Below are 114,273 nucleotides of genomic sequence, written 5' to 3' on the forward strand. Positions count from 1 at the left end.
CGCCTAAGCGGTTCGACGCGCCGCGCATATGCAAAGCAAAAATGCTTGGTTGGGTCTCGGAACACGCGTTGTTAGGATGAACGCGTCTCCTCCTTGAGACTTTTCCAGTAACAGGGGTTATAGCCCGCTCTGCCGAGCGGGCTTTTTTTCGCCTCCCCGACTCCCCCGCATCGTACGGTCGCTCGCCCGTCTCCCCCGCGGTTTCCCCTAGAATGATTTCAAGATGCCGCTTCGGCGAGAACGCTTCTTGCTGATCGGCGAATCCGAAGCGGCCGCGCGAAAGCCGCCGGATCGAGATAAACAAAAAGAAGAGGAAGCGAAGTGTCGGAAAGCCGGGGATTTTGCCAAGCTGGATGGAAAGTTGCGCGCGTTCGAAACCAAGCGTCTTCAACCGCGACGAAAGAAACCAAGTGGCACGTGCGCACAGCGGCCATCGCGCTTTGTGCCGCACTGTGCGCCGGATGCGCGACCCGCCCGCCCGCCACCGCGTTCGATCGTCCGGTGACGCACGCGCTGCCTTCGACCGCGCCGACGCCGCTCGGAACGGCGCTCGCGCCGCTCGAAAAGCAGCATCCGGACGAGTCCGCCGTGCGTCTCTTGCCGACCGGCTCGGACGCGCTCCAGGCGCGCATCGCGCTCGCGCGCGCCGCGACGAAAACGCTCGACATGCAGTACTACATCGCCGAAGAAGACAACACCGGCAAGCTGCTGCTCGGCGCGGCGCTGTACGCGGCGGACCGTGGCGTGCGGGTCCGCATGCTGGTCGACGACCTGAACTTCAAGGACATCGACCGCATCATGGCGGCGCTGAATTCGCACGACAACATCGAGATTCGCGTCTTCAATCCGTACGGCAGCGCGCAGCGCAGCTTCGCCGAGCGCACGCAGAACTTCTTCACGAACCTCAGCCACTTCACGCGCCGCATGCACAACAAGGCGATGATCGCGGATAACCAGATCGCGATCGTCGGCGGGCGCAATCTCGGCGACGAATACTTCAACGCCAGCCCGACGCTGCAGTTCCGCGATCTCGACCTGTTCACCGCCGGCCCCGTGGTGCACAAAGTCTCCGCGAGCTTCGACGAGTACTGGAACAGCACGCTCTCCTACCCGCTGCGCGTGCTGAACAAGCAAAAGTTCGATCCGTCCGATCTCGACAAGACGCGCGAGGACCTGCGCAACCACTGGCGCGAGGAAGCGGACCCGCTGAACGCCAAGCCGCTCAACGCCACGCCGCTCGCCCAGCAGATTGCTCGCGGCGAGATGGGTCTCGTCTGGGCGCCGACGGAATTCGAAGCGGATTCGCCGTCGAAAATCGAGCATCCGAGCGACGACTACAAGAGCCCGCCGATGACGCGGCTCGCCGACCTGATGAAGAACGCGCAGAGCGAGTTCCTGATTCTCTCGCCGTACTTCGTGCCGCACGACGTGGGCGTGAAGGCGGTCGCCGACGTGACGCGCCGCCATGTGCGCGTCGCGGTGCTGACGAACTCGCTAGCCGCCACCGATGCCGTCGCGGTTCAGGCGGGCTATGCGCCGTATCGCATCCCGCTTCTGCGCAACGGCGTGGAACTGTACGAATTCAAGCCGCTCCAGCCCGAAGGCGAAGGCCGCCCGCCCGCCGGCTTGTTCGGTTCGTCGTCGCGCGCGAGTCTGCACGCTAAGGCGTATGTGATCGATCGGAGTATCCTCGTGATCGGCTCCATGAATCTCGATCCCCGCTCGGCGCGGCTCAACACCGAACTCGCGCTCGTGGTTCACAGCAAGCCGGTCGCGGAGCAAGTCGCGGCGCTCTTCGAAAGGGGCATCTCGCCGAAAGCGAGCTGGCGCGTGGAACTGGCGAGCGCGGCGGTGATGGCGGAACTGCGCCGCACCGGCTCGCCGCAGTCCGGTCTCGTGTGGACGAGTCAGGAAGACATCGGAACCGTGACCTACAACTTCGATCCCGAGGCCGGCTTCTACCGTAACGCCATGACGGGCCTCTTCAAGCTGCTGCCCGTCGACGAGCAGCTTTGACCACTTCAAAGGAACTTCAGGCCATGACACAGAACGCACAGGGCGATGTACGCATGGAGAAGGACACGTTCGGCGAGATCGCCGTGCCCAACGGCAAGCTGTGGGGCGCGCAGACGCAGCGGTCGTTGCAGAACTTCAAGATCTCGACGGAAAAGCAGTCGCCCGAACTCATCACCGCGCTCGCGATCATCAAGCGCGCCGCCGCCGAGGTGAATCAGGACCTGAAGGTGCTCGACGCGAAGAAGGCGCAGGCGATCATGCAGGCCGCCGATGAAATCATCGACGGCAAGCATCCGGACGAATTTCCGCTCGCCGTGTGGCAGACCGGTTCCGGCACGCAGACCAACATGAATCTGAACGAGGTGATCGCCAATCGCGCGAGCGAGTTGCTCGGCGGGCCGCGCGGCGAAGAACGCCTCGTGCATCCGAACGATGACGTGAACCGCGGCCAGTCGTCCAACGACGTGTTCCCGACCGCGATGCACGTCGCCGCCGCGTACGCGATCGTCAAGCATCTGGTGCCGTCGCTGAAGACGCTGCGCGAGACGCTCGACAAGAAGTCGCAGCAGTTCGCGGATGTCGTGAAGATCGGCCGGACGCATTTGCAGGACGCGACGCCGCTCACGCTCGGTCAGGAATTCTCGGGCTACGTCGCGCAGCTCGATCAGGGCATCCGCCACGTCGAAGCGACGCTGCCGCATCTGTACCAGCTCGCGCAGGGCGGCACGGCCGTCGGCACGGGCCTGAACGCGCATCCGGAATTCGCGGTGAAGGTGGCGCAGGCGATCGGCAAGCTCACCGGCCTGCCGTTCGAAACCGCGCCGAACAAGTTCGAGGTGATGGCCGCCGCCGATGCGCTCGTCGCCGCGCACGGCGCGCTCAAGACCATCGCCGCGAGCATGATGAAGATCGCCAACGACATCCGCTGGCTCGCGAGCGGACCGCGCTGCGGCCTGGGCGAACTATCGATTCCGGAAAACGAGCCGGGCAGTTCCATCATGCCGGGCAAGGTGAACCCAACGCAGTCGGAAGCCGTGACCATGCTCTGCTGTCAGGTGTTTGGCAACGACGTGGCGGTGAACATCGGCGGGGCGAGCGGCAACTTCGAGCTGAACGTGTTCCGGCCGATGATCGCGCATAACGTGTTGCAGTCGATCCGCCTGCTCGCGGACGGCGCGCAGAGCTTCAACGACAACTGCGCGGTGGGGATCGAGGCGAATCAGGCTCGCATCGACAGCCTGCTCAACGAATCGCTGATGCTGGTGACGGCGCTCAATCCGCATATCGGCTACGACAAGGCCGCGCAGATCGCCAAGAAGGCGCACAAGGAAGGCACGACGCTCAAGGCCGCGGCGCTCGCGCTCGGGCACGTGACCGAGCAGCATTTCGATGAATGGGTGAAGCCGCACGAGATGGTCGGCAACAAATAGGCGCTTCGGGCTGGGGGAAGGCGGCGGCGTCAGACCTTGCCCGCCGCCACTTCTTCCGGCTTCAGTTCGACGATTGCATCGAGCGCGTCTTTCACGTCCATCGCGTATTTCGCGAGACGTTGCTCTTCGTCCGATTCCGGCACGAACGCCGGCACAGGCGTGGGCTGCCCCGTCTCATCCACCGCGACGAAGACCATCAGGCAATCAGTGGTCTGCTCCAGTTCGCCGACTTTCGGATCGCCCGCATGCACCGACACGTGAATATGCATGCTCGTGCGTCCGGTCACGACGACGCGCGCACGCAATTCGACGAGATTGCCCACCAGAATCGGCCGCCTGAAGCGGATGTTGCCGACGCTCACCGTCACCGCGTAACGCCCGCTCCACATGGCGGCGCAGGCGTACGCGGTTTCGTCGATCCACTTCATCAGCGCGCCGCCGTGGACCTTGCCGCCGAAGTTGACCGAACTCGGCTCGGCAAGAAAACGGAAGGTGGTTTCGGCGCGGCCTGCGCGCAAGGCGGCGGGCGCGGCTGACGGAGTCGGCGTTGTCATGGCGGTTCACGGCGAAAAAAGGAAGCCGCGATTATAGGCCGCGAAAAAACGCGGCTAGTTGTGAACGGTGACGCCCTGGTCGATGGTGCCGTACATCGTGATGCTGCCGCCGCCCGCCGACGGCGACGGCCCGCCCGCGCAACCCGCGCACAGAATCACAACGGCGAGCGCGGCGGTGGCAATGAGCTTGAACATGCGCGTTTTCCCGGTGCTTCGTATACGAGCGACCATTCTAGCGCCGCAGCGGGTGCATCGACGTTTCGTGCGGACGTGAAACGTCGATTGCGCAGGCGCGCTACAGTTGTGGCATCCAACGATGCGTCCCCTATCGCCATGAACTCCGCTTTCGAAGACGCCCGCTCGCGGCATTTTCCCGGCCTCTCGCGCATTGGCGCGCTGCTCGCCGATCCGGGCCGAGCCGCGATGCTCTGGTCGCTGATGGACGGCACCGCGCGCCCCGCCGGCGAACTGACGATGATCGCGGGCCTGTCGCCGTCGGCGGCCAGCGCACACCTCGCGCGGTTGACAGAAGGCGGACTGCTCGCGTTCGAAGTCAGCGGACGGCATCGCTATTATCGGATCGCGACGCCCGATATCGCCGCCGCGATCGAGGCGCTCGCGAACCTGGCGCGGGCGAGCGCGCCGCAAGCCGCGCCGCAGCGGCCGGCCAGCGCCGTGCCGCTCGAAATGCGCTATGCGCGCACGTGCTACGACCACCTCGCGGGCGAACTGGCCGTGCGGCTCTTCGACGGCATGCTCGCGCGCAACTGGCTCGCCGCACCGGACGACGATTTGGCGACGCGCGAAGCCTCTGCGCTCGACACGACGCCTGACGGGACGCAGGCGTTCGCGGAACTGGGCATCGACGTGACAGCGCAGCGTGCGCGGCGGCGGCGGTTTGCGTGTACCTGCATCGACTGGAGCGAGCGGCGTCCGCATCTGGGCGGCGCGCTCGGCGCGGCGTATCTGGAAGCGTGCGAAACGCACGGCTGGATCGAACACACGGCCAGGCGCCGCGTGCTGCGCGTGACGCCCGCCGGACAGCGTCATTTCGAAGGCTTTCTTTCCGGGCGTTGAGCGAAAAAAACGCGCGACCGGGGCCGCGCGTTCGAGTGATTCCTGACCGATCAGACCGCCATTGGCGCGCTGATCGGATCGTGATGCCGGTAGCCTTCGAGCGCGAAGTCCTTCGGCTCGACCTTTTCTAGCCACTCGGGCTCGTAGCGTTTCGTCACCGCGTAGTCCGGCACGCGATCCGAGATGATGAGCTGCGGCAGCGGATACGGCTCGCGCTTCAACTGCTCGTTGAGCATGTCGAGCTGATTCTCGTAGATGTGCGCGTCGCCGATAAAGTACGTGAACCAGCGCGGCTTGTAGCCCGTGAGCCGCCCGACGAGATGCAGGAGCGCCGCGCCTTCCGTCAGATTGAACGGCGTGCCGAGCCCGACGTCATTGCTGCGGATATACAGGCAAAGCGAAATCTCACCCTTCGTCACGTTCGGGATGAACTGATACAGCAAGTGGCACGCGGGCAGCGCGATCTCGTCGAGCTTCGCCGGATTCCACGCGTGAAAGAGAATGCGCCGGTCGGTCGGGCGCTCGATGATGGTGTCGAGACACTGGCGCAACTGATCGATCGCCTTGTACAGCAGCACTTGCTCGCGCCCGTTCTCGACGAAGCTCGTCACGAGTTCGTAGCCGCGGTTGGTTGCATCGGCGATCTGGTCGCCCGCGCCGGCGTCGATCAGCTTGTACGCCGGCCAGTTGCGCCACTGCACGCCGTAGACATCGCCGAGATCGTCGGTGCCCCGGCGATACGGGTTTTCGAGCCACTGCGGATTTTCGTTCGCGTTCGCGTCCCACACCTTGCAGCCGAGCGCGCGGAAGTCCGCGGCGTTTTTCGACGCGCGCAGAAAGCCGATCATCTCGCCGATCGCCGACTTGAATGCGAGCTTTTTCGTCGTGACGGCGGGAAAGCCTTCTTGCAGATCGAAGCGCAACATGGCGCCGGGAATGCTGATGGTGCGGATGCCCGTGCGGTTTTCCTGCCACGTGCCGGTATCGAGGATCGTCTGCACGAGCTCGAGATACTGTTTCATTCGATGTTCCTTGAATGCGGGCACGGGCCACGCGAGAAGAGGCGGAAACACCGATTTTACCAAGCGGCCCGCCCCGGCGCTGCCGTCCGCGAAAAGAAGAACGGGCGCCTTGCGGCGCCCGTTGCGGTGAGCAGAAACGATGCGTCGGTCAGCCGCGCGTGGCGTGTTCCGGAGGGGCATCGACCTCGATGTGACGCATGCCGTGCGCGCTCAGCAGCCGATACAGCGTGACGCGCGAGATGCCGAGTTCGTGCGCCGCGTCGCCCAGCCGTCCGCGATGGCGCAAGAGCGCAAGCTCGATGGCCTGCCGCTCCGCCGCCTCGCGCGCCTGCGCGAGCGAGACCGGCGCCACTTCGACGTATTCGCCCAATTCGAGATCGCGCGCGGTGATCTGCCGCCCTTCCGACATCACGATGGCGCGGCGCACCCGGTTGATGAGTTCGCGCACGTTGCCCGGCCAGCCGTAGTTGTGGATCGCCGCGATCGCATCCGGCGAGAAACCGCGCAGACGGCGGCTCGCGTCCTTCTTGAAGCGGTCGAGCATGTGCTTCGCGAGCAGTTCGATGTCCTTGCCGCGCGCGCGCAGCGGCGGTTCGTCGATCTGCAGCACGCAAAGACGGTGATACAGGTCAGCGCGGAACCGCCCTTCGATCATCGCGGTCTGCATGTCGACGTGCGTCGCCGAAATGATGCGGACATCCACGGGCGTCGATCCGTGCCCGCCTAGACGCTCGACCTTGCGCTCTTGCAGAAAGCGCAGCAGGCTCGCCTGGCTTTCGAGCGGTAGATCGCCGATTTCATCGAGGAACAGCGTGCCGCCGTTGGCGGCTTCCACGCGGCCGATCTTGCGTTGATTCGCGCCCGTGAAAGCGCCGCGTTCATAGCCGAAGAGTTCCGATTGCAGCAAATGCGCGGGAATCGCGCCGCAGTTGATGGCGACGAACGGCTGGTCGCGGCGCGCTGAACGCTCGTGAATGGCGACTGCCGTCAGTTCCTTGCCAGTGCCCGACTCGCCGGAAATGAACACGGGCGCGTCCGTCATCGCGACTTTGCGGATCGAGCGGAACAGCGCGAGCATGGCGTCGCACGAGCCGACCATCTCGCCTTCGGCGCGGCCTTCGCTGCGCGCGTCGTTCGAGGCGGCGTCGTGCAGCGCGACCATGCCGTACGCGTGCCCGACCGAATCGACCACACGGTCGTTCGAGGTCGGCAGCGTGACGTAATCGAAACAGTAGTCGCGGATCAGCCGGCGCACCGCGGCGTCTTCCAGCTGGCCGGGGACGGTTGCCGCCACCCAGCCGACGTTGGTCATGGTCAGCGACGATTCGAACGCCGCCAGTTCGTGCGATTCGAAATGCCCCGACAAATCGAGCAGCCCGCCCATTGCCAGGTCACTGCGCAGCGCCTTGCGCGTGTCGCGCGCACTTGCCACGATCTCGATTTGCCAGCCGCGTTCCTCGAAACGCGCACATAGCGTCTCGCTGGGATCCCGCGTCACATAGATCAGTTGCCGCCGAGCGACGTCCATTATTCAGATCCTTGGTTCAACGTTCGTTGAAAAGGTCGCGTAGTTCAGGCTCTCGCTTCAAGCAGAATTCTTGGCCCTCGCATGTGATGCGTACGGACTTGCAATTCGATACCTCGCCCCCTGGAACGCGCCGCGCATAACGCCAGCGCCCTTCCGCGAAACCCTTTTTGTTTGATTCTGCGCCGCTTTGGAGAGACTACTATAACCCAGAATCACCGAAAACAAATACCTTCCCGAGCGGCTTGACTCGTCGCGGAACCTTGCTGGCTAAGGCTCAGACCCAGCTTCGCCCGGATTTATTGCAAGTTCGCGTCGTGCTTTTTATACGACGAGAGCTTATACCGCTTCGCCCCGAAAATCCGGTTTTTCTTGCATCACGTTACGCGGTTGAAACGTTTTCGCGCGGTTTTTCCGCATGGCGCTCTGCCCGGTGCGCGCGACTCTTTATGCGGCAAGGCGTTGATGAGAATGGCATGCATTTGGCTAGAGATCGCACGCGCAAGCGGTAATTACTGAAGGCGCGAGACGATTTCCATACGCGTTTGACTAATCCGATTATTTCTCCCCACGACATCGCGGAATTAATTACCCGATGTCTCAGTCTCCAAGATGGCTCTCGATAATTATTTACCGCGTTTTGAATCGACGGCTGCGGCTTCGTCCGACGCAAACAAGACCGACGCGTTTGATTGGTCGGCGGAAACCGACACAACGGCCGACGATATCGGTGCCTTCCCCGCGCGCCGCGCGCCTCGTGCCGCGCTCAGCGTGACGCTATGGGACGAGGTTGCACCGGAAGGTCCGCGCGCATATCGCGATGACGGAGAGGCGCCGGACGACACATCCGCAGTCTGAAGCCCGACCTCGTCTGAAGCAGTTAGGGCGTCAATTAGGGCGCCGGTCAGCGCGTCGGTTAAACTTCGTGCCCCGGCCCGGCGGCGCTGCCGCCCTCTCCTACCTGCACATGACGACGCTGACTCTCATCGTCGCCCGCGCACGCAATGGCGTGATCGGACGCGATAACCAACTGCCGTGGCGCCTGCCCGAAGACCTCGCCTTTTTCAAACGCACGACGATGGGCGCGCCCATCATCATGGGACGGAAGACGCACGAGTCGATCGGGCGGCCCTTGCCCGGGCGACGCAATATCGTCGTCACGCGCGACGCCTCGCGGCGCTTCGAAGGCTGCGACACGGTGACGAGCATCGACGAAGCCCTCGCGCTCGCGACCGCTGACGGCGCGGCCGAAGCATTTCTGATCGGCGGCGCGCAGCTATACGGCGATGCGTTCGACCGCGCGCAGAAGCTGATCGTCACGGAAATCGACGCCGATTTCGACGGCAACACGTGCTTTCCCGCGCCCGACGCGTCGCAGTGGCGTGAGGTGTCGCGCGAGCGGCATCGCGCGGCGGCGCCGAACGACTTCGAATTCGCGTTCGTCACTTACGAGCGGCAAGCGTAACGGCGACGATAAAGACGAAGGCCCCGGGCGATTGCACATCGTCCGGGGCCTTTCGCTGAGCACTGCGGGAAAGCGGTTACTGCCCCGCCACCGTCATCCGCTCGATCAGCACCGAACCGATTGCCTTGGTGCCGCGCACCACCGTATCCGCGCCAACCGCCTCGATATGGCGGAACATCTCCTGAAGCGTGCTCGCGACGGTGATTTCCTCCACGGCGTGCTGAATCTGCCCGTTCTCGACCCAAAAGCCCGACGCGCCGCGCGAATAGTCGCCGGTCACGTAGTTCACGCCCTGCCCCATCAGTTCCGTCAGCAGCAGGCCCGTGCCGAGCTTCTTCAGCATGGCTTCGAAGTCGTCGCCGGGCTGCGTGTGCGTGCTCTTCATCGACAGATTGTGCGAGCCGCCGGCGTTGCCGGTCGTCTGCATGCCGAGCTTGCGCGCCGAATACGTCGACAGGAAATAGCCCTGCACGACACCGTCTTCGACGACGTTGCGCCGCTGCGTGCGTACGCCTTCTTCGTCGAACGGCGCGCTGCCCATGCCGCCCCGTACGTGCGGGTCTTCGACGATCTGAATGTGCGGCGCGAACACCGGCTTGCCGAGGCTGTCCACGAGGAACGTCGTCTTGCGATACAGCGCGCCGCCGCTCACGGCCTGCACGAACGCGCCGAGGATGCCGGCCGCGAGCGGCGCTTCGAACAGCACGCGGCACTTGCGCGTATCGAGGCTGCGGGCGTTCAGGCGCGCGAGCGCGCGCTGTGCGGCGTAGCGGCCGACCGCTTCGGGATCGGCCAGCTCGGAGGCGTCGCGTTTGGACGTGTACCAGTCGTCGCGCTGCATGTCGCGGCCGCTCGCCGCGATCGGCGCGCACGCGATGTAATGCCGCGAGTACGGATACCCCGCCATGAAGCCACGCGACGTCGCGAGCACGAATTGCGAATGCTGCGCGGAGACGCTCGCGCCTTCGGAATTCGTGATGCGCTTGTCGACCGCGAACGCGGCAGCCTCGGCGCGGCGCGCGATGTCGGCGGCCTCTTCGGCGTCGATATCCCACGGGTGATAGAGATCGAGGTCCTGCGGCGACTGTTCGAGCAGTGCTTCCTCGGCGAGCCCGGCGGCGCTGTCTTCCGCCGTGAATCGCGCGATGTTGTACGCCGCCGCGACGGTGTCGCGCAACGCCTCGCGCGTGAAGTCGGCGGTGCTCGCGTTGCCGCGCTTCTTGCCGATGAACACCGTGACGCCGACCATCTTGTCGCGGTTGTGCTCGATCGTGTCCACTTCGCCGCGCCGCACGCTCACCGAGAGGCCGTCGCCCTCGGAGATTTCGGTGGCGGCATCGCTCGCGCCGAGTTCCTTCGCGTAGCGCAGGATGTCCGACGCGATCTCCTTCAATTCGTCTTGCGTGTGCGGGAAAAAGCGTTGCCTGACGTCGATGTCTGCTGCCATGTGTCGTTGCCTTCGGGTTTGTTGACCGCGCAAGCGCCCGTCGCGCTGCGTGCCATGAATGTCGCGCCTGTCGTCGCGCCGGTTGGTGCCTCGAACGCGCGCCGACTCTTCACGCGATCATAGCAAGGACGGCGCGCCTTCACCGGCCGCCACCGCGTCGGCTCACGCGCGGGCGCAAGCTACAATGTCGCCATGAACCGTAAAACCCGCATTCAACCGATGGAAGCCGATCGCGGCGACGCGCCCGATCAGGTCTACGACCGCCCGAGCAAATCGCAACTGAAGCGCGAAATGCACGCACTGCAAGAGCTCGGCGAGGCGCTCGTCGCGCTGCCGAAGGATGCGCTCAAGCGCATGCCGATGCCCGAAGATCTCGACAGCGCCGTGCGCGAAGCGCGCCGCATCACGGACCACGAGGGCAAGCGCCGCCAGATGCAGTATGTCGGGCGCGTCATGCGCTCGCTCTCGGAAGGCGACATCGCCGCGCTGCGCACCGCGCTCGACACGCATCGCGGCGTGAACAAGGCGGAAACCGCGCGGCTGCACTGGATCGAACGCGCACGCGAACAGTTGCTCGCCGATGACGCCGCGCTCACCGAATTCATTCGCCAGCATCCGGGCGTCGATCCGCAGGAAGGCCGCACGCTCATTCGCAATGCACGCAAGGAGCGGCAGCAGCAGAAGCCGCCGCGCTATTACCGCGAGCTGTTCCAGTGGATCAAGAACGCGGCGGGCGTGGAAGACGACGAAGACATCGACGAGCAGGAACACGACGAGGACGGACACGATGAAGCCTGAGCGCAGCCATCCGGACGAGTTGATCGTGGGACTCGTGTCGATCAGCGATCGCGCGTCGCAAGGCGTGTACGAGGACAAGGGCTTGCCCGCGCTGCAAGCGTGGCTCGGCGGCGCGATGGCGTCGCCGTGGCGCGCACAAACGCGGCTGATTCAGGACGATGCCGCCACCATTTCGGCGACGCTTATCGAACTCGTCGATACGCTCGGCTGCGATCTCGTGTTGACCACCGGCGGCACCGGCCCCGCCCGCCGCGACGTGACACCCGAAGCGACGCTCGCCGTCGCCACGAAGCCCATGCCCGGTTTCGGCGAGCAGATGCGCCAGATCAGCCTCAACTTCGTGCCGACCGCCATTCTTTCGCGGCAAGTCGCCGTGATTCGCGAGACCGCCGATCACGCCGCGCTCATCATCAACCTGCCGGGCCAGCCGAAGTCGATCCGCGAGACGCTTGAAGGCGTGAAGGACGCGGACGGCAAGACGACGGTGCCGGGCATCTTCGCGGCAGTTCCGTATTGCATCGACCTGATCGGCGGGCCGTATATCGACACGCAGCCGGAAGTGGTCGCCGCGTTCCGTCCCAAGAGCGCGATCCGGCCGCCGAAGGTTTAAGCCGCGCTGCTTCCTGCCGACGGAATCAGGAAGTGCTCGCGGTAGTACTTCAGCTCGTCGATGGATTCGTGGATGTCGGCGAGCGCGGTGTGCATCGCCCGCTTCTGAAAGCCCTTGTAGATGGCGGGCTGCCAGCGGCGGCACAACTCCTTCAGCGTGCTGACGTCGAGATTGCGGTAATGGAAGAACGTCTCCAGTTCCGGCATCCAGCGCGCCATGAACCGGCGGTCCTGACAGATGGAATTGCCGCACATCGGCGACTTGCCGGGCGGCACGTACTGGCCGAGAAAGTCGCGAATCTGCCGGGTGGCTTCGGCTTCATCCACCGTTGACGCCTTCACGCGCTCGGTCAGCCCCGAGCGGCCGTGCGTGTTGCGGTTCCACTCGTCCATGCGTCCGAGCGCCTCCTCCGTCTGGTGGATGGCGAGCACAGGCCCTTCCACCATCTTGTCGAGCGTCGAGTTCGTCACGACCACCGCGATTTCGATGATGCGGTCGTTGTCCGGGTCGAGGCCGGTCATTTCCATGTCGAGCCAGACGAGGTTCATGTCGCTGCGCGCGAGTACGGATTCGGAGGCGAGGTCAGAGCTTGCGGGACGATCGGAAGTGTCGGTCATGAATGCTGCCTGAGAAGAGAATGAGGCGCGGGCCGAAGCCATCGACGGTGGCATGATGTGACAACGGTGACACAGCCAAGAACCTATAATTCTCGCATAGTTCAATCGGAATGCCCGGATGACCCACCTCTCGCTCGCTTTCTCGGCCGTCTTCGTCGTTGCGCTCGCCGCGATGGTGTCGACCAAGCTCTGGCTGGCCTCGCGCCAGATCCGCCACGTCGCCGCCTACCGTGACGACGTGCCGCCGCAGTTCACCGGCACCATCCCGCTCGCGGCGCATCAGCGGGCCGCGGACTACACGATCGAGCGCACGCGCCTCACGATGATCGAAGTCGTGACGAGCGCCGTCGTGCTGATCGCGCTGACGCTGCTCGGCGGCGTGCAGGCGCTCGACAACGCCATCTCCGGCTCGCTCGGGCGCGGCTATCTCGGGCAGATTGCGCTGGTGGCGTCGGTCGTCGCCATCACGAGCCTGATCGACTTGCCGTTCGACTACATTCGCCACTTCGTCGTGGAAGAGAAATTTGGCTTCAACCGCATGTCGAAGAAGCTCTTTTTCGTCGACCTGGTGAAGGGCACGCTGCTGGGCGTCGTGATCGGCGCGCCGCTTCTCTTGCTGACGCTGTGGCTCATGGATCGCGCGGGCGCTTTCTGGTGGCTGTGGACGTGGATGGTCTGGGTCGCGTTTCAATTGCTTGCCATGGTCATCTACCCGACGTTCATCGCGCCGCTCTTCAACAAGTTCGAGCCGCTCAAAGACGAGGCGCTGCGTGAGCGCATCGAAAACCTGATGTCGCGCACGGGCTTCGCCGCCAAGGGTCTTTTCGTGATGGACGGCAGCCGCCGGTCCGCGCACGGCAACGCCTATTTCACGGGCTTCGGCGCGGCCAAGCGCATCGTCTTCTTCGACACCCTGCTCGCGCGGCTGTCCGGCAGCGAAATCGAAGCGGTGCTCGCGCATGAACTCGGCCACTTCAAGCGCCGCCATGTGCTCAAGCTGATGATCGTGATGTTCGTCATCAGCCTCGCGATGCTCGCCCTGCTCGGCTGGCTCGTGCAGACGGTGTGGTTTTACGAAGGTCTGGGCGTGCGGCCGTCGCTCGTCGGCGGCAACAACGGGCTCGCGCTCGTGCTGTTCATGCTCGTGCTGCCCGTGTTCATGTTCTTCGTGACGCCGCTTGGCAGCCTGACATCGCGCAAGAACGAGTTCGAGGCGGACGCTTTCGCCGCGAGCCAGACCGACCCGAAGGATCTCGTCAACGCGCTCGTGAAGCTGTACGAGGACAACGCCTCGACGCTCACGCCCGATCCGCTCTATACCGCGTTCTATTACTCGCATCCACCCGCCTCGCAACGCATCGACCGTTTGATGCAACACGCCGCATGACGACGCGCGCCACGCGCAAGAGCGGCGCGTCGTCTGCCGCACGCCTCACGGGGACGGTGATCGCCGCGCACGGCCGGCACTATCTCGTCACGCCCGAGGACGGCGGCGCGATGCTCCAATGCTTTCCACGCGGGAAGAAGAGCGACGTGGCAGTCGGCGACCGCGTGATGTACGAGCAGTCTTCGGCGGATCAGGGCGTGATCGTCGAGATCGGCGAGCGGCGCAATCTGCTGTATCGCTCCGATCAGTTCAAGTCGAAGCTCTTCGCGGCGAATCTGGATCAATTGCTGATCGTGCTTGCCACCGAGCCGCATTTCAGCGAAGACCTGCTCGGGCGCGCGCTCATCGCGGCCGAAGCGCACGAACTCGATGCGCTCATCGTGCTCAACAAGACGGACGTGACGGACGCGCTGCCGCTCGCGCGCGAACGGCTCGCGCCGTATCGGGCGCTGGGTTACACGGTGATCGAACTATCGGCGAAGGCGCGGCCGGGCGAGGTGCATCCTCAACTGGACGCACATCTCCGGAATCGCGCGACGATCCTGCTCGGGCAATCCGGCATGGGCAAATCGACGCTCGTGAATCTGCTCGTGCCGGATGCGGACGCCGCCACGCGCGAAATATCGTCGGCGCTCAATAGCGGCCGTCACACCACGACGTTCACGCGGCTCTACGCGCTGCCGGGCGGCGGCTCGCTGATCGATTCGCCGGGGTTTCAGGAATTCGGCCTGCATCACTTGTCGGAAGGCCAGCTCGAGCGCGCGTTCGCTGACTTTCGCCCCTATCTCGGCCACTGCCGCTTCTACAACTGCCATCACCTGCAAGAGCCGGGGTGCGCGGTGCTCGAAGCCGTCGAGGCCGGCAAGATTCGCCCCGAGCGGCACGCGCTTTACGCACAGCTCGTCCACGAAGCCAGCCAGATCGTGCGATGAAACGGCTCACGTGGGCGCCCAACCTGATCACGGCACAACATTGGGTCAATGTGCTGGCGATTGCGGGCGTGCCGTGTGAGCTGCACAACCGTTATCTCAACGGCGCATTGGGCGAGATTCCGGCGGATCAGTGCGCGCCTGAGATCTGGATCGTCGACGATCGGGACGAAGCATTGGCGCGCCGTCTATTGGAGCGGGCGCAAAAAGGCCCGGACGCGAACGCCCGGCCCTGGTTCTGCAAGCATTGCGGCGAACGGCTGGAGCCGCAATTCACCGTCTGCTGGCAATGTCAGACGGAGCGCGATCCGCTCGACGACTGACGCTCAGGCGAGCCATACGGCGATGGTGAGCATGAGCAAGAGCAGCATCCACAAGATGACGGCGCGCCACACGAGGCCGACCGCCGATTGCAGCGTGCGCGGCGTGCAGTCGTCGCCGACCGGAAGCGGGCTCGCGTCGCCGACGGCGAGTGCTTCCACGCTCAACGGCTCGGCCAGCGGCCCCGCGAGACGCGCGCCCAGTGCGCCGCTGCCCGCAGCGAGCAGCACGCCGTCGTTCGCGTCCGGCCACTGGCGCGCGTGGTTGCGCCACGCGTAGATGGCGTCCTCGAAATTGCCGACGATCGCGAAGCCCATGGCCGTCAGTCGCGTCGGAATCCAGTCGATCACGAAAAACGCGCGCTGCGCGAACGACGAGAACTCCGCGGTGCGCTCGGGGCTCGGCACGGCCCACGCACGCGCCAGATATTCGGCGATGCGATAGAACACCGCGCCCGCCGGACCGATCGGAATGAGGAACCAGAAGAACACGCCGAACACGTGCCGATGCGACGCGACCACCGCGTGAACCAGCGTGTGCCGCACGATCTCGCTCACGGGCATATCGACGGTATCGAGGCCCGTCCACTCAGTCAGCACTTCGCGCGCGCGCGGCACGTCGTCGTTATTTAGCGCGAGGTGGATGTCGGTGAAATAGTGGCTGAACTGGCGAAAGCCGAGCGTGAAGTACACGATCACGACATTCCACAAAAACGCCAGAACGAAGTTGATCCGGTACAGCACGTAGTAGACGAGGCCCACCGCGAGCGTCCACGGCAAAACGACCACGAGCCACGCGACAATGCCGTGCTTCGGCTTGCCGGCGTCGAAGCCATTCGCGGTGGATTCCGCATGATAGTGAAGCAACGCCGAAACAGGATTGTGCGGCGAGAGGGCACGCACTTGCTCGATGATGAGAGCCAGCAATACGGAGAAAAAAGTCATGCGAAGCGCCGAAACAGTCGGTTGATTCGAGTTTCGCGTAACGATAGCACAGCGCCTTGTGCGTTTTGTACGATCGGTCGCGGCGTGCGTCGCGAGCCGTGGCTATCGGGCAGCGAGAAAGCGATAGAAGTTGCGCAACATGCCGGCCGTTGCGCCCCAGATGAAATACGGGGCTTTGCCTTCGCAGGGCGTGTACGGCATCGCGAAAAAACGACGCTCTCCGCCCTCCCAGCGAAACACGCGCACTTCGTGATTCGCCGGATTCATGAGCCACGCGAGCGGCACCTCGAAGATATCGGCGACTTCGCTCGTGTCGGCTTGCAGCGTGAACGGCGGATAGACGAGCGCGACAACCGGCGTCACGCGAAAACCCGTCCCGGTCAGATAGTCAGGCATCGCGCCGATGACTTCGCAATGCTCCGCTCCGAGCCCGACTTCCTCACGCGCTTCGCGCAGCGCGGTGGCGGCGGCATCGGCGTCTTCGGGCTCGCGGCGTCCGCCCGGGAAACTGATCTGGCCGGCGTGGTCGGAGAGATGATCGGCGCGCTGCGTCAGCAGCACGGTAAGACCGCCCTCGCGCAAGACGAGCGGCACGAGCACGGAAGCGACACGCGGATCACCGCCGATCGCCTTGATGCGCTGCTCAGGCGGCTCCTGCGTCCAGTCGAGTTCTTTCGCGAAGCGCGCGCGCAGGCCGTCCGGCGTGAGGCGCTCGGGCGGAATGGGCGGCATGGCTTCGCCCGTCGAAACGACGGGCATCTGTTCGGGTTCGAGAATGCGCGGAGTCGATGTCTTGCCAGTGGACACGGTCTCAAGCCTGAATGTGGAAGATACGATTTGAACACACCAAAGAAAAAAGCACCCGCGAGGGGTGCTTTTTCCGGTGCGACTGCGCAGCTGAGAGCTTACTCGGCGGCGGTAGCGGCACGGTCCTTCGAGACCAGCTTTTCCTTGATTCGAGCCGACTTGCCCGAACGCTCGCGCAGGTAGTACAGCTTCGCGCGACGAACGTCACCGCGACGCTTCACGACGATGCTCGCGAGCAGCGGCGAGTAGGTCTGGAACGTACGCTCGACGCCTTCGCCCGACGAAATCTTGCGGACGATGAAGTTCGAGTTCAGGCCACGATTGCGCTTTGCGATCACGACGCCTTCGTAAGCCTGCACGCGCTTGCGCGTACCTTCGACGACGTTCACGTTGACGACGACCGTGTCGCCCGGACCGAAGTCGGGGATGGCCTTCTCGCCCAGCACGCGCGCGATCTCTTCCTTCTCGAGTTGTTCAATCAGATTCATTACTGACTCCTTGTGCCATCTTGCCGGAGTTGTGTGCCTCGACTTCTCGTGATGAGGCCCCGGTAGAGGATGGGTTCACTTCCGGCGCCGATGTAACTCAGCGCCCCCTTTTCGTCCCGCTCGTCGCTCGAAACCTCACTGCGGCTTCGACGCATCCTTCGCGAGACTTGCAAGCCACGCCTCGTCGGCACGGCTCAGCATCTTGCTTGCGCGGGCCCGCGCGATCAGATCGGGCCGCTTGACGAATGTGTTGCGTAACGCTTCGCGCCTGCGCCACGCGTCGATTTCCTTGTGATGGCCGCCGAGCAGCACATCCGGCACGCGCACGCCTTCGTATTCCTCCGGCCGCGTGTAGTGCGGGCAGTCGAGCAATACGTCGACGAAACTGTCCTGCACCGCCGATTGCGCGTCGTTCAGCACGCCGGGCAAGTGGCGCACGACGGCGTCCATCAGCGCCATGGCGGGCAATTCGCCGCCCGAGAGCACGAAATCGCCGAGACTCACTTCCTCGTCCACCACGCGATCGATCAACCGCTGGTCGATCGCTTCGTACCGGCCGCACAACAGCACGAGGCCGGGTTCCTGCGAGAAACGCATCACGCGATCATGGTCGAGCTTTGCGCCTTGCGGCGACATCATCACGACGCGCGTGTTCTCGATGCCCTGCTCGCGCTGCGCCGTCCTGGCCGCGGCGATTGCGTCTTCCAGCGGACGCGCCAGCATGACCATGCCGGGGCCGCCGCCGTACGGACGGTCGTCGATAGTGCGGTAATTGTCCGTGGTGAAATCGCGCGGATTCCACGTACGCAGACCGAACCGCCCCTGCTTCACCGCCCGGCTGGTTATGCCCCAGTCGGTCAGTGCGCGAAACATCTCGGGAAAGAGCGTCACGACATCGAACTGCATCGCCCTCTCCGTGTTCTGCCGATGGCTGTCAATAATCGGCGTCCCAGTCGACGACGATACGCTTCGCCGCCCGATCCACCGTCTTCACGTACACGCCGACGAACGGAATGAGCCGCTCGCCGGTGACGGGCTGGCCATCCTTGTTGGTTGCCGGGTACTCGACCCGCAGGATGGAATGCGCGCCGTTGTCGATCATGTCGGCGACGCGGCCGAGCGCCACGCCCGCTTCGTTTTCGACATCGAGGCCGATCAGATCGACCCAGTAGAACTCGTCTTCGTCGTCGAGCTTCGGGAAGTCGCTGCGTGCAATATGCACCGCGTACCCTTTCAGCGCCAGCGCGGCGTCGCGGTCGTCGCAGCCCGACAGACTCGCGACGATCGAATCTCCGTGCACCTTCGACTGCAAACAGCGCGCGAATTTGCGATCGTGGTTCTTGACGAGCCACCACCGCTTGGCCGCGAGCAGCGCGTCGCCGCCCGACTTGCCGTGGGCATGCGGCACGACCTTGACCCAACCCTTCAGGCCGTAGGCATCGACGATAAAGCCCACTTCGACGGCGTCTTCCGGCAGACGCTCTGCCGGCTCGATACCTCCGACCGCGCCTTCTGCCTTGCCTGGCGCAGAAACGCCGGCCGCCACGCGGCGCGCGCCCGGCTTGCGGACGAACGCGCCGAACGTGGCGGCGCCTTCCTGTTGCCCCGGCTTCGGTTGACTGACGGAACCGGACTCGTGGCCGTTTTGGGGATCACGCGCGGACATCAGCGAACCTTTGGGCAATGATGGAGCGACCAAGCGGCAGCCACGCTTTACGCGTGACCCGCCAACTCGATCGACAAAGCAATGACAGCTTAAGCAGCCGGCTGAGCTTGCTGCGATTGCTTGACGAGACGCTCGACGGTCGGCGACAGTTGCGCGCCAACGCCTTGCCAGTACGTCAGGCGATCTTGAGCGATACGCAGCGATTCGCCCTTGGTGGCGACCGGGTTGTAGAAACCCACGCGCTCGATAAAGCGGCCGTCACGGCGGCTACGCGAATCGGTTGCGACGATGTTGTAGAACGGGCGCTTCTTCGAGCCGCCACGAGCCAAGCGGATGATGACCATGCTGAAATCCTTGAAAACCGGGGTTCGGAACTACCAGAACACGCGATTATAACGGGAATCCAAAGCCCTAACAAACACTTAACGCATTTTTTGCTGACGAGGCGCGGCCTCTCGCGCCGCCGCGACCCCAATGTCGCATTCTGTCGACACCGCGCGCCGCGTCGTAAAATGACGAATTCGACCTTCTCACCGCTCTCCACGATGACTTCCTCGTCCGTTGCCGCGCAGTCCGACTCGAAGCCTGCGCGCAAGGCGGCTGCCCCCTACTTTCGCTCGAAAACGCTGACTGCGGCGCTCGCGTTTTTGTTCGGCAGCATCGGTTTGCACCGCTTCTATCTGTATGGCATGCGCGACAAGTACGGTTGGGCGCATACCGTCGGGATCGTGATGGGCGCGGTCGGCTATCTGCTGCTCGCCGCCACGGATCGCACGTCTGTGCTCGGCTGGATGCTCGCTGTGCCGGGCGCCATATCGCTGCTCGCGGCATTTCTCTCGGCAATCGTCTACGGACTGCGCCCCGATGCGAAGTGGGACGCACAGTTCAACGCCCACATGGACCGTCAGAGCAACTCGGGCTGGACGGTAATCTTCGTGGTGATTTTCTCGCTGCTGATCGGTGCGTTCCTGCTGATGACGGCCCTCGCGCTCACGTTCCAGACGTATTTCGAAGGCCAGGTCGAAGCCGCCAAGACGTTGTCGCAATGAGGAATCGCGTCAGAAAAGATTCAGTTGGTCACCAGCGGAAGACACCGCCCCCCGCTGAATCCTGACGCTCGCCGGGCGCTGAAATTCCGACATATCCAGAATGCCGCGATTGCGCAGGTTCAGGCCGAGCCGCTTCGTCGCCTGGCGAAACCGCTGTTTCAGCATATCCGCCCACAAGCCCTCGCCCTTCATGCGCGTCGCGAAATCCGAGTCGTAGTCTTTGCCGCCGCGCATGTCGCGCACGCGGCTCATCACGCGGTCCGCGCGATCCGGAAAATGCGCAGCGAGCCAATCCTTGAAAAGCGGCGCGACTTCCCACGGCAGCCGCAGCACGATATAGCTTGCCGTCGTCGCGCCGGCCTCGGCGCACGCTTCCAGCACACGTTCGAGGTCCGGTTCCGTGACGAACGGAATGACCGGCGCAATGCTGACGCCGACCGGAATGCCTGCGTCCGCGAGCGTGCGAATGGTGCGCAGCCGGCGCGAAGGCGTGGCGGCGCGCGGCTCCAGCGTACGCGCGATGTCGGCGTCGAGCGTCGTGACGGTGATGGCCGCCATGAACTGCTTGCGCTCGGCCATAGGCGCGAGCAGATCGATATCGCGTTCGATCAGCGACGACTTCGTGATGGCCGCGAACGGATGCCCGCAGTCGTGCAGAATCTCGATCACGCGCCGCGTGAGCTTCAGATCACGCTCGACGGGCTGATACGCGTCGGTATTTACGCCGAGCGCGATGGGATCGGGCTGATAACTCGGCTTCGCAAGCTCACGCTCGAGCAGTTCTCCCGCGTTGATCTTCGCGTAGATGCGGCTTTCGAAATCGAGCCCCGGCGACAGCCCGAGATAGCTGTGCGTCGGGCGCGCGAAGCAGTAGATGCAGCCGTGCTCGCAACCGCGATACGGGTTCAGCGAGACGGTGAACGGAATGTCCGGCGAGTTGTTGCGCGTGAGGATGCTCTTCGCGCGCTCCTCGAAGACCTGCGTGCGCAGCGGCGGCGAGCCGTCTTCTTCGGCCGTTTCGTGCGACCAGCCGTCGTCCACTCGCTCGCGTTCGTCCTTCTCGTAGCGTCCCTGAATGTTCGACACAGCGCCCCGGCCCTTCAGCGGCGAAGGCGGCGCGACAGGAAATTCATCGTCCGGCGTGGGCATTGCAGTCACGGATATACGTCTCTCAATACTGTATAAATATACAGTATCAGGCCGCGACCGCAAGCAAAATTTCACACGTCGACCGGGATGGTCAGCGTCTCTTTAATTTCCTCCATCACGACGTAGCTCTTCGACTGCACCGCTCCCGGCAACTGTAAAAGGATGTCACCGAGCAGCTTGCGGTAGTCCGCCATTTCGCCAATGCGCGCCTTGATCAGATAGTCGAAATCGCCGGAAACCAGATGGCATTCGAGCACTTCAGGAATGCGCTGAACCTCGCGCCGGAACTGGTCGAACATGTTGCCGCTTTTGTGATCCAGCGTGATTTCCACGAACACGAGCAGCGCCGCGCCAAGCTGCGACGGGCTCACGCGCGCGTAGTAGCCGGTAATGACGCCGTCGCGTTCCATGCGCCTCACGCGCTCGATGCACGGCGTCACCGACAGGCCGACGCGCTCCGCTAGATCCTTCATCGCGATGCGGCCGTCCTGCTGAAGAATGTTCAGGATTTTGTGATCGAGCTTATCGAGCGTGCGAAGCGGATTTCGCTGCGTTCTCATTGTTTTGTTCCTGAAAATTCACGAAATACAATAACTAAAACTGCCTTCGAGCCAATAGTATAGGCGATAACACTAGCCGGACAATCCGTCGCAAGCCAGCGCGATTCGTGAATGTCCAGTCGGATCGGAAACGGAGATCACATGCGAATCGTTATTCTCGGAAGCGGCGTCGTTGGCGTGACGAGCGCGTATTACCTCGCCCGCGCCGGGCACGAAGTCACGGTCATCGAGCGCGAAGCCGGCCCCGCGCTCGAAACCAGTTTCGCCAACGCGGGGCAGATTTCGCCCGGATACGCGTCGCCGTGGGCCGCGCCGGGCGTGCCGCTCAAGGCCGTCAAATGGATGTTCGAAAAGCACGCGCCGCTCGCCATTCGCCTCGACGGCACGGTGAGTCAGCTTCAGTGGATGTGGCAGATGCTGCGCAATTGCACGCAGGATCGCTATACGGTGAACAAGGGCCGCATGGTGCGCCTCGCTGAATACAGCCGCGATTGCCTGCAGGCGCTGCGCGCCGACACGGGCATCGAGTACGAAGGCCGCACGGGTGGCACGCTCCAGGTGTTCCGCACGCAGCAGCAACTCGACGGCGCCGCGAAAGACATCGCCGTGCTGAAGGAAGCCAACGTGCCGTTCGAGCTTCTGTCGGCGGCGGAACTGGCGAAGGCCGAGCCCGCGCTCGCCGCCGTGTCGCACAAGCTGACGGGCGGTTTGCGCCTGCCTAACGACGAAACCGGCGACTGCCAGTTGTTTACCACGCGCCTGGCCGCGATGGCCGAATCGCTCGGCGTCAAGTTCCGCTACAACACGCCTATCGATGCGCTGCGCGTGAGCAATGGCCGCATCGCCGGCGTGCAATGCGGCACCGAGCTGGTCAAGGCGGATTCGTATGTTGTTGCGCTGGGTTCGTACTCGCCCAAGCTGCTCGGCGATCTGCTCAAGATTCCCGTTTATCCGCTGAAGGGCTATTCGATCACCGCGCCGATCGTGGACGCGGAGCGCGCGCCGGTTTCGACTGTGCTCGACGAAACGTACAAAATCGCGATCACGCGCTTCGACGACCGCATTCGCGTCGGCGGCATGGCGGAAATCGTCGGCTATGACAAGTCGCTGAAGCAGGCGCGCCGCGAGACGCTGGAAATGTGCGTGAACGACCTCTTCCCCGGCGGCGGCGATACCGCGAGCGCGAGCTTCTGGACAGGCTTGCGCCCGATGACGCCGGATGGCACGCCGATCGTCGGCCGCACGCCGGTGCCGAACCTCTTTCTGAACACCGGCCACGGCACGCTCGGCTGGACGATGTCGTGCGGCTCGGGCCAACTGCTCGCTGACCTCATGTCCGGCAGACAGCCTGCGATCCGCTCGGACGACTTGTCGGTGCATCGCTATTTCGGCGATGCCAGCGTCAACGGGCGGCCGGCCTACGCGAAAGTCTGACCCGGACCGGCTGACTAAACGACGGCGCCTGCACAGGCGCCGTCGTCGTTTTCAGAACTGGTCTTCGCTCAACGCGAGGACGCCTTCGCGTCCATTGGCGCTTACGATCGCCGCCTCGAAGCCGGGCGCGTGCGACAGAATGTGCTCCGCGAAGAACTCGGCGGTCGCGATCTTGGCCGAATAGAACGGCTCGTCCTCGGCGCGCTTCGCGTGCGCGACGAGCATCGCGCGGGCCATTTGCCAGCCAGAAAGCACGATGCCCGCGAGCTTCAAATACGGCACGCTGCCCGCGAACACCGCGTTCGGATCGCTCTTGAACCGCGCGACGACGAACTCGATCGAGCGCGCGAGCGACAGGCTGCCGGCGCTCAAATGGCGATGCATCGACTTGAACGGCTGGCCGTCGACTTCGGCGAGCGCGGCGAGGGTCTGGTCGATCTGCGCAAGCAGCGCCTGCGCGGTCGCGCCGCCATCGCGGACGGTCTTGCGGCCGATCAGATCGTTCGCCTGAATCGCGGTCGTGCCTTCGTAGATCGGCAGGATGCGGGCATCGCGATAATGCTGCGCGGCGCCGGTTTCCTCGATGAAGCCCATGCCGCCATGCACCTGCACGCCGAGGCTCGCGACATCCACCGAGATCTCGGTGCTGAAGCCCTTCACGATCGGCACGAGAAATTCGTAGACCGCCTGATGGCGCTTGCGCACCGCCTCCTCGGGATGCGCGTGCGCCAGGTCGCTGTGCGCGGCGGCCACATACGCGAGGGCGCGCGCGCCTTCGGTATAGGCGCGCATCGTGGCGAGCATGCGGCGTACATCCGGATGCTGGATGATTGGCACCGCGGCCTTCGCGCTGCCATCGACCGGGCGGCTCTGCACGCGTTCCTTCGCATACGCGACCGCCTGCTGATACGCCCGCTCCGACACCGACACGCCCTGCATGCCGACCGCGAAACGCGCGGCGTTCATCATGATGAACATGTATTCGAGGCCGCGATTTTCCTCGCCGATCAGATAGCCCACCGCCCCGCCGTGATCGCCGTATTGCAGCACGGCGGTCGGACTCGCCTTGATGCCGAGCTTGTGCTCGATGGAAACGCACTCCACGTCATTGCGCGCGCCGAGCGAACCGTCATCGTTGACGAGAAACTTCGGCACGATAAAGAGCGAAATGCCCTTCACGCCTTCTGGCGAATTCGGCGTGCGCGCGAGCACCAGATGCACGATGTTCTCCGTCATGTCGTGCTCGCCGTACGTGATGAAGATCTTCGTGCCGAAGAGCTTGTACGTGCCGTCGCCTTGCGGCTCGGCGCGCGTGCGTACGAGCGCAAGATCGGAGCCGGCTTGCGGCTCGGTCAGGTTCATCGTGCCGGTCCATTCGCCGGAAATGAGTTTCGGCAGATAGCGCGCCTTCTGCTCTTCGCTGCCGGCCGTCAGCAACGCTTCGATTGCGCCGTCCGTCAGCAGCGGACAGAGCGCGAACGAAAGATTGGCCGAATTGAGCATTTCGATGCAGGCGGTCGCGATCAGCTTTGGCAGGTTCTGTCCGCCGAACTCCGCCGGATGCACGACGCCTTGCCACCCGCCTTCCGCGAACTGGCGAAACGCGTCCTTGAAGCCGGGCGTCGTCGTCACCTGTCCGTTCGCCCACGTGCTGGGCTGACGGTCGCCCGTGACGTTCAGCGGCGCAAGCACTTCGCCGCAGAAGCGCGCGGCTTCTTCGACGACGGCTTGCGCGGTATCGAAGTTGCCGTCCTCGTAGCCGGGCAGCGCCGCGATGCTGTCGATGTCCGCCAGTTGTTTCAGGACGAACAGCATGTCCTTCACGGGGGCGCGGTAGCTCATCGTTCTGTCTCCTCAATCGTGTCCGGATGCAAAAAGGGCGCAACGGTTGTCGCGCCCTTTGTTTTTCTTATTGCAGGCGCCGCTCGCGACGCACGCGATCAGCCGAGTTCTTTCACCAGTTCCGGCACGACCGCGAACAGATCACCGACGAGCCCGTAATCCGCCACACTGAAAATCGGCGCTTCGGCGTCCTTGTTGATCGCGACGATCACCTTGCTGTCCTTCATGCCGGCCAGATGCTGAATCGCGCCCGAGATGCCGACCGCCACATACAACTGCGGCGCGACGATCTTGCCCGTTTGCCCGACTTGATAATCGTTCGGCACGTAGCCCGCATCGACTGCCGCGCGCGATGCGCCCAGCGCCGCGCCCAGCTTGTCCGCGAGCGGTTCGAGCACGTGCGTGTAGTTCTCGCCGCTGCCGAGCCCGCGCCCGCCCGACACGATAATGTTCGCGCTCGTCAGTTCCGGCCGGTCCAGCTTCGTGACTTCGCGGTTCACGAACTGCGAGATGCCCGCGTCCGCCGCTGCTTCGATCTTTTCGACCGATGCATTACCGCCTTCCGCCGCCACCGGATCGAAGCCCGTCGCGCGCACGGTGATGACCTTGATCGGATCGGCCGATTGAACGGTCGCGATCGCGTTGCCCGCGTAGATCGGGCGCTCGAAGGTATCGGCGCTGACGACAGCGGTGATTTCGCTGATCTGCGCGACATCGAGATGCGCGGCGATACGCGGCGCGATGTTCTTGCCGTAAGCCGTGGCCGGGGCAACGATGTGCGAATAGTCCTTCGCGATGTTCAGCACCGTGCCTTCGACATTTTCCGCGAGCCCTTCGGCGAGTTGCGGCGCATCGGCCAGCAGCACCTTCGAAACGCCCGCGATCTTCGCAGCCGCATCCGCCGCGCCTTGTGCGTTGGAACCCGCGACCAGCACATGAATATCGCCGCCCAGCTTGGCCGCTGCCGCGACCGTGTTCAACGTCGCCGCTTTGATCGACGCGTTGTCGTGTTCCGCAATTACGAGTGTCGTCACGTTAGATCACCTTCGCTTCGGTTTTCAGTTTCTCGACCAGCGTCTTCACGTCGGGCACCGTGACGCCGGCGCTGCGCTTGGGCGGCTCGGTGACTTTGAGCGTCTTCAGACGCGGCGCGACATCGACGCCCAGATCGGCGGGCGTGACCGTCGTCAGCGGCTTCTTCTTCGCCTTCATGATGTTGGGCAACGTCACGTAGCGCGGCTCGTTCAGGCGCAGGTCCGTCGTGACGACCGCGGGGAGCTTGAGCGACAGCGTTTCCGCGCCGCCATCGACTTCACGCGAGACGGTCGCGCGGCCATCGGCGATCACGACTTTCGAGGCGAACGTCGCCTGCGGCAGACCTGCCAACGTTGCCAGCATCTGGCCGGTCTGGTTCGAATCGTCGTCGATCGCCTGTTTGCCGAGAATCACGAGTTCGGGCTTCTCCTGATCGACCAGCGCCTTGAGCAGCTTCGCGACCGCGAGCGGCTGCAAGTCCTCGGCGGATTCAACCAGAATCGCGCGGTCCGCGCCGATAGCCAGCGCCGTGCGCAGCGTTTCCTGACATTGCGTGACGCCGCACGACACCGCGATCACTTCGGTTGCGACGCCCGCTTCCCTCAGACGCACCGCCTCTTCCACGGCGATTTCGTCGAACGGGTTCATCGACATCTTCACGTTGGCGAGTTCGACGCCCGTGTTGTCCGATTTCACGCGGACCTTCACGTTGTAGTCGACCACGCGCTTGACTGGCACCAGAATTTTCATCCACACGCTCCAAAGTTACGATTACGTCAACCCAGCCTCATTATACGAGCGGCGCGTTCGCGCCTAAGCCTCGACGGGCGAACCAGGTCAGCGTACAAATCATCTGCGCTCACTTTAATAGAACGGTCGTTCGCTTTCTATCCCAAAAAACCCGAAGACACGATAAACGCTCACCAGGCCGCGATAACCGCGCCGGCGTACTTGCCCTCGATAAACTGCTTGACCTCCGGTGAATGATAGGCGGCCACGAGCTTGCCGACCCACGGCTTGTCCTTGTCGGCGGCACGAATGGCGATGATGTTCGCGTACGGCCCGTGCGGGTCTTCGATGGCAATGGCGTCGGACCTGGGCTTCAGGCCCGCTTCCATCGCGAAGTTTGTATTGATGGCGGCGGCATCGACATCGGCGAGCGAGCGCGGAATCTGCGCGGCGTCCAGTTCGACGATCTTCAGCTTCTTCGGATTCTCGACGATATCGAGCGGCGTCGCCTTGAGGCCCGCATCCGCGCGCAGTTTGAGCAAGCCCTGCTTTTGCAGCAGCAGCAACGCGCGGCCGCCGTTGGTCGGGTCGTTCGGCACGGCGATGCGCGCGCCGTTCGGCAGTTCGCTCAGCGACTTGAGCTTCTTCGAATAGATGCCCATCGGGAACGTGACCGTATCGGCCACCTTGATGAGCTTGTAGCCGCGGTCTTTCACCTGCGCGTCCAGATACGGCAGATGCTGGTAGCTGTTGGCATCGAGATCGCCCGCCGCGAGCGCCGCGTTCGGCTGCACATAGTCCGAGAACTCGACGACCGTGATCTTCAGGCCGTTCTTCGCGGCGACCTGCTTCACCACGTCCATCACCTGCGCGTGCGGTCCGCCCGTCACGCCGACCTTGATTGCGTTGTCGTCCGCGTGCGCGAGCGTGCTGATAAGCGATGCCGCGCCGAGCGCGGCGGCGAACTTCAGGATGAATCGACGTTGCATGTGCTGCCCCTTTTCGATGGAATTATTTGTGGCTCAGGCGCCGCACGAGCCAGTCGCCGAACGACTGCACGAGCTGCACGAACACAATGAGGATGACGACGACCGCGAGCATCACCTCCGGCAGGAATCGCTGATAACCGTAGCGGATGCCGAGATCGCCGAGCCCGCCCCCGCCGATTGCGCCCGCCATCGCCGAATAGCCGACGAGCGAGACGAACGTGATGGTGAGTCCCGCGACGACGCCCGGCAGCGACTCCGGCAACAGCACCTTGAAGACGATCTGGCGGGTGGTCGCGCCCATGGCCTGCGCCGCTTCAATGAGACCGCGGTCCACTTCGCGCAGCGCCGTTTCGACAAGCCGCGCGATGAACGGCGCCGCCGCGATGGTGAGCGGCACGACCGCCGCTGCCGTGCCGATGGACGACCCGACGATCAGCCGCGTGAACGGAATCACCGCGACGAGCAGGATGATGAACGGCGTCGAGCGCACCGCATTCACGACGCCGCCGAGCACGCGGTTCACCGCCATGTTCTGCAGCACGCCGTCGCGGTCCGTCAGATAGAGCAGCACGCCGAGCGGCAGGCCCACCGCCGCGCCGACGAGTCCCGAGATGCCGACCATGATCAACGTTTCCCAGAACGACTGCACGAACATGTCGAACATTTCACTCAACATGGGACAACTCCTCCACCACCACGCCTTGCGTGCGCAAATAAGCGATCGCCTCGGCGACCTTCACCGGCTGACCGCCCGCCAGCACGGCGAGCGATCCGAACGCCTGGCCTTGAATCTCGTCGATCTGGCCGTGCAGAATGTTGAAGTCCAGTTCGTAGCGGCGAATCGTCTCGGAGAGAATCGGCTGATCGACGCCCGAGCCCGTGAACGCAAGCCGCAGCAAATGGCCGCTGCCCGTCTTGAGCCGCTCGACGACGCGCGCCTTCAGCGCGGGCGGCAGCTCGTGCGCGATGACATCGCCAATGAGCGCGCGCGTGACTTCGTGATGCGGCTGCATGAACACGTCGACTACCTTGCCTTCTTCGACCACGCGCCCCGCATCCAGCACGGCGACGCGGTCGCAGACCTGCTTGATGACTTCCATCTGATGCGTGATGAGCACGATGGTGAGACCGAGTTCGCGATTGATCTTGCGCAGCAAATCGAGAATGGCGCGCGTGGTTTCGGGATCGAGCGCGGATGTGGCTTCGTCGGACAGCAGCACTTTCGGATTGCTCGCGAGCGCCCGCGCGATGCCCACGCGCTGCTTCTGTCCGCCGCTGATCTGCGCGGGATATTTGTCCTTGTGCGTGGTGAGGCCGACGAGATCGAGCAGCGGCAAAACGGCCGCTTCGATGTCCGCGCGCTTCTTGCCCGCGAGTTCGAGCGGCAGCGCGACATTGCCGTACACGGTGCGCGAGGACAGCAGATTGAAGTGCTGAAAGATCATGCCGATATCGCGGCGCGCGGCGCGCAGGTCGTCCGGGCGCAGGGTCGTGAGATCGCGTCCATCGACGATCACGTTGCCTTCGCTTGGCCACGTCAGCAGATTGAGGGTGCGCACCAGCGTGCTCTTGCCCGCCCCGCTGCGCCCGATGATGCCGAACACTTCGCCGGCGGGAATCGTCAGATTGACGTTGTGCAACGCTTCGACCCAGCCCCGGGGCCCCGCGAAACGCTGCGAGAGATTACGTATTTCGATCATGCGCCGATCTGGAAAATGCAAACGGCGGGAGGCAACGCCAGGTGGAATCACCCGCGCAGCCGGCCGCCGCTTGTTGAACTGCCGCTTTTTGAGAAGCGCGATTTTACAGGACGCTGATCTTTCCGCTTAATAACGATTTCGGATCGGCTAATTACGCCGGCCTATTTGGACGCATTTGCTAAATCTGCGCCAATGCCCGCAAATGCGCAACGACGCTGCGCCCGAGCGCGGACAGGTTGTATCCGCCTTCGAGGCAACTCACGATGCGCCCTTGCGCGTGGCGCTCGGCTACCGCGCGAATCTGCTCGGTGATCCACGCGTAGTCGTCTTCGACCAGCCCCATGTTGCCGAGGTCGTCTTCTCGGTGCGCGTCGAAGCCCGCCGAGATGAACAGCATCTGCGGCTTGAATTCGTCGAGACGCGGCAGCCACATCATGTCGATGACTTCGCGCACCGCCATGCCTTTCGTGCGCGCGGGCAGCGGCACGTTCACCATGTTGGGCGCGTGGCTGTCGGCGCCGCTGAACGGATAGAACGGATGCTGAAAGAAGCTGCACATCAGGACGCGCGGGTCGCCGGTGAAGGCGGCTTCGGTGCCGTTGCCGTGATGCACGTCGAAATCGATGACCGCGACGCGTTCCAGGCCGTGCACTTCCAGCGCGTGACGCGCGGCAATCGCGACGTTGTTGAACAGGCAAAAGCCCATGGCGCGCGCCGGCTCCGCGTGGTGGCCCGGCGGACGCACGCTGCAAAACGCGTTGTCGTAGCGGCCTTCGATGACGGCGTCGGTCGCCGCGATGGCCGCGCCCGACGCGCGCAACGCCGCGCGATACGACTGCGGGCACATCGACGTATCCGGGTCCAGTTCGCTGCGCCCCTGCTCCGGCGTGCGGCTCTTGATGTAGTCGATATGCGCCTGCGTGTGCACGCGCGCGAGATCGGCTTCATCGGCGAGCGGCGCTTCTTCGCGCTCGATCAGGGCGTCGATACGGCTCGCGATGAGTTGATCTTCGATTGCCTGAAGACGCGCCGGGCATTCGGGATGCCACTGGCCGTTATCGTGCTGCAGGCAGTCGGGGTGGGTGTAGAAGCCAGTGGCCATGGTGTCTCGCAGTGCCGCTGTCGTCGGCGCTTGTCTCGTCTTTTTTCGTCATACGCGATCCCGCCGCGCGCATTTGACGTTAAGTTACCACACCGTTCGAAACGGCCGTCGGGGCCGGTGGCATCGGCCTTGCGCGCGCAAGGCGTCGGTTATACTGCGCCGACGCCCCGGCAGCCAGCGCCGAAGGCACGTTGCAGGCACATGCGCTCGGTCAAGAATCGTTGCAAGAAGCTGCACGCGACGGCAGAACATCCGGCATCGCCCTCAATCGCTCATCAAGCACACTATGACTTTTCCGTTTGCCTCGCTCGACTCGTCCTTCAAGCCGCTGACGCGCGCGTTCATTGCTTCCCTGCTCTGCGCATTCGGCGTCGTGTCCGGCAACAGTGCCCTTGCGCAGTCGCAGCAGCCGCAGACCGCGACGCCGCAAGGGCAAGTGTTCGAAGAAGAGATCGTGCCGCAGCGATACGCGAACAATCCGAATGTCGATGCGTTCATCAACGACATGGTGGCGCGCTACGACTTCGATCCCGCCGCGCTGCATGAGCTCTTCAATCGCGTGAGCTACTCGGCGACGGCCGTGAAGCTGGTGTTGCCGTCGCCGACGCCGTCGCTCAAGAACTGGCGCGCGTATCAGTCGCGCTTCATCGAGCCGATCCGCATCAATGCGGGCGTGAAATTCTGGCGCGCGAATCAGGCCACGTTGCAGCGCGCGTCCGCGCAGTTCGGCGTGCCGCCGGAAGTGATCGTCGGGATCATCGGGGTGGAGACCATCTACGGCAAGTACATGGGCAATTTCCGCGCGCTCGACGCGTTGACCACGCTCACGTTCGACTACCCGAACACACCGAACCGCGCCGAACGTCAGGCGACGTTCCGCAAGAATCTCGAAGACCTGCTCGTCTGGACGCGCGACTCGCAAATCGATCCGACAACCGTGCTCGGCTCGTACACCGGTGCGATCGGCATTCCGCAATTCCTGCCGAGCAGCATCGTGCAGTACGCGGTGGACTTCGACGGCAACGGCCGCATCGATCTGCGCACGAGCCCGGCGGACGCCATCGGCAGTGTCGCGAACTATCTGAAGCAGAACGGCTGGGAGCCGGGCCGTCCGGTCGTGTGGCGCATTGCGGGCGACGAAGGCAGCCAGGGCATCGCGCAGGCCGCCGCCGACGGGCAGCCGGAGCCGCACTGGTCGCTCGCGCAGTTGACCAAAGCCGGCATGCTGCTGACGGAGCCGGGCTTGAACCTGGGCGCGGAGGCGGCCACGCCGCTGACCGTCGTCGATCTTCCGACGCCGGGCCGCGCGACCGAATACACGCTCGGCTTGAAGAACTTCTACGTGCTGACACGCTATAACCGCAGCTTCTTCTATGCGCTCGCCGTGTATCAACTGGGCGAAGCCGTCAAGGCGCGCATGGCGGCGGGCGACGCCCCGCAATAGGCTAGCTCTTCTCTTTAGGCGGTCCGCCACCCAAAGCGGGCCGCGCCTTACTGCTCAACACGCTCAACACGCTCAGGCGGGAAAGACGCCCGTCGACAGATAACGGTCACCGCGATCGCAGACCACGAACACGATGGTCGCGTTCTCGAGCTGACGCGCGACGCGTAGCGCCACTTCGCACGCGCCGCCCGACGAAATGCCGGCGAAGATGCCTTCCACCGACGCCAGCCGCCGCGCCATTGCCTCCGCCGCCGCCTGACTCACGTTCTCCACGCGATCCACGCGGCTGCGATCGAAAATCTTCGGCATGTAGGCTTCCGGCCATTTGCGGATGCCCGGAATGCGCGAGCCCTCTTCCGGCTGCGCACCGATGATCTCGATCTTCTCGTTCTTCTCCTTCAGATACTGCGACACGCCCATGATGGTGCCGGTCGTGCCCATGGACGAGACGAAATGCGTGATGCGCCCTTCGGTCTGTTGCCAGAGTTCCGGGCCGGTGGTTTCGTAGTGCGCGAGCGGATTGTCCGGATTCGCGAATTGATCGAGGATGATGCCCTTGCCGTCGCGCTGCATCTGATCGGCGAGATCGCGGGCGTATTCCATGCCGCCCGTGACCGGCGTGAGGATGATCTGCGCGCCGTACGCGCCCATGCTCTGACGCCGCTCGATGGACAAGTCCTCCGGCAGGATGAGCACCATCTTGTAGCCGCGCACCGCCGCAGCCATGGCGAGCGCGATGCCCGTGTTGCCGCTCGTCGCTTCGATCAGCGTGTCGCCCGGCTTGATGCGGCCGCGCTCTTCAGCTTTCCTGATCATCGACAGCGCCGGGCGGTCCTTCACCGAGCCCGCCGGGTTATTGCCTTCGAGCTTGCCGAGCACGACGTTGTTGCGGCTGCGGATTTCATCGTCCACGACGCGGACGAGCTGCACGAGCGGCGTATTGCCGATCGTGTCTTCGATAGTCATGTAAGCCATAGCGGACCGGATTGAGGTTCCACGGACGACGGCGCATGCTTGTGCGCGCGTTCGCCGGAATATTGATATGGGAGTCCACTGATTGTAGCCCACCGGTTCCCCCGATGCGTCTCGCCCCTCATGCGCGGATGGCTACGCGACTGCCACGGGGGACGGCTTTTCCACGCAAAAAACCCGCGGCGAGGCGAACCGCGGGGAGCCTAAACCATCCGAAGGCTGAAGGAGCGAAGAAATCCATTGTGGCGCGCGGCAGCCGACAGTCTGCGCCGCGCGCCGTACCGCTTACTTCTTGACGACAACGGGCTTCGATGCCGGCGACGACAGCACAGGCGTCGCGCTGACGCTGTTCGCGCCATTGGCGCCCGTGGCCCCGGCGGTGGCTGCGGTCTTCGACGCCGTGCCGATGCTCAGGCCTTCGGCCGTGAGACGCTGCACCGTCTTGCCGCCCAAGCCTTTGACGCGCGAGCTGAGGTCGGCCGCATCCTTGAAGGGGCCGTGCGCCTGACGTTCATCGAGAATGGCTTTCGCCTTGGCCGGGCCGATGCCCTTGATGCCGCGCAAGGCATCGGTATTGGCGGCGTTGACATCGACCGCCGCGAGCGCCGAACCGATGGACAGGGTGAGCGCGAGCGCGACGAGGGTCGAAAGGGCTTGCTTGAACATACTGAGTCTCCAGAAGAACCGGCCGGCGAACAGTGCCGACCGCAAGACCCAGTGTAGAGAGACTTCGAAGGCGTTTATAGCTGGCCGAATAGCCAACGCACGTAGCGATCCACGCCTTCCTGAACGGTCAGAAACGGCGCTTCGTAGCCGGCTGCGCGCAAGCGTGTCTGATCCGCTTGCGTGAAGCACTGGTACTTGCCGCGCAGCGCGTCTGGGAACGGAATGTACTCGATGAGCCCGCGCTGCACGAGTTCCGCGAGCGACAGCGGCGCCTCGCCGTTGATCGCGCGCAGCGTGTTGACCACGGTCGAGGCGATGTCGTTGAACGGCTGCGCGCGCCCCGTGCCGAGATTGAAGATGCCCGACTTCTCCGGATGATCGAGGAAGTGCAGATTGACCTTCACCACATCTTCCACCGACACGAAATCGCGCGTCTGCTCACCCGCCGCGTAGCCGTTGTATTCGCCGAAGAGCTTGACCTTGCCTTCCGCGCGGAACTGGTTGAAGTTGTGGAACGCGACCGACGCCATGCGCCCTTTATGCGTCTCGCGCGGGCCGTACACGTTGAAATAGCGAAAACCGACGATCTGGCTGCCCGCCTTCGGCAACACCTGACGGACGATCTGATCGAAGAGGAACTTCGAGTAGCCGTACACGTTGAGCGGCTTCTCGAGTTCGCGCTCCTCGACGAACCGGCTCGATCCGCCGTACGTGGCCGCCGACGACGCATACAAGAACTGCGCGCCCTGCGCGAGACAGATGTCCATCACATCGCGGCTATACCGGAAGTTGTTGTCCATCATGTAGCGGCCATCAGTTTCCATCGTGTCCGAGCAGGCGCCTTCATGGAACACCGCGCGCACCGTGCCGAAATCGCCGCGCCGAAAACGCTCGATGAACTCGGTTTTGTCGAGGTAATCGTCGATCTCGCAATCGACGAGATTCCTGAACTTGTCGGCGCGCGTGAGGTTGTCCACCGCGATCACGCGATGCTCGCCGCGCTCGTTGAGCGCCTTGACGATATTGCTGCCGATGAAGCCGGCCGCCCCGGTAACGATGAAAGTCATGTGAGATCAGGCGAAGAGTTCGTTGTAGTCGACGGTCGCCGTGCCGAGCTTGCCCACGACGATGCCGGCCGCGCGGTTCGCGTACACGATCGAATCGACGAGCGGCACGCCTGCGCCGAGCATGGTGGCCACCGTCGCGATGACGGTGTCGCCCGCGCCCGAGACATCATACACTTCGCGCGCTTCGGCCGAATTGTGCAGCACCTGGTTCTCCGTGAAGAGCGTCATGCCCTCTTCCGAGCGCGTGAGCAACAATGCGCTCAAATCCAGCTCCGCGCGCAGCTTCGTCACGCGCTCGTGCAGGTCTTCCTCGGACTTCCAGTGGCCGACCACTTCGCGCAGTTCGGCGCGGTTCGGCGTGATGAGCGTCGCGCCGCGATAACGCTCCCAGTCGTCGCCTTTCGGATCGACGAGCACGGGTTTGCCCGCCTCGCGGGCGTCGCTGATCATCTTCGTGACGTGCGTTAGACCGCCCTTCGCGTAGTCGGACATCAGAATCACGTCGTGCTGCGGCAGCAGTTCCGTGAAGCGTTCGAGGCACGCGCGCAGCACTTCGTGATTCGGCGTGTTCTCGAAATCGACGCGCAGCAGTTGCTGCTGACGCGACAGCACGCGCAGCTTGATGGTGGTGAGCAGTTCCGGGTCGCGCGCGAGATGCGCGGCGACCCGGCTCTCGCCGAGCAATTCCACGATGCGCTCGCCCGGCTCGTCATGCCCCACGACGCACAGCAGCCCCGCCTGCGCGCCGAGCGCCGCCGCGTTGCGCGCGACGTTCGCCGCGCCGCCCAGGCGATCCTCCTTCTTCTGCACGTGCACGACCGGCACGGGCGCTTCGGGCGAGATGCGGTTCACGTCGCCGAACCAGTAGCGGTCAAGCATCACATCGCCGACCACCAGCACGCGCGCCGCCGAAATGCGGGCGCGCGGCACCACTGGGATATTCGCCGGGCTATTGCCGGCTGCCATTGCCGTCGAGTTCGACATGGGGACGTCCTATTGCAAAATAATCGATGCCTAGTTCGGCCATCGTTTCCGGTTCATACAAATTGCGGCCGTCGAAGATAACCGGCATCTTCAGCTCGCTCTTCAAGTGCCCGAAGTCCGGGCTCTTGAATTCCTTCCATTCCGTCACGATGACGAGTGCGTCCGCGCCCGTCAATGCTTCCTGCTGCGTTTGCACGAAGTGCAGGCGCTCCATGTCCTCGCGGCGACCGTCGAGATCGAGCGCGAACACGCGCTGCGCTTCGGCCATCGCGATCGGATCGTAGGCCCGCACCGTCGCGCCGCGCTCGAGCAGCGACGCGATCAGGCGCCGGCTCGACGCTTCGCGCATATCGTCGGTGTTCGGCTTGAACGCGAGTCCCCACACGGCGAACGTGCGGCCGCGCAGGTCTTCGCCCATGCGCTTGACGATCTTGTTGACGAGCACTTCCTTCTGCGCGTTGTTGACTGCTTCGACCGATTCGAGAATCTGCAGACGATGCCCGTTTTCGCGCGCCGTCTGCACGAGCGCCTGCACGTCTTTCGGGAAGCACGAGCCGCCGTAGCCGCAACCCGCATACAGAAAGTGATAGCCGATGCGCGGGTCCGAGCCAATGCCGCGACGCACGGATTCGATGTCCGCGCCGACGGCATCCGCCAGATTCGAGAGATCGTTCATGAACGAGATGCGCGTGGCGAGCATCGCGTTGGCCGCGTATTTCGTGAACTCGGCGGAACGCACGTCCATGTAGAGCGTGCGCTCGTGATTGCGGTTGAACGGCGCGTAGAGGCGCTTCATCATTTCGCGCGCGCGGTTGCCGGCCCGGTCGTCGTCGATGCCGATTACGATGCGGTCCGGCCGCATGAAGTCGTCGACTGCCGCGCCTTCCTTCAGGAACTCAGGATTCGACACGACGGAGAAGCCGTGCTTGTCCGCGACGTCGAGCCCGCGCGCCTTCAGTTCTTCGTCCACGACGCGCTTGACTTGCAGCGCCGTGCCGACCGGCACCGTCGATTTGTCGACGATCACCTTGAAGCCGTTCGAATAGCGTCCGATGTTGCGCGCCGCCGCGAGCACGTACTGCAAGTCGGCGGAGCCGTCCTCGTCGGGCGGCGTGCCGACCGCGATGAACTGGATGTCGCCGTGCTCGACGCTCGCCTTCACGTCGGTGGAGAACTGGATGCGTCCCGCCGCGCGCGTGCGCTTGAGCATTTCCTGGAGGCCCGGCTCGTGAATCGGCACGCCGCCGCTGTTGAGGATCTCGATCTTGCGCGGATCGACGTCAACACAGAACACGTCATTGCCGATTTCAGCGAGGCAAGCACCGGTCACGAGACCGACGTAACCCGTACCAACGATGGTAACTTTCATAGCTCTCCGTGGGTTCCTAAGATGGCGGCGATGATGATGAGCGCCCGTACTGCGCGCTCGCGATGGTGTGCGAACTCAGGCCGAACTCGTGATCGGTTCGACGCGTCGCGGCGCGTAGGTCTCCCAGCCGCTGCAGCCGGGGCACTGCCAATAGAATAGACGCGCGCGGAATCCACAAGTCTGACACGTATAGCGCGGCAAATTCTTGGTGCGTTGCTTGACCAGCGTGCGCATGAGTTGCAGTTCGCCCCGGCGCGGCTCCTCGGCCGTCGCTTCCTGCGCTTCGAGCAGGCGCGTCATGCCCGCGAGATTCGGCGCGATCTCCATTTGCCGGCGCACGAGCGCATGCGCCGCGTCGAGGCCGCGCAGTTCCTGGACGTGCTTGTACGCGACATCGAGCAAATCATTCGACGGATACCGCGTCGCGTAGTCGATCAGCAAATCCACGCCCTCGTCCTTGCGCCCGAGCGCCGCGTACGCCTTCATCAACTTTTCCGCGACGAGCGGCAGATACGCTTCATTCTGCGCTTCGACGCGCTTCCAGACGGCAATCGCGGCTTCGACGTTTCCGGCGGCCGCTTCGGCATCGCCGGAGAGAATCGTGGCGCGGACGTTGTCCGGATTCGACGCCAGCGCGAGCTTCAGTTCTGCGCGCGCATCGTCCAGATTCTTGCGCTGCAACGCTTCCTGCGCGAGTTCGCAATGGAAATGCGCGATTTCCATATGCAGCGACGGCGCGCCCATTTTCTCGATGCGCTCGGCTGTCGTGATGGACTTCGGCCAGTCCTTTTCGATCTCGTAAATGGTCAGCAGCGCGCGCTGCGCCCCGAGCGAATATTCGCCGGCTTCGAGGGAGCGAAACGTTTCCTCCGCGCGATCCAGCAGGCCCGCTTTCAGGAAGTCCTGCCCCAGTTCGTACAGCGCGTGATCGCGTTCCGCAACCGGCAGGTCCGCACGGCTCAGCAAATTCTGATGCACTCGAATCGCGCGATCCGTCTCGCCGCGCCGCCGAAACAGATTGCCGAGCGCGAAGTGCAACTCGATGGTTTCCGGGTCCAGCTTGGCGACTTCGATGAACGCGTCGATTGCCTTGTCGTGTTGCTCGTTGAGCAGGAAGTTCAGGCCGCGAAAGTACGAGCGCGGCAGGTTCGCATTCTCGGATAGCAGCGTTTTCAGGTCGTAGCGGGATGCCATCCAGCCGAGCGCGAAAGCCACGGGAATGACGAGCAGCCACCAGAAGTCTAGATCCATGCGGTTTTGTCGGTGATTCGGTTAGGTGCTGCTTGAGGATGCGCGTATCAGATGAGCGGCGGCATCGGCGGTTCTTCTTTGACCACCGGCGTTTCGCGGGCGACGCGCACGTCGCGCTTCAGGCGCCCGTTCTCGATCCGCAAACGCAGCATCGCCGGCACGGCCGAGACGAGCCCGGCGAGCAGCCCCACCACGAAAAACGCCAGCCCGATCAAAATCAGCGGCGCCTGCCAGGCGTAGCCGGCGAGGAAATTCAGTGTCGCAGGCTGGGTGTTGGCCAGCGCCAGCACGAGCAGCAGCACGAAAACCAGAACGCGGATCAGCCAGACAATGAATTTCATGTAGGTCTCGCAAAAAAGCGGTGACAACTTGCGGTTACATCTCGCGGCCGTCTTTTCGCCGTCCGGCCTACGTGATTACCCGAGTCAAAGTGACCGGTATTGTAATGGATGCGTTTGCCGCCAAGGACCGGCGCGGCGCAAGCCTCCGACGAAATGCCGGCGCTGTGTGCGCTACCGAACGCGATACCTATGCGTGCGGCGCAAAAAGGCAAAAAAAAGCACCCGCGAGGGGTGCTTTTCTGGTCGATTGCCTCATGGCCGGACGTCGCGGCAGCTCATCTGCGCGCATGCGCAGACAATGATTCGTGCCGATGCGCGCCGATCAGAGATCGTCCGCATCGTCGTCGTTCGACGCCTTCAGCGGCTCGCCCGCGCGGCCATCGACGCGTTCGCGCAATTCCTTGCCCGGCTTGAAGTGGGGCACGAATTTCTCCGGTACCAGCACTTTTTCACCCGACTTGGGATTGCGCCCGACGCGCGACGGACGACGGTTGAGCCCGAAGCTGCCGAAGCCGCGAATTTCGATGCGATGACCATTGGCAAGCGCCTCGGACATCGCATCGAGCATCGTCTTGACCGCGAAATCCGCATCCTTGAGGACAAGTTGCGGAAATCGCGAGGCCAACTGGGCGACCAATTCCGATTTGGTCATACTGCAGCAGTACCGTTAAGGCTTAGCTGTTCTGGCCGTCGAGCTTGGCCTTCAGCAGCGCGCCGAGGTTGGTCGTGCCGGTAGCGGCGGCGTTCGAGTCCGAAGATTGCAGGCCGCGCATGGCTTCCTGTTGCTCCGCAGAATCCTTCGCCTTGATCGACAGGTTGATGCCGCGCGACTTGCGATCGATGTTGATGATCATCGCGTTGACCTTGTCGCCTTCCTTCAGCACGTTGCGCGCATCTTCCACGCGGTCTTGTGCGATTTCCGAAGCGCGCAGGTAGCCTTCGACTTCGCCCGACAGCGTGACGACCGCACCCTTCGGATCGACCGACTTCACGACGCCGTCGACGATTGCGCCCTTGTCGTTGATCGCGACGAAGTTGCTGAACGGATCGCCTTCGAGCTGCTTGATGCCGAGCGAGATGCGTTCCTTCTCGACGTCGATGCCCAGAACCACGGCTTCGACTTCGTCGCCCTTCTTGTACTTGCGAACCGCTTCTTCGCCCGTTTCCGACCACGACAGGTCCGACAGGTGAACCAGACCGTCGATGCCGCCCGGCAGACCGATGAAGACGCCGAAGTCGGTGATCGACTTGATTGCGCCTTGCAGCTTGTCGCCCTTCTTGAAGTTGCGGCTGAAGTCGTCCCACGGGTTCGGCTTGCACTGCTTCATGCCGAGGCTGATACGGCGGCGGTCTTCGTCGATTTCGAGAACCATGACTTCGACTTCGTCGCCCAGTTGCACGACCTTTGACGGTGCAACGTTCTTGTTCGTCCAGTCCATTTCCGACACGTGGACGAGGCCTTCGATGCCCGATTCCACTTCGACGAATGCGCCGTAGTCGGTGATGTTGGTGACCTTACCGAACAGGCGCGTGCCCGACGGGTAACGGCGCGAGATGCCTTCCCACGGATCGTCGCCCAATTGCTTGATACCGAGCGAAACGCGGTTCTTCTCTTGGTCGAACTTGAGGATCTTCGCGGTGACTTCCTGGCCAACCGACAGCACTTCCGACGGGTGACGCACGCGACGCCATGCGATGTCGGTGATGTGCAGCAGGCCGTCGATACCGCCGAGGTCCACGAACGCGCCGTAGTCGGTGATGTTCTTGACCACGCCTTCCACGATCGCGCCTTCCTTCAGCGTTTCGAGCAGCTTTGCGCGCTCTTCGCCTTGCGTGGCTTCGATCACGGCACGGCGCGACAGCACGACGTTGTTACGCTTGCGGTCGAGCTTGATAACGCGGAATTCGAGCGTCTTGCCTTCGTACGGAGTCGTGTCCTTGACCGGACGCGTGTCCACGAGCGAACCCGGCAGGAACGCGCGGATGCCGTTGACCATCACGGTCATGCCGCCCTTCACCTTGCCGGTGATGGTGCCGGTGACGAGTTCGTTGTTGTCCAGCGCCTTTTCCAGCGACAGCCACGAAGCCAGACGCTTCGCCTTGTCGCGCGACAGGATGGTGTCGCCATAGCCGTTTTCCAGCGCGTCGATCGCGACGGAAACGAAGTCGCCCGCCTGCACTTCCACTTCACCCGCGTCGTTCAGGAATTCTTCGAGCGGAATATAGGCTTCGGACTTCAGACCAGCGTTCACGACCACGAAGTTGTGGTCGACACGCACGACTTCGGCGGAGATCACTTCGCCGGCGCGCATGTCCTGCTTGGTCAGCGACTCTTCGAACAGAGCCGCGAAAGATTCGTTATTCGGGGTGGAGGTTTGCAGGTCGGACATAAAAATCAATATTTGCACAGCCTTTGCGCTTGAGGCCACCTGGCCGACGATGCGCGAAGCCGCACGGGGTTAAAGGGTTAACACACGCTCCGCCACATGACGGAGCACCAAACCATCCGGCAGCCTGCCAACCAACTGCGGCGGGCGAACCGGCACTTCCAATGCATCTCTTACACGCGCACTTCGCTGTACCAGCCGATGATCTGCTCGACCGCCTGGTCGATCGACAAACCGGAGGTGTCCAGCGTCCTCGCGTCCGCCGCGGGCTTGAGCGGCGCGGCTGCCCGGTTCATGTCGCGGGCGTCGCGCTCGCGCAAATCGCGCAGCAAGTCATCCATATTAGCAGAAAAGCCTTTTTGCATCAATTGCTTATGGCGCCTGGCCGCGCGGGCCTCGACGCTCGCGGTGAGAAAGACCTTCAGCGTGGCGTCCGGGAAGATGACCGTGCCCATGTCGCGCCCGTCGGCGACGAGCCCCGGGCGCTTGCGGAACGCCCGCTGGCGCGCGACCAGCGCCTGCCGCACTTCGGGATGCACCGCGATTGCGGACGCGCGATTGCCGATTTCCTCGGCGCGGATTTCGCTCGACACGTCGACGCCGTCGAGCTGCGCGCATCCCTCGCGGAACGTGATATGCAGGTCGCCGACGAGATTTGCAAGCGCGGCCGCGTCGGCCTTGTCGATGCCGTAGCGCACGCTCGCGAGCGCCGCGAGCCGGTACAGCGCGCCGCTGTCGAGCAGATGAAAGCCGAGCGTGGCCGCGACGACCGCCGCGACCGTGCCCTTGCCCGACGCCGTCGGCCCGTCGATGGTGATTACTGGAGTGGGGTCGAATGGACGGCTCGGTTTCATTGCGTATGGCCGTTCTGGCCCGTTGTTGCTGTTCTGATGATCAAGGACATTGCGCGGCTCAGGTTCTCACGAGCGTCGCGAAACGGTCGAAGTAGTCGGGGAACGTCTTGTTAACGCACTTCGGATCGTTGATGCGCACCGGCACGCCGCCCAGGCTCACGAGCGAAAAGCACATCGCCATGCGGTGATCGTCGTACGTGTCGATGGCGGCGTTCGCGATCAGTTTCGCGGGCGGCGTGACGACGAGGTAATCCGCGCCCTCTTCCACGGTCGCGCCGACCTTGCGCAGTTCCGTCGCCATCGCGGCGATGCGGTCCGTTTCCTTCACGCGCCAGCTCGCGATGTTGCGCAGCGTCGTCGTGCCGCTCGCGAAGAGCGCGGCCACGGCAATCGTCATCGCGGCGTCCGGAATCAGGTTGAAGTCCATGTCGATGGGCGAGAGCTTGCCGTCGTCGGATTCGACGCCGCGCACTTCGATCCAGTCGTCGCCCATCATCACGTTCGCGCCCATGCGATTGAGCGCGTCCGCGAAGCCGACGTCGCCCTGAATGCTCGACCGCCCGACGCCTTCCACGCGCACCGGCCCGTGGCCGATGGCGCCCGCCGCCAGAAAATACGATGCGGACGACGCATCGCCTTCCACCATGATCGCGCCGGGCGACCGGTAGGCCGCGCTGGCGGGCACGGTGAAGCGCGCCCAGCCCTCGCGCTCGACGGTGACGCCGAAGCGTTCCATCAGCCGGACCGTGATCTCGATATAGGGCTTCGAAATGAGTTCGCCTTCGACTTCGATCGTCACTGGCCCGTTGCGGCCTTCGATGACCGGCAGGCTCATCAGGAGCGCGGTGAGAAACTGGCTCGACACGTCGCCGCGCACGCGGATCGGTTTGTCCACGGCAATGTTGGATGCGTGAATCCTGAGCGGCGGAAAGCCGTCGTTCTGCTCGTAGTCGATCTTCGCGCCGATCTGACGCAGGCCGTCGACGAGATCGCCGATGGGCCGCTCGTGCATGCGCGGCACGCCGTGAACGCGATATTCGCCGCCGTTGACCGCGAGCGCCGCCGTCAGCGGACGCACCGCCGTGCCCGCGTTGCCGAGGAAAAGCTCCGCCGATTTCGACGGAAACGTGCCGCCCGTGCCCGTCACGATCACGCGCTCGCCATCGCGCCTGAGCGCCACGCCGAGCGTCTCCAGCGCGGCAAGCATCACGCGGGTGTCGTCGGAATCGAGCAGATTGGTGATCGCCGTTTCGCCGGCCGAGAGCGCGGCGAGCAGCAGCACGCGGTTCGAAATGCTCTTCGAGCCGGGCAGCCGCACCGTGCCGGACGCGCGCGCGAAGGGTCCGAGATCGAGATGTTCCATGCTGGGTCCTGGAGTGTGTCTTATTTCGCGGCCGAATCGCCGGGAATCTTGGTGCCGCCGCGTTCCTGCCACTCGGTGCGAGCGACGCGTGAACGCGCGAACGCAGCTTCCAGCGCCGCGCCATCCGATGCGTCGATGGCCGCGCGAAAGCGCGCGAGGACGTCGGTGTAGGCGTCGAGTTCCGCGAGCAGCGCCGCGCGATTGGCGAGGCACACGTCGCGCCACATTTCCGGACTCGACGCCGCGATGCGCGTGAAATCGCGAAAACCGCCCGCCGCGAACGAGAACTTCAGTTGCGCGTCCGGCGCTTCCAGAATCTGCTCCACGAGCGCGAACGAGAGCACATGCGGCAGATGACTCACCGACGCGAACACGCGATCGTGCTGCGCCTCGCTCATCCGATGCACGGCCGCGCCGGTCGCGTGCCACATCGCGGCAATGCGATCGACGGCTTCCGGCGCGTTTTCTGCGAGCGGACACAGCACGACATTGCGGTCGACGTAAAGCTCGGGCAACGCGGCATCGACGCCGCTCGACTCGCGCCCGGCAATCGGATGCCCCGGCACGAACTGGGCGACGCGTTCGCCGAGCGCCGCGCGTGCCGCGGCGACGACGTCGGTCTTCGTGCTGCCGGCGTCGGTGACTAGGGTCCGGGGGTCGAGAAACGGCGCGATGCGCGCGAGCAACGGCTGCGTCTGCGCGACCGGCGCGGCGAGCAGCACGATATCGGCGTCTTCGAGCGCCCGCGAGAGCGCGGCGGAATCGTCGAGCGCCGCGGCTTCATCGATCACGCCGAGCTCGACTGCGCGCGCCACCGACTGCGCCGAGCGCCCGACGCCGACCACGCGCCCCGCGAGGCCCGCGCGTTCACGCAGCGCGCGCGCGAGCGAGCCGCCGATCAGGCCGACGCCGAAGATAACGAGTTTATTGAAAGTGAACGCGGCCACGGGACATCGCAAAAAGCGCGTCGAAAGACGCGGATGACGGAACGGCTGAAAGCGCGAATTCTACCGGGCGCGCGGATACGACCCGAGAATCTTGAGAAACGCAGCCTTTTGCCCGAGTTCTTCCAGCGCGGCGGCCACCGACGCATCGTTGCGGTGGCCTTCGAGATCGATATAGAAGTAGTACTCCCACGTCCCGACGCGCGCGGGCCGCGACTCGAAGCGCGTCATCGAAACGCCGTGCTTCGCGAGCGGCTCGAGCAGCTTGAACACCGCGCCCGGCTCGTTCGCGACAGATACGATGAGCGACGTCTGGTCGTGGCCGCTCACATCCGACGGCTGCTTGCCGATGATGACAAAGCGCGTGCGATTGTGCGGATCATCCTGAATCAGCGAGTACACGACGCCGAGGCCGTAGTGCGTCGCGGCGCGGTCGCCGGCGATGGCTGCCACCGTGCGGTCCGCCACGGCCATGCGCGCCGCTTCCGCATTGCTCGACACGGCCTGCCGCTCAAGATGCGGCGCGTTCGCCGACAGCCACCGCTGACACTGCGCGAGCGCCTGCGGATGCGCGCAGACCCGCGTCACGCCTTCGAGCGAGCCGGACGCCGTCAGCAGATTGTGGTGGATCGGCAAGGCAAGCTCGCCGCCGATCACGAGCTGCGTTTGCAGCAGAAGATCCAGCGTGCGCGATACCGCGCCTTCCGCCGAATTCTCGACCGGCACGACGCCGTATTGCGCGGCGCCGGCTTCGACCGAGCGGAACACTTCGTCGATGGACGGGCACGGCAGGCCCTCGATGGAATGCCCGAAGTATTCGAACATCGCCTGTTCGCTGTAGGTGCCGACCGGCCCGAGGAACGCGGCGCGCAGCGTCTGTTCGAGCGCGCGGCTGGCGGCCATGATCTCGCGCCAGATGGCACTGATGTGATCCGCCGCGAGCGGACCGTCGCTCGTGGCCTGCAGCCGCGCGATGACCTGCATTTCGCGCTCCGGACGAAACACCGGCGCGTTGAAATGCTTCTTCACCTCGCCGACTTCGAGCGCGACGGAAGCGCGCTGGTTCAAGAGCGCGATGAGTTGTGCGTCGAGCGCGTCGATGCGCTCACGCAGCGGTTTGAGTCTTGAATTGAGATCGTCGTCCATGCGGTGCGTGTTGAGCGAATGCGGTTAAAGGAGCGACGGCGCGTTCACGCGCTCGTCCGCTCGAATTCCTTCATGTAGTCGACGAGCGCCCTGACGCCCTCGACCGGCACCGCGTTGTAGATCGATGCCCGCATGCCACCGACGGACTTGTGGCCCTTCAGCTGCAGTAGCCCGCGCGCTTTCGCGCCGGCCAGGAAATCGGTATTGCGTGACTCATCGGCGAGGAAGAACGGCACGTTCATGCGCGAACGGTTCTGCCGCTCGACCTTGTTGACGTAGAAATCGCTGGCGTCGATGGTGTCGTAGAGCAGCTTCGCTTTCTCGACATTGCGCGCTTCCATCGCGTGCAGGCCGCCCAGCTTCTTCAGCCACTTGAAGACGAGCCCGGCCATATAGATGGCGTACGTGGGCGGCGTGTTGAACATCGAGTTGTTCTCGGCAACCGTCTTCCATTCGAACGCGGACGGGCAAATGGACAGCGCGCGGTCGAGCAGGTCTTCGCGCACCATCACGACCGTCACGCCCGCCATGCCGATGTTTTTCTGCGCGCCCGCGAAGAGCACGCCGAATTTGGCGACGTCCATCGGACGCGAAAGAATATGCGACGACGCATCCGCGACGAGCGGGATGTCGCCGAGATCCGGAATGTCGAATGCCTCGATGCCGTCGATGGTTTCGTTCGTGCACAGATGCACGTAAGCGGGATCGTCCGAGAGCTTCCACTCGCCGATTGCCGGCACGCGCGTGAAGCCTTGCTCGGTCTTGCCCGTGGCCGCGACGTGCGGCGTGCAGTACTTCTGCGCTTCCTTGAAGGACTTTGCCGACCAGGAACCCGTCACGACGAAATCCGCAGTCTTCTTCGCGCCGAGCAGATTCATCGGCACGATCGCGTTTTCACCGATGCCGCCGCCTTGCAGAAACAAAATGCGATGCGAGGCCGGCACGTTCAGCAGTTCGCGCAGGTCGGTGAGCGCCGCTTCATGAATCGACATGAACTCGGCGCCGCGGTGGCTCATTTCCATCACGCTCATGCCGCTGCCGTGCCAGTCGAGCATTTCGCCGGCGGCTTGCCTCAACACTTCTTCTGGCATGGCCGCCGGGCCGGCGGAGAAATTGAACACGCGCATGTGGAGATCCCGAATGACAGGCGCGGACTTGGTCGAGTCGCTTGGTTCAGCGGATGACTCGCGCCTGAAAAAAGAAATGGCTGCTTACGCTTGCGCGCAAACAGCCATTATCGCACTGTCCTGAAAAACCCGCCAACGCGCGGGACAGCGAGCCCCGCAGCGGTTTCTCTGGACGTCGCGCCGTGCTTACTTGCCCGGCTTGACGCTTGCCACTTCTTGATCCGCTTGCGTGCGGGTCGCCTTGATGGCTTGCGGCATGTACTTCTGCATCAGACCGTTGACGACGTCGCGGCCAACCTGGTCTTGCACCTGAATGAACTTGCGGCCCGTCGGGCTCTTGTAGAAGTTCGTGAGGTCCTTGATCTCGTCGGTCGAGTAGTACTTCGCGTAGGCGTCGTACTGGGCCTTCATGGCGTCCTGACGGAAGTTATCCGTGGCGAACACCTGACCTGCGGAGTCAACCAGCTTCGGCACTGCGTTCTTCTGCAGCGTCGGGACAGCGGCCTGCTTCTGCTTGTCGTTCAGCGACTTGTTTTCCGACAGCGCGTCCGACAGGATTGCCGGAACGAGTTGCTTGGCTTGCATCTGTGCGCTGTTGCCGATCGCGCCGACGAGCTTTTGCGCGTCGATTGCGTCGAGCAGATCCTTGATCGCAGCTTGCTTGGCCGGATCAACCGGGGCTGCTGCGGCCGGCGCCGCCGCCTGGTTCGGCGCCTGGTTCTGGAGCGACTGAGCCATCGCGAAAGTCGGCACGAAAGCGGCCAGCAACATCCACTGCTTGAAACGTCCTTGCATCATTACTCCCTGTAAAAAATATTCAGTTCGCCACTGCCAACGAGCCTTGCATGTCCGCATGGCGGCGCCGGCTTCCAAGACAGGAAGCGCAGCGTCGGCATCAGGCTCACGTCGCGCAGCTTAACCAATTCAGGCTTGCAAAAGCGATAACGAGAAAGCGGCGACACAAAAAATATCAGGCGCCTTCGTCACCCGCGCCGCCTTCTCCGTTTTGCGTGTCGTCCGGCGGTGCGGCAGAAGCGTCGGCGTCGGCGGCTGCCTCTGCTGCTGCATCGGCTTCGTCGAGCTCGGCGTCGGCCTCTGCTTCGGCGATATGCTGCAGTCCCGACAACTTCGTCCCTTCGTCAAGGCTGATGAGTGTAACACCTTGAGTTGCACGGCCCATTTCGCGGATTTCGGACACCCGCGTGCGGATCAGAACGCCCGCTGTGGTGATCAGCATGATCTGGCTTTCCGAATCGACGAGCGTCGCGGCGACGACCTTGCCGTTGCGCTCCGACGTCTGGATGGCGATCATGCCCTTCGTGCCGCGGCCGTGGCGCGTGTATTCGTTGATCGGCGTGCGCTTGCCAAAGCCGTTTTGCGTGGCCGTCAACACCGACTGGTTCTCGCCGCCCGCCACCAGGAGCGCGATGACCTGCTGCCCTTCTTCGAGCTGCATGCCACGCACGCCGCGCGCTTCGCGGCCCATGGCGCGAACGTCGTTTTCGTCGAAACGCACGGCCTTGCCCGAGTCCGAGAACAGCATGACGTCGTGCGCGCCGTCGGTGATGGCCGCGCCGATAAGATAGTCGCCGTCATCCAGACCAACCGCGATGATGCCCTTCTTCAGCGGACGGCTGAACGCTTCGAGCGGCGTCTTCTTGACGGTGCCGAGCGCGGTCGCCATGAACACGTACTTGTCCGCCGAGAACTCCTTGATCGGCAGCACGACGTTGATCTTCTCGCCGTCCTGCAACGGGAACATGTTGACGATCGGCCGGCCGCGCGAGTTGCGCGAGCCTTGCGGCACTTCGTAGACCTTGACCCAATAGACGCGGCCGCGGTTCGAGAAGCACAACATATGGTCGTGCGTGTTCGCGATGAACAGCGTGTCGATCCAGTCGTCTTCCTTCATCTGCGTGGCCTGCTTGCCGCGCCCGCCGCGCTTTTGCGCGCGGTATTCGGACAGCGGCTGCGACTTCACGTAGCCGGAATGCGACATGGTCACGACCATTTCCTGCGGCGTGATCAGGTCTTCGGTATTCAGCTCGGTCGCGTTCATTTCGATGCGCGAGCGACGCTCATCGCCGAATTCCGCGCGCACCTGGCCGAGTTCTTCCACGATCATCTGCCGGATGCGTTCCGGCCGCGCGAGGATGTCGAGCAGGTCGGCGATCTGCGCCATGACCTCGCGGTATTCGCCGACGATCTTGTCCTGCTCGAGGCCCGTCAGGCGTTGCAGGCGCATCTGCAAGATTTCCTGCGCCTGCACGTCGGACAGCTTGTAGAGGCCGTCTTCCTGCAGACCGTAAGCCGGATTCAGCCCTTCCGGACGGTACGCGAGACGCCCGCCGGAATCTTCCGTCTCCGCGCGCGTGAGCATTTCGCGCACGAGCGACGAATCCCACGGACGGCTCATCAGGTCCTGCTTCGCGATAGGCGGCGTCGGCGCGGCCTTGATGATGGCGATGAATTCGTCGATGTTCGCGAGCGCCACGGCCAGACCTTCGAGCACGTGACCGCGGTCGCGCGCCTTGCGCAGTTCGTACACCGTGCGCCGCGTCAGCACTTCCCGCCGATGCGACAGGAAGCACTCGAGCATTTCCTTCAGATTCAGCAGCTTGGGCTGACCGTCGACGAGCGCGACCAGATTCATGCCGAACGTGTCCTGAAGCTGCGTCTGCTTGTACAGGTTGTTCAGCACGACTTCCGGCACTTCCCCGCGCTTCAGCTCGATCACGACGCGCATGCCGCTCTTGTCGGATTCATCGCGGATGTCCGAAATGCCCTCGATCTTCTTCTCGTTGACGAGTTCCGCGATGCGCTCGAGCAGCGTGCGCTTGTTCACCTGATACGGAATTTCGTCGACGATGATCGCCATGCGCTGGCCGCGGTCGATCTCTTCGAAGTGCGTGGCCGCGCGCATGACGACGCGCCCGCGCCCGGTGCGGTAGCCGTCGCGCACGCCGGCGACGCCGTAGATGATGCCGGCGGTCGGGAAATCCGGCGCCGGCACGATCTCGATGAGTTCGTCGACCGACGACTCCGGATGGTTCAGCAGATGCAGACAGGCATCGACGATTTCGCGCAGGTTGTGCGGCGGAATGTTGGTCGCCATGCCGACCGCGATGCCGGCCGAGCCATTGATCAGCAGATTCGGAATGCGCGCCGGCAGCACGAGCGGTTCGTTCTCGCTGCCGTCGTAGTTGGGACCGAAGTCGACGGTTTCCTTGTCGATGTCGGCCAGCAACTCGTGGCCGATCTTCGCCATGCGGATTTCGGTGTAGCGCATGGCCGCGGCGTTGTCGCCGTCGACGGAACCGAAGTTGCCCTGACCGTCGACCAGCATATAGCGCAGCGAGAACGGCTGCGCCATGCGAACGATGGTCTCGTACACCGAGGCGTCGCCGTGCGGATGGTACTTACCGATTACGTCGCCGACGATACGCGCCGATTTCTTGTACGCGCGATTCCAGTCGTTATTCAGTTCATGCATCGAGTACAGCGCCCGGCGATGCACCGGCTTCAGGCCATCGCGGACATCGGGAAGCGCACGCCCGACGATTACGCTCATCGCGTAATCGAGATACGAACGGCGCATTTCCTCCTCGAGGGAGATAGGCAGAGTCTCTTTGGCGAATTGATCCATTATCCGTGTCTTGAACTGTGCAGCAGCGACACGGCAGCGCGTTCGTCAGTATCGCGACACCCGCCAGCCGGCCGCGCGACTTGCGCCGGCCAGGCGCGTAGCCGGCGTACGCTGCGGCGCTGCGAACGCAGCGCATCGCGAGATTCTACCACGCAGCACCTTCGCGCCCGCCGTGATGCGTATACATAGTGTTGGTGTGGGAGAAAGGCTTTCTTCGGACGTCTTCCATCACCGAGCGCGTTGTACCAATTACTTACAAAAACTGGGGAACGATTTCAGTCAAATGGTCATCGAGGCGGGCTATCATGCCGCCTCAATGCTTCGCGGATGAGCGAGGCAGCGGCGGTGGAAATACGCAGGAAACGGCGTTCAGGCACGCGATATGCGCACGTTCGGCGCCTTCCGGGCCCGCGACCGCCTCCTGTCCCTTTCTTGTTGCGGACGCACCACATAAGGTTGCGGGCGAACTCGGTGCGGGGATATTTTTATCGTTGCAAGGGAACGATATGGCAAAATGCCAACGCACAAAGTTAGACACTGCTCGAAGTCTATACAAAGCGTTTTGTTCCGCAGGGGAATGTTATACTTCGAGCAATGTATGACTTGTCTTCGTCTACAGGCTCGCAGTAAACCTGCGGTAATCTCAATTTCGAGAGGAGAAATATGAATAAACTTTCAAAGCTCGCGTTCATTGCAGCTACCGCAGTTATGGCTGCATCGGCCTCGGCGCAATCGGTGCCGGCCTCGCGACAAGCCGTCAATGACAACTGGGTGAATGGCACGGGCGAGTATGTGTGGATGAACGGCACGAACGAACTGTGCTGGCGCGACGCATTCTGGACGCCGGCTACGGCCAACGCGAAGTGCGACGGTGCACTGGTCGCGCAAGCCCCGGCTCCGGCAGTTGCTCCGCCGCCGCCGCCCGCACCGGCTATCACCAGCCAGAAGGTCACGTACCAGGCCGACGCCCTGTTCGACTTCGATAAGGCAGTCCTGAAGCCGGCCGGCAAGACCGCGCTGGACGATCTCGCTTCGAAGATCGGCGCACTGAACCTGGAAGTCGTGGTTGCAACGGGTTACACCGACCGCATCGGTTCGGACAAGTACAACGATCGTCTGTCGCTGCGCCGTGCGCAAGCTGTCAAGGCGTACCTGGTCAGCAAGGGCATCGAAGCCAACCGTATCTACACGGAAGGCAAGGGCAAGCGCGACCCGGTCACGAAGGGTTCCTGCACGCAGAAGAACCGCAAGCAACTCATCGCCTGCCTCGCACCGGATCGTCGCGTGGAAGTCGAAGTTGTCGGCACGACGCGTCAGCCGCAACAGTAAGTTCTGCCGGCTTGCCGCAGAATCGAACCCCCGCCTCGGCGGGGGTTTTTTTATGCCCGCGCCGGCGGCAATCACGCAGTTTCTTGCCGAATGCCGCCCTGAAGCGCGCCGTGCGTTTTGCCGGTCCTGATGAGCGCCTATATACTCGGTCCTAATCGATTCACGGTCCACGATTCACGATTTAGCCAAGGTCTTCCTCATGACGAATGTCGATCCCCACGAACTGCAGAAATTCAGCGATCTCGCGCATCGCTGGTGGGACCCGAACGCCGAGTTCAAGCCGCTGCACGAGCTCAACCCGGTGCGGCTCGACTGGATCGATACGCACGCGCATCTGATGGGCAAGCGCGTCCTGGACATCGGTTGCGGCGGCGGCATTCTCTCCGAATCCATGGCCACGCGCGGCGCGACGGTCAAAGGCATCGACTTGTCGTCGAATGCGCTCGGCGTCGCGGACCTGCACAGTCTGGAGAGCGGCGTCGAAGTGGCGTACGAGGAAATTTCGGCCGAGGCGCTCGCGGCGCGCGAGCCCGGCACCTATGACGTCGTGACCTGCATGGAGATGCTGGAGCACGTGCCGAATCCGGCAGGCACCGTGGCCGCGTGCGCCGCGCTCGTCAAACCGGGCGGCTGGGTGTTCTTCTCCACGCTGAACCGCAACGCCAAGGCGTATCTCTTTGCCGTCATCGGCGCCGAGTACATCGCGCGCATGCTGCCGCGCGGCACCCACGACTACGCCCGCTTCATCAAGCCCTCGGAACTCGCGACCTTCGCCCGCACGGCGTCGCTGTTACCTGTCGATATCAAGGGCATCACCTACCGGCCGATTTCGCAGCACTTCGGCCTTTCCACCGACACGAGCATCAACTACATGATGGCTTGCCGCCGGGAAGCGTGACGCCATGAATCCGGAAGAGCAAAACGAAACGGGCATCGCCCAAACGAAACCCCTGCCCGACGATCCCACGCCGCAGCCGCAACGCGCCGCCGAGGGGCGCTCGCTCGGACTCTGCCAGGCGGTGCTGTTCGATCTGGACGGCACTATCGCCGATACCGCGCCCGATCTCGTGGCCGCGGTGAACAAGATGCGCCACGACCGCGGGCTGGAGATGCGTCCGCTCGAGGCGCTGCGGCCGTACGCGTCGGCTGGTGCGCGCGGGCTCTTGGGCGGCGCGTTCGAGATCGGACCGGAGCACCACGAGTTCCCGTCGATGCGCGAGGAGTTTCTCGCGAATTACGAGGCCGATCTCTGCATCGAAACGACGCTCTTTCCGGGCATCACGGAATTGCTGGATCAACTCGATGCGCGCGGCGTGCGCTGGGGCATCGTCACGAACAAGGTGACGCGGCTCGCCGCGCCGCTCGTCGGACTGCTGGGGCTCGATACGCGCGCCGGCTGCCTCGTGTGCGGCGACACGACGCCGCATTCGAAGCCGCATCCTGCGCCGCTGTTGCACGCGGCCGAGTTGCTCGACGTCGCGCCGGAGCGCATCGTCTACGTCGGCGACGATCTGCGCGACGTGCAGGCCGGCTTCGCCGCCGGCATGATCACGGTCGCGGCGGCGTACGGCTATTGTGGCGACGACATTCCGCCGCATCGCTGGCACGCGGATCACGTCGTCGAATCACCCGAGGAACTGCAGGTTCTGCTACGCGAGATCGCGTGATGTCGCTAGGCAGTGCGGCTCTTGAAAACGCCTCGGTTCGCGCCATAGTGTGTTTCGTGGGATAATCGCAGTTCCGCTTGGGGGCGACCTGGTTTCGACAGGGGTTGTGAAGCGGTCAGGGCATACCGAGGACCCGTCACCTCGTTAATCAATGGGAAAAACGTAACTGCAAACGACGATACGTTCGCACTGGCAGCCTAAGGGCCGCCGTCCTCTCACTAATTCGCTGACGGGTTAGGGTAGCAATACCGCGAGAGGTCATATACGTCAGATAAGTCTTGGTGGTGTCACGACGCCAAGGTCGAAAACTTAGTGAATCGCCGTAACGCAGCGTGTTCGTCCGCGTCGTTGCGGTTAAATCAAATGACAGAACTAAGTATGTAGAACTGGTCGTAGAACGCGTCTGGACGCGGGTTCGATTCCCGCCGCCTCCACCACCCCGCTTCAAGAACCCGCGACGGCGCAAGCTTCGCGGGTTTTTTATTTAGCAAGAGCGGCGCTCGTACCGCGACGAACGACCAAAAAAAGCCCCGCGCGAGGCGGGGCAAACATCCTTGAGAGACATAGCTGCGGCAGAGACAACGCGAGCTACGGGCGACAGAATAGAGGCCGGGGCGCGCGGTTCGTATCGGAGGCGTCCGAATATATTGCTGAACGTCAGGCATCGGTCGGTCTAGACAATTAGGAGCGAGATTTGGTCCGCTGACAAATCCGATTCTTCGCCTGACGCAGCGGCTGCAACGTCCTCACGCTTCACGCTTCTTTGCGAGCGAGAAGTGATTTCGAGTATTTTGCCTCCACGGTCGGCGAGGCTCGGCTTCGCCCGAGCCCGCAAACGCATCCGTCATACATGTTCGCTCGGCAACCGACCGCACCGGTCCTCGCGCGGCAATCTTCTGCTTTATCCTGTGAACCGGCTCGCGTTGCGGGAAAAGCATGCATAGAAGAAGCGGCATCAACACGTTCCGAACGGGATGGCTCGCGCTCGCGTGGGCCATCCTCGCCCTGCTCATTCCGATTCACGCTCGCGCGGCCACCGCGCCCGCATCCGCCGATTGCCACGCCGGCACGCTCATCACCGTGGTCGCGCATCTCGATGACGATCTGCTCTTCGTCAATCCCGGCATCAGCGACAAGCTCGACGCCGGCTGGTGCATCACCACCGTCCACCTGATCGGCGGCGCGAACGGCGCCAAGTTCGACTACGTGCTGCTGCGCGAGACCGGGACCAAACTCGCGTACGCGCGCATGGCGGGCGTGCCGGACCGATGGCAGGAATCGACGGTCATGCTGGCCGGCAAGCCGGTGCACCAGCTCGTGCTTGCCGGACAGCCGCGCGTGAAACTGCTCGAACTGCGCCTTCCGGGCGGCGGCGTGCGGGGCGGCAAGGTTCCGCTCGGGCTGCTATGGGATCGCGGCCAGACGGTAACGACGTATCCGCTGCAAGCCGACGGCACCGGCGCGACCATCTACGATCGCGCCTCGCTATCCGCCACGCTGCGCTCGATTCTCTCCCAAGCCACCGCGATCTACACGCTGAATCCCGACACGGTCGCGTTCATGGAGCATCCCGATCACATCTACGCCGCGCGCATCACGCGCGTGGTCGCGCAGAGCCTGAAGCGCAATCTGCCGATCGGCTATCACGTCACCTACCCGACCGGCGGCCTGCCGAAGAATCTCGACGCCGAAGAGACGCTGCGCAAGCGCGATGTCGTCGGCAGCTACTTCTCCGTCGATGGCGACGACGCCGGCCACGTCTTCGGCGAATACATGTGGGACGGCAACTGGGTCGCGCGCCGCTACTGGAGCAGCGCGCACGCGAACGACGCCGGCCCGGACTTCCAGTTGCGCCCGTTCCAGCTCGTCAACGAATATTCGAGCCGATGCCTGCAATCCGGCGGCGCGGGCCAGCCGCCACGCCTCGACGCGTGCTCGGGCGAGGCATCGCAGAACTGGTTCTGGCAGCAGTTGCCCGCGACGCCCGGCGAGAAGAACGACGCGCTTCTCGTCAACGCAAGCACGCACGCGTGCATCGCGGAGCGGGACTCGGGGCTCGTCGAGGAAGCGTGCAACGCGAAGAGCGCGGCGCAGCACTGGACGCCGTGGGATTTCGGCTTCGTGTACACGCCGCTCAATCATTGCCTGGGCGAGAAGAACGGTGCCGTCACCGCCGGGCGATGTTCGCTTCTGACGGCGGAATATCGCTGGTCGCCGACGCCGCGGACCGTGTGGACCGATACCCGGCAGGAAGGCGCGCTCTACGGCGACGTGCGCGGCGCGGGCCGCGACAGCACCGTGTACGTGCAGCGGCGCAAGGACGGGCCCGGCTTCAACGTCTGGGTGGCGGAAATGTCGCGTCTGGATCAGGCCGCGCCGTGGTATCTCAACGCCGTGCCGTTCGATCCGCAGGCGAGCGTGCCGACCTGCGAGGCGAATACGCTCTGCTTCGACAGCGCGCGCTTTTTGCTCGGCGATTTCGACGGCGACCACCACGCGGATCTGATGGTCGTCACGCCGCGCCACGGCGGCACCGCCTTCTGGCTCCTGAAGAGCGAGGGCACGCGCTTCGACGCGCCGCACCTGTGGTTCCAGACGAGTGCCGAGTGGACGCCCGCCCGCGCGCAGCAATACGTCGCGGGCGACTTCAACGGCGACGGCCGCGCCGACGTGATGATCGCGCAGCAGCGCAAGGACGCCGGACTGGACCTCTGGGTGCTCGCATCGAACGGCGCGACGGGCAGCGCGCCCGCGCTCTGGCTGAACGCGCCCGCGCTGTCCGCCAGCGCCCGCTTCGTGGCTGCGCGCGTGGCGGGTTCCGAGCACGCGGGACTGATCGCGATGGAAAACGTCGACGGCACCCTCGCGCTGTCGCAGATGGCGAGCACGGGGAACGCGTTCGAGGCGAGCTATCGCACGAACATTTACCCCGAGCTTCGGGCCGCGTTCGTGAAAGTCGCAGCGGGCGATATCGACGGCGACGGCATCGACGATCTCGCGGTGCTCGCGCCGCGCGCCGATTCGGCCAGCACGCGCGTCTTCACAATCAAGGGCGGCAAGGTCTTCGGCCCCGCCGTGGAAACCGCGACGCTGCCCGGCACGTCCTACGCCGATTCGATGCCCGCACTGATCCGCCGCGACGAGCACGATAATCACGCGACGCTGATCCTGTTCCGGCGCGCGAACGCGATTCTCAAGGAGTTCTATTACACGGGCGGCGCGCCGAGCCTGTCCGGCTATGACGTCGATACGTCGTTCAGGCTGGGGCCAGTGCAGATTTGGGGCGATTTGCCCGGCTTGTACTCGGAATCGCTGTGGCTGAAGACGCTCGCTTATTGGGGCGGTAAGTAGAAACGCGCCGCCCTGTTACTGCGGGCGGCGCGCGCTTTCTCGATAGACAACGCTTTACAGGCAGCGTGCCGAGCTTGTTCGCGCAAGAACGTCGATACGTCGTTCAAGCCAACCGCGTCATGGGGCGATCGACCCGGCCTGTATTCGGATTCGCTCTGGCTCAAAACCCTCGCTTACTGAAGCAGCAAACAAAAAACGCGCCGCCCGTTACCCCAGGCGGCGCGTGTTCTACCAACGCCTTCCCCCTCAGCCCAGACCCACGCGCAGACCGAGCACGTCGCGCGCAATCGCGAGATATCGGTCAGCCGTGCTTTGCAGCGTCAGACCTTGCAGCGGGCGCGTGGCGCGCGGCTGCGAGAGCGCATCGAGGAGCGCGCGGCCGTAGGCGGCAGTATCGCTGGTATCGAGCAGTTGCACGCCCGGAAAGCCGCCCGCGAACGCGAAAGACGCAATGGCATTGCCCACCACCGGAATGCCCGACGCAAGCGCCTCCAGAAAGCCGATACTGTGCGCTTCGAAGCTGGACGGCATCGCGAAAACGGTCGATGCGCGCAGAATCTGTGCGACGTTCTGCTGCGGTCCCTGAATCGACACGCGATCCTTGAGCCCCAGTTGCGCGACGCGCTCGACCACCGCCGCGTGATAGTCGAGATTCTCGACGACGCCGCACAGCAACAGCCGCGCATCGCGATCGGCGCGCGCCACATGCGCGAACGCGTCGACCGTCTGCAACTGGTTCTTCTCGGGAATATAGCGGCCCACCTGCACGATCTGCCTGTGCGCGACGGGCAGCCCCGGCGCGGCATCGTCGGCGAAGCGCGAGACATCGACGCCGTTCGGCACCACGATCATCGACGGATGCAGGCCGATTTCCTTCACGTACTCGTCGATATTTTTCTGCGACACGCCGATCACTGCCTTCGCCCGACTGGACAGCAGCCGCTCCGCGCGCATCAGCGCCGCATTGGCAAAGTCGTTCGCGCCGGAGTGCATGACCCAGACGATCGGCACGCGCGTCGGCAACGCACGCACGTAGAGCGCGGGAATGGTCGCGTGCGCGAAGATGATGTCGGGCTTGAACGCCCGGATCGCGCGATGCAAAAACAGCAGACGGCCCAGCTTCGTCGGACTCTTCGCCGGGAAAACGCACGAAACGCCGTGCGCGCGCAACTCGGCGCTGATATGCCTGAAATCGTCGTGCTCGGGCATCAGCGAGGCGATCGAGACGCTGTGTCCCGCGCGCTGATGACCGATCGCGACGCCCTTGGCGAGAACTTCCGCCCCCGACAGGCGAGGCGCCAGTATGACCTGGAGAATTCGCATGGTTGCAGTCCCTCGGTGGACCGAAGTGCGTTCGAGGCCACGTCTTGCCTCAAGGGCGCGTGGCGTCCGCCGCCGCCTGCCGCGCAATGTTCCGCGCTACCGGGGCACCGGCACACTTCCTGTTTTTATGGTTATTGAGTTCGGAAAAATAACGGCCGTGCGCATCGAACTGTCGATCGATGACACGCCGATCAAGGTACTCCTCGCCTCGCATGGGACGTCGGCCATCTCGTAGTGTTTTTCGGTCGCTGCGGAGTTCGTTGCCCGCGGTATGCGGCGGCGCGCACACGGCGGCGGACAATCGGACCGGAGACAGGCGGAAAGGGAAAGGCTGGCTGGCGGCGCGCGTTGCACGCGCCGCCCTAATCGTGAGGCAACGTGAGGCTACGTCGGGCTTTAGTTGCTGCCGTCTTTCGGGCACTTCAGATTGCAGCCGTCCGGGTCGCCGTTGTCGCCCCGGCGGCGCATCGCGGACGTGCCGCGCTGATACTTGTCCGACGGTGCCGACGCGGCAAACGGCATCTGCGGATGCTCGTTGATCCGGAAATTGTCCTGCAGCACGCCGCCGGGAATGCCGGGCGAATTCTGCGCGAAGGCGGCGGGAGCGAGATAAACGGCGCCGGCGACGAGCGCGGCAGACAAGGAAGCAAGCAACGTGAATTTCATGGCGATTTTCGCGCGGCGAAGGCGCGTCTGGAACGAAAAGGAACGCTGAAACGAAATACCGAAGCCGCTAGGTTAACGCAATTCGCGGAGCCGGGCGGTTTCGGCGGGAGCGGTTCGTCTTACCGTCCGTTTCCCAGGTCGCTGCGACATCAGCCGTGAAGCCCTTCGTCGACCTCGACGAGCGCCCCGCAGCGTTGCGGATCGTAGCCGCCCAGGTGCGCCACGCTGTCGTTGAACGCGGCGCTGCGCAGCACGCCGAGCACGCTGACGAGCCGTGCTTCGTCGAGCCGGGCGCGTTCGCAGGCGAAGAAGTAATCCTCGTCGATGATCGGAATGAAATCGAGCCCGAAGTGCTGCGCGGCAGGCTTCACGCCGAAGCCCAGATCGGCCATGCCGCTCGCGACGAACGCGGCGATCGCCGAATGGGTGAGTTCCGTGGATGCGTAACCGTTGATCTGGTCCGGATCGACGCCCACGCCGCGCAGCGACAGATCGAGCAGCATGCGCGTGCCCGAGCCGGGCTGCCGGTTCACGAAGCGCACGTCGCCGCGCGCCAGATCGCGCAGACCGGTGATGTGTTTCGGATTGCCCTTCGGCAGAAAAAGACCCTGCGTGCGCCGCGTGAGCCGAATCAGCTGGTGCTTTCTCGGGTCCAGATACGGCCGGTAGATTTCCGCGCACGTCGACCGGAATTCGCCGATCGGCAGGTGAAAGCCCGCGAGTTCGCATTCGCTGCGCGCGAGCGCCCTCACCGCTTCCGCGCTCTCGCGGTACTTGATGTCCACCGGCACACGCCGTTCGCCAAGCGCGCGCACGAGCGTCGCCACCGCGTAGCCGTGCGATGCGTGAATGCGCAGATCCGAGATCTCGCCTGCGAGCCGGCGGTTCAGTTCGTCGGCGACATCGGCGGCGACCGCTTGCAGCGGCGCTTCGAGGCGATCGCCGCACAGGCGCTGCGCGCGCAATACGGACTCGCCGAGTTCCGACAGCACCGAGCCGCGCCCGCGCGATTTCGTGATGAGCGCGCCGCCGAGCCGCGCCTCGATTTCACGCAGCAAGCCCCACGCGTGGCGATAGGACAAACCCTTAGCACTCGCGGCGTTCGCGATGCTGCCCGTCTGCGCGACGAGTTGCAGAAGCGGCACAACCGCGCTGAGACTGGTTTCCCGGCCATCGGCGTCCCGCAGAAGCAGTTCGGCGCGGCATTCGATGTCCACCATATGTATTGTCCTTTCCTATTGCCAAGATATATCACGACGCCTATTGTTCTTTCACGGGCTCGGCACCCCGATTATATGACTGAAATATGCACGGATAAAACATATGCAGAGCCTCGGAGGAGCCCCATGACACAACCGCAGCTGTCCGCCGCAGCAGCCGACGAACTCGTACGCCGCCACGCCGTGCAAGGCGCGACGTTGATGACGATCCTGCACGCAATTCAGGACGAAACCGGCTTCGTGCCGGCCGAAGTCGTCGCGCCCCTTGCCCGCGCGCTGTCGCTCTCGCGCGCCGAGGTTCACGGCACGATCACCTACTACCATCACTTCCGCTCCGCGCCGCCAGCACGCGTGACCGTGCAGCTCTGCCGGGCGGAAGCGTGCCGCAGCATGGGCACCGAGGCGCTGAAGGATCACATCGAAGGCCACACGGGCTGCCGTTTCGATAGCGGCCACGCCGAAGACACGGAACTGGAATCCGTGTATTGCCTCGGCCAGTGCGCGCTCTCGCCCGCCATGACGATCAACGGCGAGATCCACGCGAAAGTGACGCCGCAGAAATTCGATCGCCTGTACGACGCGGCCAGCCAAAGTAGCGAGGTGACGGCATGACGCGCATCTACGTTCCCTGCGACTCGTCGGCGCTCGCGCTCGGAGCCGATCGCATCGCGAAAGCCATCGCCAGCGAAGCAGAGCAACGCGGCATCGACGTGCAGATCGTGCGTAACGGCTCGCGCGGACTTCTGTATCTGGAACCGCTCGTCGAAGTGGAGACGGCGCAAGGGCGCATCGGCTACGCGAACGTCGAGGAAGACGAAATCGCCGCGCTTTTCGATGCCGGCTTGCACGAAGGCGGCGCGCACGCGAAAAACGTCGGCGTGGTCGACGACATTCCGTATCTGAAGAAGCAGCAGCGTCTGACGTTCGCGCGCATCGGCATCACGGACCCGCTTTCCATCGACGATTACGTGTCGCTCGGCGGCCTGCAGGGTCTGCGCAACGTGCTGGAGATGAACGGCGACGCCGTCTGCGAGGCGCTCGTCGATTCGGGCCTGCGCGGGCGCGGCGGCGCGGCGTTTCCGGCCGGCATCAAGTGGAAGACGGTGCGCGCGGCGCTCGCCGACCAGAAGTACATCGTCTGCAACGCGGACGAAGGCGACTCAGGCACGTTCTCCGACCGGCTCGTGATGGAAAGCGATCCGTACATGCTGATCGAAGGCATGATCATCGCGGGCGTCGCGACGGGCGCAACAGAAGGCTACATCTACGTACGCAGCGAATATCCGCATTCGATCGCGACGCTCAATCGCGCGATCGACAACGCACGCGATGCCGGATGGCTCGGCGCGAGCGTGCTCGGCACGTCGCACGCATTCGAGCTTTACGTGGCCAAGGGCGCGGGCTCGTACGTCTGCGGCGAGGAAACGGCGCTGCTCGAATCGCTCGAAGGCAAACGCGGCATCGTGCGCGCGAAGCCGCCGGTGCCTGCGCTCACCGGGCTGTACGGCAAGCCGACCGTCATCAACAACGTCATCACGCTCGCGACCGTGCCCATCATCTTTGCGAAGGGCGCGGCGTTCTATCGCGATTACGGCATGGGTCGCTCGCGCGGCACGCTGCCGTTCCAGCTTGCGGGCAACGTGAAGCAAGGCGGGCTCGTCGAACTCGCGTTCGGCGTGACGCTGCGCGAACTCATCCGCGATTTCGGCGACGGCACGGCGAGCGGCCGGCCGGCGCGGGCGGTGCAAGTGGGCGGCCCGCTCGGCACGTATCTGCCGGAAAGCCAGTGGGACATTCCGCTCGATTACGAAGAGTATGCGAAGGTCGGCGCGGTGGTCGGCCACGGCGGGCTCGTGATTCACGACGACACGTCGAATCTCGCCGAACTCGCGCAGTACGCGATGCACTTCTGCGCGATCGAATCGTGCGGCAAGTGCACGCCCTGCCGCATCGGTTCGACGCGCGGCGAGGAAGTCATCGCGAAGATCCGCGAGGGCGATACGTCGGTCAAGCAGATCACGCTGCTGCGCGAGCTTTGCGACACGATGATCGGCGGCTCGCTCTGCGCGATGGGCGGCATGACGCCGTTCCCGGTGCTCTCCGCGCTCGACCATTTCCCCGAAGACTTCGGGCTGCCCCGCACGCCAGCCCGGAAAGCCGCATAAAAGTACGGAGACACAGAACATGTCCAACACGAACAACGGCTGCGGCTCGGGCAACTGCGCGTGCAAGAGCGCGGCATCGGTGCAGCGCGGCGATCCCTTCGACCAGACCGACTACGGCACGCCGCTGCGCCACGCCGACATCGACGTGACGCTCGACATCGACGGCCAGTCGGTCACGGTGCCCGCAGGCACGTCCGTGATGCGCGCCGCGATCGAAGCGGGCGTCAACGTGCCGAAGCTCTGCGCCACCGACTCACTGGAGCCGTGGGGCTCGTGCCGCCTGTGCCTCGTCGAGATCGAAGGCAAGCGCGGCTATCCCGCGTCCTGCACGACGCCTGTCGAAGCGGGCATGAAAGTGCGGACGCAAAGCGACAAGCTGCAATTGCTGCGCCGAAACGTGATGGAGCTTTACATCTCCGATCACCCGCTCGATTGCCTCACCTGCCCCGCCAACGGCGACTGCGAATTGCAGGACATGGCGGGCGTCGTCGGCCTGCGCGAAGTGCGCTACGGCTACGAAGGTGCAAACCATCTGAAGGACAAGAAGGACGAGTCGAACCCGTACTTCACCTACGATCCGTCGAAGTGCATCGTCTGTAACCGCTGCGTGCGCGCGTGCGAGGAAACGCAAGGCACGTTCGCGCTGACCATCGCCGGTCGCGGTTTCGAATCGCGCGTGGCGGCAAGCGAAAACGTGCCGTTCATGGAATCGGAATGCGTGTCGTGCGGCGCGTGCGTCGCCGCGTGTCCGACCGCGACGCTTCAGGAAAAGAGCGTCATCATGCTCGGCCAGGCGGAGCATTCTGTCTTGACGACGTGCGCGTATTGCGGCGTCGGCTGCTCGCTGAAAGCAGAGATGAAGGGCAGCACCGTCGTTCGCATGACGCCGAACAAGAACGGCCAGGCGAACGAAGGCCACGCGTGCGTGAAAGGCCGCTTCGCGTGGGGCTATGCGACGCATAAGGACCGCATCACCAAGCCGATGATCCGCGCGAAGATCACCGATCCGTGGCGCGAAGTGTCGTGGGACGAAGCGATCAACTACGCGGCGAGCGAATTCCGCCGCATTCAGGACAAGTACGGGCGCGATTCCATCGGCGGGATCACGTCGTCGCGCTGCACGAACGAAGAGACGTATCTCGTGCAGAAGCTCGTGCGCGCCGCGTTCGGCAACAACAACGTCGATACCTGCGCGCGCGTCTGCCATTCGCCGACCGGCTACGGCCTCAAAGCGACGCTCGGCGAGTCCGCCGGCACGCAGACGTTCGCGTCCATCGAAAAGTCGGACGTGATCGTGGTGATGGGCGCGAATCCGACCGACGGCCACCCGGTCTTTGCCTCGCGTCTGAAGCGCCGCGTGCGCGAAGGCGCGACGCTGATCGTGATCGATCCGCGCCGCATCGATATCGTCGATACGCCGCACGTGAAGGCATCGCATCATCTGGCGCTGCGGCCGGGAACGAACGTCGCGATGGTCAATGCGCTCGCGCACGTGATCGTCACCGAAGGATTGCTCGACGAAGCGTTCATCGAGCAACGCTGCGAGGCGCGCGCGTTCCAGCAATGGCGCGATTTCGTGGCGCTCGACGAGAATTCGCCGGAGGCGACGGAAGCCGTCACGGGCGTGTCCGCGCAGCAAGTGCGCGAGGCCGCGCGCATCTACGCGACGGGCGGCAATGCCGCGATTTACTACGGGCTCGGCGTGACCGAGCACGCGCAAGGCTCGACGGCGGTCATGGGCATCGCGAATCTGGCGATGGCGACGGCCAACGTGGGCCGCGAAGGCGTCGGCGTGAATCCGCTGCGCGGCCAGAACAACGTGCAGGGCTCGTGCGACATGGGCTCGTTCCCGCACGAGTTGCCGGGTTATCGCCACATCGGCGACGCCGCGACGCGCGCGCTTTTCGAAGAAGCGTGGAACGTGACGCTGCAACCGGAGCCCGGCCTGCGCATCCCGAACATGTTCGATGCCGCCACGCACGGCACTTTCATGGGGCTGTATTGCCAGGGCGAGGACATCGTTCAGTCGGACCCGAACACGCAGCACGTCGCGGGCGCGTTGTCGGCCATGGAATGCATCGTCGTGCAGGACATCTTCCTGAACGAGACCGCCAAGTACGCGCACGTGCTGCTGCCGGGCTCGACCTTCCTCGAAAAGGACGGCACCTTCACCAACGCCGAGCGCCGCATTTCGCGCGTGCGCAAGGTGATGCCGCCGCTCGCGGGCTACTCCGACTGGGAAGTGACCATCCTGCTCTCGCGCGCGCTCGGCTACGAGATGAACTACACGCATCCGTCCGAAATCATGGACGAGATCGCGCGTCTCACGCCGACCTTCCACGGCGTCTCGTACGAGAAGCTCGATGAAATGGGCAGCATCCAGTGGCCGTGCAACGAGAAGGCGCCCGACGGCACGCCGACGATGCACATCGACGAATTCGTGCGCGGCAAGGGACGCTTCGTCATCACGAAGTTCGTGCCGACGCCGGAGAAAGTCACGCGCAAGTACCCGCTGCTGCTGACGACCGGGCGCATTCTGTCGCAGTACAACGTCGGCGCGCAGACGCGGCGCACCGAGAATTCGCGCTGGCACGAAGAGGACCGCCTGGAGATTCACCCGCACGACGCCGAGGACCGCGGCATCAAGACGGGCGACTGGGTTGGCATCGAGTCGCGCGCCGGGCAAACGGTGCTGCGCGCGAAGATCACCGACCGCATGCAGCCGGGCGTCGTCTATACGACGTTCCACTTCCCCGAATCGGGCGCGAACGTCATCACGACGGACTCGTCCGACTGGGCGACGAATTGTCCCGAGTACAAGGTCACGGCGGTGCAGGTCTTGCCGGTGGAGCAGCCGTCGCAATGGCAGAAGGACTACTCGCGCTTCAGCACGCAGCAGCTCGAATTGCTCAACATGCGCAATCTGGCGACAACTTCGGGGAAATGACACATGGATGTGGATACCCTGATCGACATGGCGAACCGCATCGGCCAGTTTTTCGATTCGATGCCGGATCACGCCGAAGCCGTCGATGGCGTGGCGGACCACATCCGCCGCTTCTGGGAGCCGCGCATGCGGATTGCTATCCTGACGGCGCTGGACAACCCGGAAGCATGCGCCTCGATGGAGCCGATACTTCACGAGGCGCTCACGCTGCACAAGGCGGATCTTCAGCCGAAGGTGGCGACGGCCTGATTCCGGATTTCGAGGATTCTCGGGCTCTCTGTAGTGCCCATTGCGCCCCGGCAACATCGGGGCGTTTTCTTTTTCGCTTCACGCTTCCGGGTACGCGCCTGGGATACGCTGACCGCCGTCCGCGCGCTCGGCGCCGAACCACGTTTCGCAATGGCGCAGGAGCGCCTGAGTGTCGGCCGGCACGCGCCCGCGCGCCGCGATATAGCCGTCCGGCCGCACGAGATAGAACGCGGGGCGCGTAAGGCCGTAGTTGTCCGTGAGCGATTGCGCGTCGTCGCCGCTCGTATCGGTGATGCGCCAGATACGCACCGCGTCCGGCAGGATCGCTTCGATGGACTGCACGAGGCCGTCCAGATTGCTGTCGCGCATCGCGTGCGCGACGGTGAGGGTCGCCGGCGCGAGCGCGATGTCGTCCTCGCCGGTCGGATTGACGAGCAGGAACAGCGAGAAGCAGCCGGGATCGTGCAGGTCGTAGAGACAGCCGACGCCCGGCAAGCGCCCGAGCGGACCGTCGACCACATGCACGCGCGCATCGGGCGCGCGTTCGCCCGCACGCGGCCCGCCGTCGAGCGCCCGTTCGAGCGTGAGCGGGCTTTTGCGATAGTTGATCGACAGTTCGCTCACGGTGCGGCGCATCGCGTCGCGCAGCGGTCCGATGGCCGCGAGCGCCGGCATCACGTGTTCGCGCATCAGCTTCATCGGGCCGTGTCCGGCTTCGGCCATCTGCGTGAGCATGCTGGTTTGGCGCAGCACGTCGCGTTCGATCGGATGCCGCTCCGCGTGGTAAGTGTCCAGAAGACGCTCGGACGCGCCGCCCGCGAGCATTCGCGCGATCTTCCAGCCGAGATTGAACGCCTCCTGAATACCCGTGTTCATGCCCTGCGCGCCGGCGGGGCTGTGCACGTGCGCGGCATCGCCCGCGAGGAAAATGCGCTGCACGCGCAGGCGCTCCGCCATGCGGCTATTCACGCGAAAATACGACGACCACGACAGATCCGACAGCTTCACGCGATGATGCACACGCCGCTCGACGAGCGCGCGGCATTCGTCGATGTCGGGCCCGGTCTTCTGCGCGCCGGGGTCGGGAGCCGGCTCGTGCATCGCGAGGTCGCCGATGAGACGGGCGCGGCCGCCGCCCATCGGGAAAAGCGCGGCGAGCCCTTCGTTCGACGCGAAGATGTGGAACTCGTCGTCGGGCCAGTCGCAATCCGCCTGAAGATCAGCGAGCAGGAACGTCTGATCGAAGCTCTTGCCTTCGAAGCCGATACCGAGCCTGTGCCGCACGATACTATGCGCGCCGTCCGCCGCGATCATGTACGACGGGCGCAGCGTTTCGTCGCGTCCGCCGGGATGCCGCAGCGTCGCCAGAATGCCCGCCGAGCCCTGCGCGAAATCGGTCAGCGCGACGCCGCGCTCGACCTTCACGCCCGATTCGGCGAGATGCCCGGCGAGCAGCCGCTCGGTGTCGGATTGCGGCAGAAAGAGCAGATACGGGTAGCGCGTCTGCAACGGGTCGAAGTCGAGCCGCGCAAGGCGCTGGCCGTTGGAATACAGATTCGCGACGCGCGAGCGGTGCCCCAGTTCGAGAAACGGCTCGACCGTGCGATGCTGCTCGAACAGTTCGAGCGTGCGGGCCTGAATGCCGATAGCGCGCGAATACGGCGACGGCTGCGGCGCCTGTTCGATGAGGCGCACGGGTATGTGGGCGCGCGACAGGCTCATGGCGGCGGCGAGGCCGGTCGGGCCAGCGCCGACGATCAGCACCGGCGCAACATCGAGCGTGTCGTTCGGGGTCGGCTTGCGCGTGAACATGCACGGAATCTCCGGCAGGTTTAGCGGGTCTTTGTCTTCGGCTAGTGTACGCCGGGTTGCCTGCGGCGGTCCGCGCGCCGACAGTTCAACGCTGCTGCAAGACGCACTCGCAAGCGCCGTCCGTGACGTCTACCTGCACGGTGGCGTGATGCATCGCGTGGTCGCGCCGCAGCGTGGCCACGACGCCCTGCATGAAGGCATCGCCCGGATGGCCTTGCGGCATGACGAGGTGCACCGTCAGCGCGTTCTCGGTCGTCGAGAGCGCCCAGACGTGCAGATCGTGTACCCCGCGCACGCCCGGCAACCCGGACAGATAGCCCTGAATGCGCGACGTGTCGACGCCGGGCGGCACGGCGGCGAGCGCGAGACGCATCGCGTCGCGGCCGAGACCCCAGGTGCCGTAGAGAATGACCGCCACCACGATGATGCTCATCACCGGATCGAGCCAGTTCCAGCCCGTGTAGAGGATCGCGAGCCCGCTCACCGCGACGGCGGCGGAGATCGCGGCATCGGCGGCCATGTGTATGAACGCGCCGCGCACGTTCAGATCTTCCTTGCTGCCGCGCATGAAGATCCAGGCGGAAAAGCCGTTCACGACGAGGCCCACCATCGCGACGATGAACACGTCGAGCCCCGCCACGGGCGCCGGATTCAGCAGGCGCTGGATGGCTTCGAGGATGATGGCGCCGCACGCGAGCAGCAGCAGCGCGGCATTGGCGAGCGAAGCCAGAATCGACGAGCTGCCAAGCCCGAAGGTGTAGCGCGCGTTCGGCCGGCGCGTGCCGAGCCACACCGCGGCCCACGCGAGCAGGAGACCGAGCACGTCGGAGAGATTGTGGCCGGCGTCGGCGAGCAGCGCGGTCGAATGCGCGAGCAGCCCGTAGACCGCCTGCACGACCACGATTATCACGTTCAGCCCGACCGCGAGCGCAAACGTGCGCCCCTGCCCCGCCTGCGGCGCGTGGTGATGATGATGCCCGCCCGGCCCGTGGCTGTGGCCTTCGTGGGCGGCGTGATCGTGGTGGTCGTGATGATCGTGGTAGTCGTGTTCGGGGTGCGTGTGCGTGCTCATGCTCATGGCTTGACCGTGGTGGAGTCGGTGTCAGTTGATGTCGGTCGCGTCGGCGTGCGGCTCGGCAACGTGCTCCAGCAGTTCCGCCAACATGCCGCTGATATGCCGGTCCGCGGCCACGTAGAACACCTGCTTGCCCTGCCGCTCGGCCCGCACGATCCGCGCCGCGCGCAACAGGCGCAAATGGTGGCTCACGAGCGATCCCGACAGCCCGAGCGACTCGGCAATGGAGCCGACCGCGCGCTTCTGCTCGACGCACGCCAGCACGATGCGCAGCCGCGTCGGATCGCCGAGCAGACGGAACAGGTCGGCAAGCGGCACCACGCGGTCATCGGATGTCGCGGCGCCGGAGGACGAAGGAGAGGAAGCCACGGAGGTTCATCAACATATGAATAGGTGTTCATATGTTAGTTACCATCGTCGCAACATGTCAACAGAAGAATCGGGAGCGGCGCTTTGCAGTGTGGGAAAATGCGGGGTTTGCAAAAATTCTCCGTCATGGACACCGTATTCGCCCGCGGTTTCGCGGCCCATCGTGACGGCCGCCTGACCGAAGCGGAGCGCGACTATCAAGCCGCGCTCGCCGCTGAACCCTCCCACGTCGAAGCGTTGCATTACCTCGGCGTGCTGCGCCATCAGCAGGGGCAGCACGAAGAAGCCGCGGCGCTCGTCGCTCGCGCCGTCGATCTGCGCCCGACGGACGCCGCCTTGCAATTGAACCTCGGCAACGCGCTGAAGGCGCTCGGGCGTCTGGACGACGCGATCGAACGCTTTCGCAACGCGCTCACGCTCGCGCCGGGTTTTCCGCTCGCGCAGTACAACCTCGGCAACGCGTATACGGCGATGGGCCGCCACGAAGACGCCGCCGATGCCTTCGAGAAGGCGCTGCGCCTTCAGCCGAACGACGCCGCCGCCTGGAACAACTTCGGCAACGCGCTGGCTTCGCTGTCGCGTCACGACGACGCCGCGCGCGCCTTTCGCCGCGCGCTTTCGCTGCGGCCCCGTCACGCGGGCGCGCACAACAATCTCGGCATGGCGCTGAACGCGCTCGGCGATCCGCTCGGCGCGATCGCGCATTTTCGGGCGGCCATCGACGCCGAGCCGGATTACGTCGCCGCGCATTTCAACCTCGGCAATCTGCTCGACGCGCGCGGGCGTCCGGAAGAAGCCCTGCCCGCGCTACGGAAGACGGTGGATGTACAGCCGCGTTTCGCGCCGGGACATTTCGGGCTCGGACACGCGCTCGCCAAGCTGAACCGCCACGACGAGGCCGTGCAGTGCTACGAACGCGCGGTCGGGCTCGATCCGAAATACGCGGTCGCGTGGCTGTGTCTCGGCAATTCGCATCTTGCGCTCGCCGCGCACGCCGCCGCCATCCGCGCGTTCGATCAGGCGTTGCGGCTCGATCCCGAGATGCCCGCTGCGCACTTGAACCGGGGTCTCGCGCTGCTCGCCACTGGCGACTACGAACGCGGTCTGCCGGAATACGAGTGGCGTCTGAAGACCCCCGGCAGCGAGAGCGCGCCGCCGCTGCCGCGCTGGACTGGCGAGCCGCTTTCCGGCCGCACGCTGCTCGTGCGCACGGAGCAAGGTTTCGGCGACACGCTGCAGTTCGTGCGCTTCGCGGCGTTCGCGGCGAAGCGCGTCGGCAAGCTCGTACTCGAAGTGCAGCCGGCGCTCACGCCGCTCCTGGCACCGGCCGCGCGTGCGGCGCGCATCGAACTGAGAAGCCGTGGCGACGAACCCGCGACCCACGCCGATGCCTTCTGCCCGCTGCTGAGCCTGCCGCTCGCGCTCGGCCTGACCTCGCTCGACGCCATTCCCGCGCGCACGCCTTATCTCGTCGTGCCGGCCGATTACCGCCGCAAATGGCGCGGCTCGCTCGGCGGTCAGGCGAAACGCAAGATCGGCATCGCGTGGTCCGGGCGGTTGCAGCCGGGCGAGACGCGCTCCGCGCCCGTCGAGGCGCTCGCGCCGCTCTTCGCGCTGGACGGCATCGACTGGATCGTGCTCCAGCCGTTTCTCACCGAGGACGAACGCGCGGTGCTTCTTGCGCATCCGCGAGCCCGGTCGATTCATCGCTTCGAGGGACGGCTCGACAACTTCGCGGATACCGGCGCGATCGTCGACCGGCTCGATGCAGTTGTCTCGGTCGATACTTCGGTCGCGCACCTCGCGGGTGCGCTCGGCAAGCCGGCGTGGGTGATGCTGCCGTTCGCCGCCGATTGGCGCTGGGGCGTCGATGAAAAGCGCAGCGCGTGGTATCCGAACGCGACTCTCGTGCGGCAGCGCGCGCCGGGCGACTGGGATGGCGTGGTCGCGGAAGTCGTTGGGGCGTTGGGCGGTTGAGGTTGGGCGATTGACGTTACGCGGCTGACGCTCCGACTGACGTTGCGCGGCTGGCGTACGCGTCCGACGTTACGCGGCTGGCATTGCTCGGCTAACGTCGCCCAGTTGATTCCATCGCTGCAAAGACAAACGCCTCGCGTTTAACTGACGCGAGGCGTTTCCACATCCGCTTTCGGTGCAGGCGGCGACCGACTCAGGCCGTCTTGTACTGATTCCGCGCTTCCGACGAGCGATACAGCACGAGCGTCGCGATCAGCCCGCACACGGCGGCGAGTCCCATCCACAGACCCGGCGCGGCCTTGTTGCCGGTCGCGTGAATCAGATACGTTGAGATCGCGGGCGTGAAGCCGCCGATGGTCGTCGCGAGGCTGTAGGCCATCGAGAAGCCGGTGGTGCGCACATCGACCGGCATGACTTCGGTGAGCGCCACGACCATCGCGCCGTTATAGCTGCCGTACAGGAACGAAAGCCACAGTTCGACCATCAAGAGGCGCGCGAACGACGGCTCCGCGACCAGCCACTGCACCGCCGGATACGACGTCAGAATCGTCGCGATGGTGAAGAACAGCAACACCGGACGACGGCCGATACGGTCGGACAGCGCGCCCATCACCGGCAGCCACACGAGATTCGAGAGACCGACGCACACGGTGACGACTAGCGCATCGATGGAGGACAGCTTCAGCACTTCCTTGCCGAAGGTCGGCGTGTACGCGGTGATCATGTAGAACGACACCGTCGTCATGATGACCATGCCCATGCCGGCGATGACCACCGGCCAGTTCTGCGCGATGGAGCGCGCGATCTGGCCCATGCCCGGACGATGCTTTCTCGCAAGAAATTCGTCCGTCTCGCGCAGCGAACGGCGGATGATCACGAGGAACGGCACGATCAGGCAGCCGATCAGGAACGGCACGCGCCAGCCCCACGCGCTCATCTGCTCGGGCGGCAGCGTGCGGTTCATGATCACGCCGATGAGCGCGGCGAACACGACCGCCACCTGCTGACTGCCCGACTGCCAGGAGCAATAGAAGCCTTTGTTGCCCTTGGTCGCGATCTCGGACAGATACACCGAGACGCCGCCCAGTTCGACGCCCGCCGAGAATCCTTGCAGCAGCCGCCCGCCGAGCACGATGATCGGCGCGAGCGCACCGATGGTCGCGTAGCCCGGCACCAGCGCGACGCACGCGGTGCCGATCGCCATCAGCGTCAGCGTGAGAATGAGGCCCTTGCGCCGGCCATGATGGTCGATGTACGCGCCGAGCACGATCGCGCCGACCGGGCGCATCAGGAAGCCCGCACCGAAGACGGACAACGCGAGCATGAGCGAGGCGAAATCGCTGCCGCTCGGGAAGTACGTCTTGGCGATGGCCGAAGCGTAATAGCCATAAACCATGAAGTCGTACATTTCAAGGAAGTTTCCGCTGACGACGCGAAAGACCGTCTTGAACTTCGATTCATTGGCGGGTGCAACGTGGGTCGTGGACATGGACTTTCTCGATTCTTGGCGAGAACCGCGACGTATCGCCGCGAATCCCAATTTCTCAGGGTTGACCCCTTACCTATTTTGTCAAAGCGGGTCTAGCGGAATCTTAACGCCTGCCCGCGATTTGCTGCATGAACGCCGCGCAATTTCCGCGAATTAACATTAACATCGCATTACTTCTATATGACGCTATGCCTACAAATACGAAGCTGACGCTGCGCGAAGCCACCGCCCCCGACACCACGCTGATCGCGTCGATGCATGCCCGAAGCTGGGCGTCGGCGTATCGCGGCATGTTGCCCGACGCGTTTCTCGACCAGACGTTGCCCGGCGAGCGGGCGGCGCACTGGGAGGCGCGCATGAAGGAGATCGTGGCTGGCGCGGGCTGCGTGTTCATCGCCGAGTCGGGCGGTGATCCTGTCGGCTTTGCGTGCGTGGCCGCGCCCGACGAAACCGGCAGCGCGCTCATCGACAATCTTCATGCGTTGCCGGGTTTTCGTGGTTGCGGCGCAGGCAGCGCGATGCTCGATGCCGCCGCCGCGTGGGCGCAAGCGCGCGGCGCGCGTCAGTTGCATCTGTCCGTGCTCGAAGCGAACACGGCGGCGATCGGCTTCTATGAATCGCGCGGCTGGACGCTGTCGGGAAGCGAACCCGACCGGCTGGGCGGCGTCGATGTCGTCTGTCTCCGTTACGTTCGCTCACTTGCTTGACGGGTCGCAATCACAGCCGTCGTCATTCGTCAATCAGCGGTCCTATAAAAATTCGTCTTTCGGAGTAATCCTGTCGCACGGCGCGCGGGCGTTTCGTATGATCGCGGGTCAACTTCGGCTTTGCCGCAAAACGCGTCCGAAGCCCCGTCCATCGCCGGGCGCGACGCACTCCGGGTCTGAACGCGGCCCGGTCCCGCGTGCAGCCCCATGCATCTGGAATCTCCATGACCGAACCTCTGATCGCCATCGAAGGCAAGCTGCGCCTGCCGCCGCTGCGCCCCCTCGCCGATCCGTCGCTGACGTTCGGTCGCGAGTGGTCGGCCGTAAGCACGCGCCCCGTTCGCTCGGACTCCGAAATGCCGATTAGCGCGGCACGTTTCGAAACCGCTTACGTCGAAGCAACGGGTCTGTCGGACGCCCGCTCGCCGTATCGCGCAGCCAGCTTGTGGGGCGTGTTCTCGGAGGATCAGATCCGCCGCAAGATGCTGCAATTGATGCAGTCGGCCGAATCGGCGGCGGCCCCGGCCAAAGACGCGCAAGGCGGCGCGGCTCCTATTTCGATCGCGGTCAGCGCGCCGGCGGTCGGGCAGGACGGTTCGGACCGCCCGGTCCGCGCGGGCGCTGGGCACAAGCCGCTTCGCACGGCCATCGCCCTCGCGTGCGCCGCGTTGATCGCGTGGCTGCTCTTCGGCTACCAACATCGTCCGGCAAGCGAGGAACCAGCGGCGGCGCTGCCTGCGGCGATGGCCGGGACGACGCCTATCGTCGCGCAAGGCGCGTCCGGCGTCGAAGCGAAGGTCGCGGCTGTGGGCGTTCAATCGGAGTCTGTAAGCAGCGAACAATCGGCATCGCTGGCGTCCGCGAAGGTTGCGCGGGATGCATCGCATGTCGGCCCGCAACAAGCCGCAAGCAGCGACCAACCGGCATCGCTGCCGTCGACGAAGGCCGCGCGGACTGCTTCGCGTGTCGATACCACCGCCACGACCGACCGCCTCGCCCCGCAGCCAACCGCGATTAGCCCGACGGTCCGCCATGCCCGCATGAAGCCGCGAAGCGAGACGAGCGTCGCGGAAACGGTCGCGCGGGCAAAAGCCAGTCGCGGACACGCGCATGCACGCGCTCTGGCGTCGGCTGCGCAAGGCAAGCGCGCATCGCACATGGCGGCGTCGCACGGCAGGCAGACGATCGCCCGATACGCCGAGCCGCGCGCCAACACTTCCGCCAGCGCGATGAACGTCGAGGCGCTCTATGCCGTGCTTCAGCACTCGCCGACGCTCGACAGCAACGCCGCGCCGCAACCGACCCACCGTCCGGCCGACGCTCCCTCGAACTAGATCACGACGGCCCGCGCCGCCCGCTAACCTTATCGGCATCACGGCAACATGAAGCACTCACGTTTTATCCGTATCGCGACGCTCGCCGTCGCCCTCTCTGTCGCCGGCGGCTTTGCTGGCATGGATGGCAATGCGTTCGCCGCGCCCGTCGCAAAGCCCGCGCAAGCGGCGTCTGCGCCAGCGCCCGCCGAGGACTTGTCGAACGTGACAGCGGACGGCTCCGCGCCCACCGCCGGCAATCTGGCCGAATTGCAGGATCTCGTGCAGGCGGCAAGCGTCACGGAGCTGCGCTCGACGCGCAACGCGAACTACGGCGCGAAGCTCTATTTCCTGCCGAAAGACATGGTCTACTACATCGCGCTTCAGCAGGAAACGCAGTTGTGGCGCGTCGTCAAAACGCAGGACGAGGGCCGTGCCGAGTCGCTCTATGCGCAATTCGCGCGCAAGAGCTACGAACTCGCGGACGGGGAAATCCGCCGCATGCAGTTGCAGGCGCAGACGGCGCTGCTGGAACGCGTGATTGCGGTTTCGTCCAATCGGGCGAACCGCCTGTCCGCCGATCTCGCGCTCGCGCAGCAGCAGGACTCGCAAGTCTCGGAGCGTCAGCAGAAGCTGCAGGCGGAATCGGCCGCGCTGCAAACGGACAAGCTCGAAGCGGAACGCAAGCTGCACGCGTTGCAGCAGCAAGTCGAGCAGCTTCAGCGCGCGACCGAGGCCGGTCTCGCGCCGGCAACCGCGACGCCCCTTCGCTGATCGCGAATCAAAAGGAACAAGGCCCGCTCGATACAGCGGGCCTTGTGCTTTGCTACCGGTGAAACCGCGCGCCTAAAACCGTGTCTCGCGCGCGACGCGCAGGAACGTGTCGAGCAGCGGCGTGCAATCGAGCAGTTCGTCGCCGCCCGCGCGATGAAACTCCGGGTGCCATTGCACGCCGACCACGAACGGTGCCTTCCGATACCGCACCGCCTCGATGATCCCGTCCGACGACGACACCGCCTCGATGTTCAGATCGCGGCCAAGCGTCCGCACGGCCTGATGGTGGATCGAATTCACGATCGCTTCCCGCTGGTTCGGGAACATGTTCACGAGCGACGAGCCATCGGGAAAGCGAATCGAATGGCGATGCTGGTCGTAGTGCTCGCTGACGTGAACGCCCGCGGTCGGCACGTCGGTGGCGATATCGCCATACAGCGTGCCGCCGAAGGCCACGTTGATGAGCTGACAGCCGCGGCACACGCCGAGCACCGGCTTGCCCGATTCGACGAACTCGTGCAGCAGTTCCAGCTCGTACATGTCGCGCACGCGGTCGCCGGGCCATTCGGGGCGCGTGGTCACTTCCTCGTACGACTGCGGCGAGACGTCCGCGCCGCCTTGCAGCAGCAGACCGTCGAGATGCTTCGCGTAGTCGCGCAGCCGGATATTGCTCGGATGCAGCATGCCTTGATGGCCGACTGTCGGAATCATGAACACGAGCACGTCGCGCGACATGACCCAGTGCGCGATGGATTCCTCCAGATACTGCAGCGTCTTGCCGCGCAAGCCCTTCGCTCCCGGCTCCGGATGGAAGATGCGCGCCGAGACGCCGATGCGCAGCGTGCGTTGCGTGATGCGCTGCCCTGCCCGGTCGAAAATCTGCCGCGCCCGCGCCGCGACGATGCGCCCGAACACCGACCACGCCGAATCGGACGTTTTCAGGTAGGCGGGTTGAGCCGCCGCCGTGTCAGCGGCGGATTGCGGCGGAATGGGCGGCGGATTGAACTTGCCGAAATCCGGCGCGGCGCTGAATTCGGGCGGCAGGCCGACGGCGGGCCGCGAGAGCGCGGCGCTTGCTTCGCCTTCCGCTTCGGCTTCGGCTTCGGCTTCTAAAGCGGCTTCGGCCTGCGTGCTGTGCGCTTCGGCTTCCGTCGCGGCTTCGAGATTCTGCGCGAGGCTGGTCTTTGCGTCGACGCGTTCGACGTGTGCCGGATTTCCCGCGCGCGCCGCGGCTTCCTGCGCGGCGGTCGCGCTCGCGACGTGCGCCCGCGCATCGCGGGCCGTCTGGCGCGCTTCTTCGCGCCGCGCCGCGTTGCGGTCCACAGGTTCCACGGTGGACGCGCTCGAAGGCGCATCCGTCGATGCCCGCACGCTCGCTGTCGCGGCGGCGGATGCGTCCGCGCCTCGTGAAGCCGCCGGCGTGCCGGGCGTTTCGTTGTTGCCGGTGATGCCCGAGTCGTTGGACGTGTTGTTTTCGCTCATCCCGATTTTCGGCGCGACGCGCGCCACTAGGAGAATGGACAAGCTTCGATTATCCGCCCATCGAAGCGGGCGAAGCAAACCAGCACACATTTGCTCACATTATCGAGAGCGATGTCACGCGCTCAGTGATCGCGCGTCTCCTGCAGCGTTTCGCGCAACGCGATCTGTAGTATCGCGTGAATTTTCACGCACCAGCGCCATAGCACGGTGAGCAGCAGCGCCGCGCACAGCAGCACGGCCACGAGCAGGCCGAACGGCGGAAGAATGCCGCCCGAGAGCGCGGCGACGAGCAGAAAGACGCCGAACATCGCGACGATCGGAATCAGGCCCGAGATGGCCGAGCGGATGGCGCGCGTGAAGCGCCCGGCCTTTGCCGGTTGCACGCTCACTTCCGCGAGCAGCAGCGCGAGCGATTCGAGCTTGCGATATACCGCCACCAGAAACGGCAGCGCGATGACGAGCGCCGCGCTCCACAGCACGACGCGCTGCGCGTTGTCCGTTTCGAGCCAGCGCGCGAGGTAGCCCGACGCAAACGGCGCGGCATACGACGCGCCCAGAAAAATCGCCGCGACGAGCGCGAGATTCACGGCGATCTGGAGCACGATGCGCCTCGTCATCGCGAAGAGCGTCGCGCCTTCGGATGCGGGCGTGAGGCTCGCAAGCCATTGCGAATACAGGCCGAACGTGTGCGCGAGCGGCGCGGGCATCGCGCGCGCGAGGCGCATCGTGAGCGGATCGGCGGCGCGCATCAGATACGGCGTGAGGAGCGTCGTGAGCGCGGACACGGCCACCGCGATCGGATAGAGAAAGCCGCTCGTCACTTTCAGCGACAGCCCGAGCGACGCGATGATGAACGAGAACTCGCCGATCTGCGCGACGCTCATGCCCACGCGCATGGCCGCGCGTCCGTCCTTGCCCGCGAGAAAGCTGCCGAGTCCGCACGACACGATCTTTCCGAGCACCACCGCCACCGTGATGACGGCGATCGGCCACGCGTAATCGACGAGCACCGCCGGATTCAGCAAGAGCCCGATGGTCACGAAGAAGATGGCGGAGAACATGTCGCGCACCGGCGCGATCAGATGTTCGATGCGCGCGAGATGCTTCGATTCGGCCATGATCGCGCCGATCAGGAACGCGCCGAGCGCGATCGAATAATCGAGCTTGACGACGAGCAGGCAAAAGCCGAAGCAGAAGCCCAGCACCGTGACGAGCAGCATTTCGTCGCTCTTCGAGCGCGCCACGTAGTCGAGCGCGCGTGGCACGGTCACGATGCCGACCACGAGCGAAACCGTCATGAAAAGCAGCAGCTTGCCGAGCGTCACGGCCGCCATGCCCGCGCTGACCGACCCCGTCTGCGCGATGCCGGACAGCAGCACGAGCATCGCGATGGCGAGAATGTCCTCGACGATCAGAATGCCGAACACGAGCTGCGCGAAGCCCTCGCCTTTCAGGCCGAGTTCGGAGAGCGCCTTCACGATGATCGTGGTCGACGAAATGGCGAGCATCGCGCCGAGAAAGAGCGAGTCCATCGCGCTCCAGCCGAACCAGCGGCCGATCTCGTAGCCGATCCAGATCATCAGCACGATCTCGGACAGCGCCGCGACGAACGCCGTCGCGCCCACGCGAAAGAGCTTGCGCAGGCTGAATTCGAGCCCGAGCGAAAACATCAGGAACACGACGCCCAGCTCGCCGAGCGTCTGAATGGTGGCTTCGTCGTTGATCAGCTGGAACGGCGGCGTGTACGGGCCGATGATGACGCCCGCCACGATGTAACCCAGCACGACCGGCTGCCGCAGGCGATGAAACAGCACCGTCACGACGCCCGCGATGGCCATGAGCACGGCGAGATCCTGAATGAAGCCGATCGCGTGGTGCATCGACTGATCCTTACAAACATATTATAGGCAGCCGATGTTACAGCAGGAGATGTGCGGAAGGCGAAAAGAAACGCCCGCTACGGTGAGCGGGCGTGGAATGCGATAAACGTGGAGGATCAGACGATCAGACCGCCGCTTCGTTCTCCTCGCCGGTGCGGATACGGATCACGCGCTCGACATCCGCGACGAAAATCTTGCCGTCGCCAATCTTGCCGGTGCGCGCCGCACCGATGATCGCGTCGATGACCTGATCGGTCTGATCGTTCGCGACCACGACTTCGATTTTTACCTTCGGCAGAAAGTCCACCACGTATTCCGCACCACGATAGAGCTCGGTGTGCCCTTTCTGGCGTCCGAAGCCCTTCACTTCCGTGACCGTCAAGCCCGTCAGACCGACCTCGGCCAGTGCCTCGCGAACTTCGTCCAGCTTGAACGGTTTGATGATGGCGGTGATGCGTTTCATGGCGTGCCTCGTTTCGGAAAACAGACGGTTCAGGGAAAGGGTCGTCGCTCGCGCGACCGATGCCTTCGATTCTAGCTGCCTTTCATCGAGTTATCGGCCCGCCTGAACGCGATAACCGCGTCTTGCACTCACTCCGTCTCCGGAATCCGCTCAAGGTCCTTGAGCCAGACCGTTGCCTGCGAATCGCTCGGCGCGCGCCAGTCGCCGCGCGGCGAAAGCGAGCCGCCCGATCCCACTTTCGGTGCATTCGGTATGCACGAACGCTTGAACTGGCTCGTGCGGAAAAAGCGGTCGAGAAAGATGCGCAGATTCGTGCGGATATCCGCGAGCCCGTACTGATTGCGCGCGACGTTGGGACCTTCCGGCCACGCGCCCGCCTCGCGGTCGCGCCATGCCGTGAACGCCAGGAACGCGACTTTCGATGGCGCGAAGCCGAAGCGAACCGTGTAGTACATATTGAAGTCCTGCAACTCGTACGGCCCGATCACGCTCTCGGTCTTCTGTTCGAGCGCGCCGCTCGCCTTGCCGGGAATGAGCTCGGGGCTGATATCGGTAGCGAGCACGTTCTCGAGCACGTCGCTGCCCGCATCGCCGATCTGCCCCGACTCCGCGACCCACCGCACCAGATGCGTGATGAGCGTCTTCGGCACGCTCGCGTTGACGTTGTAGTGCGACATGTGATCGCCGACGCCATACGTGCACCATCCGAGCGCAAGCTCGCTCAGATCGCCCGTTCCGACGACGATCGCGTTGTGAAAGTTCGCGAGCCTGAAAAGATGACTCGTGCGCTCGCCGGCCTGCACGTTCTCATACGTGATGTCGTATTGCTGATTGTCTTCGCTGTGCGGATGGCCGATATCCGCGAGCATCTGCGTGCAGCTCGGACGAATGTCGATTTCTTCCGCCGTGCAGCCGATCACCTCCATCAACTCGCGCGCCTGCCTGAGCGTGCGCTCGCTCGTCGCAAAGCCGGGCATCGTGTAGGCGAGGATGTTGGAGCGCGGCAGGCCGAGGCGGTCCATCGCTTTTGCGCACACGAGCAGGGCATGCGTCGAGTCGAGGCCGCCGGACACGCCGATCACGACCTTCGAAATGCCCGACGAGCGCAGCCGTTGCAGCAGCGCCTGCACCTGAATGTTGTAGACCTCGTTGCATCGCGCGTCGCGGCGGGCGGCGTCGGCGGGAACGTAGGGGAAACGCTGCACGCGACGTTCAAGCGGCAAGGCGCGTTCCACGGGCGCGGGCAATTCAAATTCGACGACGCGGAACATCGCGACTTCGTCGGCGTGCCGCTGTGTCGATCGCCCGAAGGTGGTCTGCCGCATGCGTTCGCGCGAGAGCCGCTCCAGATCGACATCGGCGAAGATGATGTGCGACTCGCCGGAGAATCGCTCCGATTCCGCGAGCATCTCGCCGTTTTCGTAGATCAGGCCCTGGCCGTCCCACGCGAGATCCGTGGTCGATTCGCCCTCGCCCGCCGATGTGTACAGGTACGCGGCGATGCATCGCGCGGACTGCTGCCCGACGAGCTGATGCCGATACGCCGACTTGCCCACGACAATATTCGACGCCGACAGGTTGACGAGCACCGTCGCGCCCGCGAGCGCGGCGAACGACGACGGCGGAATCGGCACCCACACGTCCTCGCAAATCTCGACGTGAAAGCGAAAGAGCGGCAGGTTCCTGATCTGAAAGAGCAGCGACGCGCCGAACGGCGCTTGCTGCCCGCACAGCGTGACAGCGTGCGTGGTCGCGGCATCGGCGGGGCTGAACTGCCGCGCTTCGTAGAACTCGCCGTAGTTCGGCAAATAGCTCTTCGGCACGACGCCGCGAATGACGCCATCCGCGATCACGACCGCGCAATTGAAGAGCTTGTGCTCGACGCGCAGCGGCAGGCCGACGATCATCGCGATCTGAAGCGTCTTCGAGGCATCGACGATGCTTTGCAGCGCGTCTTCGCAGGCATCGAGCAAGGCGCGTTGATGGAACAGATCGTCGCAGCTATACGCGGACAGCCCCAATTCGGGGAACGCGACGAGCACCGCGCCGCGCGCCGCCGCCTGCTGCGCGAGTTCGATGGTTCCGGCCGCGTTGAAGGCGGGATCGGCGACCTTGCAGTTCGGGATGGCGACCGCGACGCGCGCGAAATCGTGGCTGTACAAATTGAAGAAGTTCTTGCTCATGGTCGTCGTTACCTTCGGCGCGTGGGAGCTTGCTTGAACGTGGGAAGAGCCGCAACGATTATCGCAGTTCTAGCCCTTTTTTCTGAAGGGCGTGTGCGCTTCGAGCTCTTCGATATGCTGATCCATCGCTTCGGTTTCTGCTTCGAGGAACTCGGCGATGGCCTCTCTGAACCGCTCGTCCGCGATCCAGTGCGCGGACCATGTCGGCGTCGGCAGCAGCCCGCGCGACATCTTGTGCACGCCCTGCGCGCCGCCTTCGAAGCGCGCGAGCCGGTGTTCGATGCAATACGCGATGCCCTGCATGTAGCACGTCTCGAAGTGCAGCCCCGAGACGAACTCGCGCGTGCCCCAATAGCGGCCATACATCACGTCGTCGCCGATCATGTTGAGCGCGCACGCGAGCCGCTCGCCGTCCGCTTCCGCGATCACGAGCAGCATGCTGTCGGGTGCATCCGCATGGATTCGGCCGAAGAATTCGCGCGACAGATACGGCGCGTTCCAGTGCTCGCGGTAGGTGTTCTCGTAGCAGTCGTAGAAGAAGTCGAGCGCGCGCGCGTCGATTTGCGCGCCGCGCAGCCAGGTGTACGTGACGCCCGCTTCCATCACGCGACGGCGGTCCTGCTTCACCTTCTTGCGCTTGTCGTGACTCATGGTCGCGAGGAACGCGTCGAAGCTCGGATAGCCGTCGCCGGGCAAATTCTCCCAGTGGAACTGCACGCCCTCGCGCAGCATGTAGCCGGCGTCCGTGAGCGCCTCGACGTCCTGCGCATGCGGAAACAGCACGTGCAGCGACGAGATGTCGAGCCGGCGCGTCAGCTCAATCGCGCCGCGCGCCAGCAGCACGCGGTCCTCGTGCTCGGCGGCGATGAGCCGCGGCCCGGTCACGGGCGAAAACGGCACCGCCGAAAGCGCCTTCGGGTAATAGCGCAGGCCGTGGCGCTCGAAGGCGTCGGCCCAGGCGTGGTCGAACACATATTCGCCGCGCGAATGCGACTTCAGATAAAGCGGCATGGCGCCCGCGAACTGCCCGCCGCGCTTGAGAATCAGGTGATGCGCGCGCCAGCCGGTGCGCTTGACCGCGCATTGCGTCTCTTGCAGCGCGGACAGAAAGCCGTGCCGCACGAACGGATTGTCGCCGGCGAGCCGGTTCCAGTCGTCGGCCGGAATGTCGTCCAGCGTGTCGACCACATGAATTTCGATCTCGCGATTCAAACAGGCACCCTCGCTGAATTGACCGATGGGCGCTTCAGCGCCCCGAAAGCGGCTATTCTCGCGCAAGTCGAGCGAAGGCGTCGGAGCGGCGGCATCGGCGATAATGCGCGGCACACAACCTGCGAGCCCGAAGAACGCAATCCCGTGGTTTCTCTATCTGATCGAATGCGACGACGGCAGTCTCTACACCGGCATCGCGACGGATGTCGAAGCGCGCTTCACCGCGCACGCGAGCGGCAAGGGCGCGCGCTATACGCGGGCGAGAAAGCCGCTGCGCGTGATGGCGTCGTTCGAGCTGGCGGGAAGATCGGAGGCGTCGCGCGCCGAGTACTGGGTCAAGCGGCTGACGGTGCAGCAAAAACGCGCGTTGATCGCGGGTGAGCGCACCTTGGAATCCGTGCTGCCGTGCGCGGAAAATGGCTGACGCGGTTGCGATCACGCACTAAAACGAAAACGCCGCGCGCCCGGCGAACGGACGGCGGCGTCTGATGACAACGCGGAAAAAACGCGCTTACTTCTTGAAGTTCGCGATGCCTTCCGTGATTTCCTTGTGCGCGGCGTCGATGCCCGCCCAGCCTTCGACCTTCACCCACTTGCCCTTCTCCAGCGCCTTGTACTGCTCGAAGAAGTGCTTGATCTGATCCTTCAGGAATTCGGGCACGTCGTCCACGGACTTGAGGTTCGCCGTCATCGGGCAGACCTTGTCGTGCGGCACGGCGATCAATTTGGCGTCCACGCCCGATTCGTCGGTCATCTGCAACATGCCGAGCGCACGCGCGCGCACCACCGAACCCGCGAGCAGCGGATACGGCGTGATGACGAGCACGTCGACCGGATCGCCGTCGCCCGACAGCGTCTGCGGAATGAAGCCGTAGTTGGCCGGATAGCGCATGCCGGTGCCGATGAAACGATCGACGACGAGCAGGCCCATGTCCTTGTCCGCTTCGTATTTGACCGGATCGCTCTGCGCGGGAATTTCGATGATGACGTTGAAATCCTGCGGGAGATCACGGCCGGGAGGTACGTTATTGAAGCTCATGAGCACTCTCTGGAGAAGTTGAGTTCGGAAACCGGGAAATAGATGCGGCGCGTTCGGGCGCGTCACGGATGGAACGCGGGCGCTGCGAGGTGAGACACTGAGGCATTATAGCCAAAGGCGCCCCGCGGCCCGGGTGCGTGGCGATCGACTCGGGCACAGTGAGCGAACGAACCGACAAGGAGACGCGCATGGAGGAAGCGAAGCATTTCATCGGCAATCGATGGATCGCCGCATCGGGCGGCGAGACGATTCCGGTGGTCGATCCATCGGACGGGCAAGTGTTCGCGGAGCTCGCCCGCGGCACGAGCGCGGACATCGACCGCGCCGTGAGCGCGGCGCGCGCCGCGTACGACGGCGTCTGGGGCGCGACGAGCGCAGCGGAACGCGGCCGCATTCTCGCACGGCTCTCGATGCTCGTCGCCGCGTGCCACGAGGAGATTGCGCAGATCGAGGCGCGCGACACCGGCAAGCCGCTCAAGCAGGCGCGCGCCGATGCAACCGGCATCGCGCGCTATTTCGAGTTCTACGCGGGCGCCGCCGACAAGCTGCACGGCGAAACGCTGCCCTATCAGTCCGGCTTCACCGTGCTGACGATTCGCGAGCCGCACGGCGTGACCGGTCATATCGTGCCGTGGAACTATCCGCTGCAGATTTTTGGGCGCAGCGTCGGCGCGGCGCTTGCCACCGGCAACGCGTGCGTCGTGAAGCCGGCGGAGGACGCGTGCCTGTCGCTCTTGCGCGTCGCCGAACTGGCTGCCGAAGCGGGCCTGCCGGACGGCGCGCTCAATATCGTCACCGGCTACGGGCACGAAGCGGGCGCGGCGCTCGCGCGTCATCCGGGCATCGATCATATTTCGTTCACGGGTTCGCCTGCGACGGGCGCGGCCGTCACGAAGATGGCCGCCGACAACCACGTTCCCGTCACGCTGGAACTGGGCGGCAAGTCGCCGCAAATCGTGTTCGCCGATGCCGACTTCGACGCCGCCCTGCCCGTGCTGGTCGCGGCCATCGTGCAGAACGCGGGACAGACTTGCTCGGCGGGCAGCCGCGTGCTGATCGAGCGCGCGGCTTACGAGCCGCTTATCGACCGGCTTTCGCAGGCGTTCGCGGCGCTCAGGGTCGGCCCGAGCACGCTCGATCTCGACTGCGGCCCGCTCATCAGCGCGAAGCAGCAGCAGCGCGTGTGGGACTTTCTCTCCGATGCGCAGCATGACGGCATCGCGATGGCCGCGCATGGCGAAGTGGTCGGCGAGGCGCCCGAAGCGGGCTTCTATCAGGCGCCGACGCTCTTGCGCGACGTGCCGCCGACGCATCGGCTCGCGCGCGAGGAAGTCTTCGGCCCTGTGCTCGCCGCGATGCCCTTCGAGGACGAAGCCGACGCGCTCCGGCTCGCGAACGGCACGGACTACGGCCTCGTCGCGGGCATCTGGACACGCGACGGCGCGCGGCAGATGCGTCTTGCGCGCCGCGTGCGCTCGGGGCAGGTGTTCATCAACAACTATGGCGCCGGCGGCGGTATTGAACTGCCGTTCGGCGGCGTCAAGCATTCGGGACACGGACGCGAGAAAGGCTTCGAGGCGCTGTATGGCTTCACGACGCTCAAGACTATTGCCATCAAACACGGATAACGGGAGACGACATGCGACTGCAAGGCAAAACGGTGATCGTGACGGGCGCGGGCTCGGGTTTCGGCGAAGGCATTGCGAAGACGTTCGCGCGTGAAGGGGCGAACGTCGTCGTCAACGATCTGAACGGCCCAGCGGCCGAGCGCGTGGCAAGCGAGATCGCGCTGGGGTCGTCTTCATCGGCGACGCATGGCCGCGCGATCGCCGTCACGGGCGACGTCACCAAGCGCGAGGATTGGCAGGCGCTCTTCGATGCGGCGATTCAGGACTTCGGCAGCGTGCAGGTGGTGGTGAACAACGCGGGCACGACGCACCGTAACAAGCCGGTGCTGGATGTCACCGAGGCCGAGTTCGACCGCGTCTATGCGGTGAATGTGAAGAGCATCTACTGGAGCGTCGAGCAGTTCGTGCCGTATTTTCGCGAGCAAGGCGGCGGCGCGTTCATCAACATTGCATCGACGGCGGGCGTGCGGCCGCGTCCGGGGCTTGTCTGGTATAACGGCAGCAAGGCGGCGGTGATCATCGCGAGCAAGGCGCTGGCGGTGGAACTCGGTCCGGACCGCATTCGCGTGAACTGCATCAATCCGGTGATGGGCGAAACGGGGCTGCTTTCCGAATTCATGGGGATGGAAGATACGCCCGCGAATCGCCAGAAGTTTCTCGCGACCATTCCGCTCGGGCGGCTGTCGACGCCGCAGGATATTGCGAACGCGGCGCTTTATCTCGCTTCTGGGGAGGCGGAGTTTATTACGGGGGTGGCGCTGGAGGTGGATGGGGGGAGGTGTGTTTGAGGGGGTGCGGGTGCGCGCTGGCGGCGTAAACAACGCCTCCAGTTCACTGCAACGGGGTACTCGGTCCGCGAGCGCCCTCCTAACGAGAGGGCGTCCGCGCGGTCAGTGCTTTTGGTTCCTGTGACTACGCCTCGGCAGGATCAGCCCACATCGACTCCATCATCGCCCTCGAGCAACACTCCTCCGTGATTCGTTGTATTGCGAACTCGCGCAACGGAACGATCACCGAATGAAGCGAACGACGAGCCGCTCACGATTACCGCGGCGCAACTGATGAGGTCGCCAACTCCCGCGGCCTGTCTTCCGTTGACCTCCAAACCCGTTGACGCTGTGATGACAACGCCTTCCCCGTGCTCTGGACAATGATGGTGATGTCCGAGCAGAACTACCTTTGGCATAACGGTTACCTTCTGTTCTACGAAGACTCTAGCGAGCCGACTTCTCACGGTAATCCCCCGGCTTCTAACGCGAGACAGAAGCAGAGACTATGCTGCGGCCGTGAGCCGCTGCTTCGGCGTCACGCCACCGAGGCCCATGCTGGGCGCTCGTGATTGTATTGCCACATCCATTCGGTCGCGAAGTGCTGCACATGTGCAAGGTCATCCCAGTAGTACTGCGACTGCCTCGCGCATCGTTGACCATGCGCGTGCTGCGACTGAGTTCGTCCGTATCGCCGCTCACGCCGCCGCTTTCATCGAATTGCGTCAGACACGTGCTGCCGTCCGGATACAGCACGCAATCCACCGCCCACAAACCGTTGTAGTGGTACTCGGTGATGCGAGCGAGGCCATCGAACTCCGTTGGGCGATCGATCATGCACTTGATTAGACTGTAGGACCGCCGTCCGTGACGACGAGCGTTGCCCCGCATGTCGTGCCGCTACCATGACGAGCAATTGGTCGGCCTTCGATAGTGCAGAGCCCGCCGTCAGTGATGATGCCAGGACCATGCAACGGGCAAGAGACTGAATCACCGACGCGGGCGGCGACGCGACCATTTACCGTGACAGAACTGGCTGACGTCACTAAGCCGGCGTGAGTGGTCGGCGTGCCGAGAGTTGCGATTGAATTTCCCATATTGACTCATTGACCGTACAGAGAGTTCGCATTCACCTATTCGATAATCAAGAACAGAGCTTCTTGATGGTTCATCCTCGGTCTCGTGGCGAATACATCCATCTTTGCAAGTGTTGATCAACACGCACCCCCGATGCTTTGACGATTCATGCCGTGGCTTTCTCCATTAATTCGACGATCTCAGTTAAGCCTCGGCGACGTGCCATCTCCAACGGAGTCTCATTGAATTCATTCTGTGGCAGGACAGCCGCACCCGATTTCAACAGAATTTTCGCGATCTTCGTATGTCCCTGCGCGACGGCTTCATGCAGAGGAGTATTTCCGAGTTCACCAATGCGGTTCACCTCGGCCCCTCCATCCAACAGCGCGACAACTTCATCCTCGATTCCTCGGATGCAGGCGATATGAAGCGGTGCGTTACCAAAGTTTCCAGTTTGATTGACGTCCGTCAATTCGATCTCAGCAAACTCAGGCAGGTCTTCGTTCATGTATCGATTTAATACATCTTCAGGCAGCATATTGGTTCTCCGTTGCGGCGGTCGGCGGTCGATGCTCTCCGGAACGTAGGTAGCTATAATTTCGCTGCTGCGACGCGGATGACACTCATCAACACCTGCGACCTAGGAAACATAGGACTGAGAGTCGCCGATGCCGGGCACGATGCCGAGTTTTCCTACAACTCGACAATCTCGATGCGCTTGAACATAAAACTCACCATCCCTTACAAGTTCTAACGCGAACTGCGAATGAGAAGTTGTAAGGTGTCCAGAGAGCGTTCGATAGTCGTTTCGTCAAATCCGGAATCGTTCAGCGAATTTATCCAAAACAGCCATTCTTGCACGACAGTGCATTCTTTGTTTGTGAGGAGCGTCCATCGATTCCGAAAAAAATCGTCCCACCACTCCGGATTTGGACTCCTATCTAACATTGAAATCACGCTGTGGACGACGATCAGACTAGGCGCGCGCTCTTCCATCGAACACTTTAGGACGCCCGGAAGGTAATAGCAAAACGCCATCGGAGATAACCAACATAATGCACCGTAATTTTTTTCCCATATGTCCCCGGTTGTCTCCTCCCATGAAAAATCCTGTAATTGGACTGCTGATCAGCCAGGTGAACCCACGGCCGCACAATCACCTGATAGCGGCTCTGCCCGTTGCGCTGCCCCATGAAGCGCGCTTCGGTCACGATGCCGCTGATCTCGCGCGTGCCCGCGCCGACGTTGCCCAGCCCGAGACTCGCCGTGCCCATGCCATCGAGCTGCACGGTGACGGTCAACTCCTGACCGACCATTTCGTTCAGATCGAAGTTGGCGGCCTCTTCGCTGAGCATCGGCAGATTGGCGGGCGTCAGAAAATCGAGCGTGTACGTATAAATCTTCGACAGATGCTCGTTGCCTTCGATGGCGACGAGGTGCAGCGCATCCTCGCCCGTGGGCAGCGTCGGCAACGCCGGGCCGCTCGCGGTGAGCGTGCGGTTGGTATCGAACTTGAACATTTCTTGTTGCTCTTATAAAACGCGGTTGATTCTTGGACTTCGTTATCGTTTCAGCAGCGATTCAGCAGCGATTCAGCACCGTTTGCGTCGCTTTGCCCCTGCCTCGCCCGGCGCCTCAACTGCGGCACATAGTCTTCGGGCTCGAAGCGCATCCCCGTGATCGGCGCGTTCGTCGCGGCCTGACCGAGCCAGGTCGACCAGCCAAGCTGCTCCGAGCCGCCCATGACAGCCGGCGCCGCGCTGTCCGCCTTAATTTGCAACTGCAACTCCCACCGATACTTCTGTCCGACGAACGCCCGCACCAGTTCGACCAGCCGCAGCAGGTCCGTGCCTTGAGGCGTGAAACGCAGGTACGCGTCCATGTCGATCGGTCCGATCACAATGCGAAAGCGGTTCTGGCGATCGGGCACCTGCTCGCCCAGCATGGCGTTCATCCCCAGCTTGCGGGTCTCGCCCAAGCGGCTGATGCGCGCCTCGGACAGCGCGATCCACTGGAACACGTACTCCTCGACATGCACCGGCACCTGGAAAAACTGCGCAATCGTGGCGCCAAGCCCGCCCGGGTCACGCGCCTCGCCCACCAGATGGGGTGAGGTGGCCAGACGCGCGTGCGACGGCAGCGGCCCCTGTTCGATTTCCTTGAGCTCGTGGCCCGTGGTGCTCGCGACATAGAACGAGAACCGCTCGTCACCGCGCCGATCCAGCCCCGCCGTGGATTGCGCATCGGCCCAGGCGCGATACAGCAACGTCAGCGAGCGATGCTGGAAGACATCGAGGAAGTTGACGAGCGTCGCGTCCGCGCGCTGCTCCTCACGCTCCCGGGCGATCTCGGTGACGTGAATCGGCAGCGGGCCGTTGGGCCCGAGCATCCCGAGCCCGAACAGGCGGATCTTGAGCTTGCCGTGAACGAGCGCGGCGCTCGCCACCTCGCGCGGCGCGAAGATCAGGCTCGGCTGCTGGCCGAGACGAAACGGCTCGGCGTGCGGGCGCTTCGCGGTGCCGATAGGGTCGAGCCGCGCATCGGCATCGATCCGGCGCAGAAGCGGCAGAAAACCGAAGCGCCAGGGCTCGGCCTGCAGACGCTCGAGGAGCGCAGGCGACAGCGCGACATCCTGCGCCCGCATCGCGAACGGCGAACGCTCCATCAGGCCACGCCTCGCGTGCCCATGCGCACCGGCCAGCGCGCGATCACGCCCCGCTGCACCGAGCGCAGTTCGGTCTGCGTGAACGAATGGCTCGAGACCTGACGCGCCAGATAATGGTCGAGGATCAGCCCGAAAAGGTACGGGCTCGCGCATGAAAAGGAGTTGCTGGTTGTACGCGTCGAGCAGCTTCGGGTCCATTGAGGGTCGGCGTGCGGCGTGAGCCGGATTGAATCGGCAGGTGTATGCATCCTAGCGAGTAAATTCGTCTCGAAAAGTGACTGAGATCAGGTTTTCTATTGCCATCCGGCAGACATGCGCATTAATCGGAATCTTCCTACCGGCCTGGTCGCGGGGCCCTTTTTCTGGATTGCCGAAGTGAGACGGCAGGCGCAAGCCAATTGAATTTGCAGTCGCTGCTGCGCCCGGGGCTGGCTGCGAATTGCCTTGCGTGGTGTCAAATTTCGGCATGCTGAGCCTGCCAACTGACCGCCGTTTTCTGCGATGCAATTAGCGTCGCCCGTGATAGGAGTCATCGAGCAGGCGTTCAACAGTCAACCGGAACACCGCCCCATCGAAAGAGTAGTAATACCTGCCGTGTTCCCTGCTTTCGTTGCGGCTTCCTTGAACGATCAGAAGACAACTGTCCGCGCGATACTGCAGCGGCTCCGTCACATCGAGCGGCCAGTCGGAAACGGAGAACGGCAGGGACGTCACACGCCCTGAGATTTTGTCGATGACCGCCGCCATCACACAACCCGACCCGCAACCCCATTCGGCCAACACGTAATGGCCGGCGAAGTTGACCGGGCCGTTGGTGGCATCGCGAAGAACACCGCGATACTTGCGCGCTCGCGCATCGGCAAACTTTAGGACCGGCCGTCTCGACGTCGACTGGACGGTGGCGGCGCAGTCCGCGAAGGCCGGAACGTCTTGCGCGCGCGTGATGCTCGATATCACCAAGAGTATGCAGGCGCACAGCAGTGAGGGCTTCCGGCGCATGTTCAATACCAGTGGTGACGTTTCCAAAAATCACGGGCGTTGGACGCCGTGTGATAACGCCCATAGATGTAGTGGATTCCGCCTTGGCATTCTTCGACGGCGTTCCCGAACGACGCTTCGCCGTGCGGGTTCAAACTGTACTGCGCGTGGAGCAATTGGAACAGTCCGCGGGCGGTCGAATCGCTGTTTTTCGCGCCAACTATGCCGGCCGATTCCTGCGCCAGGATCCAAAGCAGATCATCAAACTCAACGTCCGCGATATGTTCCTCGCGCATCGCGTCCCGGAGCGCCATTTGCACTTGCAACGGCACGACGCTGACCGGCTTTTCCTGCCAGCCGCGCTTTCCTGGTTTCTCCTGGCGATGTGCGTGTGAATGCTTCACGCCGTTTTCCCGGCGATGTGCGTGAGTTTCCGACATCGAATCGTCATCCTAACTTTTGTAATACGCCACCACAGCACGCTTCCACGGCGCCTCATGCACCCACGTTCGCTACTTTTTGTCGCTGATGCGAGTGGTCTGCGAGAGAAACTTTCACACCGCCGAAAGCATGTGCCGGGAGCGCCGACTCGATAGGCGCACCTGTTCTGCTCAAACGCAAACAATCCGACCGACGCAAACCCACGCCCGATCACACAATCGAACCGAGCCAAGAACACAGCGCAACAACAAGCCCCTTCGCACCGGAACAATGCAAGTCCCGTCCCGCGTGCACCAAACCCGATCGGTTCAGCGAGTCATCCCGTCTCTCACAAGCAACGCAAAACCCCGGCAGACCCGCGCCACCCGTGATTACGACCCTCATTGGCATACACCTTGCAATTCATTCCCCGCCGGTCAGTCGTCAACCACGTCAAACGACCCGCCTCATCTCTGCTCCCGAAGGAGCGACACAAACATATCGGCAAGGGGAACACATCAATGAAACGACGCAGTCTGCTGAAGTTCGGTTCCATGTCGGGCGCGCTCGCCCTCGCGGGACAGCTTCCCATCTCCAGGGCCCGAGCCGCCGATACCGGTCCGATCAAGGTCGGCGTGCTGCACTCGCTGTCCGGCACGATGGCGATCTCCGAGACATCGCTGAAGGACACCGCGCTCATGACCATCGCCGATATCAACAAGAACGGTGGCGTGATGGGGCGGCAGATCGAGGCGGTCGTCGTCGATCCCGCTTCGAACTGGCCGCTCTTCGCCGAGAAAGCGCGTCAGCTTCTCACGCAGGACAAGGTCGCCTGCGTGTTCGGCTGCTGGACGTCTGTGTCGCGCAAGTCGGTGCTGCCCGTTTTCGAGGAACTCAACGGCCTGCTCTTCTATCCCGTGCAGTACGAAGGCGAAGAGATGTCGCGCAACGTGTTTTATACCGGCGCGGCGCCGAATCAGCAGGCCATTCCCGCAGTCGAATATCTGATGGGACCGGAAGGCGGTAGCGCGAAACGCTTCTTCCTGCTCGGCACCGACTACGTGTATCCGCGCACGACCAACAAGATCCTGCGCGCCTTTCTCCATTCGAAAGGGATCAAGGATGCCGATATTCAGGAGGTCTACACACCGTTCGGACATAGCGACTATCAGACCATCGTCGCGAACATCAAGAGCTTCGCGCAAGGGGGAAAGACCACGGTCGTCTCGACGATCAACGGGGATTCGAACGTTCCGTTCTACAAGGAGCTCGGCAATCAAGGGCTGAAAGCGACGGACGTGCCCGTGGTCGCGTTCTCGGTCGGCGAAGAAGAACTGCGCGGCATCGACACGAAGCCGCTCGTCGGCCATCTCGCCGCATGGAACTACTTCATGTCGGTCAAGAACCCGAAAAACAAGACCTTCGAAACGCAGTTCGCCGAATGGGTGAAGACGCAAAACCTGCCGGGCGGCGACAAGCGCGTGACAAACGATCCGATGGAAGCGACCTTCGTCGGAATTCACATGTGGAAGCAGGCCGTGGAGAAAGCGAAGAGCACGGACGTCGACAAAGTGCGTACCGCGATGATCGGCCAGAGCTTCGCCGCGCCTTCCGGCTTCACGCTCACGATGGATGGCAATCACCATCTGCATAAGCCGGTGATGATCGGCGAGATTCGCGGCGACGGGCAGTTCAACGTCGTGTGGAAGACGAAGACCGCGGTTCGCGCGCAGCCGTGGAGCCCGTATATCGCGGGCAATCAGGGCAAGCCGGATATCGTCACGTCGATTCCGTCCTTCCTGCGCCGCTCGCGCGTGCAGGTCGCCTGACGCGTCGATCGCATGAAGCAAGGCCGCGCGTGACGGAACGTTGCGTGCGGCCGTTCCGGTCTCACCACAAAGGCCCTTATGAACGGCTCCGTTGTGCTCCCCTTCTTGCGTGCGATGCTCGCGCTCGTCATCGCGCTCGCGCCGTTCTCAGCGCATGCGCTCACCGCCGATGACCTCGCGCCGCTCGCAGGCGATGACTTCGAAGCCAAGTCCGCCGCCATCGACAAGCTCATCGCCAACGCGGACGCGCCTTCCGTTGCAGTGCTCAACGCGCTCGCGGACGGTTCGCTCGTCGCCACCGATAACGGCCACGTCTATGTGCAGACCGACGACGGCAACAAGGACGCCATCACCGGCAAGATCGCCGATGCACCGGATGCGCAGGCGATCACGCTGAACAACCAGTTGCGCACCAAAGTGGCGGGCGCGCTATCGGGCCTTCAGCTTGCATCGCCCGACCTGACGAAGCGCCGTGAAGCAGTCACCGCATTGTTGAAGAGCCCGGACGCATCGATGAAACCGATGATCGATCGCGCCCGCGCCGCCGAGACGGACCCCGAATTGAAGAAGCGCCTCGACACACTCTGGGCGATGACCGCGCTGCATGACCCCGATGTCGACAAGCGCCTGGAAGCGGCGCGGCTGGTGGCGGCGCGGCACGATCTCGACATGTATGAACTGCTGCGCCCCATCGTCGCGAAGAAAGCCGATGGCAGTTTCAACGAGTCCGATGAACGCGTGCGCGCGGCGGCGCAAGCCGGTATCGAAGCACTCGATTCGATCCAGCGCCGCAGTGAAATCGCGGGCACGCTCTTCGCGGGCCTGTCGCTTGGCAGCGTGCTGTTGCTGGCTGCATTGGGACTGGCGATCACGTATGGGCTGATCGGCGTCATCAACATGGCGCACGGCGAATTCCTGATGATCGGCGCGTATGCCACGTATGTCGTGCAAAATCTCGTGCAGCATTACGCGCCCGCGGCGTTCAACTGGTATCCGCTCTTCGCGGTGCCGGCGTCGTTCGTGGCGGCGGCGCTCGTCGGCATCGTGCTGGAAAGGCTCGTGCTGAAGCATCTGTATGGGCGACCGCTCGAAACACTGCTCACGACGTTCGGCATCAGCCTCATTCTGATTCAGGCGACGCGCACCCTCTTCGGCGCGCAGAACGTGCAGGTCACGAACCCTTCATGGATGAGCGGCGGCGTGACGGTGATGCAGAACCTCATCCTGCCGTATAACCGCCTGACGATTCTCGCGTTCTCGCTCGCAGTCGTGCTGATTGCATGGGGCGTGTTGACGCGCACACGCCTCGGGCTCTTCGTGCGCGCGGTTACGCAGAATCGCCGCATGGCCGCGTGCGTGGGCGTCAAGACCGCACGCGTCGATTCGTATGCGTTCGCCTTCGGCGCGGGCATTGCAGGGCTTGGCGGATGCGCGCTGTCGCAGATCGGCAATGTGGGCCCGGACCTCGGGCAGAGCTACATCATCGATTCGTTCATGGCCGTGGTGCTCGGCGGCGTGGGCCAGCTCGCGGGCACGGTGATCGGCGGCTTCGGGCTCGGACTCGTCAATAAGGCGATCGAGCCGTTCTGGGGCGCGGTGCTCGCGAAGATCGCGGTGCTCGTGCTGATCGTGTTGTTCATCCAGAAGCGACCGCAGGGCATGTTCGCCCTGAAGGGCCGCAGCGCGGAGGCCTGATTCATGACCGCCACGACCAACATCGGCGCTAATCTGGACGTCGCGCCGAAACCAGAGGAAAGCGCCGCACGCGCGGGCTTCGCGCTCGGCCTGCCGCCGCGCGCCGCGCTGTTGCCGCGCAATGGCTGGATCGCATTGATGGCGCTTGTCATTGCAATGGGCATCGGCGTGCCGCTCTCGGCGCTCGTGCTGCCCGACACCAGCACGTTCCATCTGTCGGCCTACGCGATGACGCTCGTCGGCAAGCTCATGTGCTATGCCATCGGCGCGCTGGCACTCGATCTCGTCTGGGGATACTGCGGAATCCTTAGTTTGGGCCACGCGCTCTTCTTCGCGCTCGGCGGCTACGCAATGGGCATGTATCTGATGCGCTCCATCGGACGCGAAGGCACGTATCAGAGCGATCTGCCGGACTTCATGGTGTTTCTCGACTGGCACGCGCTGCCGTGGTACTGGCAAGGCACGGAGCATCTCTGGTATGCGCTGCTTCTCGTCGTGCTCGTACCGGGAGTGCTGGCATGGGTCTTCGGCTTCTTCACGTTCCGCTCGCGCGTGAAGGGCGTCTATCTCTCGATCATCACACAAGCCATGACCTTCGCCGCGATGCTGCTCTTCTATCGCAACGAGACGGGCTTCGGCGGAAATAACGGCTTCACGGACTTCAAGCGCATCGCGGGCTTTCCGATCACGCACGCGGGCACACGCACGGTCCTTTTCCTCATCACGTTCGGGGTGCTCGTGCTTGCGTTCCTCGTGGCGCGCGGGATCGTCACGTCGAAGCTCGGGCGCGTCGTGACAGGCGTGCGCGATGGCGAGGCGCGGCTCATGTTCCTCGGCTATAGTCCGCTCGCGTACAAGCTCTTCATCTGGACCGTGTCCGCCGTGCTGTGCGGCATCGCGGGCGCGTTGTATGTGCCGCAGGTCGGCATCATCAATCCGAGTGAGATGTCGCCCGCCAATTCAATCGAAATGGCGATATGGGTCGCGGTCGGAGGACGCGGCACGTTGATCGGGCCGATCATCGGCGCGTTCGCGGTCAACGGCGCAAAGAGCTTTTTTACTGCGTATTTCGCGGAATACTGGCTGTTCTTTCTCGGCCTCATCTTCACGCTCGTGCCGCTGCTGTTGCCCAACGGCATCATGGGTCTCATCGATGTAGCCCGCCGCCGCCAAGCTCAGGGAGACGCCGCCGAATGACCGCGCATCATGCATTGATCGTCGATTTGCCGCCGATTCCGCAGGCGCCCGATTCCAGCGCGCCGGGGCACAAGAACATCAACGTCAGCTCGGGACTCGGCCATGTGCTTCAGCCGGGCGAAATCGATGTATCGCACGGCACGATCCTTTATCTCGAAGACGTGACCGTCAGTTTCGACGGCTTTCGCGCGCTCAACAAGCTCACATTGTCCATCGACGTGGGCGAGTTGCGCTGCGTGATCGGTCCGAACGGCGCGGGCAAGACCACGATGATGGACGTCATCACGGGCAAGACGCGGCCCGATGACGGCAAGGTCTTTCTCGGGCAGACGTTCGATCTCACGCGCATGTCGGAGCCTGTGATCGCGCGGACCGGCATCGGCCGCAAGTTTCAGAAGCCGACCGTCTTCGAGAATCATCCCGTGTGGGAGAACCTCGAACTCGCGATGAAGACGGACAAGCGATGGTTTGCGTCGTTGCGTGCGCGGCTGGACCGCGCGGCGCAAGCGCGAATCGAAGAGACGCTCGAACTCATCCGCTTGCAGCATCAGGCGACGCGCCTTGCAGGCGAGCTGTCGCACGGGCAGAAGCAGCGGCTCGAAATAGGCATGTTGCTGATGCAACAGCCCGCCCTGCTGCTGCTCGATGAACCCGCTGCCGGCATGACCGATCACGAAACCATGGAACTGGCAGAGCTGCTGAACACACTGCGCGGGTCGTGTTCGATGATGGTGGTCGAGCACGACATGGAGTTCGTCGCGGCGCTTGCGGGCGCGAGCGGCAAGGTGACGGTGATGGCCGAAGGCAGCGTGCTCGCCGAAGGCACGCTCGATGGCGTGAAGCGCGACGAGGCCGTGATCGAATCGTATCTTGGCCGTTGATATCGGAATCACTCAATGCTCGAAGTCGAATCGCTCAATCAGTATTACGGCGGCAGCCACATTCTGCGCAATGTGAAGATGACCGTGCCCGATGGCAAGCTCACCGTGCTGCTCGGCCGCAACGGCGTCGGCAAGACCACGCTGCTGCGCTGCCTGATGGGCGTGGTGCCGACCCGAAGCGGCAGCATCACTTGGCGCGGCGCGAAGATATCGTCGATGCCGACGCATGCGCGCGTCGCGAGCGGTCTTGCGTATGTTCCGCAGGGCCGCGATATCTTCGGGCGTCTGACGGTGGAGGAGAACCTGCTCGTCGGCGCGGCGAGCCGCAAGGCGCCCGCGAAGATTCCCGATCACATCTATGCCCTCTTTCCCGTGCTGCGCGACATGAAGCATCGGCGCGGCGGCGATCTGTCCGGCGGACAGCAACAGCAGCTCGCCATAGGCCGCGCGTTGATGAGCGAGCCGCAACTGCTCATACTCGATGAACCGACCGAAGGCATTCAGCCTTCGATCATTCGCGACATCGGCCGGACGCTGCGTCAGCTCGTCGATGAAATGGGCATGACGGTGCTGCTCGTCGAGCAGTATTACGATTTCGCCCGCGAGCTCGCGGACCGCTACTGGGTGATGAGTCGCGGTGAGATCGTCGCGGGCGGCGCGGGTTCGGAGATGGATCAGCATGGAGTGCGCGAGCTGATCGCCGTATGATGGTGGACCGCTCCTAACGCATTGCTTCCATGCATCACGAATCTCACGCGGCACTCGCGCAGCCGGATGTCTGGCGCGGCACGCTCGAACTCGGCTTTGCGCGGCAGCATGGCCGCACGGTCTGCGCGCATCGCAAGCATGAAGGGCCGCTGCGCGTGCAGCGGCCGCTCTATCCCGAGGGCGATATCTGCCACGCGGTGATCGTGCATCCGCCGGGCGGCGTCGCGGGTGGAGACCGCCTGTTCGTCGACGTGAAGCTGGGTGAAGACACGCACGCCGTCATCACGACGCCCGGCGCGACCAAGTGGTACAAGGCCAACGGCAAGCTCGCGACGCAGCGCATCGACATTCATCTTGCGCCGCACGCGAAGCTCGACTGGCTCCCGCAGAACAACATCGTGTTCGAATCGTCGAATGTGGAGCTTGCCTTCAACGTCACGCTCGATGAAGGCGCGACGGCCATCGGTTGGGATGCGATGCTGCTCGGCCGCGCCGCCGCCGGCGAACGATGGACGCAGGGGCGCATCAAGGCGGTCTCGCGCATCTCGCAGCGCGATGGACCCGCGCTGTGGTTCGAGCGCAACCTGATCGATGCCAACGATCCCTTGCGCGATGCATCGCACGGGCTCGCAGGCTATCCCGCCTACGGCACGCTATGGGCGATCGGACCCGCATGCGACGACACGTTAGCCGAAGCACTCACCGCGCAGTTGCCGTTCGACGATGAAATGCGCGCGGCGGCATCATGCGTGGCGCCGGGCGTGTTGATCGTGCGCGCCATCAGCCGATCGATGGAGCCGCTGCAACGCGCGCTCACCGCATGCTGGACGCAACTGCGCCCGCTCGTGCATGGCGTCGCCGCGCAACCGCTCAGGCTCTGGACCACCTGAAACGCGCACCATGAAGGCGCATACGCGCGCCCTGTAACCGTGCATGCGGCGCGGCAGCCCAGGCGGCACAAGGCTTTTGAGTTGATGGCACGGCTCTCGCTTCTGCATCGCTCGTCAAGAGCCGCGCACATCAAACGCGGCCATTAGAAAGCCTAAAGGGGATCATTCATGCAGCAGCTCTTTGCCGTGCGCGGCGCACTGCGCTCGCTGTCGCGCCGCTTCAAACGCCTTCGACTCCATGCCTGAATCCGATCATATTTGGAGCGCAACGCCGCTTCATTCGAATCCCGGCCGAAACGCGGTCCGCGAAAACAAGAGCAAGTGCTAGCATGACAAAGCCCATCGCTTAACAGAACAACTCCATGAAACTCACGCCTCGCGAGAAGGACAAACTTCTGATTTTCACGGCGGCGCTGCTCGCCGAACGGCGTCGCGCACGCGGCCTCAAGCTCAATCATCCGGAAGCGGTGGCGTTCATTTCCGCCGCGTTGATGGAAGCCGCGCGCGATGGCAAGACCGTCGCGGAAGTCATGCATTACGGCACCACGCTGCTCACGCGCGACGATGTGATGGAAGGTGTGCCGGAGATGATTCCCGACATTCAGATCGAGGCCACGTTCCCCGATGGCACCAAGCTCGTGACCGTCCACCATCCCATTCCTTGAAGACGCACACGATGATTCCCGGCGAATATCTGATCGACGACGGCGAGCACGAACTCAACGCAGGCCGCGAGACCGTGTCCGTCGTCGTGGCGAATAGCGGCGACCGGCCCGTGCAGGTCGGCTCGCATTTCCACTTCTACGAAGTCAACACGGCGCTTCTCTTCGACCGCGAAAAGACGCGCGGCTTTCGGCTGAACATCGCGGCGGGCACCGCCGTGCGCTTCGAGCCGGGACAGGAGCGCACGGTCGAACTCGTCGCGCTCGCGGGCGATCGCCACGTGTACGGCTTCAATGGCCTCGTAATGGGCCCCCTCTGACCAGGACCTCCACGACATGACGCTACGCATCGGCCGCCGCGCATATGCGGAAATGTTCGGCCCGACCACCGGCGACCGCGTGCGCCTTGCGGACACCGATCTCATCATCGAAGTCGAACGCGACTTCACCACGTACGGCGAAGAAGTGAAGTTCGGCGGCGGCAAGGTGATTCGCGATGGCATGGGCCAGTCGCAACGCGCGTCCGCCGACGTGGTCGACACGGTCATCACGAATGCGCTGATTCTCGATCACTGGGGCATCGTGAAGGCCGATATCGGCATCAAGAGCGGGCGCATCTTCGCAATCGGCAAGGCGGGCAATCCCGACATTCAGCCGAACGTGACCATTGCGATCGGCGCGGCCACCGAAGTGATCGCGGGCGAAGGCATGATCGTGACCGCAGGCGGCATCGACACGCATATCCACTTCATTAGTCCGCAGCAGATCGACGAGGCGCTTGCAAGCGGCGTCACGACGATGCTCGGCGGCGGCACCGGCCCCGCGACCGGCACGAACGCGACGACCTGCACGCCGGGACCGTGGCACATGGAACGCATGCTGCAAGCCGCCGACGGCTGGCCGATGAATCTCGGCTTTCTCGGCAAGGGCAACGCGAGCCTGCCCGAGCCGCTCATCGAGCAAGTGAAGGCGGGCGCCATCGGTCTGAAGCTGCACGAGGATTGGGGCACGACGCCCGCGGCCATCGACAACTGCCTCTCGGTGGCGGACGATACCGACACGCAAGTCGCCATTCACACGGACACGCTGAACGAAGCGGGCTTCGTCGAAACGACGGTGGCCGCGTTCAAGGGCCGCACGATCCACACGTATCACACGGAAGGCGCGGGCGGCGGCCATGCGCCGGACATCATCAAGGTGTGCGGCGAGCCGAACGTGCTGCCCTCTTCCACCAATCCGACGCGGCCCTACACCGTCAACACGCTCGACGAACATCTCGACATGTTGATGGTGTGTCATCACCTGGACCCGTCGATCGCGGAAGACATTGCGTTCGCGGAGTCGCGTATCCGGCGCGAGACGATCGCGGCGGAGGACATTCTTCACGATCTCGGCGCGCTCTCCATGTTGTCGTCCGACTCGCAGGCAATGGGGCGCGTGGGCGAAGTCATCATCCGCACATGGCAGACGGCGCACAAGATGAAGGTGCAGCGCGGCGCGCTGCCGGAAGACAACGCGCGCAACGACAATTTCCGCGCGAAACGTTACGTCGCGAAGTACACGATCAACCCGGCCATCACGCACGGCATCGCGCATGAAGTGGGTTCCATCGAGCCCGGGAAGTGGGCCGATCTCGTGTTCTGGGAGCCGGCGTTTTTTGGCGTGAAGCCCGCGATGATCGTCAAGGGCGGCATGATCGCGCTCGCGCAAATGGGCGATCCGAACGCCTCGATTCCGACGCCGCAGCCGGTGCATTACCGCGAAATGTTCGCGACGCGCGGCGGCGCGCTCGGCAAGACATCGCTCACGTTCGTGTCGCAACTGGCGATGGAGTCGCGTATAACCGATCGTTATGGCCTGAAGAAACAGGTCGTCGCGGTAAAGAATTGCCGCCATGTGACGAAGGCCGACATGATTCACAATGCATGGCAGCCGTCCATCAGCGTCGATCCGCAGACCTATCAGGTGATCGCGAACGGACAACTGCTCACCTGCGACCCCGCCACCGTGCTGCCGATGGCGCAACGCTACTTCCTGTTCTGACCGTCTCATGCGTACCCTCGACAAACGTCTTACCGCCAGACTCGCTCCCGTGCTCATCAAGCGTGCGCCCACGCTGACGCTCCCTTTCGATGCCCGCTGCAAGAGCCGCCTTGCAGTCACGCTCGACAACGGCGAGGAAGTCGCGCTCGTGATGCCGCGCGGCACCGTGCTCGCGCATGACGACGTTCTCGTCGCCGACGATGGCGGGCTCGTGCGTATCGTCGCGGCGGCCGAGGACGTGCTTGTCGTGCGTGCCGTGAATCCGCTCACGCTGATGCGCGTGGCGTATCACCTTGGCAACCGGCACACGCCGGTCGAGATTCACGCGGATCATCTGAAGCTCGAAGCGGATGCCGTGCTCGAAGACATGATCGCGCGACTGGGCGCCACTGTGACGCGCGAATCGCAGCCGTTTCAGCCGGAAACGGGCGCGTATGGCGGCGGTCACAAGCATGGCCATGACGAGACTTTCAGCGAGGACTATGCGCTCGCGCAGAAGGTCTATCACGAGCATCACGGGCATGATCATTCGCAGTGCGGGCATGACCACGCACATGACCACGCTCACGAGCATCACCATCGCCACGGTCATGCGCACGACTGAACTCACTGCGCTTCTGCACCTCGCGTCGCCGGCGCTGCCTATCGGCGCGTTCAGTTATTCGCAAGGTCTCGAAGCCGCGATCGAACACGGCTTCATTCGCGATGCCGACACGACGCGCGAGTGGATCGCAAGCGGTCTCGCGAATGTCCTTGCGCGCGGCGAGTTGCCTTTCATCGCGCATCAGATGCAACGCTGGCGCGCGCACGATGCAGCATCGCTCGCGCAAGCCAACGACGAGTACATCGCGAGCCGCGAATCCGCCGAACTGCGACGCGAAACCGAGCAGATGGGATGGTCGCTCGCGCAACTATGCGCTTCACTCGAATGGGGCGATGCCGCTCGGCGCCAAACGCTCGCCGCCATGAAGCCCGTCGCGCAACCCACGGCGTTCGCATTCGCCGCGTATGCACACAATGCCGCGCCCGATGCGGCGCTCGCCGCTTATGCGTTCAGCTGGGTCGAGAATCAGGCGGCCGCTGCGTTGAAGGCCGTGCCGCTCGGTCAGCTCGCGGGGCAGCGGATCATCGTCGCGTTGCGCGGGCCGATCGACGATGCGGTGGCTCGCGCGCTCGCCACCTCGCCCGAGCACATCAACACATTCGCGCCGCAACTCGGCATTCTGTCGGCGCGGCACGAGTCGCAGTATTCGCGGCTCTTTCGCTCGTAAATCCTGCTTAGAACCGATATCGCATGAACGCTCCCGCTTATTCCGCCGCCGCTCGCCGAACGAAGAAACTGCCGCCGTTGCGCGTGGGCGTCGGCGGACCGGTCGGCTCCGGCAAGACGACGCTGCTCGAAATGCTCTGCAAGGCGATGCGCGATCGCTACGATCTCGTCGCCATCACCAACGACATCTATACGAAGGAAGATCAGCGCCTCCTGACCGTCGCGGGCGCGCTGCCGGCCGAGCGGATCATGGGCGTGGAGACAGGCGGCTGCCCGCATACCGCGATTCGCGAAGACGCGTCGATCAATCTGGAAGCGGTGGACCGCATGGTGTCGCGCTTCCCGGATGCGGATATCGTGTTCATCGAATCCGGCGGCGATAATCTGGCCGCGACATTCAGCCCGGAACTGTCTGACCTGACCATCTATGTGATCGACGTGGCGGGCGGCGAGAAGATTCCGCGTAAGGGCGGGCCGGGCATTACGAAGTCGGATCTGCTCGTCATCAACAAGACGGATCTCGCGCCATACGTCGGCGCGAATCTGGACGTGATGGCGTCCGACGCCAGGAAGATGCGCGGCGAGCGGCCGTTCGTCATGTGCAATCTGAAGGCGCTCGAAGGGCTGGACCGGGTGATCGCGTTTATCGAGAAAAAGGGTTTGCTCGGTAGCTGAATGGCACGCGGCCACAGGCGACGCGTATCGCCTGCGGCCGCGCATTTTTCCACTAGCAAACGGTCAGCGCGAACCGTGCCGTTGCTTCGCGCCGCCGCCGGCGCCGTGGTCCTTGCCGGCTTTCGTGTGATTCGCCGCGTGCTGGCCGCTGGCGGGCTTGCTGCTGCTCGTCGTCGCAGGCTTGCCGGACTGGTTTTCTGCCTTGGCGTCCTGCTCGGTCTTGCTGGTGGGCGGAGCTGTCTTCATGCTGGAGTCCTCTTCGTTCGCACAACGTTGACACGATGCGTAGCTTGGCCATCCGGGTCGATCAGCGTGAGCCGGTCGCGTGTTGCCGACCGACCGTTCGCTTTCCGCCTGTTGTCGCGCAGACGATCGATCCTTCCATCGTTTCGCAAACGCCATTCCACGAACGAACCGTGCGGGTTTTGCTAGCCCGCTGCGCTCTCCTCCTCCAGCATCACGCCCAGAATATCCACCGTCCGTTCCGTCGCCCCGCGATGCCGCGCCGCGAACGCCGCCGCCGCCGCGCTCATCGCGATGCGCCGTGGCTTGTCGCTAAAGAGCTCGCGCAGGCCCTGCGCGAGCGCCTGCGGACTATCGATGCGCAGCGCCGCGCCCGCCGCGATGGCGTCGTTGGTCGCCTGCGTGAAGTTGAACGTATGCGGCCCGATCAGCACCGGCACGCCGGCCGCGCACGCTTCGATCAGGTTCTGCCCGCCGAGCGGCAGCAGACTTCCGCCGATGAACGCGAGGTCGGCGGCGGCATAGTACGCGCCGAGTTCGCCCATCGAATCGCCGAGCAACACCTGCACGCCCGATGGCAACGGCGGCGGCACGTCCGCGCCCGATCCCGCCGCGACGGGCTTGGGCGCCCACACGGAACGGCGCGCGCCGGTCATGCCCGCCGTCGCGATCAGCGCGGAGACTTCATCGAAACGTTGCGGATGGCGCGGCACGAGAATGAGCAGCGCGCCCGGCACGTTCAGCGCGGCGAACGCGCGCAGGACAAGCGTCTCCTCGCCTTCGCGCGTGCTCGCGGCGACCCACACGGGCCGCTCGCCGATGGCCGCGCGCCACGCCTGTCCGCGCGCCACGAGTTCGGGCGGCGCCGTCATGTCGAACTTGAGATTGCCGAGCACCGCCACGTTGCGCGCGCCGAGCGCGGTCAGCCGTTCGGCATCGGACGGCGTCTGCGCGAGCACGCGCGAGAAACCGCCGAACACTTCGCGCACCGGGCGGCCGAAACGCGCCGCTCGCCGATACGACCGCTCCGACATGCGCGCATTCGTCAGCACGAGCGGCACATCGGCGCGACGGCATTCGTCGATGAGCGTCGGCCACACTTCCGTTTCCATCACGATGACGAGCGACGGCCGCCACGCGCGCAGAAAACGCCGCACGAGATGCGGCAAGTCGTACGGCAGATAGCTGCGCATCACGCGATTGCCGAAAAGTTCGAACCCCGTTGCGCGGCCGCTCGGCGTCATGTGCGTGAGAAGCACGCGCGCTTCGGGATGCGTCTTCATCAACGCTTCGATCAGCGGCTGCGCGGCGCGCGTCTCGCCAACCGACACCGCGTGTACCCAGATGAGCGGCGCGAGATCGTCGGCGCGGCGCGCGGGGCCGCGTCCGAAGCGTTCGCCGATATGCTCGCGATAACCGCGTTCCTTGCGCGAGCGGATCAGTAGCCGCAGCACCGCGAGCGGCGCGACGATCCACCACATCGCGCGATAGATCGCCCTCAGCACGACGGCCGAGAGCGGCGCAGCGGGCGCGGAAGGCGCGGAGGGAGCGCCGCTCAAACGAGCGCCCTGCCCTTGAGCCGTTCGAGAATGCCGAGCGGTGCGTGATCGGGCCGCGCCATCGCCTTGACGGGCAGAAAGAAGGTCTGCTCCATCATGTACTGGCCGGACATCACCGCGTGCGAGGTCTGATCGGAGAAGCAGACCCACACCGAGCCGGGCGGAAACGGCATGGTTTGTTGCGGCGAGGACTTCTGATAATCGAGGTCGGCTTTCATCGCGTCGTGCAGATGCAGCATGAGATGGTCATACTCGCTGCGCCTGCTCTTCGTGATGTGCAGCAGATTCATGAGCCACGCCGAACCCGGCGCCTGCGGCTTGATGTCGGGCAGGAAGCGCCGCGCCATGTGCTCGAACGGCTCGCCGACGCGCCACACGCGCGGCGTGCCGTTCGGATTGACGTTGGTGAACACGCGCAGGATGCGCTCGCCGTAGTTGGGGCGCGACGGGAAGGCATCGACATGCAGGCGGCTGTCGTCCTTGCGCCACGACGTTTCGCGTGTTTCCACCTGATGCAGCCGCAGACTCGTCGGCGCGACGCGCAGCTTGCCGTCGTATTCGGGAAAGAGGCCGTCGACGAGCGAGCGCGCGTTCGCCTGATACCGCGCGATGAGCGAGCGCACCGCCGACTGCATCACGTTGTCGCCGAGCACGCCGTTGAGCGCGCCGCCGTTGGGCGCGAGGCTGATGTTCTTGCGCTTCGGGTCCGCGATCTTCGGGTCGAGCAGCGCCTGCTCGCCGCCTTCGATTGCAAACCGCAAGTTGGGAAAATAGAGGACCTTGCCGTCTTCCACGCCGGCAAGCAGCGCCTCGCGCGGCACGGACAGGTTCTTGCCCTGCCAGTCGCACGATGCGACTTCGATGATTTGAGATTCCGTCATGTGCTCTCGAACTTGTGTTGGCCCGCGCACGGCGCGAGGCGGGAGCCTCGAGCGTTACAGCAGGCCGAAGCCCGCGAGGGCGGCCTTCACTTCGGAGAGCGTCGGATGCCGGCTCGCGTCGCCCAGGTTGATCACGTTCGGCGACCAGTAGCCGCCGGTGCGCCATGCGGTCGAGAAATTGTACAACTCGACGGTGGGCCGCTTCAGGGCTGCGGCAATATGAACGAGGCCCGTATCGACGCCGACGGTCGCAGCCGCGCCGTCGATGAGGCCGACGACCGCCGGCAACGAGAGCTTTGGCGGCACGATGGCCGCCGCGCCGAACTCCTTCGCGAGCTTCTCGCTCGTCGCGCGCTCCGCGTCGCTGCCCCACGGCAGGACGATGGACGCGCCGCGCGTCACGAGCGCCTGCCCCAGTTCGATCCACGCGGCTTCGGGCCATTGCTTGTCCGCGCGGGACGTGGCGTGCACGAACGCGACATACGGCACCGGCAGATTCAGCCCGAGCGCGGACACGGCGAGCGCCGCGCGGCGCGTGTCGATGCCGAAGTCGATGTCGTCGGTGGTCTGCGGGCGCGGCAGGTCGAGCGCGGCGGCCACGAGTTGCCGCGTGCGTTCGACGACATGCGTGCGCGGCTCGATCGGCACGCGCTGATCATAGAAGAAGCGCACGGGCCATTCGAAGCCTGCGCCGTCCGTGCGATTCGCGAGTCCGACGAGCGGCCCGCGCGCCCAGCTCGCAACCCACGCGGTCTTGATGAGCCCCTGGCAGTCGATCACGAGATCGTATTTCTCGGCCGCCAGTTCGCGCCGGAATCTGCGTATCTCGCGCCAGTTCGCCGCCGACGCGAAACCCTTGCGCCAGCGCCTGAGCGAGAACGGAATCGCACGGCGCACGCCATCGACCAGTTCGACGAGGCTCGCGAAACTTTCTTCGACGAGCCAGTCGATTTGCGCGTCGGGATAGCGGCGGCGAATGTCGGCGATGGCCGGCATGTTGTGAACGACGTCGCCAAGCGACGACACCCGGACGATCAGGATCTTTTGCACGCTGTGAGGAAAGGCGCGGCTCGCGCGAAGAGGAAACGGGAGCGGGGATTTTAGCGCGGGTTGGTTGGGCGGCGGGGCAGAAAAACCGTTATTCGACAGGCTTTGCCCGGTACAAACAAAAACGGCGCGACCTCCCGATCGCGCCGTCTTCACAAAACCGCACTCAGAACGGCAGCTTCGCGTCCGCCTTCTCCGCGAGAATCACGCGGCGGAAATCTTCCTGGATGCGCTTCAACGCTTCTTCGCTATCCGCTTCGAAACGCATCACGACCACGGGCGTCGTATTCGACGAACGCGCGAGCCCGAAGCCATCCGGGTATTCGACACGCAAGCCGTCGATGGTCAGCACGTCGTCCGCGCCTTCGAACTTCGCCGATTTCTGCAGGCGCGAAATGAGTTCGAAGTTCTCGCCCTCTTCCAGCTTCAGTTGCAGTTCCGGCGTCGACAGCGAGTTCGGCAGGCCGTTGAGCAGCTTGCTCGGATCGTCCACGCGCGACAGGATTTCGAGCATGCGCGCGCCCGTGTACAGGCCGTCGTCGAAGCCGTACCAGCGGTCCTTGAAGAACACATGGCCGCTCATTTCGCCCGCGAGCGGCGCGCCCGTTTCGCGCAGCTTCGCCTTCACGAGCGAGTGACCCGTCTTCCACATGACCGGCTCGCCGCCCTGCTCGCGCACCCACTTCGCGAGATTGCGCGTGCACTTCACGTCATAGATGATCTGGCCGCCCTTGTTGCGCGACAGCACTTCCTGCGCGAACAGCATCAACTGACGGTCCGGGTAAATCACCTGGCCGTCCTTCGTCACGACGCCGAGACGGTCGCCGTCGCCATCGAATGCGAAGCCGACTTCCGCGTCCGTTTCCTTCAGCGCGCGAATCACGTCCTGCAGATTCTCGGGATGCGCCGGGTCCGGGTGATGGTTCGGGAAGTTGCCGTCGATCTCCGTGAAGAGTTCGACCAGCTCGCAGCCGAGCGCCTTGAAAAGACGCGGCGCGAGACCGCCCGCGACGCCGTTGCCCGTATCGACGACGATCTTCATCCCGCGCACCGGCTTCACGTCCGACACGATGCGGTCCAGATACATCTGCGATACGTCGAATTCGGTATAGCTGCCTTCGCCCGACGTGAAGTCGTCACCGACGATGCGCTGATACAAACTCTGAATCTGCTCGCCGTAGATGGCCGCGCCGCGCAGAACCATCTTGAAGCCGTTGTAATCGGGCGGATTGTGGCTGCCCGTCACGACGATGCACGAATCCACGCGCCGTTCGCCGGAAGGCAAAGGCAGCGGCACGCTCGCCGCGAAATAGCCGACGGGCGTCGGCACCATGCCGACATCGATCACATCGACGCCCGCTTCGCGCAGGCCGTTGGCAAGCGCGCCGACGAGCTCGGGACCGGAGAGCCGGCCGTCGCGCGCGACGACGACCGAATCGCCGCCCTGCTTGCGGATCTCGCTGCCGAACGCGCGGCCGATACTCTTCGCGACATCGCTATCGACCGTCTTGCCGACGATGCCGCGAATGTCGTAAGCCTTGAAAATGGACTGGGATACTTGGCTCATGAGATGGCTACCTCTTCTGTATTAATTGATGAATTCTCGGCGATGCAGCCATAAGGGCGTGCAGGTCGTGACGATATGAGCGCGCCCGACCACACCGGCATGCGCGCGTACGACTGCGAGGCATGACATGACGAATGCTGCGCATGTGTGATTGGCCATCGCGAAACAGGCAAGCCAGGTTGAAAGCTCGCACGAAGGAAGCGTTTCCGTTCGCACTTATAATCGCTGTCTTTCAGCGCCTTCGACGTTGCGCGCCGCGGTTCAAGCCTGCGCATTCATTCTAATCCAATGCCTAAACGCTCTTTCGCCTTCGTCCCGACGAATGAGGCGCCTTCGGGCGCAAACGCACAAAACTTGACCGCCATTCACGCCCACACGCAATTTTCCCGCACACCACTGCGCGGCGAACAGGCTACGGTAGCAGGCCGCGTGCCTGAACAAGCGGGCGGACGACGCCCATGAGAATGCTCACGCGCTCGGGCAATCCGGACGTCGCCCGCGCGCTCACCAACATTGTCTGGCTGGGGCTCGAGCGGCTCACGCAGATCGCTGTCGCCATCGTCATTTCAGGGCTGCTTGCGCGTTATCTCGGTCCCGATGCATTCGGCAAATGGCAATACGCGAACACGCTCCTGCTCGTGATCGCACCGATCACCTGGGTGTGCGGCGCGGAAATACTGGTGCCGACCATCGTCGCGAAGCCGCCCGCGCAGACCGGCGCGGTGCTCGGCAGCGCGTTCGTGCTGCGCATGAGCGTGTCGGTCGTCGCGCTGCTCTTGACGTGGACGTGGATCGCGGCGGGCGGCGTGGACCCGCTCGTCGGCGCGATGCTCGCGGGGCTTGCCGTCACCCTCCTCTTTCGCGAGCCGTTCATCGGTGTCATCAACGCGTGGCTGCAAAGCATGACCTACAGCAAGCCGCAATTGATCGCGAGCATGTGCACGGCCATCGTCAAGGCGGCGCTCGTGTATATGCTCGTGTGCATGGCGGCGCACGCGGCGAGCTTCGGCTGGCTCTGGGCGCTCGAAGCCGCGGCCATCGGCGGCGCGCTCGTGCTTTATTACATGCGCCGTCACGGCGGCACGCTCGGCTGGCGCTTCGACCGCGCGCTCTTCAAGCACTTCGCGAGCGCGGGCACCGTGTTCTGGCTCGGGCTCATCTGCATGTATCTGTTTCTGAAGCTCGATCGTCTGATGCTCGCGCATCGCGTATCGTTCGCGGAGCTCGGGCTTTATTCGGCCGCGCAACAGTTGAACGAGAACTGGATCGCGCTCGCGTTGATGCTTTCGCAAACCATCGCGCCGGCGTTCGTGTATCGCGTGCAGGAAACGCCGCGCCTCAAGCGCAATCTGCTGCGCCTCTTCGCGATGACCGCCGCGCTGATGATCGCGGGCGCCGCCGTTCTCGATGCGCTCGCGGGCTTCATCATCGCGCGCGTGTTCGGGCCGAATTACGCGGGCGCCGCAGGCATTTTTCGCTGGGCCGTGTGGCTTTCGGTACCCGCGGGCATCGAGGCCATCGGCAATCTCGTCGTGTTGAAGTTTCAGGCGAGGTACGTGCTGCTATCCAAGTGGCTGCTTGCGCTCGCTGTCGCCTTCGCGGTGAACGCGTGGGCCATTCCGCGCTTCGAAGGTTATGGCGCGCTCGTCGGGCTGGCGGCGGGTTATCTCGCGGCGGCGTCGGTCAACTTCTACTACATCCGTCTCCGGCTGCGCGCATGAACGCCCTATCCGATGTCGCCATCCTCATGCCCGCGTTCAACGGCCAGGTCGACGTGGAACGCACGCTCGCGTCGTTTCGCGAGGCGTCGCCGGTGCGCGTATTGATCGTCGATGACGGCAGCACGCCGCCGATCGCCGCGCCCGCTATCGACGGCCTCGACATCGAGATCCTGCGCATGACGAAGAACGGCGGCATCGAGCGCGCGCTGCAAGCGGGCATCGATGCGCTCGCTGAGCGCGGGATCCGCTATGCCGCGCGCATCGACGCAGGCGATCTCGCGACGCCCGGCCGCCTCGCGAAGCAGCGCGCGTATCTCGACGCGCATCCGCGAGTCGCGGTGCTCGGCATGTGGACACATGTCGTCGCGACGAACGGTGCGCCGCTCTTCGACCTCACGCCGCCCACCGACGACGCCGCGATTCGCCGCGCAATGCTCGCGCGCTCGTGCTTCGCGCATCCATCGCTGATGCTTCGCGTCGATGCCGTGCGCGAAGTCGGCAACTATCGCGCCGAGTATCGCGCAGCGGAAGACCTCGATCTGTTGCTGCGTCTCATGGCGCGCTACGACGGCGCGAATCTGCCGGAATTCGGCCTTTATTATGAATTGAACGAAGCGGGCATCAGCGCGACCAAGCGCCGAACGCAGACGCTGTCAACGCTGCGCCTGCAATTGCGTTACTTCCGTGCGGCGAATCCATTCGACTGGATCGGCGTCATGAAAAGCATCGCGCATCTGCTGCTCCCCTACCGCGCGCTGCGCGAATTGAAGGCGAAGCTCCTCAACGCATCGTCGCCGGCATGAAGCCGACGGCATCGCACCATCGCGCCTGAAAACACCAAGTTCCGGATGAACAAAGCCAAGTCTAGCCTACGCATCGCCCTCGTGTGCAACACGGCCTGGGCCATTTACACGTATCGTCGCGGCGTGCTGCGCATGTTGACCGAACGCGGCGCCGAAGTGACGATCATCGCGCCGCGCGACCGCACGTTCGAGCCGCTCATCGAAATGGGCTGCCGCTGCGTGGAATTGCCGGTGGCATCGAAAGGCACGAATCCGCGTGAAGACGTGAAGACGATGCGCGCGCTGTACCGCGAATATCGCGCGACGCGTCCGCATCTCGTCTTTCACTACACGATCAAGCCGAACATCTACGGCTCGCTCGCCGCGATGCTCGCGCGTGTTCCATCCATCGCGGTGACGACGGGCCTGGGCTACGTGTTTATCCAGAAGAGCCGCACCGCGCAGATCGCCAAGCGTCTTTATCGCTTTGCGTTCCGCTTTCCGCGCGAAGTGTGGTTCCTCAATCGCGACGATCATCAGGCTTTCGTCGATGGAAACCTGCTCGCGCATCCTGACCGTGCGCGGCGGCTGCACGGAGAAGGCGTCGATCTGGACGATTTCTCGCTCGTGCCGTTACCGCGCCGCGAAGATTTCGTCTTTATTCTGATCGGACGGCTGCTGTGGGATAAGGGCGTGGCCGAATATGTCGAAGCGGCGCGGCGTTTGCGCCGGCGCTATCCGCACGCGCGTTTTCAGCTGCTCGGGCCCGTCGGCGTGGATAATCCCAGCGCGATCAGCCGCACGGACGTAGAGACGTGGGAGCGTGAGAATATCGTCGAGTATCTGGGCGAAGCGAACGATGTTCGCCCGCTCATCGCGGCGGCCGATTGTGTCGTGCTGCCGTCGTACCGCGAGGGCGTGCCGCGCACGCTGATGGAAGCCTCCGCAATGGGACGCCCGATCGTCGCCACCGACGTGCCCGGCTGCCGCGAAGTGGTCGAACACGGCGTAACCGGCCTGCTGTGCGAGGTCAAGAGCGCGGACAGTTTGGCCGTTCAACTCGAACGCATGCTGACGCTGCCGATCGAACAACGCGAGGCGATGGCTCAACGTGGCCGCGAAAAAGTCGCCCGCGAATTCGACGAGAAAAACGTCGTCGAACGATACAAGAGCACAATACACGCCATTACCGGCATTTCACTCTGATTTGCGCTTCCTGGAGAGCACATGATGAACGGCAACATGTCGCCGAATGACGCTGGAAAAGGTACGAAGGGCACGATTCTCGTGACAGGCGGCGCGGGCTTCATTGGTTCGCATACCTGCGTCGAGCTGCTCGAAGCGGGTTACGGTGTCGCGGTCATCGACAATCTCGTCAACAGCCGCGCGGAGTCGTTGAAGCGCGTCGAGCGCATCACGGACAAGCGCGTTGCGTTCTATCAGGAAGACGCGCGCGATGAAGCCGCGCTGAACCGCATCTTCGACGAACACGCCATCACGGGCGCGATCCATTTCGCCGCGTTGAAGGCAGTGGGCGAATCGGTCGCGAAACCTATCGAGTATTACAGCAACAACATCGGCAGCCTGCTTGCCGTGCTCAACGTGATGCGCGAACGCAACGTCCGCAACTTCGTGTTCAGCTCGTCGGCAACGGTGTACGGCGTGCCGCAAAGCGTGCCCATCGACGAGAGCTTTCCGCTGTCGGCCACGAATCCCTATGGCCAGTCGAAGCTCATCGCCGAGCAGATCTTGCGCGATCTCGAAGTCTCCGATCCGTCATGGCGCATCGCGACGCTGCGCTATTTCAACCCGGTGGGCGCGCATGAAAGCGGGCTGATCGGCGAAGACCCGGCGGGCGTTCCGAACAACCTGATGCCTTATGTCGCGCAAGTGGCGGTCGGCAAGCTGGAAAGGCTGCGCGTGTTCGGCAGCGATTACGATACGCACGACGGCACCGGCGTGCGCGACTACATTCACGTCGTGGATCTGGCGCGCGGACACATTGCGGCGATCGACGCGCTGAAGTCGCTGGATCGCAGCTTCGTCGTGAATCTCGGCACGGGCCAGGGCTATAGCGTGCTGGATGTCGTGAAGGCGTTCGAAGCGGCGTCCGGCAAGCCCGTGCCGTACGAACTCGTGCCGCGTCGCCCCGGCGATGTGGCCTCGTGCTATGCGGACCCCGCCGCCGCCGCGAAGCTGCTTGGCTGGCGCGCGGAGCACGGCATCGAGCGCATGTGCGCGGATCACTGGCGCTGGCAGTCGCAGAATCCGCAAGGGTTCGCATAAGGCTACGGCGCGCCTCGCATCGTCTAACACGGCGATGCGGGGCGGCTGTCCTCAACTGGTCTACTTTCATGCTTAGTTTTGCGCTTGCTTTTCTGGTCTCGCTCTTCGTGACCCTGTTGATCGTGCGCTTTGCGCACTTGCAGGAAGGCGTGCTCGGCGATACCGATCTCGCCGGCGTGCAGAAGTTTCATGCGCGCCCCGTTCCGCGCATCGGCGGCGTTGGCATTCTGTGCGGGCTCACCGCATCCGCCGTGCAATTGCGATGGAGTTATCCGCTCGTGTCGGGCGGCATTCTCGGCATCATCGCGTGCGGCTTGCCCGCGTTTCTCTCCGGGCTCTTCGAAGACCTGACCAAGCGCGTGACGCCGCTCGTGCGTCTCATCTGCACGATGGCCGCTGCCGGCCTCGCGTATGCGCTGCTCGATATCGCGGTCACGCGCATCAGCGTGCCGCCGCTCGATTTTCTGTTGTCCTACACAATCATTTCATGCGCGGTGACGGTGCTTGCGGTGGCCGCGCTCGCCAACGCGGTGAATATCATCGACGGCTTCAACGGCCTCGCGTCGATGGTCACGTTCATGATGTTCGCATCGCTCGCTTACGTGGCGTTCCAGGTTCACGATCCGGTCGTGCTGTCGGGATCGCTCATCATGATGGGCGCCGTGATGGGCTTCTTCATCTGGAACTTTCCTGCCGGCCTGATCTTCCTCGGCGATGGCGGCGCGTACTTCGTCGGCTTCATGCTCGGCGAACTCGCGATCATGCTGGTCATGCGCAATCGCGATGTATCGGCGTGGTATCCGGTGCTGCTTTTCATGTACCCGATCTTCGAGACGTGCTTCTCGATCTATCGCAAGAAGTTCATTCGCGGCATGTCGCCCGGCATTCCGGATGGCGTGCATCTTCACATGCTCGTCTACAAGCGGCTGATGCGCTGGGCCGTCGGCGTGCAGAACGCACGCGAACTCACGCGCCGTAACTCGCTGACGTCGCCGTATCTGTGGCTGCTGTGCCTCATCGCGGTGATACCCGCGACGCTCTTCTGGCGACATACGCTGCATCTGTTCTGCTTCGTCGTGGTGTTCGCGGCCACTTATGTGTGGCTCTATGTGAGCATCGTGCGCTTCAAGGTGCCGCGCTGGATGGTCTTTCGCAGGCCGCATCCGGTGAAGAAGTAGCGCCTGATTCACGACGACAACGCCGCCCTCCCACGGGCGGCGTTGTCGTTTCAGTGCCTTATTTCTTTGCCGCGACGAGTAGACCTTGCCGCTTCATGCCGGCGCGGGACGCGGCAGGCGTTGCGTGACTTCTCGCGCGACGGCGAGGTAACGCGCGGCCGTATCAGCGAGCGTCAGACCGTTCAGCGGCCGATGCGAGCGCGGCTGACCGAGCGCGACGACGAGCGCATCGGCGTAGGCTTTCGTATCGTCGGGATCGCACAGACGCACACCCGCAAAGTCCGCCGCGAAGCTGAACGGGCGGATGGTGCTCGCGACCACCGGAACGCCCGACGCGAGGGCTTCGAGAAACGCGATGCTGTGCCCTTCCGAGCGCGAAGGCATGGCAAAGACGCTCGACGAAAACAGCAGTTCCGCCACGTCCGAGCGCGGACCTTGCAGACTCACGCTTTTCGAAAGCCCGAGCTTGTCGATCAGATCGCCCACGGCCGCGTGATACGCCGGATCTTCGATCACACCGCACAGCAGCAGACGCGCATCGGGCACGCGCTGAACCACCCGCTCGAACGCATGCACGGTCGAGAGCTGATTCTTCACCGACGTATAGCGCCCGATCTGCACGATCTGCGAACCCTGCGCCGTGGTGCTCGCGGAACGCATCGAAAAGCGGGACATGTCG

General features: G+C 64.0%; 110 protein-coding genes, 1 other RNA gene and 1 pseudogene (2 of these 112 running past the window's edge). 47 read left to right on the top strand and 65 right to left on the bottom strand.

The window, feature by feature from the left end; genetic code table 11:
* The 3 genes from GV035_RS19960 to fumC form a co-directional block, all read left to right on the top strand.
* On the top strand, positions 1-7 hold the 3' end of the coding sequence (locus GV035_RS19960) for an MATE family efflux transporter (RefSeq protein ID WP_159836697.1). 1,433 nt of this gene lie to the left of the window's left edge; the window shows 7 of its 1,440 coding nt (coding positions 1,434-1,440); its start codon lies off the left edge, out of view; its stop codon occupies positions 5-7.
* A 410-nt stretch (positions 8-417) separates the two neighbouring features.
* Positions 418-2,016 carry a phospholipase D family protein gene (locus GV035_RS19965; RefSeq protein ID WP_236572671.1) on the top strand — a complete coding sequence of 533 codons (1,599 nt, stop codon included), beginning with the start codon at positions 418-420 and terminating at the stop codon, positions 2,014-2,016.
* 23 nt (positions 2,017-2,039) lie between these two features.
* Complete coding sequence (gene fumC, locus GV035_RS19970; RefSeq protein WP_159836699.1) at positions 2,040-3,446, top strand: class II fumarate hydratase; 1,407 nt, start codon at positions 2,040-2,042, stop codon at positions 3,444-3,446.
* 29 nt (positions 3,447-3,475) lie between these two features.
* On the opposite strand, the gene GV035_RS19975 is transcribed toward fumC, so the two are convergent.
* Positions 3,476-4,000, bottom strand: coding sequence for an acyl-CoA thioesterase (locus tag GV035_RS19975; protein ID WP_159836700.1), 525 nt, complete (start codon positions 3,998-4,000; stop codon positions 3,476-3,478).
* A 54-nt stretch (positions 4,001-4,054) separates the two neighbouring features.
* Complete coding sequence (locus GV035_RS29160) at positions 4,055-4,195, bottom strand: hypothetical protein (RefSeq protein WP_201304004.1); 141 nt, start codon at positions 4,193-4,195, stop codon at positions 4,055-4,057.
* Between the two features lie 138 nt (positions 4,196-4,333).
* Here GV035_RS29160 and GV035_RS19980 point away from each other — a divergent pair, with 138 nt between their 5' ends.
* Positions 4,334-5,077: an ArsR/SmtB family transcription factor gene (locus tag GV035_RS19980; protein ID WP_159836701.1), complete on the top strand. Its 744-nt coding sequence runs from the start codon at positions 4,334-4,336 to the stop codon at positions 5,075-5,077.
* Between the two features lie 50 nt (positions 5,078-5,127).
* Here the strand turns inward: GV035_RS19980 and GV035_RS19985 are convergent, their stop codons facing one another.
* Positions 5,128-6,099, bottom strand: coding sequence for a thymidylate synthase (locus tag GV035_RS19985; protein ID WP_159836702.1), 972 nt, complete (start codon positions 6,097-6,099; stop codon positions 5,128-5,130).
* A 148-nt stretch (positions 6,100-6,247) separates the two neighbouring features.
* Positions 6,248-7,627, bottom strand: a complete 1,380-nt coding sequence (locus tag GV035_RS19990; protein WP_159836703.1) for a sigma-54 dependent transcriptional regulator — start codon at positions 7,625-7,627, stop codon at positions 6,248-6,250.
* Between the two features lie 964 nt (positions 7,628-8,591).
* Here GV035_RS19990 and GV035_RS19995 point away from each other — a divergent pair.
* Complete coding sequence (locus GV035_RS19995; RefSeq protein WP_159836704.1) at positions 8,592-9,089, top strand: dihydrofolate reductase; 498 nt, start codon at positions 8,592-8,594, stop codon at positions 9,087-9,089.
* 76 nt (positions 9,090-9,165) lie between these two features.
* On the opposite strand, the gene pmbA is transcribed toward GV035_RS19995, so the two are convergent.
* On the bottom strand, positions 9,166-10,536 hold the full coding sequence (pmbA, locus tag GV035_RS20000; protein WP_159836705.1) for a metalloprotease PmbA: 1,371 nt from the start codon (positions 10,534-10,536) through the stop codon (positions 9,166-9,168).
* 192 nt (positions 10,537-10,728) lie between these two features.
* On the opposite strand from pmbA, the gene yjgA reads away from it, so the two are divergent.
* Complete coding sequence (yjgA, locus tag GV035_RS20005; protein WP_159836706.1) at positions 10,729-11,334, top strand: ribosome biogenesis factor YjgA; 606 nt, start codon at positions 10,729-10,731, stop codon at positions 11,332-11,334.
* Positions 11,324-11,944 (top strand): molybdopterin adenylyltransferase, encoded by a 621-nt coding sequence (gene mog, locus GV035_RS20010; RefSeq protein WP_159836707.1) that lies wholly within the window; start codon positions 11,324-11,326, stop codon positions 11,942-11,944. Before yjgA ends, mog begins: the two co-directional genes overlap by 11 nt.
* Here the strand turns inward: mog and orn are convergent.
* The gene (orn, locus tag GV035_RS20015; protein ID WP_159836708.1) at positions 11,941-12,561 is read right to left on the bottom strand and encodes an oligoribonuclease; all 621 of its coding nucleotides are present in this window, start codon (positions 12,559-12,561) and stop codon (positions 11,941-11,943) included. The genes mog and orn overlap by 4 nt on opposite strands.
* Before the next feature lie 118 nt (positions 12,562-12,679).
* Here orn and GV035_RS20020 point away from each other — a divergent pair, with 118 nt between their 5' ends.
* Genes GV035_RS20020 through GV035_RS20030 form a run of 3 tightly spaced genes read left to right on the top strand, consistent with a single transcriptional unit; the run spans position 12,680 to position 15,200 of the window.
* The gene (locus tag GV035_RS20020) at positions 12,680-13,948 is read left to right on the top strand and encodes a M48 family metallopeptidase (protein ID WP_159836709.1); all 1,269 of its coding nucleotides are present in this window, start codon (positions 12,680-12,682) and stop codon (positions 13,946-13,948) included.
* On the top strand, positions 13,945-14,880 hold the full coding sequence (gene rsgA, locus GV035_RS20025; protein WP_159836710.1) for a ribosome small subunit-dependent GTPase A: 936 nt from the start codon (positions 13,945-13,947) through the stop codon (positions 14,878-14,880). Before GV035_RS20020 ends, rsgA begins: the two co-directional genes overlap by 4 nt.
* Positions 14,877-15,200 (top strand): putative signal transducing protein, encoded by a 324-nt coding sequence (locus tag GV035_RS20030; RefSeq protein WP_159836711.1) that lies wholly within the window; start codon positions 14,877-14,879, stop codon positions 15,198-15,200. The genes rsgA and GV035_RS20030 overlap by 4 nt, the downstream gene beginning before the upstream one ends.
* A 3-nt stretch (positions 15,201-15,203) precedes the next feature.
* On the opposite strand, the gene GV035_RS20035 is transcribed toward GV035_RS20030, so the two are convergent.
* From GV035_RS20035 to rpsP, 6 genes are all read right to left on the bottom strand, one after another.
* Positions 15,204-16,142, bottom strand: coding sequence for a CobD/CbiB family protein (locus GV035_RS20035; RefSeq protein WP_159836712.1), 939 nt, complete (start codon positions 16,140-16,142; stop codon positions 15,204-15,206).
* Between the two features lie 102 nt (positions 16,143-16,244).
* A complete protein-coding gene (locus GV035_RS20040; RefSeq protein ID WP_159838087.1) occupies positions 16,245-16,901 on the bottom strand; it encodes a CoA pyrophosphatase in 657 nt (218 codons plus the stop codon).
* Between the two features lie 146 nt (positions 16,902-17,047).
* Entirely contained in the window at positions 17,048-17,437 is a 390-nt protein-coding gene (gene rplS, locus GV035_RS20045; protein WP_159836713.1) for a 50S ribosomal protein L19, read from the bottom strand.
* Positions 17,438-17,572: 135 nt separating this feature from the next.
* Positions 17,573-18,343, bottom strand: coding sequence for a tRNA (guanosine(37)-N1)-methyltransferase TrmD (gene trmD / locus GV035_RS20050; protein ID WP_159836714.1), 771 nt, complete (start codon positions 18,341-18,343; stop codon positions 17,573-17,575).
* A 28-nt stretch (positions 18,344-18,371) separates the two neighbouring features.
* Positions 18,372-19,103, bottom strand: a complete 732-nt coding sequence (gene rimM / locus GV035_RS20055; protein ID WP_159836715.1) for a ribosome maturation factor RimM — start codon at positions 19,101-19,103, stop codon at positions 18,372-18,374.
* Between the two features lie 89 nt (positions 19,104-19,192).
* Positions 19,193-19,447 carry a 30S ribosomal protein S16 gene (gene rpsP, locus GV035_RS20060; protein ID WP_035925539.1) on the bottom strand — a complete coding sequence of 85 codons (255 nt, stop codon included), beginning with the start codon at positions 19,445-19,447 and terminating at the stop codon, positions 19,193-19,195.
* A gap of 201 nt (positions 19,448-19,648) precedes the next feature.
* Here rpsP and GV035_RS20065 point away from each other — a divergent pair, with 201 nt between their 5' ends.
* Positions 19,649-20,152: a hypothetical protein gene (locus GV035_RS20065; protein ID WP_159838089.1), complete on the top strand. Its 504-nt coding sequence runs from the start codon at positions 19,649-19,651 to the stop codon at positions 20,150-20,152.
* A 9-nt stretch (positions 20,153-20,161) separates the two neighbouring features.
* Here GV035_RS20065 and GV035_RS20070 read toward each other — a convergent pair whose 3' ends face one another.
* Positions 20,162-21,301, bottom strand: coding sequence for a PA0069 family radical SAM protein (locus GV035_RS20070; protein ID WP_159836716.1), 1,140 nt, complete (start codon positions 21,299-21,301; stop codon positions 20,162-20,164).
* Positions 21,302-21,372: 71 nt separating this feature from the next.
* Positions 21,373-21,861, bottom strand: coding sequence for an Lrp/AsnC ligand binding domain-containing protein (locus tag GV035_RS20075; protein WP_159836717.1), 489 nt, complete (start codon positions 21,859-21,861; stop codon positions 21,373-21,375).
* A gap of 141 nt (positions 21,862-22,002) precedes the next feature.
* Here GV035_RS20075 and GV035_RS20080 point away from each other — a divergent pair, with 141 nt between their 5' ends.
* Complete coding sequence (locus GV035_RS20080; protein WP_159836718.1) at positions 22,003-23,295, top strand: D-amino acid dehydrogenase; 1,293 nt, start codon at positions 22,003-22,005, stop codon at positions 23,293-23,295.
* 51 nt (positions 23,296-23,346) lie between these two features.
* On the opposite strand, the gene GV035_RS20085 is transcribed toward GV035_RS20080, so the two are convergent.
* The 7 genes from GV035_RS20085 to GV035_RS20115 form a co-directional block, all read right to left on the bottom strand.
* Positions 23,347-25,137: an acyl-CoA dehydrogenase gene (locus GV035_RS20085; RefSeq protein ID WP_159836719.1), complete on the bottom strand. Its 1,791-nt coding sequence runs from the start codon at positions 25,135-25,137 to the stop codon at positions 23,347-23,349.
* A 98-nt stretch (positions 25,138-25,235) separates the two neighbouring features.
* Positions 25,236-26,171 (bottom strand): electron transfer flavoprotein subunit alpha/FixB family protein, encoded by a 936-nt coding sequence (locus tag GV035_RS20090; RefSeq protein ID WP_159836720.1) that lies wholly within the window; start codon positions 26,169-26,171, stop codon positions 25,236-25,238.
* A 1-nt stretch (position 26,172) separates the two neighbouring features.
* The gene (locus tag GV035_RS20095; protein WP_159836721.1) at positions 26,173-26,922 is read right to left on the bottom strand and encodes an electron transfer flavoprotein subunit beta/FixA family protein; all 750 of its coding nucleotides are present in this window, start codon (positions 26,920-26,922) and stop codon (positions 26,173-26,175) included.
* Between the two features lie 170 nt (positions 26,923-27,092).
* The gene (locus GV035_RS20100) at positions 27,093-27,890 is read right to left on the bottom strand and encodes a MetQ/NlpA family ABC transporter substrate-binding protein (protein ID WP_159836722.1); all 798 of its coding nucleotides are present in this window, start codon (positions 27,888-27,890) and stop codon (positions 27,093-27,095) included.
* 22 nt (positions 27,891-27,912) lie between these two features.
* The gene (locus GV035_RS20105; protein WP_159836723.1) at positions 27,913-28,566 is read right to left on the bottom strand and encodes a methionine ABC transporter permease; all 654 of its coding nucleotides are present in this window, start codon (positions 28,564-28,566) and stop codon (positions 27,913-27,915) included.
* On the bottom strand, positions 28,556-29,590 hold the full coding sequence (locus GV035_RS20110; RefSeq protein ID WP_159836724.1) for a methionine ABC transporter ATP-binding protein: 1,035 nt from the start codon (positions 29,588-29,590) through the stop codon (positions 28,556-28,558). The genes GV035_RS20105 and GV035_RS20110 overlap by 11 nt, the downstream gene beginning before the upstream one ends.
* Before the next feature lie 178 nt (positions 29,591-29,768).
* Positions 29,769-30,692, bottom strand: a complete 924-nt coding sequence (locus tag GV035_RS20115) for a histone deacetylase family protein (RefSeq protein WP_159836725.1) — start codon at positions 30,690-30,692, stop codon at positions 29,769-29,771.
* A 286-nt stretch (positions 30,693-30,978) separates the two neighbouring features.
* Here GV035_RS20115 and mltB point away from each other — a divergent pair, with 286 nt between their 5' ends.
* The gene (mltB, locus tag GV035_RS20120) at positions 30,979-32,136 is read left to right on the top strand and encodes a lytic murein transglycosylase B (RefSeq protein ID WP_159836726.1); all 1,158 of its coding nucleotides are present in this window, start codon (positions 30,979-30,981) and stop codon (positions 32,134-32,136) included.
* A 72-nt stretch (positions 32,137-32,208) separates the two neighbouring features.
* On the opposite strand, the gene cysM is transcribed toward mltB, so the two are convergent.
* The 16 genes from cysM to gyrA all read right to left on the bottom strand — a co-directional run bounded on the left by cysM (position 32,209) and on the right by gyrA (position 50,253).
* Positions 32,209-33,111, bottom strand: coding sequence for a cysteine synthase CysM (cysM, locus tag GV035_RS20125; RefSeq protein WP_159836727.1), 903 nt, complete (start codon positions 33,109-33,111; stop codon positions 32,209-32,211).
* A gap of 282 nt (positions 33,112-33,393) precedes the next feature.
* Positions 33,394-33,774 (bottom strand): ComEA family DNA-binding protein, encoded by a 381-nt coding sequence (locus GV035_RS20130; RefSeq protein WP_159836728.1) that lies wholly within the window; start codon positions 33,772-33,774, stop codon positions 33,394-33,396.
* Between the two features lie 74 nt (positions 33,775-33,848).
* Positions 33,849-34,841: an ADP-glyceromanno-heptose 6-epimerase gene (rfaD, locus tag GV035_RS20135; protein WP_159836729.1), complete on the bottom strand. Its 993-nt coding sequence runs from the start codon at positions 34,839-34,841 to the stop codon at positions 33,849-33,851.
* Positions 34,842-34,847: 6 nt separating this feature from the next.
* Complete coding sequence (rfaE1, locus tag GV035_RS20140) at positions 34,848-35,825, bottom strand: D-glycero-beta-D-manno-heptose-7-phosphate kinase (RefSeq protein ID WP_236572672.1); 978 nt, start codon at positions 35,823-35,825, stop codon at positions 34,848-34,850.
* Positions 35,791-37,194 carry a UDP-glucose dehydrogenase family protein gene (locus GV035_RS20145; RefSeq protein ID WP_159836730.1) on the bottom strand — a complete coding sequence of 468 codons (1,404 nt, stop codon included), beginning with the start codon at positions 37,192-37,194 and terminating at the stop codon, positions 35,791-35,793. Before GV035_RS20145 ends, rfaE1 begins: the two co-directional genes overlap by 35 nt.
* A gap of 75 nt (positions 37,195-37,269) precedes the next feature.
* On the bottom strand, positions 37,270-38,445 hold the full coding sequence (lapB, locus tag GV035_RS20150) for a lipopolysaccharide assembly protein LapB (protein WP_159836731.1): 1,176 nt from the start codon (positions 38,443-38,445) through the stop codon (positions 37,270-37,272).
* A gap of 47 nt (positions 38,446-38,492) precedes the next feature.
* Positions 38,493-38,786, bottom strand: a complete 294-nt coding sequence (locus GV035_RS20155) for a LapA family protein (protein ID WP_159836732.1) — start codon at positions 38,784-38,786, stop codon at positions 38,493-38,495.
* Positions 38,787-39,108: 322 nt separating this feature from the next.
* A complete protein-coding gene (locus tag GV035_RS20160; protein WP_008342376.1) occupies positions 39,109-39,438 on the bottom strand; it encodes an integration host factor subunit beta in 330 nt (109 codons plus the stop codon).
* A 22-nt stretch (positions 39,439-39,460) separates the two neighbouring features.
* A complete protein-coding gene (rpsA, locus tag GV035_RS20165) occupies positions 39,461-41,176 on the bottom strand; it encodes a 30S ribosomal protein S1 (protein WP_159836733.1) in 1,716 nt (571 codons plus the stop codon).
* A gap of 170 nt (positions 41,177-41,346) precedes the next feature.
* Positions 41,347-42,027 carry a (d)CMP kinase gene (gene cmk / locus GV035_RS20170; RefSeq protein ID WP_159836734.1) on the bottom strand — a complete coding sequence of 227 codons (681 nt, stop codon included), beginning with the start codon at positions 42,025-42,027 and terminating at the stop codon, positions 41,347-41,349.
* Between the two features lie 58 nt (positions 42,028-42,085).
* On the bottom strand, positions 42,086-43,390 hold the full coding sequence (gene aroA, locus GV035_RS20175; RefSeq protein WP_159836735.1) for a 3-phosphoshikimate 1-carboxyvinyltransferase: 1,305 nt from the start codon (positions 43,388-43,390) through the stop codon (positions 42,086-42,088).
* 20 nt (positions 43,391-43,410) lie between these two features.
* Positions 43,411-44,337: a prephenate dehydrogenase gene (locus GV035_RS20180; protein WP_159836736.1), complete on the bottom strand. Its 927-nt coding sequence runs from the start codon at positions 44,335-44,337 to the stop codon at positions 43,411-43,413.
* Between the two features lie 60 nt (positions 44,338-44,397).
* The gene (gene pheA, locus GV035_RS20185; RefSeq protein WP_159836737.1) at positions 44,398-45,480 is read right to left on the bottom strand and encodes a prephenate dehydratase; all 1,083 of its coding nucleotides are present in this window, start codon (positions 45,478-45,480) and stop codon (positions 44,398-44,400) included.
* Between the two features lie 44 nt (positions 45,481-45,524).
* On the bottom strand, positions 45,525-46,607 hold the full coding sequence (gene serC, locus GV035_RS20190) for a 3-phosphoserine/phosphohydroxythreonine transaminase (protein ID WP_159836738.1): 1,083 nt from the start codon (positions 46,605-46,607) through the stop codon (positions 45,525-45,527).
* Positions 46,608-46,793: 186 nt separating this feature from the next.
* Positions 46,794-47,402, bottom strand: coding sequence for a DUF2059 domain-containing protein (locus GV035_RS20195; RefSeq protein ID WP_159838093.1), 609 nt, complete (start codon positions 47,400-47,402; stop codon positions 46,794-46,796).
* A gap of 175 nt (positions 47,403-47,577) precedes the next feature.
* Positions 47,578-50,253 carry a DNA gyrase subunit A gene (gene gyrA, locus GV035_RS20200; RefSeq protein ID WP_159836739.1) on the bottom strand — a complete coding sequence of 892 codons (2,676 nt, stop codon included), beginning with the start codon at positions 50,251-50,253 and terminating at the stop codon, positions 47,578-47,580.
* 663 nt (positions 50,254-50,916) lie between these two features.
* Between gyrA and ompA the strand changes: the two genes are divergently transcribed.
* The 5 genes from ompA to GV035_RS20225 all read left to right on the top strand — a co-directional run bounded on the left by ompA (position 50,917) and on the right by GV035_RS20225 (position 56,600).
* Positions 50,917-51,582 carry an outer membrane protein OmpA gene (gene ompA / locus GV035_RS20205; protein ID WP_159836740.1) on the top strand — a complete coding sequence of 222 codons (666 nt, stop codon included), beginning with the start codon at positions 50,917-50,919 and terminating at the stop codon, positions 51,580-51,582.
* A gap of 199 nt (positions 51,583-51,781) precedes the next feature.
* On the top strand, positions 51,782-52,480 hold the full coding sequence (gene ubiG / locus GV035_RS20210) for a bifunctional 2-polyprenyl-6-hydroxyphenol methylase/3-demethylubiquinol 3-O-methyltransferase UbiG (RefSeq protein WP_159836741.1): 699 nt from the start codon (positions 51,782-51,784) through the stop codon (positions 52,478-52,480).
* A gap of 4 nt (positions 52,481-52,484) precedes the next feature.
* A complete protein-coding gene (gene gph / locus GV035_RS20215) occupies positions 52,485-53,249 on the top strand; it encodes a phosphoglycolate phosphatase (protein WP_159836742.1) in 765 nt (254 codons plus the stop codon).
* Positions 53,250-53,328: 79 nt separating this feature from the next.
* Positions 53,329-53,686: a transfer-messenger RNA gene (gene ssrA, locus GV035_RS20220) on the top strand.
* 499 nt (positions 53,687-54,185) lie between these two features.
* Complete coding sequence (locus tag GV035_RS20225; RefSeq protein ID WP_159836743.1) at positions 54,186-56,600, top strand: FG-GAP repeat domain-containing protein; 2,415 nt, start codon at positions 54,186-54,188, stop codon at positions 56,598-56,600.
* Positions 56,601-56,846: 246 nt separating this feature from the next.
* Here the strand turns inward: GV035_RS20225 and GV035_RS20230 are convergent, their stop codons facing one another.
* The gene (locus tag GV035_RS20230; protein WP_159836744.1) at positions 56,847-57,923 is read right to left on the bottom strand and encodes a glycosyltransferase family 4 protein; all 1,077 of its coding nucleotides are present in this window, start codon (positions 57,921-57,923) and stop codon (positions 56,847-56,849) included.
* Between GV035_RS20230 and GV035_RS20235 the strand changes: the two genes are divergently transcribed.
* On the top strand, positions 57,922-58,158 hold the full coding sequence (locus GV035_RS20235) for a hypothetical protein (protein ID WP_159836745.1): 237 nt from the start codon (positions 57,922-57,924) through the stop codon (positions 58,156-58,158). The genes GV035_RS20230 and GV035_RS20235 overlap by 2 nt on opposite strands.
* A gap of 161 nt (positions 58,159-58,319) precedes the next feature.
* On the opposite strand, the gene GV035_RS20240 is transcribed toward GV035_RS20235, so the two are convergent.
* The gene (locus GV035_RS20240; protein ID WP_159836746.1) at positions 58,320-58,589 is read right to left on the bottom strand and encodes a hypothetical protein; all 270 of its coding nucleotides are present in this window, start codon (positions 58,587-58,589) and stop codon (positions 58,320-58,322) included.
* Between the two features lie 149 nt (positions 58,590-58,738).
* Positions 58,739-59,809 (bottom strand): substrate-binding domain-containing protein, encoded by a 1,071-nt coding sequence (locus GV035_RS20245; protein ID WP_159836747.1) that lies wholly within the window; start codon positions 59,807-59,809, stop codon positions 58,739-58,741.
* Between the two features lie 126 nt (positions 59,810-59,935).
* Between GV035_RS20245 and GV035_RS20250 the strand changes: the two genes are divergently transcribed.
* From GV035_RS20250 to GV035_RS20265, 4 genes are read left to right on the top strand one after another with little or no spacing between them, the layout of a single operon-like run.
* Positions 59,936-60,421, top strand: coding sequence for an NAD(P)H-dependent oxidoreductase subunit E (locus GV035_RS20250; RefSeq protein WP_159836748.1), 486 nt, complete (start codon positions 59,936-59,938; stop codon positions 60,419-60,421).
* Complete coding sequence (locus tag GV035_RS20255) at positions 60,418-61,974, top strand: formate dehydrogenase beta subunit (protein ID WP_159836749.1); 1,557 nt, start codon at positions 60,418-60,420, stop codon at positions 61,972-61,974. Before GV035_RS20250 ends, GV035_RS20255 begins: the two co-directional genes overlap by 4 nt.
* Positions 61,975-61,993: 19 nt before the next feature.
* Positions 61,994-64,921: a formate dehydrogenase subunit alpha gene (fdhF, locus tag GV035_RS20260; RefSeq protein WP_159836750.1), complete on the top strand. Its 2,928-nt coding sequence runs from the start codon at positions 61,994-61,996 to the stop codon at positions 64,919-64,921.
* 3 nt (positions 64,922-64,924) lie between these two features.
* Entirely contained in the window at positions 64,925-65,170 is a 246-nt protein-coding gene (locus tag GV035_RS20265; RefSeq protein WP_159836751.1) for a formate dehydrogenase subunit delta, read from the top strand.
* Between the two features lie 78 nt (positions 65,171-65,248).
* On the opposite strand, the gene GV035_RS20270 is transcribed toward GV035_RS20265, so the two are convergent.
* From GV035_RS20270 to GV035_RS20280, 3 genes are all read right to left on the bottom strand, one after another.
* On the bottom strand, positions 65,249-66,982 hold the full coding sequence (locus GV035_RS20270) for an FAD-dependent monooxygenase (RefSeq protein WP_159836752.1): 1,734 nt from the start codon (positions 66,980-66,982) through the stop codon (positions 65,249-65,251).
* Positions 66,983-67,067: 85 nt separating this feature from the next.
* On the bottom strand, positions 67,068-68,054 hold the full coding sequence (locus GV035_RS20275) for a cation diffusion facilitator family transporter (RefSeq protein WP_159836753.1): 987 nt from the start codon (positions 68,052-68,054) through the stop codon (positions 67,068-67,070).
* 30 nt (positions 68,055-68,084) lie between these two features.
* Complete coding sequence (locus GV035_RS20280; protein ID WP_159836754.1) at positions 68,085-68,426, bottom strand: ArsR/SmtB family transcription factor; 342 nt, start codon at positions 68,424-68,426, stop codon at positions 68,085-68,087.
* Positions 68,427-68,552: 126 nt separating this feature from the next.
* On the opposite strand from GV035_RS20280, the gene GV035_RS20285 reads away from it, so the two are divergent.
* On the top strand, positions 68,553-70,403 hold the full coding sequence (locus GV035_RS20285; protein WP_159836755.1) for a tetratricopeptide repeat protein: 1,851 nt from the start codon (positions 68,553-68,555) through the stop codon (positions 70,401-70,403).
* A 193-nt stretch (positions 70,404-70,596) separates the two neighbouring features.
* Here the strand turns inward: GV035_RS20285 and GV035_RS20290 are convergent, their stop codons facing one another.
* Complete coding sequence (locus GV035_RS20290; protein WP_159836756.1) at positions 70,597-71,892, bottom strand: MFS transporter; 1,296 nt, start codon at positions 71,890-71,892, stop codon at positions 70,597-70,599.
* Positions 71,893-72,080: 188 nt separating this feature from the next.
* Here GV035_RS20290 and GV035_RS20295 point away from each other — a divergent pair, with 188 nt between their 5' ends.
* The 3 genes from GV035_RS20295 (at position 72,081) to GV035_RS20305 (ending at position 74,686) form a co-directional block, all read left to right on the top strand.
* Positions 72,081-72,599: a GNAT family N-acetyltransferase gene (locus GV035_RS20295; protein ID WP_159836757.1), complete on the top strand. Its 519-nt coding sequence runs from the start codon at positions 72,081-72,083 to the stop codon at positions 72,597-72,599.
* A 224-nt stretch (positions 72,600-72,823) separates the two neighbouring features.
* Positions 72,824-73,933: a hypothetical protein gene (locus GV035_RS20300; protein ID WP_159836758.1), complete on the top strand. Its 1,110-nt coding sequence runs from the start codon at positions 72,824-72,826 to the stop codon at positions 73,931-73,933.
* A gap of 48 nt (positions 73,934-73,981) precedes the next feature.
* Positions 73,982-74,686, top strand: coding sequence for a DUF2968 domain-containing protein (locus tag GV035_RS20305; RefSeq protein WP_159836759.1), 705 nt, complete (start codon positions 73,982-73,984; stop codon positions 74,684-74,686).
* Between the two features lie 72 nt (positions 74,687-74,758).
* Here the strand turns inward: GV035_RS20305 and GV035_RS20310 are convergent, their stop codons facing one another.
* The 5 genes from GV035_RS20310 to GV035_RS20330 all read right to left on the bottom strand — a co-directional run bounded on the left by GV035_RS20310 (position 74,759) and on the right by GV035_RS20330 (position 81,906).
* Positions 74,759-76,168, bottom strand: coding sequence for a gamma-glutamyl-gamma-aminobutyrate hydrolase family protein (locus tag GV035_RS20310; protein ID WP_159838095.1), 1,410 nt, complete (start codon positions 76,166-76,168; stop codon positions 74,759-74,761).
* A gap of 122 nt (positions 76,169-76,290) precedes the next feature.
* Positions 76,291-78,048 (bottom strand): cation:proton antiporter, encoded by a 1,758-nt coding sequence (locus tag GV035_RS20315; RefSeq protein ID WP_159836760.1) that lies wholly within the window; start codon positions 78,046-78,048, stop codon positions 76,291-76,293.
* A 124-nt stretch (positions 78,049-78,172) separates the two neighbouring features.
* The gene (glnK, locus tag GV035_RS20320) at positions 78,173-78,511 is read right to left on the bottom strand and encodes a P-II family nitrogen regulator (RefSeq protein WP_008342452.1); all 339 of its coding nucleotides are present in this window, start codon (positions 78,509-78,511) and stop codon (positions 78,173-78,175) included.
* 128 nt (positions 78,512-78,639) lie between these two features.
* Positions 78,640-80,694 (bottom strand): NAD(+) synthase, encoded by a 2,055-nt coding sequence (locus tag GV035_RS20325; protein ID WP_159836761.1) that lies wholly within the window; start codon positions 80,692-80,694, stop codon positions 78,640-78,642.
* A gap of 69 nt (positions 80,695-80,763) precedes the next feature.
* Positions 80,764-81,906, bottom strand: a complete 1,143-nt coding sequence (locus tag GV035_RS20330; RefSeq protein ID WP_159836762.1) for a GNAT family N-acetyltransferase — start codon at positions 81,904-81,906, stop codon at positions 80,764-80,766.
* A 139-nt stretch (positions 81,907-82,045) separates the two neighbouring features.
* Here GV035_RS20330 and GV035_RS20335 point away from each other — a divergent pair, with 139 nt between their 5' ends.
* A complete protein-coding gene (locus GV035_RS20335) occupies positions 82,046-82,330 on the top strand; it encodes a GIY-YIG nuclease family protein (protein WP_159838097.1) in 285 nt (94 codons plus the stop codon).
* A gap of 87 nt (positions 82,331-82,417) precedes the next feature.
* Here GV035_RS20335 and ppa read toward each other — a convergent pair whose 3' ends face one another.
* Positions 82,418-82,945 carry an inorganic diphosphatase gene (ppa, locus tag GV035_RS20340; protein ID WP_159836763.1) on the bottom strand — a complete coding sequence of 176 codons (528 nt, stop codon included), beginning with the start codon at positions 82,943-82,945 and terminating at the stop codon, positions 82,418-82,420.
* 188 nt (positions 82,946-83,133) lie between these two features.
* On the opposite strand from ppa, the gene GV035_RS20345 reads away from it, so the two are divergent.
* Positions 83,134-84,573 carry an aldehyde dehydrogenase family protein gene (locus tag GV035_RS20345; protein ID WP_159838099.1) on the top strand — a complete coding sequence of 480 codons (1,440 nt, stop codon included), beginning with the start codon at positions 83,134-83,136 and terminating at the stop codon, positions 84,571-84,573.
* Positions 84,574-84,584: 11 nt separating this feature from the next.
* The gene (locus GV035_RS20350) at positions 84,585-85,361 is read left to right on the top strand and encodes an SDR family oxidoreductase (RefSeq protein ID WP_159836764.1); all 777 of its coding nucleotides are present in this window, start codon (positions 84,585-84,587) and stop codon (positions 85,359-85,361) included.
* A 140-nt stretch (positions 85,362-85,501) separates the two neighbouring features.
* Here GV035_RS20350 and GV035_RS20355 read toward each other — a convergent pair whose 3' ends face one another.
* The 9 genes and pseudogenes from GV035_RS20355 to GV035_RS20390 all read right to left on the bottom strand — a co-directional run bounded on the left by GV035_RS20355 (position 85,502) and on the right by GV035_RS20390 (position 90,500).
* Positions 85,502-85,759, bottom strand: a complete 258-nt coding sequence (locus tag GV035_RS20355) for a PAAR domain-containing protein (RefSeq protein WP_159836765.1) — start codon at positions 85,757-85,759, stop codon at positions 85,502-85,504.
* An 87-nt stretch (positions 85,760-85,846) separates the two neighbouring features.
* Positions 85,847-86,013, bottom strand: a pseudogene (locus GV035_RS29950) (integrase core domain-containing protein); the annotation flags it as partial.
* Between the two features lie 172 nt (positions 86,014-86,185).
* Entirely contained in the window at positions 86,186-86,437 is a 252-nt protein-coding gene (locus GV035_RS20360) for a PAAR domain-containing protein (RefSeq protein WP_159836766.1), read from the bottom strand.
* A 146-nt stretch (positions 86,438-86,583) separates the two neighbouring features.
* Positions 86,584-86,955 (bottom strand): ankyrin repeat domain-containing protein, encoded by a 372-nt coding sequence (locus tag GV035_RS20365; protein ID WP_159836767.1) that lies wholly within the window; start codon positions 86,953-86,955, stop codon positions 86,584-86,586.
* Positions 86,956-87,421: 466 nt separating this feature from the next.
* Positions 87,422-87,937, bottom strand: coding sequence for a contractile injection system protein, VgrG/Pvc8 family (locus tag GV035_RS20370; RefSeq protein WP_159836768.1), 516 nt, complete (start codon positions 87,935-87,937; stop codon positions 87,422-87,424).
* Between the two features lie 50 nt (positions 87,938-87,987).
* A complete protein-coding gene (gene tssG / locus GV035_RS20375; RefSeq protein ID WP_159836769.1) occupies positions 87,988-89,082 on the bottom strand; it encodes a type VI secretion system baseplate subunit TssG in 1,095 nt (364 codons plus the stop codon).
* A complete protein-coding gene (locus GV035_RS29750; RefSeq protein ID WP_159836770.1) occupies positions 89,082-89,330 on the bottom strand; it encodes a type VI secretion system baseplate subunit TssF in 249 nt (82 codons plus the stop codon). Before GV035_RS29750 ends, tssG begins: the two co-directional genes overlap by 1 nt.
* Before the next feature lie 259 nt (positions 89,331-89,589).
* The gene (locus GV035_RS20385; protein WP_159836771.1) at positions 89,590-90,081 is read right to left on the bottom strand and encodes a hypothetical protein; all 492 of its coding nucleotides are present in this window, start codon (positions 90,079-90,081) and stop codon (positions 89,590-89,592) included.
* Positions 90,082-90,083: 2 nt separating this feature from the next.
* On the bottom strand, positions 90,084-90,500 hold the full coding sequence (locus tag GV035_RS20390) for a hypothetical protein (protein ID WP_159836772.1): 417 nt from the start codon (positions 90,498-90,500) through the stop codon (positions 90,084-90,086).
* Positions 90,501-91,001: 501 nt separating this feature from the next.
* Here GV035_RS20390 and urtA point away from each other — a divergent pair.
* From urtA to ureG, 12 genes are all read left to right on the top strand, one after another.
* Positions 91,002-92,309, top strand: a complete 1,308-nt coding sequence (gene urtA / locus GV035_RS20395; protein WP_159836773.1) for an urea ABC transporter substrate-binding protein — start codon at positions 91,002-91,004, stop codon at positions 92,307-92,309.
* A gap of 78 nt (positions 92,310-92,387) precedes the next feature.
* A complete protein-coding gene (gene urtB / locus GV035_RS20400) occupies positions 92,388-94,004 on the top strand; it encodes an urea ABC transporter permease subunit UrtB (protein WP_159836774.1) in 1,617 nt (538 codons plus the stop codon).
* Between the two features lie 3 nt (positions 94,005-94,007).
* Positions 94,008-95,201, top strand: a complete 1,194-nt coding sequence (gene urtC / locus GV035_RS20405) for an urea ABC transporter permease subunit UrtC (protein WP_159836775.1) — start codon at positions 94,008-94,010, stop codon at positions 95,199-95,201.
* Positions 95,198-96,082, top strand: coding sequence for an urea ABC transporter ATP-binding protein UrtD (gene urtD, locus GV035_RS20410; protein ID WP_236572673.1), 885 nt, complete (start codon positions 95,198-95,200; stop codon positions 96,080-96,082). Before urtC ends, urtD begins: the two co-directional genes overlap by 4 nt.
* Before the next feature lie 15 nt (positions 96,083-96,097).
* The gene (gene urtE / locus GV035_RS20415; protein ID WP_159836776.1) at positions 96,098-96,790 is read left to right on the top strand and encodes an urea ABC transporter ATP-binding subunit UrtE; all 693 of its coding nucleotides are present in this window, start codon (positions 96,098-96,100) and stop codon (positions 96,788-96,790) included.
* A 29-nt stretch (positions 96,791-96,819) separates the two neighbouring features.
* The gene (locus tag GV035_RS20420) at positions 96,820-97,680 is read left to right on the top strand and encodes an urease accessory protein UreD (RefSeq protein ID WP_159836777.1); all 861 of its coding nucleotides are present in this window, start codon (positions 96,820-96,822) and stop codon (positions 97,678-97,680) included.
* A gap of 362 nt (positions 97,681-98,042) precedes the next feature.
* Positions 98,043-98,345: an urease subunit gamma gene (locus tag GV035_RS20425; protein ID WP_008342482.1), complete on the top strand. Its 303-nt coding sequence runs from the start codon at positions 98,043-98,045 to the stop codon at positions 98,343-98,345.
* Positions 98,346-98,356: 11 nt separating this feature from the next.
* Positions 98,357-98,662: an urease subunit beta gene (locus tag GV035_RS20430; protein ID WP_159838103.1), complete on the top strand. Its 306-nt coding sequence runs from the start codon at positions 98,357-98,359 to the stop codon at positions 98,660-98,662.
* A 16-nt stretch (positions 98,663-98,678) separates the two neighbouring features.
* A complete protein-coding gene (ureC, locus tag GV035_RS20435; protein ID WP_159836778.1) occupies positions 98,679-100,385 on the top strand; it encodes an urease subunit alpha in 1,707 nt (568 codons plus the stop codon).
* 7 nt (positions 100,386-100,392) lie between these two features.
* A complete protein-coding gene (ureE, locus tag GV035_RS20440; RefSeq protein WP_159836779.1) occupies positions 100,393-100,989 on the top strand; it encodes an urease accessory protein UreE in 597 nt (198 codons plus the stop codon).
* Positions 100,976-101,656: an urease accessory protein UreF gene (locus GV035_RS20445; RefSeq protein WP_159838105.1), complete on the top strand. Its 681-nt coding sequence runs from the start codon at positions 100,976-100,978 to the stop codon at positions 101,654-101,656. The genes ureE and GV035_RS20445 overlap by 14 nt, the downstream gene beginning before the upstream one ends.
* Positions 101,657-101,679: 23 nt before the next feature.
* A complete protein-coding gene (ureG, locus tag GV035_RS20450; protein ID WP_159836780.1) occupies positions 101,680-102,330 on the top strand; it encodes an urease accessory protein UreG in 651 nt (216 codons plus the stop codon).
* Positions 102,331-102,393: 63 nt separating this feature from the next.
* Here ureG and GV035_RS20455 read toward each other — a convergent pair whose 3' ends face one another.
* From GV035_RS20455 to GV035_RS20475, 5 genes are all read right to left on the bottom strand, one after another.
* Complete coding sequence (locus GV035_RS20455; protein ID WP_159836781.1) at positions 102,394-102,576, bottom strand: hypothetical protein; 183 nt, start codon at positions 102,574-102,576, stop codon at positions 102,394-102,396.
* Between the two features lie 182 nt (positions 102,577-102,758).
* Entirely contained in the window at positions 102,759-104,078 is a 1,320-nt protein-coding gene (gene waaA / locus GV035_RS20460; protein WP_159838107.1) for a lipid IV(A) 3-deoxy-D-manno-octulosonic acid transferase, read from the bottom strand.
* Between the two features lie 50 nt (positions 104,079-104,128).
* A complete protein-coding gene (locus tag GV035_RS20465; protein WP_159836782.1) occupies positions 104,129-105,013 on the bottom strand; it encodes a Kdo hydroxylase family protein in 885 nt (294 codons plus the stop codon).
* Between the two features lie 54 nt (positions 105,014-105,067).
* On the bottom strand, positions 105,068-106,063 hold the full coding sequence (gene waaC, locus GV035_RS20470; RefSeq protein ID WP_159836783.1) for a lipopolysaccharide heptosyltransferase I: 996 nt from the start codon (positions 106,061-106,063) through the stop codon (positions 105,068-105,070).
* A gap of 163 nt (positions 106,064-106,226) precedes the next feature.
* On the bottom strand, positions 106,227-107,627 hold the full coding sequence (locus GV035_RS20475; RefSeq protein WP_159836784.1) for a phosphomannomutase/phosphoglucomutase: 1,401 nt from the start codon (positions 107,625-107,627) through the stop codon (positions 106,227-106,229).
* 458 nt (positions 107,628-108,085) lie between these two features.
* On the opposite strand from GV035_RS20475, the gene GV035_RS20480 reads away from it, so the two are divergent.
* From GV035_RS20480 to GV035_RS20500, 5 genes are all read left to right on the top strand, one after another.
* Positions 108,086-109,348, top strand: coding sequence for an oligosaccharide flippase family protein (locus GV035_RS20480; protein WP_159836785.1), 1,263 nt, complete (start codon positions 108,086-108,088; stop codon positions 109,346-109,348).
* Positions 109,345-110,151: a glycosyltransferase gene (locus GV035_RS20485; RefSeq protein WP_159836786.1), complete on the top strand. Its 807-nt coding sequence runs from the start codon at positions 109,345-109,347 to the stop codon at positions 110,149-110,151. Before GV035_RS20480 ends, GV035_RS20485 begins: the two co-directional genes overlap by 4 nt.
* Before the next feature lie 45 nt (positions 110,152-110,196).
* A complete protein-coding gene (locus GV035_RS20490; RefSeq protein ID WP_159836787.1) occupies positions 110,197-111,336 on the top strand; it encodes a glycosyltransferase family 4 protein in 1,140 nt (379 codons plus the stop codon).
* Between the two features lie 21 nt (positions 111,337-111,357).
* A complete protein-coding gene (gene galE / locus GV035_RS20495) occupies positions 111,358-112,416 on the top strand; it encodes a UDP-glucose 4-epimerase GalE (protein ID WP_236572674.1) in 1,059 nt (352 codons plus the stop codon).
* 68 nt (positions 112,417-112,484) lie between these two features.
* Complete coding sequence (locus GV035_RS20500; protein WP_159836788.1) at positions 112,485-113,594, top strand: MraY family glycosyltransferase; 1,110 nt, start codon at positions 112,485-112,487, stop codon at positions 113,592-113,594.
* Between the two features lie 93 nt (positions 113,595-113,687).
* On the opposite strand, the gene GV035_RS20505 is transcribed toward GV035_RS20500, so the two are convergent.
* On the bottom strand, positions 113,688-114,273 hold the 3' portion of the coding sequence (locus GV035_RS20505; RefSeq protein WP_159836789.1) for a glycosyltransferase family 4 protein. The gene runs 494 nt beyond the window's last position; only the last 586 of its 1,080 coding nucleotides appear in the window; its start codon lies beyond the right edge, outside the window; it ends in the stop codon at positions 113,688-113,690.

Origin of the sequence: Burkholderia sp. 8Y, assembly GCF_902506145.1 — a bacterium.
GTDB lineage: Bacteria > Pseudomonadota > Gammaproteobacteria > Burkholderiales > Burkholderiaceae > Caballeronia.

Coding starts and splice junctions, on each gene's coding strand:
- fumC (WP_159836699.1), top strand. CDS start 2,040: ATGACACAGAACGCACAGGGCGATGTACGCATGGAGAAGGACACGTTC.
- GV035_RS19975 (WP_159836700.1), bottom strand. CDS start 4,000: ATGACAACGCCGACTCCGTCAGCCGCGCCCGCCGCCTTGCGCGCAGGC.
- GV035_RS29160 (WP_201304004.1), bottom strand. CDS start 4,195: ATGTTCAAGCTCATTGCCACCGCCGCGCTCGCCGTTGTGATTCTGTGC.
- GV035_RS19980 (WP_159836701.1), top strand. CDS start 4,334: ATGAACTCCGCTTTCGAAGACGCCCGCTCGCGGCATTTTCCCGGCCTC.
- GV035_RS19985 (WP_159836702.1), bottom strand. CDS start 6,099: ATGAAACAGTATCTCGAGCTCGTGCAGACGATCCTCGATACCGGCACG.
- GV035_RS19990 (WP_159836703.1), bottom strand. CDS start 7,627: ATGGACGTCGCTCGGCGGCAACTGATCTATGTGACGCGGGATCCCAGC.
- GV035_RS19995 (WP_159836704.1), top strand. CDS start 8,592: ATGACGACGCTGACTCTCATCGTCGCCCGCGCACGCAATGGCGTGATC.
- pmbA (WP_159836705.1), bottom strand. CDS start 10,536: ATGGCAGCAGACATCGACGTCAGGCAACGCTTTTTCCCGCACACGCAA.
- yjgA (WP_159836706.1), top strand. CDS start 10,729: ATGAACCGTAAAACCCGCATTCAACCGATGGAAGCCGATCGCGGCGAC.
- mog (WP_159836707.1), top strand. CDS start 11,324: ATGAAGCCTGAGCGCAGCCATCCGGACGAGTTGATCGTGGGACTCGTG.
- orn (WP_159836708.1), bottom strand. CDS start 12,561: ATGACCGACACTTCCGATCGTCCCGCAAGCTCTGACCTCGCCTCCGAA.
- GV035_RS20020 (WP_159836709.1), top strand. CDS start 12,680: ATGACCCACCTCTCGCTCGCTTTCTCGGCCGTCTTCGTCGTTGCGCTC.
- rsgA (WP_159836710.1), top strand. CDS start 13,945: ATGACGACGCGCGCCACGCGCAAGAGCGGCGCGTCGTCTGCCGCACGC.
- GV035_RS20030 (WP_159836711.1), top strand. CDS start 14,877: ATGAAACGGCTCACGTGGGCGCCCAACCTGATCACGGCACAACATTGG.
- GV035_RS20035 (WP_159836712.1), bottom strand. CDS start 16,142: ATGACTTTTTTCTCCGTATTGCTGGCTCTCATCATCGAGCAAGTGCGT.
- GV035_RS20040 (WP_159838087.1), bottom strand. CDS start 16,901: ATGCCCGTCGTTTCGACGGGCGAAGCCATGCCGCCCATTCCGCCCGAG.
- rplS (WP_159836713.1), bottom strand. CDS start 17,437: ATGAATCTGATTGAACAACTCGAGAAGGAAGAGATCGCGCGCGTGCTG.
- trmD (WP_159836714.1), bottom strand. CDS start 18,343: ATGCAGTTCGATGTCGTGACGCTCTTTCCCGAGATGTTTCGCGCACTG.
- rimM (WP_159836715.1), bottom strand. CDS start 19,103: ATGTCCGCGCGTGATCCCCAAAACGGCCACGAGTCCGGTTCCGTCAGT.
- rpsP (WP_035925539.1), bottom strand. CDS start 19,447: ATGGTCATCATCCGCTTGGCTCGTGGCGGCTCGAAGAAGCGCCCGTTC.
- GV035_RS20065 (WP_159838089.1), top strand. CDS start 19,649: ATGACTTCCTCGTCCGTTGCCGCGCAGTCCGACTCGAAGCCTGCGCGC.
- GV035_RS20070 (WP_159836716.1), bottom strand. CDS start 21,301: ATGCCCACGCCGGACGATGAATTTCCTGTCGCGCCGCCTTCGCCGCTG.
- GV035_RS20075 (WP_159836717.1), bottom strand. CDS start 21,861: ATGAGAACGCAGCGAAATCCGCTTCGCACGCTCGATAAGCTCGATCAC.
- GV035_RS20080 (WP_159836718.1), top strand. CDS start 22,003: ATGCGAATCGTTATTCTCGGAAGCGGCGTCGTTGGCGTGACGAGCGCG.
- GV035_RS20085 (WP_159836719.1), bottom strand. CDS start 25,137: ATGAGCTACCGCGCCCCCGTGAAGGACATGCTGTTCGTCCTGAAACAA.
- GV035_RS20095 (WP_159836721.1), bottom strand. CDS start 26,922: ATGAAAATTCTGGTGCCAGTCAAGCGCGTGGTCGACTACAACGTGAAG.
- GV035_RS20100 (WP_159836722.1), bottom strand. CDS start 27,890: ATGCAACGTCGATTCATCCTGAAGTTCGCCGCCGCGCTCGGCGCGGCA.
- GV035_RS20105 (WP_159836723.1), bottom strand. CDS start 28,566: ATGTTGAGTGAAATGTTCGACATGTTCGTGCAGTCGTTCTGGGAAACG.
- GV035_RS20110 (WP_159836724.1), bottom strand. CDS start 29,590: ATGATCGAAATACGTAATCTCTCGCAGCGTTTCGCGGGGCCCCGGGGC.
- GV035_RS20115 (WP_159836725.1), bottom strand. CDS start 30,692: ATGGCCACTGGCTTCTACACCCACCCCGACTGCCTGCAGCACGATAAC.
- mltB (WP_159836726.1), top strand. CDS start 30,979: ATGACTTTTCCGTTTGCCTCGCTCGACTCGTCCTTCAAGCCGCTGACG.
- cysM (WP_159836727.1), bottom strand. CDS start 33,111: ATGGCTTACATGACTATCGAAGACACGATCGGCAATACGCCGCTCGTG.
- GV035_RS20130 (WP_159836728.1), bottom strand. CDS start 33,774: ATGTTCAAGCAAGCCCTTTCGACCCTCGTCGCGCTCGCGCTCACCCTG.
- rfaD (WP_159836729.1), bottom strand. CDS start 34,841: ATGACTTTCATCGTTACCGGGGCGGCCGGCTTCATCGGCAGCAATATC.
- rfaE1 (WP_236572672.1), bottom strand. CDS start 35,825: ATGTCGAACTCGACGGCAATGGCAGCCGGCAATAGCCCGGCGAATATC.
- GV035_RS20145 (WP_159836730.1), bottom strand. CDS start 37,194: ATGAAAGTTACCATCGTTGGTACGGGTTACGTCGGTCTCGTGACCGGT.
- lapB (WP_159836731.1), bottom strand. CDS start 38,445: ATGGATCTAGACTTCTGGTGGCTGCTCGTCATTCCCGTGGCTTTCGCG.
- GV035_RS20155 (WP_159836732.1), bottom strand. CDS start 38,786: ATGAAATTCATTGTCTGGCTGATCCGCGTTCTGGTTTTCGTGCTGCTG.
- GV035_RS20160 (WP_008342376.1), bottom strand. CDS start 39,438: ATGACCAAATCGGAATTGGTCGCCCAGTTGGCCTCGCGATTTCCGCAA.
- rpsA (WP_159836733.1), bottom strand. CDS start 41,176: ATGTCCGACCTGCAAACCTCCACCCCGAATAACGAATCTTTCGCGGCT.
- cmk (WP_159836734.1), bottom strand. CDS start 42,027: ATGAAACCGAGCCGTCCATTCGACCCCACTCCAGTAATCACCATCGAC.
- aroA (WP_159836735.1), bottom strand. CDS start 43,390: ATGGAACATCTCGATCTCGGACCCTTCGCGCGCGCGTCCGGCACGGTG.
- pheA (WP_159836737.1), bottom strand. CDS start 45,480: ATGGACGACGATCTCAATTCAAGACTCAAACCGCTGCGTGAGCGCATC.
- serC (WP_159836738.1), bottom strand. CDS start 46,607: ATGCGCGTGTTCAATTTCTCCGCCGGCCCGGCGGCCATGCCAGAAGAA.
- GV035_RS20195 (WP_159838093.1), bottom strand. CDS start 47,402: ATGCAAGGACGTTTCAAGCAGTGGATGTTGCTGGCCGCTTTCGTGCCG.
- gyrA (WP_159836739.1), bottom strand. CDS start 50,253: ATGGATCAATTCGCCAAAGAGACTCTGCCTATCTCCCTCGAGGAGGAA.
- ompA (WP_159836740.1), top strand. CDS start 50,917: ATGAATAAACTTTCAAAGCTCGCGTTCATTGCAGCTACCGCAGTTATG.
- ubiG (WP_159836741.1), top strand. CDS start 51,782: ATGACGAATGTCGATCCCCACGAACTGCAGAAATTCAGCGATCTCGCG.
- gph (WP_159836742.1), top strand. CDS start 52,485: ATGAATCCGGAAGAGCAAAACGAAACGGGCATCGCCCAAACGAAACCC.
- GV035_RS20225 (WP_159836743.1), top strand. CDS start 54,186: ATGCATAGAAGAAGCGGCATCAACACGTTCCGAACGGGATGGCTCGCG.
- GV035_RS20235 (WP_159836745.1), top strand. CDS start 57,922: ATGGTTGCAGTCCCTCGGTGGACCGAAGTGCGTTCGAGGCCACGTCTT.
- GV035_RS20230 (WP_159836744.1), bottom strand. CDS start 57,923: ATGCGAATTCTCCAGGTCATACTGGCGCCTCGCCTGTCGGGGGCGGAA.
- GV035_RS20240 (WP_159836746.1), bottom strand. CDS start 58,589: ATGAAATTCACGTTGCTTGCTTCCTTGTCTGCCGCGCTCGTCGCCGGC.
- GV035_RS20245 (WP_159836747.1), bottom strand. CDS start 59,809: ATGGTGGACATCGAATGCCGCGCCGAACTGCTTCTGCGGGACGCCGAT.
- GV035_RS20250 (WP_159836748.1), top strand. CDS start 59,936: ATGACACAACCGCAGCTGTCCGCCGCAGCAGCCGACGAACTCGTACGC.
- GV035_RS20255 (WP_159836749.1), top strand. CDS start 60,418: ATGACGCGCATCTACGTTCCCTGCGACTCGTCGGCGCTCGCGCTCGGA.
- fdhF (WP_159836750.1), top strand. CDS start 61,994: ATGTCCAACACGAACAACGGCTGCGGCTCGGGCAACTGCGCGTGCAAG.
- GV035_RS20265 (WP_159836751.1), top strand. CDS start 64,925: ATGGATGTGGATACCCTGATCGACATGGCGAACCGCATCGGCCAGTTT.
- GV035_RS20270 (WP_159836752.1), bottom strand. CDS start 66,982: ATGTTCACGCGCAAGCCGACCCCGAACGACACGCTCGATGTTGCGCCG.
- GV035_RS20275 (WP_159836753.1), bottom strand. CDS start 68,054: ATGAGCACGCACACGCACCCCGAACACGACTACCACGATCATCACGAC.
- GV035_RS20285 (WP_159836755.1), top strand. CDS start 68,553: ATGGACACCGTATTCGCCCGCGGTTTCGCGGCCCATCGTGACGGCCGC.
- GV035_RS20290 (WP_159836756.1), bottom strand. CDS start 71,892: ATGTCCACGACCCACGTTGCACCCGCCAATGAATCGAAGTTCAAGACG.
- GV035_RS20295 (WP_159836757.1), top strand. CDS start 72,081: ATGCCTACAAATACGAAGCTGACGCTGCGCGAAGCCACCGCCCCCGAC.
- GV035_RS20300 (WP_159836758.1), top strand. CDS start 72,824: ATGACCGAACCTCTGATCGCCATCGAAGGCAAGCTGCGCCTGCCGCCG.
- GV035_RS20305 (WP_159836759.1), top strand. CDS start 73,982: ATGAAGCACTCACGTTTTATCCGTATCGCGACGCTCGCCGTCGCCCTC.
- GV035_RS20310 (WP_159838095.1), bottom strand. CDS start 76,168: ATGAGCGAAAACAACACGTCCAACGACTCGGGCATCACCGGCAACAAC.
- GV035_RS20315 (WP_159836760.1), bottom strand. CDS start 78,048: ATGCACCACGCGATCGGCTTCATTCAGGATCTCGCCGTGCTCATGGCC.
- glnK (WP_008342452.1), bottom strand. CDS start 78,511: ATGAAACGCATCACCGCCATCATCAAACCGTTCAAGCTGGACGAAGTT.
- GV035_RS20325 (WP_159836761.1), bottom strand. CDS start 80,694: ATGAGCAAGAACTTCTTCAATTTGTACAGCCACGATTTCGCGCGCGTC.
- ppa (WP_159836763.1), bottom strand. CDS start 82,945: ATGAGCTTCAATAACGTACCTCCCGGCCGTGATCTCCCGCAGGATTTC.
- GV035_RS20345 (WP_159838099.1), top strand. CDS start 83,134: ATGGAGGAAGCGAAGCATTTCATCGGCAATCGATGGATCGCCGCATCG.
- GV035_RS20350 (WP_159836764.1), top strand. CDS start 84,585: ATGCGACTGCAAGGCAAAACGGTGATCGTGACGGGCGCGGGCTCGGGT.
- GV035_RS20355 (WP_159836765.1), bottom strand. CDS start 85,759: ATGCCAAAGGTAGTTCTGCTCGGACATCACCATCATTGTCCAGAGCAC.
- GV035_RS20360 (WP_159836766.1), bottom strand. CDS start 86,437: ATGGGAAATTCAATCGCAACTCTCGGCACGCCGACCACTCACGCCGGC.
- GV035_RS20365 (WP_159836767.1), bottom strand. CDS start 86,955: ATGCTGCCTGAAGATGTATTAAATCGATACATGAACGAAGACCTGCCT.
- GV035_RS20370 (WP_159836768.1), bottom strand. CDS start 87,937: ATGTTCAAGTTCGATACCAACCGCACGCTCACCGCGAGCGGCCCGGCG.
- tssG (WP_159836769.1), bottom strand. CDS start 89,082: ATGGAGCGTTCGCCGTTCGCGATGCGGGCGCAGGATGTCGCGCTGTCG.
- GV035_RS29750 (WP_159836770.1), bottom strand. CDS start 89,330: ATGCATACACCTGCCGATTCAATCCGGCTCACGCCGCACGCCGACCCT.
- GV035_RS20385 (WP_159836771.1), bottom strand. CDS start 90,081: ATGCGCCGGAAGCCCTCACTGCTGTGCGCCTGCATACTCTTGGTGATA.
- GV035_RS20390 (WP_159836772.1), bottom strand. CDS start 90,500: ATGTCGGAAACTCACGCACATCGCCGGGAAAACGGCGTGAAGCATTCA.
- urtA (WP_159836773.1), top strand. CDS start 91,002: ATGAAACGACGCAGTCTGCTGAAGTTCGGTTCCATGTCGGGCGCGCTC.
- urtB (WP_159836774.1), top strand. CDS start 92,388: ATGAACGGCTCCGTTGTGCTCCCCTTCTTGCGTGCGATGCTCGCGCTC.
- urtC (WP_159836775.1), top strand. CDS start 94,008: ATGACCGCCACGACCAACATCGGCGCTAATCTGGACGTCGCGCCGAAA.
- urtD (WP_236572673.1), top strand. CDS start 95,198: ATGACCGCGCATCATGCATTGATCGTCGATTTGCCGCCGATTCCGCAG.
- urtE (WP_159836776.1), top strand. CDS start 96,098: ATGCTCGAAGTCGAATCGCTCAATCAGTATTACGGCGGCAGCCACATT.
- GV035_RS20420 (WP_159836777.1), top strand. CDS start 96,820: ATGCATCACGAATCTCACGCGGCACTCGCGCAGCCGGATGTCTGGCGC.
- GV035_RS20425 (WP_008342482.1), top strand. CDS start 98,043: ATGAAACTCACGCCTCGCGAGAAGGACAAACTTCTGATTTTCACGGCG.
- GV035_RS20430 (WP_159838103.1), top strand. CDS start 98,357: ATGATTCCCGGCGAATATCTGATCGACGACGGCGAGCACGAACTCAAC.
- ureC (WP_159836778.1), top strand. CDS start 98,679: ATGACGCTACGCATCGGCCGCCGCGCATATGCGGAAATGTTCGGCCCG.
- ureE (WP_159836779.1), top strand. CDS start 100,393: ATGCGTACCCTCGACAAACGTCTTACCGCCAGACTCGCTCCCGTGCTC.
- GV035_RS20445 (WP_159838105.1), top strand. CDS start 100,976: ATGCGCACGACTGAACTCACTGCGCTTCTGCACCTCGCGTCGCCGGCG.
- ureG (WP_159836780.1), top strand. CDS start 101,680: ATGAACGCTCCCGCTTATTCCGCCGCCGCTCGCCGAACGAAGAAACTG.
- GV035_RS20455 (WP_159836781.1), bottom strand. CDS start 102,576: ATGAAGACAGCTCCGCCCACCAGCAAGACCGAGCAGGACGCCAAGGCA.
- GV035_RS20465 (WP_159836782.1), bottom strand. CDS start 105,013: ATGACGGAATCTCAAATCATCGAAGTCGCATCGTGCGACTGGCAGGGC.
- GV035_RS20475 (WP_159836784.1), bottom strand. CDS start 107,627: ATGAGCCAAGTATCCCAGTCCATTTTCAAGGCTTACGACATTCGCGGC.
- GV035_RS20480 (WP_159836785.1), top strand. CDS start 108,086: ATGAGAATGCTCACGCGCTCGGGCAATCCGGACGTCGCCCGCGCGCTC.
- GV035_RS20485 (WP_159836786.1), top strand. CDS start 109,345: ATGAACGCCCTATCCGATGTCGCCATCCTCATGCCCGCGTTCAACGGC.
- GV035_RS20490 (WP_159836787.1), top strand. CDS start 110,197: ATGAACAAAGCCAAGTCTAGCCTACGCATCGCCCTCGTGTGCAACACG.
- galE (WP_236572674.1), top strand. CDS start 111,358: ATGATGAACGGCAACATGTCGCCGAATGACGCTGGAAAAGGTACGAAG.
- GV035_RS20500 (WP_159836788.1), top strand. CDS start 112,485: ATGCTTAGTTTTGCGCTTGCTTTTCTGGTCTCGCTCTTCGTGACCCTG.